Annotated in this window: 62 protein-coding genes, 1 other RNA gene and 1 pseudogene; 31 read left to right on the forward strand and 33 right to left on the reverse strand. The window is 47.4% G+C overall.

What is annotated here, in order from left to right; translation table 11 throughout:
* Window positions 1–802, reverse strand: an 802-nt coding sequence (locus EQP46_RS24650) for an immunoglobulin-like domain-containing protein (RefSeq protein WP_420841392.1), incomplete at its 3' end; no start/stop codon positions are given.
* 51 nt (window positions 803–853) lie between these two features.
* Window positions 854–3,808: pseudogene (locus EQP46_RS21165) on the reverse strand (immunoglobulin-like domain-containing protein); the annotation flags it as partial.
* 433 nt (window positions 3,809–4,241) lie between these two features.
* Between EQP46_RS21165 and prfC the strand changes: the two are divergent.
* The 7 genes from prfC to deoD all read left to right on the forward strand — a co-directional run bounded on the left by prfC (window position 4,242) and on the right by deoD (window position 12,886).
* Window positions 4,242–5,831 carry a peptide chain release factor 3 gene (gene prfC / locus EQP46_RS21170; RefSeq protein WP_129495530.1) on the forward strand — a complete coding sequence of 530 codons (1,590 nt, stop codon included), beginning with the start codon at window positions 4,242–4,244 and terminating at the stop codon, window positions 5,829–5,831.
* Between the two features lie 98 nt (window positions 5,832–5,929).
* A complete protein-coding gene (locus EQP46_RS21175) occupies window positions 5,930–6,697 on the forward strand; it encodes a TatD family hydrolase (RefSeq protein ID WP_129495531.1) in 768 nt (255 codons plus the stop codon).
* 201 nt (window positions 6,698–6,898) lie between these two features.
* Window positions 6,899–8,140 (forward strand): NupC/NupG family nucleoside CNT transporter, encoded by a 1,242-nt coding sequence (locus EQP46_RS21180; protein ID WP_129495532.1) that lies wholly within the window; start codon window positions 6,899–6,901, stop codon window positions 8,138–8,140.
* A gap of 565 nt (window positions 8,141–8,705) precedes the next feature.
* The gene (gene deoC / locus EQP46_RS21185) at window positions 8,706–9,479 is read left to right on the forward strand and encodes a deoxyribose-phosphate aldolase (protein WP_129495533.1); all 774 of its coding nucleotides are present in this window, start codon (window positions 8,706–8,708) and stop codon (window positions 9,477–9,479) included.
* A gap of 85 nt (window positions 9,480–9,564) precedes the next feature.
* Window positions 9,565–10,896 (forward strand): thymidine phosphorylase, encoded by a 1,332-nt coding sequence (gene deoA, locus EQP46_RS21190; RefSeq protein WP_129495534.1) that lies wholly within the window; start codon window positions 9,565–9,567, stop codon window positions 10,894–10,896.
* Between the two features lie 11 nt (window positions 10,897–10,907).
* Entirely contained in the window at window positions 10,908–12,128 is a 1,221-nt protein-coding gene (locus tag EQP46_RS21195) for a phosphopentomutase (RefSeq protein ID WP_129495535.1), read from the forward strand.
* Between the two features lie 32 nt (window positions 12,129–12,160).
* Window positions 12,161–12,886, forward strand: coding sequence for a purine-nucleoside phosphorylase (gene deoD, locus EQP46_RS21200; RefSeq protein WP_017012557.1), 726 nt, complete (start codon window positions 12,161–12,163; stop codon window positions 12,884–12,886).
* Between the two features lie 232 nt (window positions 12,887–13,118).
* On the opposite strand, the gene EQP46_RS21205 is transcribed toward deoD, so the two are convergent.
* Complete coding sequence (locus EQP46_RS21205) at window positions 13,119–13,727, reverse strand: YtjB family periplasmic protein (protein WP_129495536.1); 609 nt, start codon at window positions 13,725–13,727, stop codon at window positions 13,119–13,121.
* Between the two features lie 177 nt (window positions 13,728–13,904).
* Between EQP46_RS21205 and serB the strand changes: the two genes are divergently transcribed.
* Window positions 13,905–14,876: a phosphoserine phosphatase gene (gene serB / locus EQP46_RS21210; RefSeq protein ID WP_129495537.1), complete on the forward strand. Its 972-nt coding sequence runs from the start codon at window positions 13,905–13,907 to the stop codon at window positions 14,874–14,876.
* A 96-nt stretch (window positions 14,877–14,972) separates the two neighbouring features.
* Here the strand turns inward: serB and EQP46_RS21215 are convergent, their stop codons facing one another.
* The gene (locus tag EQP46_RS21215; protein ID WP_129495584.1) at window positions 14,973–17,306 is read right to left on the reverse strand and encodes a PilZ domain-containing protein; all 2,334 of its coding nucleotides are present in this window, start codon (window positions 17,304–17,306) and stop codon (window positions 14,973–14,975) included.
* Window positions 17,307–17,502: 196 nt separating this feature from the next.
* On the opposite strand from EQP46_RS21215, the gene radA reads away from it, so the two are divergent.
* Window positions 17,503–18,882: a DNA repair protein RadA gene (gene radA, locus EQP46_RS21220; RefSeq protein WP_129495538.1), complete on the forward strand. Its 1,380-nt coding sequence runs from the start codon at window positions 17,503–17,505 to the stop codon at window positions 18,880–18,882.
* A 73-nt stretch (window positions 18,883–18,955) separates the two neighbouring features.
* On the opposite strand, the gene EQP46_RS21225 is transcribed toward radA, so the two are convergent.
* The 3 genes from EQP46_RS21225 to ettA all read right to left on the reverse strand — a co-directional run bounded on the left by EQP46_RS21225 (window position 18,956) and on the right by ettA (window position 22,311).
* The gene (locus EQP46_RS21225) at window positions 18,956–19,987 is read right to left on the reverse strand and encodes a M23 family metallopeptidase (protein WP_129495539.1); all 1,032 of its coding nucleotides are present in this window, start codon (window positions 19,985–19,987) and stop codon (window positions 18,956–18,958) included.
* A 44-nt stretch (window positions 19,988–20,031) separates the two neighbouring features.
* Window positions 20,032–20,403, reverse strand: coding sequence for a PilZ domain-containing protein (locus tag EQP46_RS21230; protein ID WP_129495540.1), 372 nt, complete (start codon window positions 20,401–20,403; stop codon window positions 20,032–20,034).
* Window positions 20,404–20,643: 240 nt separating this feature from the next.
* Window positions 20,644–22,311, reverse strand: a complete 1,668-nt coding sequence (ettA, locus tag EQP46_RS21235; RefSeq protein ID WP_129495541.1) for an energy-dependent translational throttle protein EttA — start codon at window positions 22,309–22,311, stop codon at window positions 20,644–20,646.
* Window positions 22,312–22,744: 433 nt separating this feature from the next.
* Between ettA and sltY the strand changes: the two genes are divergently transcribed.
* Window positions 22,745–24,730: a murein transglycosylase gene (gene sltY / locus EQP46_RS21240; RefSeq protein ID WP_129495542.1), complete on the forward strand. Its 1,986-nt coding sequence runs from the start codon at window positions 22,745–22,747 to the stop codon at window positions 24,728–24,730.
* Between the two features lie 279 nt (window positions 24,731–25,009).
* Complete coding sequence (trpR, locus tag EQP46_RS21245) at window positions 25,010–25,303, forward strand: trp operon repressor (RefSeq protein ID WP_017007852.1); 294 nt, start codon at window positions 25,010–25,012, stop codon at window positions 25,301–25,303.
* A 167-nt stretch (window positions 25,304–25,470) separates the two neighbouring features.
* On the opposite strand, the gene yjjX is transcribed toward trpR, so the two are convergent.
* From yjjX to EQP46_RS21285, 8 genes are all read right to left on the reverse strand, one after another.
* Complete coding sequence (gene yjjX / locus EQP46_RS21250; protein WP_129495543.1) at window positions 25,471–26,007, reverse strand: inosine/xanthosine triphosphatase; 537 nt, start codon at window positions 26,005–26,007, stop codon at window positions 25,471–25,473.
* A 32-nt stretch (window positions 26,008–26,039) separates the two neighbouring features.
* On the reverse strand, window positions 26,040–26,894 hold the full coding sequence (locus EQP46_RS21255; RefSeq protein ID WP_129495544.1) for a sterol desaturase family protein: 855 nt from the start codon (window positions 26,892–26,894) through the stop codon (window positions 26,040–26,042).
* 312 nt (window positions 26,895–27,206) lie between these two features.
* The gene (locus EQP46_RS21260) at window positions 27,207–27,869 is read right to left on the reverse strand and encodes a spondin domain-containing protein (RefSeq protein ID WP_129495545.1); all 663 of its coding nucleotides are present in this window, start codon (window positions 27,867–27,869) and stop codon (window positions 27,207–27,209) included.
* Between the two features lie 13 nt (window positions 27,870–27,882).
* A complete protein-coding gene (locus tag EQP46_RS21265) occupies window positions 27,883–28,551 on the reverse strand; it encodes a spondin domain-containing protein (RefSeq protein WP_129495546.1) in 669 nt (222 codons plus the stop codon).
* A gap of 105 nt (window positions 28,552–28,656) precedes the next feature.
* A complete protein-coding gene (locus EQP46_RS21270) occupies window positions 28,657–30,312 on the reverse strand; it encodes a GGDEF domain-containing protein (RefSeq protein WP_129495547.1) in 1,656 nt (551 codons plus the stop codon).
* Between the two features lie 3 nt (window positions 30,313–30,315).
* On the reverse strand, window positions 30,316–30,693 hold the full coding sequence (locus tag EQP46_RS21275; protein ID WP_129495548.1) for a response regulator: 378 nt from the start codon (window positions 30,691–30,693) through the stop codon (window positions 30,316–30,318).
* Window positions 30,686–33,130, reverse strand: a complete 2,445-nt coding sequence (locus tag EQP46_RS21280) for an ATP-binding protein (protein ID WP_129495549.1) — start codon at window positions 33,128–33,130, stop codon at window positions 30,686–30,688. The genes EQP46_RS21275 and EQP46_RS21280 overlap by 8 nt, the downstream gene beginning before the upstream one ends.
* Window positions 33,130–35,298, reverse strand: a complete 2,169-nt coding sequence (locus EQP46_RS21285; RefSeq protein ID WP_129495550.1) for a DctP family TRAP transporter solute-binding subunit — start codon at window positions 35,296–35,298, stop codon at window positions 33,130–33,132. Before EQP46_RS21285 ends, EQP46_RS21280 begins: the two co-directional genes overlap by 1 nt.
* Before the next feature lie 372 nt (window positions 35,299–35,670).
* Here EQP46_RS21285 and EQP46_RS21290 point away from each other — a divergent pair, with 372 nt between their 5' ends.
* From EQP46_RS21290 to EQP46_RS21310, 5 genes are all read left to right on the forward strand, one after another.
* Complete coding sequence (locus tag EQP46_RS21290; RefSeq protein WP_129495551.1) at window positions 35,671–36,336, forward strand: helix-turn-helix transcriptional regulator; 666 nt, start codon at window positions 35,671–35,673, stop codon at window positions 36,334–36,336.
* 207 nt (window positions 36,337–36,543) lie between these two features.
* The gene (locus tag EQP46_RS21295; RefSeq protein WP_129495552.1) at window positions 36,544–37,065 is read left to right on the forward strand and encodes a hypothetical protein; all 522 of its coding nucleotides are present in this window, start codon (window positions 36,544–36,546) and stop codon (window positions 37,063–37,065) included.
* 53 nt (window positions 37,066–37,118) lie between these two features.
* Window positions 37,119–37,817 carry a fimbria/pilus periplasmic chaperone gene (locus EQP46_RS21300; RefSeq protein ID WP_129495553.1) on the forward strand — a complete coding sequence of 233 codons (699 nt, stop codon included), beginning with the start codon at window positions 37,119–37,121 and terminating at the stop codon, window positions 37,815–37,817.
* 62 nt (window positions 37,818–37,879) lie between these two features.
* Window positions 37,880–40,243, forward strand: a complete 2,364-nt coding sequence (locus EQP46_RS21305) for a fimbria/pilus outer membrane usher protein (protein ID WP_194956900.1) — start codon at window positions 37,880–37,882, stop codon at window positions 40,241–40,243.
* On the forward strand, window positions 40,230–41,147 hold the full coding sequence (locus EQP46_RS21310) for a hypothetical protein (RefSeq protein ID WP_129495555.1): 918 nt from the start codon (window positions 40,230–40,232) through the stop codon (window positions 41,145–41,147). The genes EQP46_RS21305 and EQP46_RS21310 overlap by 14 nt, the downstream gene beginning before the upstream one ends.
* Before the next feature lie 123 nt (window positions 41,148–41,270).
* Here EQP46_RS21310 and hdhA read toward each other — a convergent pair whose 3' ends face one another.
* The 8 genes from hdhA to EQP46_RS21350 form a co-directional block, all read right to left on the reverse strand.
* A complete protein-coding gene (gene hdhA, locus EQP46_RS21315; protein WP_129495556.1) occupies window positions 41,271–42,038 on the reverse strand; it encodes a 7-alpha-hydroxysteroid dehydrogenase in 768 nt (255 codons plus the stop codon).
* Window positions 42,039–42,249: 211 nt separating this feature from the next.
* The gene (locus tag EQP46_RS21320) at window positions 42,250–42,867 is read right to left on the reverse strand and encodes a bifunctional 4-hydroxy-2-oxoglutarate aldolase/2-dehydro-3-deoxy-phosphogluconate aldolase (RefSeq protein WP_129495557.1); all 618 of its coding nucleotides are present in this window, start codon (window positions 42,865–42,867) and stop codon (window positions 42,250–42,252) included.
* Window positions 42,868–43,082: 215 nt separating this feature from the next.
* Window positions 43,083–43,352, reverse strand: a complete 270-nt coding sequence (locus tag EQP46_RS21325) for a hypothetical protein (RefSeq protein WP_129495558.1) — start codon at window positions 43,350–43,352, stop codon at window positions 43,083–43,085.
* A 1,030-nt stretch (window positions 43,353–44,382) separates the two neighbouring features.
* Complete coding sequence (locus EQP46_RS21330; RefSeq protein ID WP_129495559.1) at window positions 44,383–44,736, reverse strand: hypothetical protein; 354 nt, start codon at window positions 44,734–44,736, stop codon at window positions 44,383–44,385.
* 24 nt (window positions 44,737–44,760) lie between these two features.
* Window positions 44,761–45,147 carry a hypothetical protein gene (locus tag EQP46_RS21335; RefSeq protein WP_017012573.1) on the reverse strand — a complete coding sequence of 129 codons (387 nt, stop codon included), beginning with the start codon at window positions 45,145–45,147 and terminating at the stop codon, window positions 44,761–44,763.
* Window positions 45,147–47,468 carry a hypothetical protein gene (locus EQP46_RS21340; protein WP_129495560.1) on the reverse strand — a complete coding sequence of 774 codons (2,322 nt, stop codon included), beginning with the start codon at window positions 47,466–47,468 and terminating at the stop codon, window positions 45,147–45,149. The genes EQP46_RS21335 and EQP46_RS21340 overlap by 1 nt, the downstream gene beginning before the upstream one ends.
* A gap of 180 nt (window positions 47,469–47,648) precedes the next feature.
* Entirely contained in the window at window positions 47,649–48,410 is a 762-nt protein-coding gene (locus tag EQP46_RS21345) for a DUF2927 domain-containing protein (protein WP_129495561.1), read from the reverse strand.
* Window positions 48,411–48,603: 193 nt separating this feature from the next.
* Window positions 48,604–49,947, reverse strand: coding sequence for a DUF3427 domain-containing protein (locus EQP46_RS21350; RefSeq protein WP_129495562.1), 1,344 nt, complete (start codon window positions 49,945–49,947; stop codon window positions 48,604–48,606).
* A 186-nt stretch (window positions 49,948–50,133) separates the two neighbouring features.
* Between EQP46_RS21350 and EQP46_RS21355 the strand changes: the two genes are divergently transcribed.
* Window positions 50,134–52,185, forward strand: coding sequence for an ATP-binding protein (locus EQP46_RS21355; protein WP_129495563.1), 2,052 nt, complete (start codon window positions 50,134–50,136; stop codon window positions 52,183–52,185).
* A 535-nt stretch (window positions 52,186–52,720) separates the two neighbouring features.
* On the opposite strand, the gene EQP46_RS21360 is transcribed toward EQP46_RS21355, so the two are convergent.
* The 5 genes from EQP46_RS21360 to smpB all read right to left on the reverse strand — a co-directional run bounded on the left by EQP46_RS21360 (window position 52,721) and on the right by smpB (window position 59,741).
* On the reverse strand, window positions 52,721–54,514 hold the full coding sequence (locus tag EQP46_RS21360) for a hypothetical protein (protein WP_129495564.1): 1,794 nt from the start codon (window positions 54,512–54,514) through the stop codon (window positions 52,721–52,723).
* Entirely contained in the window at window positions 54,514–57,036 is a 2,523-nt protein-coding gene (locus tag EQP46_RS21365; protein WP_129495565.1) for a sensor histidine kinase, read from the reverse strand. The genes EQP46_RS21360 and EQP46_RS21365 overlap by 1 nt, the downstream gene beginning before the upstream one ends.
* Window position 57,037: 1 nt before the next feature.
* Window positions 57,038–58,363, reverse strand: coding sequence for a DNA methyltransferase (locus EQP46_RS21370; protein WP_129495566.1), 1,326 nt, complete (start codon window positions 58,361–58,363; stop codon window positions 57,038–57,040).
* A gap of 478 nt (window positions 58,364–58,841) precedes the next feature.
* Window positions 58,842–59,209: a transfer-messenger RNA gene (gene ssrA / locus EQP46_RS21375) on the reverse strand.
* Window positions 59,210–59,255: 46 nt separating this feature from the next.
* Window positions 59,256–59,741: an SsrA-binding protein SmpB gene (gene smpB, locus EQP46_RS21380; protein ID WP_129495567.1), complete on the reverse strand. Its 486-nt coding sequence runs from the start codon at window positions 59,739–59,741 to the stop codon at window positions 59,256–59,258.
* A 193-nt stretch (window positions 59,742–59,934) separates the two neighbouring features.
* Between smpB and EQP46_RS21385 the strand changes: the two genes are divergently transcribed.
* Together EQP46_RS21385 and EQP46_RS21390 are read left to right on the forward strand one after the other, a co-directional pair.
* Entirely contained in the window at window positions 59,935–60,366 is a 432-nt protein-coding gene (locus EQP46_RS21385; RefSeq protein WP_129495568.1) for an SRPBCC family protein, read from the forward strand.
* Entirely contained in the window at window positions 60,359–60,706 is a 348-nt protein-coding gene (locus EQP46_RS21390) for an RnfH family protein (RefSeq protein WP_129495569.1), read from the forward strand. Before EQP46_RS21385 ends, EQP46_RS21390 begins: the two co-directional genes overlap by 8 nt.
* Before the next feature lie 185 nt (window positions 60,707–60,891).
* On the opposite strand, the gene EQP46_RS21395 is transcribed toward EQP46_RS21390, so the two are convergent.
* Window positions 60,892–63,969, reverse strand: a complete 3,078-nt coding sequence (locus tag EQP46_RS21395) for a M66 family metalloprotease (RefSeq protein WP_129495570.1) — start codon at window positions 63,967–63,969, stop codon at window positions 60,892–60,894.
* A 250-nt stretch (window positions 63,970–64,219) separates the two neighbouring features.
* Between EQP46_RS21395 and EQP46_RS21400 the strand changes: the two genes are divergently transcribed.
* A complete protein-coding gene (locus tag EQP46_RS21400; protein WP_129495571.1) occupies window positions 64,220–64,957 on the forward strand; it encodes a copper homeostasis protein CutC in 738 nt (245 codons plus the stop codon).
* A 200-nt stretch (window positions 64,958–65,157) separates the two neighbouring features.
* On the opposite strand, the gene EQP46_RS21405 is transcribed toward EQP46_RS21400, so the two are convergent.
* Window positions 65,158–65,760 (reverse strand): peroxiredoxin C, encoded by a 603-nt coding sequence (locus tag EQP46_RS21405; protein WP_129495572.1) that lies wholly within the window; start codon window positions 65,758–65,760, stop codon window positions 65,158–65,160.
* A gap of 130 nt (window positions 65,761–65,890) precedes the next feature.
* Here EQP46_RS21405 and EQP46_RS21410 point away from each other — a divergent pair, with 130 nt between their 5' ends.
* From EQP46_RS21410 to aceA, 3 genes are all read left to right on the forward strand, one after another.
* On the forward strand, window positions 65,891–66,787 hold the full coding sequence (locus EQP46_RS21410; RefSeq protein WP_129495573.1) for a hydrogen peroxide-inducible genes activator: 897 nt from the start codon (window positions 65,891–65,893) through the stop codon (window positions 66,785–66,787).
* A gap of 737 nt (window positions 66,788–67,524) precedes the next feature.
* Window positions 67,525–69,123 carry a malate synthase A gene (gene aceB / locus EQP46_RS21415; RefSeq protein WP_129495574.1) on the forward strand — a complete coding sequence of 533 codons (1,599 nt, stop codon included), beginning with the start codon at window positions 67,525–67,527 and terminating at the stop codon, window positions 69,121–69,123.
* 88 nt (window positions 69,124–69,211) lie between these two features.
* Window positions 69,212–70,516, forward strand: a complete 1,305-nt coding sequence (gene aceA, locus EQP46_RS21420; protein WP_129495575.1) for an isocitrate lyase — start codon at window positions 69,212–69,214, stop codon at window positions 70,514–70,516.
* A 646-nt stretch (window positions 70,517–71,162) separates the two neighbouring features.
* On the opposite strand, the gene EQP46_RS24570 is transcribed toward aceA, so the two are convergent.
* The 3 genes from EQP46_RS24570 to EQP46_RS21435 form a co-directional block, all read right to left on the reverse strand.
* Window positions 71,163–71,363 (reverse strand): ACP phosphodiesterase, encoded by a 201-nt coding sequence (locus EQP46_RS24570; protein ID WP_276320908.1) that lies wholly within the window; start codon window positions 71,361–71,363, stop codon window positions 71,163–71,165.
* Between the two features lie 14 nt (window positions 71,364–71,377).
* Window positions 71,378–71,749 (reverse strand): ACP phosphodiesterase, encoded by a 372-nt coding sequence (locus EQP46_RS24575; protein WP_276320909.1) that lies wholly within the window; start codon window positions 71,747–71,749, stop codon window positions 71,378–71,380.
* 77 nt (window positions 71,750–71,826) lie between these two features.
* Window positions 71,827–72,279, reverse strand: coding sequence for a CBS domain-containing protein (locus tag EQP46_RS21435; protein ID WP_129495576.1), 453 nt, complete (start codon window positions 72,277–72,279; stop codon window positions 71,827–71,829).
* Window positions 72,280–72,471: 192 nt separating this feature from the next.
* Here EQP46_RS21435 and EQP46_RS21440 point away from each other — a divergent pair, with 192 nt between their 5' ends.
* The 8 genes from EQP46_RS21440 (at window position 72,472) to secF (ending at window position 81,415) form a co-directional block, all read left to right on the forward strand.
* A complete protein-coding gene (locus EQP46_RS21440) occupies window positions 72,472–73,470 on the forward strand; it encodes a S1 family serine peptidase (RefSeq protein ID WP_129495577.1) in 999 nt (332 codons plus the stop codon).
* Between the two features lie 105 nt (window positions 73,471–73,575).
* A complete protein-coding gene (locus tag EQP46_RS21445; RefSeq protein ID WP_129495578.1) occupies window positions 73,576–74,613 on the forward strand; it encodes a S1 family peptidase in 1,038 nt (345 codons plus the stop codon).
* Between the two features lie 150 nt (window positions 74,614–74,763).
* Entirely contained in the window at window positions 74,764–75,735 is a 972-nt protein-coding gene (locus EQP46_RS21450) for a S1 family peptidase (RefSeq protein ID WP_129495579.1), read from the forward strand.
* A 108-nt stretch (window positions 75,736–75,843) separates the two neighbouring features.
* Window positions 75,844–76,899, forward strand: coding sequence for a tRNA preQ1(34) S-adenosylmethionine ribosyltransferase-isomerase QueA (gene queA, locus EQP46_RS21455; protein WP_129495580.1), 1,056 nt, complete (start codon window positions 75,844–75,846; stop codon window positions 76,897–76,899).
* A 132-nt stretch (window positions 76,900–77,031) separates the two neighbouring features.
* Window positions 77,032–78,159, forward strand: a complete 1,128-nt coding sequence (gene tgt / locus EQP46_RS21460) for a tRNA guanosine(34) transglycosylase Tgt (RefSeq protein WP_102259445.1) — start codon at window positions 77,032–77,034, stop codon at window positions 78,157–78,159.
* 86 nt (window positions 78,160–78,245) lie between these two features.
* Complete coding sequence (gene yajC, locus EQP46_RS21465) at window positions 78,246–78,575, forward strand: preprotein translocase subunit YajC (protein ID WP_129495581.1); 330 nt, start codon at window positions 78,246–78,248, stop codon at window positions 78,573–78,575.
* Window positions 78,576–78,601: 26 nt separating this feature from the next.
* On the forward strand, window positions 78,602–80,452 hold the full coding sequence (gene secD / locus EQP46_RS21470) for a protein translocase subunit SecD (protein ID WP_129495582.1): 1,851 nt from the start codon (window positions 78,602–78,604) through the stop codon (window positions 80,450–80,452).
* Window positions 80,453–80,464: 12 nt separating this feature from the next.
* Window positions 80,465–81,415, forward strand: a complete 951-nt coding sequence (gene secF / locus EQP46_RS21475; protein ID WP_129495583.1) for a protein translocase subunit SecF — start codon at window positions 80,465–80,467, stop codon at window positions 81,413–81,415.
* Window positions 81,416–81,615 lie beyond the last annotated feature (200 nt).

An 81,615-nucleotide genomic window follows, 5' to 3' on the forward strand; every position in this document is an offset into this window, starting at 1 on the left:
GCGTGTAGTCGGTGCCGAAGGTGAGGGTAGCCCCGTTGCTTAGGGTTACTGTTACATCAGTCTTTGGCGTGTGGTCGAGCGAGCCTGTGATGGTGGCTTTGTCTGTGCCTTCTTCAACCGTGACATTGTTCAGCGTCAGGGTGGCCGCATCGCCGTTTTCGATGATATCAGCCACTGTAGTGGTGACGGTGGCGCCATCTGCTTGCAGATCTTCCAGCTTAGCGTTGTCGCCCGTCTCGGTGATGCTTGCAATGCTGTTGGTGATGTTATCGGAGGTGTAAAGGTCGTTAGCCACATCCGTGGTGGTCGAGCCTGCAGTCTGACCTGCTTTGATAGTGATTTCTTCACCGTTCGCCAGTGTGACGGTAATGTCGTTTTGGGCTTCACCGCCCACGAGGGTTGCGGTGTAAGTAATCTGGCCACCTTCGTTGACCTTGTCAGACGCAGTGAGTTTGACGGTCACGGTGTTGATGGTGTCTTTAACAGAGACAGTGACGCTGTCTGGTGAGGTCAGAGATTCAAAGTCACCGCCCGTGACGGTTACGTCATAGGTGGTGTCAGACGCATCGACTACAACGTCTTCACCGTTGTTGATATCAAATGGCGTGGAGGTCACCAAGGTACCCGGCGTGTAATCGGTGCCGAAGGTGAGGGTGGCCCCGTTGCTTAATGTCACCGTGACTTCAGTCTTTGGTGTGTGGTCGAGCGAGCCCGTGATGGTGGCTTTTTCTGTGCCTTCTTCAACCGTGACATTGTTCAGTGTCAGGGTCGCGGCATCACCATCTTCCAACACGTCGGCCACGTCAGTGGTGACGGTAGTGCCATCTGCTTGAAGGTCTTCTAACTTAGCGTTGTCACCCGCCTCGGTGACATTGGCAATGCTGTTGGTGATGTCAGCGGAGTCGTAAATATCGTTGGCAACGTCTGCGGTGACAGTGCCTTCGGTCTGACCCGCTTTGATAGTGATTTCTTCGCCGTTAGCCAAAGTCACTGTGATGTCGTTTTTCGCAACGCCGCCTTCTAGTGTGGCGGTGTAAGTGATCTTGCCACCTTCGTTGACCTTGTCAGACGCAGTGAGTTTCACGGTGACGGTGTCGATGGTGTCTTCAACAGAGACAGTGACGCTGTCTGGTGAGGTCAGAGATTCAAATTCACCGCCCGTGACGGTTACGTCATAGGTAATGTTTGACGCATCAACCACGACATCTTCACCGTTGTTGATAGCGAATGGCGTGGAGGTCACCAAGGTGCCTGGCGTGTAATCGGTGCCGAAGGTGAGGGTAGCCCCGTTGCTTAATGTCACCGTGACTTCAGTCTTTGGTGTGTGGTCGAGCGAGCCCGTGATGGTGGCTTTATCTGTGCCTTCTTCAACCGTGACATTGTTCAGCGTCAAGGTGGCCGTATCGCCGTTTTCGATGATATCAGCCACAGTCGTGGTGACGGTTGCACCATCTGCTTGCAGGTCTTCCAGCTTAGCGTTGTTTCCTGTCTCAGTGACATTAGCAATGCTGTTGGTGATGTTATCGGAGTGGTAAATATCGTTGGCAACATCTGCGGTGACAGTGCCTTCGGTCTGACCTGCTTTGATAGTGATTTCTTCACCGTTCGCCAGTGTGACGGTAATGTCGTTTTTCGCAACGCCGCCTTCTAGTGTGGCGGTGTAAGTGATCTTGCCACCTTCGTTGACCTTGTCAGACGCAGTGAGTTTGACGGTCACGGCATCGATGGTGTCTTCAACAGAGACAGTGATGCTGTCTGGTGAGGTCAGAGATTCAAATTCACCGCCCGTGACGGTCACGTCATAGGTGGTGTCAGATGCATCAACCACGACATCTTCACCGTTGTTGATATCGAATGGCGTGGAGGTCACCAAGGTACCCGGCGTGTAATCGGTACCGAAGGTGAGGGTGGCACCGTTGCTTAGCGTTACCGTGACTTCAGTCTTTGGTGTGTGGTCGAGCGAGCCCGTGATGGTGGCTTTATCTGTGCCTTCTTTTACGGTGACATTGTTCAGGGTCAGGGTGGCGGTATCGCCGTTTTCGATGATATCAGCCACAGTCGTGGTGACGGTTGCGCCATCTGCTTGCAGGTCTTCCAGCTTAGCGTTGTTTCCTGTCTCAGTGACATTGGCAATGCTGTTGATGATGTCAGCGGAGTCGTAAATGTCGTTGGCAACGTCCGTAGTAACAGTACCTGATGTTTCGCCCGCGGTGATGGTGATCTTCTCACCGTTCGCCAAGGTGACGGTAATGTCATTTTTGGCGATGCCGCTTTCTAACGTTGCAGTGTAGGTGATTTCATCACCTTCGTTGACAGAGCCAGACGCGGTCAGTTTGACGGTCACGGTGTCGCTATCATCTACGACTGTGTTTTTCACCGTACCTTCCAGCTTTACATCTTCAAAGCTGTTACTTGATACGTTATCGATGTTTACGGTCAGTGCTTGGTCAACTTGCTGATAAAGGTCATCAGCACGGACATCAACAGTCACCGAGCCTTCACTTTCACCCGCTTTGATGGTGATGGTTTCCGCGTTGCTCAGGGGGACCGTGATGTCTTCATTGGTTGGGGCATTCAAAGTCACGGTGTATGTGATGGTGCTGCCTTCTGTAATGTCTTGCCCGTTGGTGTCCGAGCTCAAGGTGGCGGTGGTGGTGTCAGAATCATCTATCACTGTATGCGTGATGTTCCCGACCAAAACAGTGCTCTCAAAAGTGTTGTTTGAGACATTGTCGATTGTAACGTTTATCGTCTGGTCATCTTGGGTGTAGTGATCGTCATCGCGAACACTTGCATCGACGGAGCCGGATAGTTCACCTGCTTTAATAGTGATGATCTGTTGGTTACTCAACGTTATGGTAATGTCTTCGTTTGCCTCGGTGCTCAAGGTCACTATGTAAGTAATCTTGCCACCTTCAATGACTGTACCGTTTGCGGTGTTAGCGCTGAGTGTGATGGTCGTGATATCACTGTCATCAACAACCTGATTCGTCACCGTACCTTGAGGCGTAGAGCTATCAAAACTATTCTCAGAAATGTTGTCGATGGTGACGGTCAGTGCTTTGTCGTCATCTTTGTAGAGGTCATCCTCTCGCGTGCTGACTGCGACTTGTCCAACGGTTTCACCCGCCAGCACCGTAATGTTTTCGCCATTGCTTAGGGTGATGGTGATGTCTTCTTGTGCTTGTTCGTTAAGGGTGACGATGTAGGTGATTTCACCCCCTTCCACAATGTCTTTACCATTCGTCTCTGATGAGAGTGTAAAGGTCGCATCAATGGTTGGCGTTGGCACTGCTGGTGTCAGCGGTTCGGTCGGCGCAGATCCATCGCTACCAGAGGCTAAGCGAGTGTCTGTGGTATCACCTCTTTCCACCCTGACAGTATTGAATTCACGACTCACCCCTTCGGTGTCGTATCCCGCTTTGGCTAATGTTTCGTTCGCGGCTCGGCCGATGGTGGTAGGTGCTTGAGAGCCTGTGTTTGACGTCGTTCCTCCAGCTGCTGTTGCTTCTAGCGCTTGCGTGGGGTCGAAGTCTTCATTGAGTAAGAGCGCTTGCAAGGCGGCAATTTCGGCATCTTGACTAAGGCTATCGAGCGAGAACTCATCGGTTTCAGTCACGCCTAGCGGCAGTGCGCTCCCATCTTCTAATGCAAGGAGAGCGTTAGTACCTTCAGGGATAATGATTTCAGTACCTGCCGTGACGTCCGTTAATTCAGAAAGATGAACCTCTTTTCCATTAACTTTGACATGAACGTTTCCGTTGACTGAAATGACTGTCGCTGGCTGCTTGGTAATGATCGAATCCATGAACGCTTTCCTGCAGATAGGTGAAACAAATGTGTATGCATCTATATAGACACATAAGTCTCATATATGTGACGATTGAAAACAATCAGAATTTACGCGGTTGTTTAAGGAGATGTTTCAAAGGGTGATAAGTGCTGTAAAAACATATTGATGATTAAGCGTTGATATATCGATGATATTTAAGCGCGAATGCTCAGTGTATTACTGGTTATATACAGGTATGGGAAAGAGTAAACCTGAAAGGGGGCTTTCGAATCAGTTCAAGGTTTGAAGAACATTTCGTATGTTAACAACACTGGGCGAGAATTATCTCAGCGTAATTTAGGCTTCAACGTTGAGTCTATGCGCCAGATCGTACAAAATACCTGCCGATTTAATATGACACGCAGATCTGCGGAACTCCCGCACTGCCTAACCCGGAAATTGCCCAAGCATGTCAAACTCTCCATTCCAGCAAGAAGTCGACAAACGCCGTACGTTTGCGATTATTTCGCACCCGGATGCCGGTAAAACAACAATCACTGAAAAAGTGTTATTGTTCGGAAACGCGCTCCAGAAAGCCGGCACAGTTAAAGGTCGCGGTTCTAACCAACATGCGAAATCAGACTGGATGGAAATGGAAAAAGAACGTGGTATCTCGGTGACGACGTCGGTGATGCAGTTCCCGTATAACGATTGCTTGGTAAACCTTCTTGATACGCCGGGACACGAAGACTTCTCTGAAGATACTTACCGTACTCTGACGGCTGTTGACTCCTGCTTGATGGTTATCGACGCTGCGAAAGGTGTTGAGGATCGCACACGCAAGCTGATGGAAGTTACCCGTCTTCGCGATACACCAATCGTAACCTTCATGAACAAATTGGACCGTGACATTCGTGATCCAATGGAATTGCTTGATGAAGTTGAGAACGAGCTGAACATCGCTTGTGCGCCAGTCTCTTGGCCGATTGGTTGTGGTAAAGAGTTCAAAGGCGTTTACCACATTCACCGTGATGAATCGATTCTGTATCAAACAGGTCAAGGTCATACGATCCAAGAAAAACGCATCATTAAAGGGTTGGACAACCCTGAGCTTGATACGGCGATTGGTGATGATCTTGCCGCGCAACTGCGTGATGAGCTTGAACTGGTTATTGGTGCGTCACACGAGTTCGATCAAGAACTGTTTACTCAAGGTGAACTGACGCCAGTCTTCTTTGGTACCGCACTGGGTAACTTTGGTGTTGACCACATGTTGGATGGTTTGACGGAGTGGGCGCCTAAGCCGTTGGCTCGCCAAGCGCATGAGCGTGCGGTTGAATCAAGCGAAGACAAATTCAGTGGTTTCGTCTTTAAGATCCAAGCAAACATGGATCCAAAACACCGCGACCGCATTGCATTCATGCGCATCGTGTCAGGCAAATACAGTCAAGGCATGAAAATGAAGCATGTACGCACCGGTAAAATGGTGTCTATTTCTGATGCGGTAACCTTCATGGCAGGCGACCGTTCGCGCGCGGCTGAAGCCTATGCCGGCGACATTATTGGTTTGCACAACCACGGCACGATTCAGATTGGTGATACCTTCACTCAAAGTGAAGATTTGAAGTTCTCAGGCATTCCTAACTTCGCACCAGAATTGTTCCGTCGCATTCGTCTGCGTGATCCACTGAAGCAAAAACAATTGCTGAAGGGGCTTGTTCAGCTGTCTGAAGAAGGTGCAGTGCAGGTGTTCCGTCCGCTTGTGTCTAACGACTTGATCGTCGGTGCGGTCGGTGTACTTCAGTTTGACGTGGTTGTTGCGCGTTTGAAGTCTGAGTACAACGTAGAAGCGATTTATGAGCCAGTGAACGTTGCGACAGCGCGTTGGGTTGAATGCACTGATGGTAAGAAGTTGGATGATTTCCAGCGTAAGAACCAGTCTAACCTTGCGTTGGATGGCGGTGACAACTTAACGTACATTGCGCCAACCATGGTAAACCTGAGTTTGACGCAAGAACGTCACCCTGACGTCAGTTTCCGCGCCACTCGCGAGCATTGATTCAGCACTGTTGCGGTTGGCAACATGCATGATCTAAACAAAAGCCGTCTTAATTGACGGCTTTTTTGTATGCTAAGGAAAAAGAAAAAGGAATTCAGATGATAGATACTCACTGCCACTTCGATTTCCCTCCTTTTGGTGATGATCCTGCTTATTGGGTATCTCGCTCAGTGGATGCGGGGCTCACGTCGATCATCGTGCCTAGTGTGACTGCAGACCGATGGTCATCCGTGCAATCACTTTCTGCCTCTCATTCTCCGCTCTATTTTGCCGTGGGCTTGCACCCTGTGTGGTCATCTTCACACCAAGAGGGAGACATCGCCGCATTGGAAGCGTTTTTGGCAACGTCTCCCGAAAAGTGTGTTGCGGTGGGCGAGTGTGGGCTGGATTTTATGATCGATGATGCAAACCCTCAGGCACAAATTGACATATTGAAGCAGCAACTCACCCTTGCAGAAACATTCCAACTTCCCGTCATTCTCCATTGTCGAAAAGCGCACAATGAACTTTTGCAGGTGCTTAACGGTTTTCCAAATGTAAAAGGTGTTTTGCACGCGTTTAGTGGCAGCAAAGAGATGGGGCTGAACTATATTAAACGTGGTTTTTTGCTCGGGATTGGTGGAACCATTACCTATGAACGTGCCAACAAAACCCGAAATGCCATTGCAGAATTACCGATTTCCGCAATGGTATTGGAAACGGATGCCCCGGACATGCCCGTCTCTGGCTACCAAGGTGAGCCCAATTTACCTGAGCGTTTATTGCTCATTGCTGAAGCTCTGGCGGGTTTAAAAGACAGCAGTGTAGATGAAATTATTCAAGCAACATCGCAAAACGCGCGTCAGCTATTTGCGTTGAACAGCTAGATTTCATCGTTTGCCTAAACGTTTGCGTAAGACATACGTCACAAAATATGATCAATATCACCTTTCTGAGTGAATTGAGCCGTAATTTTCACTCTAAGTGTGACTAATGCATTCCTATGGGTGCGAACTCAAGCGTATAATCGCCGCCGGAAATACATTCCAATTTGTCGAGACGCCAAGATTTTTTAGGAACCCCTTAATATGAGCCTGATTATGAGCCTTGTAGGGATGGTTGTACTGCTTGCTATCGCAGTGCTTCTATCTGATAACCGCAAAGCAATTAACATTCGTACCGTTGGTGGTGCGTTTGCTATCCAGTTTATCCTGGGTGGTTTTATCCTGTTCGTTCCGTGGGGCCAAACCCTGCTGAATGGTATGGCAAACGCAGTACAGAACGTGATCAACTACGGTAAAGACGGTATTGGCTTCCTGTTTGGTAGCCTGGTTAACTTCTCTGTAGATGGCATTGGTTTTATCTTTGCTTTCCAAGTGTTGCCAACCGTTGTGTTCTTCTCTGCGCTGATCAGCGTACTTTACTACCTAGGTATCATGCAGTTTGTTATCCGCATCCTGGGTGGCGCACTACGTAAAGTACTGGGTACGTCGCACGCAGAATCAATGTCTGCAACGGCGAACATTTTCGTAGGTCAAACTGAAGCACCTTTGGTTGTTCGTCCTTACGTACCAAAAATGACCCAATCAGAGTTGTTCGCAGTAATGTGTGGTGGTATGGCATCTGTTGCAGGTGGTGTACTAGCAGGTTACGCAGCGATGGGTGTTCCTCTTTCTTACCTGATTGCCGCTTCATTCATGGCAGCACCAGGTGGTCTTCTGTTCGCGAAAATCATCAAGCCTGAAACTGATCAACCTATTGAGCAGTTCGGTAAAGATTCTGATGATGAAGAAGAAGACAAGCCTGCAAACCTTATCGATGCAGCTGCTGGCGGCGCATCTTCTGGTATGCAACTTGCGCTGAACATCGGTGCAATGCTGTTGGCATTCATCGGCCTTATCGCGCTGATCAACGGCATGCTTAGCGGCATCGGTGGCTGGTTCGGTATGGAAGGTCTAACCCTTGAGTGGTTGCTAGGTAAGGTGTTCGCACCGCTTGCATTCCTTATCGGTGTGCCTTGGTCTGAAGCTGACCTAGCAGGTTCTTTCATCGGTCAGAAGATCGTTGTGAACGAATTCGTTGCTTACCTGAACTTCACGCCAATGATCGCTGAACTGTCAGACAAGACTGTTGCGATTATCTCGTTCGCACTGTGTGGTTTTGCTAACCTGTCTTCTGTTGCTATCCTTCTGGGTGGTCTAGGCAGCATCGCACCAACACGTCGCCACGACATCGCACGCTTCGGTATGAAAGCTGTTGCTGCAGGTACACTGTCTAACTTGATGAGTGCGACCATTGCAGGCTTCTTCCTGACGCTAGCCGCTCTGTAATTTAGCAGTAAAAAAGACGTTGAAAACCGCCTCCTCGTGAGGCGGTTTTTTTATGCCTGATACGACAAAAGAAGCCGTGCTCAATACGGATTGAAGGAGTCGTAATTATTCCCCACGAATAAGACACAGACATGCCAGATCGCGGCGTATATTTTTAAGTGCTGTTGATAAGAGAAAACACAGTGTTGATGAGGCGAATAATCAACACAGTGTTTTTCAACAGAAACAGGTAACACCTAGTGCTTGCTGAAGAACATTGGTAAAATTGGTGAGCGCTGTCAAAGATTCAGAGGTGGTATTTCACTAAATTTCATCTCAGTTTCACACAGTCAGCGGAGCAGTGAAACATAGACGCCTGAGTGAACCGGATCTGCATCGGTACTTGGGTAGACATCCCGGCAACGGGGTGCGCGGCAACAAGGATTGTTGGTTGGTTTGATGTTTATTTGAATATGCACAATAAGCACACCAAACTTCATGGAGCCAAGTCCGCTCATCAAATTGAACGTCACCTTTTGATGTTGAGTTTGTCACTTGGTTTTGAAAATTTAGACTGGAGAAAGTCATGAGCGAATTAAAATCAGCAGCACTACGTGCCCTTAAACTGATGGATCTTACTACCCTGAACGATGACGACACTGACGCGAAAGTTATCGAACTGTGTAAGAGCGCGAAAAGCCCTGCTGGCAATACTGCTGCTATCTGCATCTACCCACGCTTCATCCCTGTTGCAAAAAAACAGCTTCGTGAGCAAGGTACCCCTGAGATTAAAATCGCGACCGTGACAAACTTCCCACACGGTAACGACGACATTGAGATCGCGGTTGCTGAAACCAAAGCTGCAGTGGCTTACGGCGCTGATGAAGTTGACGTTGTATTCCCATACCGCACGCTTATCGCTGGCGATGAAAACACAGGCTTTGAACTGGTTAAGCAGTGTAAAGCAGCGTGTGGCGATATTACGTTGAAAGTGATCATCGAAACGGGCGAACTGAAAGAAGCGGCGTTGATCAAACGTGCTTCTGAGATCGCTATCGAAGCGGGCGCTGATTTCATTAAAACCTCAACGGGTAAAGTGCCTGTTAACGCAACCCCTGAATCTGCTGAAATCATGCTGACCGTGATCAAAGACATGGGTGTTGCTGAGAGAGTAGGTTTCAAACCTGCTGGCGGCGTACGTACTGCGGAAGACGCAGCAGAATACCTTGCGATGGCAGATCGCATCCTTGGTGGTGAGTGGGCGGACAACGCGCACTACCGTTTTGGTGCTTCAAGCCTACTTGCGAACCTACTTCACACCTTGGGTGAAGGCGAGAAAGCGGCAGAAGGCGGCTACTGATCCTCTCGATTATGTAGCGATCGGGGAGTGCGATGCATTCCCCATCCAATAGACCTTCGTCTGTTCCTTGTTTGTGAGGTGTTTTATGTACCTTCCCCAAGAAATCATCAGAAAGAAACGCGACAACATCGCGCTAACGTCTGACGAGATTAACTTTTTTATCAAAGGCGTGGCGAGCGACACAGTCTCTGAAGGACAAATAGCCGCGTTTGCAATGGCTGTGTATTTCAATGACATGACCATGGATGAGCGCGTCGCACTGACCTGTGCAATGCGTGATTCAGGCATGGTGATTGATTGGTCACACATGCATTTTGACGGCCCAATCGTCGACAAGCACAGTACCGGCGGAGTGGGTGATGTCACCTCATTAATGCTAGGCCCAATGGTGGCAGCATGTGGTGGCTATGTACCGATGATCTCAGGCCGTGGCCTAGGCCATACTGGCGGTACATTGGATAAACTAGAGTCTATTCCAGGCTACAACATCACCCCGACCAATGACGTATTTGGTCAGGTAACCCGTGAAGCGGGTGTTGCCATCATCGGCCAAACGGGCGATTTAGCCCCAGCGGACAAGCGTGTATACGCAACACGTGATGTGACGGCGACTGTCGACAATATTTCGCTCATCACCGCGTCTATTTTGTCGAAGAAGCTGGCTGCAGGTCTGGAGTCACTCGTGATGGACGTGAAAGTAGGGTCTGGCGCCTTCATGCCGACTTACGCACAGTCCGAAGAATTAGCGAAATCGATTGTCGCTGTCGCTAACGGAGCGGGAACACGCACCAGTGCGTTGCTGACTGACATGAACCAAGTGCTGGCGTCGAGCGCAGGTAATGCACTCGAAGTGAAAGAAGCCGTACAGTTCCTCACAGGCGAATACCGTAACCCGCGTTTGTATGCGGTCACGATGGCGCTATGTGCAGAAATGTTGGTGATCAGCGGTTTGGCTGCGAACGATGCTGAAGCAAAACAAAAACTGCAAACGGTGCTGGACAACGGCAAGGCGGCAGAATGTTTCGGTAAAATGGTGGCAGGCCTAGGCGGGCCGCTCGATTTCGTAGAAAATTACGGTAAGTACTTGGCGACCGCCAATGTTATCAAACCTGTCTTTGCATCCAACGCGGGATTTGTCTCTGCAATGGATACTCGAGCGATGGGGATGGCAGTGGTCGGGCTCGGCGGCGGACGCCGTGTTGCCAGTGACACCATTGACTACTCAGTGGGCTTTAGCGATGTGATCCGTTTAGGAATGCAGGCTGATAGCTCAACACCGCTAGCGGTTGTGCATGCGAAGGACGAAGCGCAATGGCAACAAGCAGCGGAACAACTTCAGGCCGCGATGGTTATCGCTGACGACGCACCTCAGGCAACGCCAGATGTGTATCGCCAAATTGGCCCACAAGACGTCTAACGGAGGCGACCATGAAACGCGCTATTATTTTGGTTCTAGATTCATTCGGGATCGGGGCATCTGAAGACGCCGTCAAGTTTGGCGATGTAGGTGCAGATACGCTAGGTTCAATCGCGAAAGCGTGTGCAGCAGGCGAAGCAAACAACGATGATCGCCAAGGTCCTCTTACTTTGCCTAACCTGACCCGTCTTGGCCTCGGTAAAGCGGGCGAAGAATCGTCAGGCACTTTCCCAGCAGGTCTTGATCCAAACGCTGACATTATCGGTGCTTATGGCCATGCGAAAGAATTGTCGTCAGGCAAAGATACACCGTCTGGTCACTGGGAAATTGCAGGTGTGCCTGTGCTGTTTGATTGGGGATATTTCACAGACAAAGAAAACAGCTTCCCGAAAGAACTCACAGACCGTATTCTAGCGCGCGCGGGTCTCTCCGGCTTTTTGGGTAACTGCCATGCATCAGGCACAGAAGTGTTGGATGCGCTTGGTGAAGAGCACATGAAGACAGGTCTTCCTATCTTCTATACCTCTGCAGACTCGGTATTCCAAATCGCGTGTCATGAAGACACCTTCGGTCTGGATCGTTTGCTCGAGCTTTGCCAGATTGCACGTGAAGAATTGGAAGACTACAACATTGGTCGTGTTATCGCGCGCCCATTCGTTGGCCCAGGTAAAGGCCAATTTGAGCGCACAGGTAACCGCCGAGATCTGTCTGTTGAGCCGCCAGCTGCTACCGTGCTTCAAAAGCTGGTTGAAGAAAAGTCTGGCAACGTTATCTCCATCGGTAAGATTGCAGATATCTACGCCCATGTTGGCATTACCCAGAAAGTGAAAGCAACGGGTCTAGAAGCCTTGTTTGATGCCACCAAAGATGCGATTACCGCGGCAGGTGACAACAGCATCGTCTTCACCAACTTCGTTGACTTTGACTCGCACTACGGCCACCGCCGTAATGTAGCGGGCTATGCCGCTGCACTTGAGTATTTCGATAAGCGTCTACCAGAAATTATCGAGATGCTTGATGAAAACGATCTTCTGATCCTGACCGCTGACCACGGTTGCGATCCAACCTGGCCGGGTTCTGATCACACGCGTGAGCACATCCCAGTGCTGGTTTATGGCAAGAAAGTGCCAGCGGGCTCATTGGGCCGTCGCGAAACCTTTGCAGATATTGGCCAAACTTTGGCTCAGTACTTTGGTACTTCAGATATGGAATACGGTAAATCATTCCTGTAATCCGACCTACTTTGATCAAAAGGAACTAACACATGGCAACTCCACATATCAATGCCGAAATGGGTGACTTTGCAGACGTTGTACTTATGCCAGGCGATCCGCTTCGCGCAAAGTACATTGCAGAAACTTTCCTTGCTGACGTTAAGCAAGTTTGTGATGTTCGCAACATGTACGGTTACACCGGTACGTACAAAGGTCGTAAGATCTCTGTTATGGGCCACGGTATGGGTATCCCATCATGCTCAATCTACGCGACTGAGCTGATCAAAGACTTCGGCGTGAAGAAAATCATTCGCGTAGGTAGCTGTGGTGCAGTGCGTGAAGACGTGAAACTGCGTGATGTTGTTATCGGTGTTGGTGCATCAACGGATGCGAAAATCAACCGTACGCGTTTCAACGGCCACGACTTTGCAGCGATTGCAGATTTCGACATGACCCGTAACGCGGTGGATGCAGCGAAAGCAAAAGGCATCAACGTACGTGTAGGTAACATCTTCTCTGCTGACCTGTTCTACTCACCAGAGCCAGCATTCTTCGACACCATGGCGAAGTACGGCATTCTAGGTGTTGAAATGGAAGCAGCAGGCATCTACGGTGTTGCTGCAGAATTCGGCGCGAAAGCACTGACCATCTGTACCGTATCTGACCACATCAAGACTGGCGAACAAACAACATCAGAAGAGCGTCAAACCACGTTCAACGAAATGATTGAAATCGCACTTGAATCTGTACTGCTAGGCGACGCTGAAGAAGCGTAATCTGCCCAGTTCAGAAAGACAAAAGGATGGCTTAGGCCATCCTTTTTTGTGTTTAAAATCTATAAGTTTCGAGTTTCGAGTTTCGAGAAGAGAGCAGATCATCTCAGTCAACGATAGTCTCTAGTCTCTAGTCTCTAGTCTCTAGTCTCTAGTCTCTAGTCTCTAGTCTCTAGTCTCTAGTCTCTAGTCTCTAGTCTCTAGTCTCTAATCTCGACACTCACATCTCGCTCTTTCAATCGTTACTCTTCAACAAAAATGTCGAGCGCCACAAATCTTTCCGATTCGCGAAAGTGAAAATCAGTAGCGCCCCCGTCACGATAGCGACGAGGATCATGGCGCGTACCAAGTTGATGCTTTGCTCCAAACGGTTCGACGCCGCTTTAATCACTTCTGCGTGTTCAAGCGTGATACGCACAAAACCTGCCATATGGCCGTCATGAGCGATGGGTTCAACCAACTGCTGACGACCAATGCTCGCAACGGATAATGGCGTATTGATACCCGTTAATTGCTCAAGGGGCATCGCGCCCACAGAGCTTGCGAGGAGATTACCGCGTTGGTCATAGACGGCCGCATCAAGGATCAGTTTCTCTTCTTGTAGGCGAGCAACCAATCCGTCGAGGACTTCAATTTGATCGTTGGCCACAGCAGGGTATGCCGTTGCTGCTGCTTGACGCAGGATCACACGAGAAAGAGATTCTGTTTGCTCATACAGCATTTTGTAGTTGCGATTATTGAGCTGGTTGCTGTACATAAAGAGCATCATGATGGTCGCGAAACCCGCGACAACCACGAAAAATTGCCAAAGTCGGCGTAGGCGTTTTTTATTTATTTGTAGCATAAGCTGTCCAAAGCCAAGTGCGGGCATCGGCTCCGCAAAAATTCAGCGCGACCTCAGTTTGCTGTCCAAGTTGAAAAAATGCAAGTCGCCCCTTGGCTTAACACGCTGCTATCGCTAATGTGATCACTCGCACTCTTTGATATAGTAAAGCGAGTTTTCGATAAGGATTTTTTTGCAATGGATGCAACTTCAGTTTTCGCGATCAAGAAGCACACTAAACTCTTAACACGCTTTCCCTCGATTCGCCATTTTCGCCCATCGGATTGCCGACAAGCAGGCTGGATGCTTTATGGCTTGCACATCAGCCCTTCCTACCTCGATGATTTGGCCTTTTTAACCGGTGAAGCAGCACAACCACTCGCGGGTTGGACGGTGGGTCCTTATGAAGTGCTATTAATGCGCGGAGAGTTGACCCCAGAAATTTTAGCCCTCGCCGACGCGCTGTCACTCGACTGTGCACTGCTCGACAATATTCCTAACTTGTTCGAACCTGGCCTTGCGCTGTTCGACATGGATTCTACCGCCATTCAAATCGAATGCATTGATGAGATTGCCAAACTGGCGGGCGTGGGTGAGCAAGTTGCCGCGGTGACTGAGCGTGCGATGCAGGGTGAGCTTGATTTCGAACAAAGCCTACGTGAGCGTGTGGGCACATTGAAAGGCACGGATGTGTCTGTCCTTGAGCAAGTACGCGACAACTTACCCTTGATGCCGGGTATGCGTCAGTTAACCGCATCGCTGCAAGCACGTGGTTGGAAAGTGGCCATCGCATCGGGCGGTTTCACCTGGTTCTCTGATTCACTGCGTGACCAGCTTTCTCTCGCGCACGCTGAGTCTAACCAACTCGTCATTGAAAATGGCAAGCTCACCGGAGAAGTGGCAGGGCAAGTGGTTGATGCGCAGCGTAAGGCAGATATTCTCGACGATCTGACGTATCGCTATGAATTAACGCCAACCAACACCATCGCTGTGGGTGATGGCGCGAATGACCTGAAGATGATGTCAGCCGCGGGCTTAGGCATCGCCTACCATGCCAAGCCGAAAGTGCAGCAAGAAGCGCAAGTGGCGATCCGCCATGCTGATCTTGGTGGCGTATTATGTGTGCTGTCGGCATCGTTGTTGCCACAGCGTTTAAGCTGGAAAGGCTAACGTTATCAGCCTGTTAGTCAGTTAACCAGAATATGCAAAAGGCCACGTGTTTCCACGTGGCCTTTTTCGTGTCTGATATCCCGCCGGTTAGCGGGGCTATAACCTCAGCAGTACCTCGTCGGTGACGTCGGTTATCTCGCCATACGCGCACAGATCAATGAACTCGCTTTCAAGCTGCCTTGCCTTCATGGAGGACTGCATCATGATTTCTTCGACGACGGCCGAGTTAAGGTATTGGCCGCCTTCATTGATAGGCTGTAGCCAGTTCCTCACTGCAAAGAACTTCCCTTTTTTGCGGGCTTGCGATACGAAGAAACGGCGTTCTTCTGGTGAAGCAAAGCTTTCTAATATTCGGGCTTTGATATCAATGACGGCATTGTTCTCAAACTGTACCGCCACATAAAACTCATGTTTGATTTGAGTGAGTCGATTGCGCTGGCGAAGAATGCTCGCACTCAATTTGGCGATGTGCTCTCCCAACACAGGCGAGAGTGAGACAAGGCCTTGCTGAGATGGGCTTTCTAATAGGCGACTGAGCTCATTTCCTGGGTAATTAATGCCGACGGCCGCCAGTTGCAAGTTCTCGCCTTTTTTACAGAGGAAATACGGCGTAGCGGACAAACGTGTTAATAGCATTTGGTGCATGGCTTCCACCAACGGCGGATCGGGCATTTTCTCGCTGTCGAGGATCAATCTATGCTGGTTGTGTTCAATCAATCGCTGAAGGTATTCGCTGCGGTGTCTGCTGTGTCTGTCTTTAATCAGCACCAGCGTGACATTGGTGCGGTCTTCACTGATGCGAACGACTTTGTACGGCACATTGCCCAGCGGGGCTTTGGGATCGACGCGTTTGAAGTCATTAAAGGTGATCGCCACTTCTTGTGCTTTGGTGCCGCTGAATGGGCGCGTGAGTTTTAAGTTCAATCCACTCGATGAAAAGTCGACGGTTTGTGCTTGAATTTCACCGCTAACATGGTGGATCAATGTTGCGCCCGTTCTGTGCTTGTAGCGCGGCTCTTTGCGCTGAGGAGCAAGCAATGATGGCACCGCTTCTATGGCAGAAATGCTGGTGCGCGGGTGCAAGTATTGGTTCAAGCTCTTCGCCGGGATCTTGGGTTTGAGCGGGTGCCTGAAATCGGCGTTCGAGTGTGCCAAGGTCAGATCTTGGATGGTAGCTATGTGCGTCAGTTCGTCAATCTGGTGAATGTAAGCGGGCGAGACTTCTTGCAGACGGATAGCGTCTTCTTCGCTGATCTTTGTCATCGTCACGCGGAGTACGCGCCAAGAGGGACGGGCGCTACCAATGTGCCAAAACAGGTGACGAAGCTCGGTGCTCATTTCCGTCGGACAGGCCGAGAAGAAATAGGTTTTATCCGTGTGTTCGTGGCTAAAACAATACACCAAGGTTTCGCTGCAATTTAACCCTTCAAGGGCCAAATTTTGCATTCTCTCAGGGGAGAACAGTCTGTCGATGACGGGTTGATTTCGCTCATCATGCCAGTAATCCCAAAGCGCACGGTTTTGCTCTGTGAGCAGGCAATAACGAAGCGCGTTGCCACAGAAAAACAGCGGCAGTGATGGCGTTTTTTCAAGGTAGATCTTTTCGTAGCTGCGCGTACGTGTCGAAATGAGCTTGTCTTTGTTCTCCGTGATGGTGTTGAGATCAACGGATTTAGACTTCACATCAATGGCTTCTTTAATCGCCTCGGTGCTGGTGATCAAACGAAGACGCAGGCGGCGGAAATTATCTTGAACAAGGTTAATCTCAACGCCGACGAGGCGGTAATCTATCCCTGTAAACAGCTCAGGGATTTGGCATTCATCACCAAGCTGGGGGAAATAGACGGTGAGTACGGTGCCCACTTCGTATTGAAACGCGGCAGGTAGCTTTATGCGCATCCCCGAATTAGAAATGTCTAACGTGGTGCCATTGACCTCAGTCCCGTCGGGTAGAAAAACCTGCACCTGACTGTTAAGTTGAATACGGTGTTCGCTGCGTAAAAGGTAATGACCAAAGCGAAGGGCGTCAGCGTCTAACGAGACAAAATTTTCTTGCTGAGAGGTTGGCGTGCCGCCAGTACGTTGAAGGACACGGTGGCTGTTTGGGGTGGAATGAAGCTCATCCCAAAGGCCTTGTGTTAATTGACCTTGGTAGATGTCGAGACGGCGATGATAGAGGTTGAGGGCGACATCATCCATCCAGTGTGTCAGACCGGATAGGGTATAAGATCGGCATTCTCCCTGCACTTTACCGCGCAAATCGATGGGCCTAAGAAATGGGCTCATTAGGCGACGAATTTCCATCTTAATCAGCAAACGTTCCGAATTGGAAAGGTTGGGCGTAAGAAGGGTTAATTGCGCATCAAAGTCCGCTTTTTCATAAAGCGGTAGAAGCTGGTCGTATAGGGTCCTGTCTTGGTCCTGCATCATTCTAAATTCTGGTAGAATCTTTGTATTCATAGCGGCCACATGACAGAAAAGTTTACCTTTTTTTCGTACGGCGCGCGGTAAGTAACGCAGAAGTTAGTCTTCCGTCGCACTTGTTTCATGTGCTGGGCGGTTTTACATACATTGTATGAATTGAATTTACCAACGGATTGATAATACATATCAATCGGGAGAAACCATGGCGAAAACAAAGCGAGCCTATGTCTGTAACGACTGCGGCGCAGATTATCCGCGTTGGCAAGGTCAATGCACCGCTTGTGGCGCGTGGAATACCATCACCGAGGTGAGGCTAGCTGCATCGCCGCAAGTCGCCCGTGCGGAAAAATACGCAGGTTATGCGGGAACAACAGAAGCCAAAGTGCAAACGCTCGAAAGCATTGATCTGCAGGAAGTCCCGCGTTTTTCCAGCGGCTTTAAAGAGCTCGACCGTGTGTTAGGTGGCGGTATTGTGCCGGGGGCGGCCATTTTGATTGGTGGTAGCCCAGGCGCTGGTAAAAGTACCTTATTGCTGCAAACCATGTGTCGATTAGCGAGCCAAATGCCGACGCTTTATGTCACGGGTGAAGAATCGCTTCAACAAGTCGCGATGCGCGCAGAGCGATTGGGGTTGCCGAAAGATAACCTGAAGATGCTGTCGGAAACCAATGTGGAAAGCATCTGTACGATTGCGCACCAAGAACGCCCGAAACTGATGGTGATTGACTCCATTCAGGTGATGCATTGCGCGGATATCGCGTCTGCGCCGGGCAGTGTGGCGCAGGTGCGTGAATCTGCAGCCGCACTCACGCGCTACGCAAAGCAAAACAATGTCGCCATCTTCATGGTGGGCCATGTAACGAAAGACGGTACCTTGGCTGGCCCTAAAGTGCTGGAGCACTGTATCGACTGTTCAGTCATGCTGGACGGCTCAAGCGACAGTCGCTTTCGGACATTGCGCAGCCACAAAAACCGTTTTGGTGCGGTAAACGAACTGGGTGTCTTTGCTATGACAGGGCAGGGGCTTCGTGAAGTGAGCAACCCTTCTGCGATCTTCTTGAGCCGCGGTGAAGATCCGACATCTGGCAGTTCTGTCATGGTGCTTTGGGAAGGCACGCGTCCATTGCTTGTCGAACTTCAAGCGCTGGTGGATTACAGCCAACTGGCCAACCCACGTCGCGTGGCCGTGGGCTTGGAACAAAACCGTGTGGCGCTCTTGTTAGCCGTGCTTCACAAACATGGCGGATTACAAATGTCTGACCAAGATGTGTTTGTGAACGTTGTGGGTGGCGTGAAAGTAACAGAAACCAGTGCGGATCTGGCCTTGCTGCTGGCGCTGATCTCAAGCTTCCGTGATCGCCCATTGCCAAAAGATTTGGTGGTATTTGGCGAAGTGGGCTTGGCGGGTGAAATTCGCCCTGTTCCTAGCGGGCAAGAACGTTTGATGGAAGCAGCCAAGCACGGCTTTAAACGCGCCGTTGTTCCTGCTGCTAACGCTCCGAAAAATGACATTCCGGGCATGAAAGTATATGGCGTGACCAAGCTTTCTGATGCTTTGTCGGTGCTGGAAGAGTTCGAGTAATCTCGCGCCGTTGCCTGTGAACGTAAAAGGCATCCTGAAGGATGCCTTTTTTGATCTTATTACTCGGTAAAGGCTACTTTGATGCGGTCACCATGTTTTCTTTCGCATCTAATTGGTCTTCTTGTCGCTCAAACTGCGGAGACACCTCTGAGGCGAGTTGAACCTGAGTGGCCACCATGTTTTCCATGATCTTCACCAAGCTCGCCCAGTTCACCTTCTTCTCTTCCTCGAACAGCGATTCGAAGTTATCAGGCGTCCACGCAATGAAGCGTCTTGGATCCAATGCACGGCCAAGGAAGCGCACTTCATAATGAAGGTGAGGGCCTGTTGATAGACCCGTGTTGCCAGACCAACCAATCAAGTCGCCTTTTTTGACAAAGTTACCCGTGTTCACATTGAATTTATCAAGGTGGGCGTACAGCGTCATAAAGCCAAAAGCATGGTCAATTTTCAGCATGTTGCCATAGCCTTTTTTACGGCTCGGGCGTTTGTATTCCACCACGCCGTCCGCCGGGGCATAAACGGGTGTACCAATGTCTGCCGTCAAATCGAGCCCAAGGTGGAATTTCTTATTGCCTGTCACCGGGTGGGTGCGAGAGCCATAGCCAGAAGAGCGACGATAGCTTTCAATCGGCTGACCGCTTGGAATCAACTGCAACATGGTGGAGCGAACCGCAGAGTTAATGGCTGCGACATCCAAACGTTGGGCCAGCGGCGCATCGTTGTCCGCTTCTTTTTCAAGGCCAAGTACTTCTTCAACCGTCGACACGCGTTTGGTAAGGTAATCCAGTTGGTTGTCTTTGTCTTCGATGGTTTGCGCGTATTCTTCTTCTTTGTTGCTGATCAACTGTTCAAGCTGTTGGCGCTTTTGTTTGAGCGTTTCGAGTTGGCCTACGAGCTCCGAGCTCTGTTCCGTCATGTTTTGCAGGGTCTGCTCGGCGGTTTCTGAACGATGGTTCAGGTAATAGATCGCCGCAATGCTGGAAGCAATGCCAGTAATCAAAACGACCAAAAATATGAGAAGGGCTTTTTTAAGCCAAGGGGACATCACATAGTGACGCGACCCATTAGCATGAGAAACAGCAATTCGAATGTTGTGTGGCATGTGACTACTACTTTATGTACGTATGCGCAGCGAGCAAAAAAGGATTATACGATATCTTTCATATCGGTGAGTTGTGCTAATTCTCGATGAAGTAAATCATCATTGCCAACGTTAAGTTCAACGAGGCGTTTTAAATGGCTGGCACTGTCGATATCAATGTGCACGATTTTACAGCAAAGCAGGCCATCAACCTCTTGAACCACATCAACATCCATATCAATGCTGATCTCTGACTCATGGAGTTGAAAGTGCACATTGTATTCTTGTGCGTTTTCTACTTGCCAGTGTGCTGGAGCTTCTAGCAGCGCGCCTTTTAGTGATAAATCTAAAATCTTTGTCTGCCAAGCATCATCGCCTTGGGTCATGGTGGCGGTGGCTCGGTATACAACGCGAGAAAACTTGCGACGTTCTGCCATAATTTTATGTCCTCGGAGGTTCGATGGTCCTCAGATTTGCTACACCATGTTATGAAACTCTTTACACCAGTGTAGGTGAGACAAACCTATAACTCTACTCTTGCTTGTCTCGAGCGTGATGCGCGGCGCGTGTTAGTGATAATACGCTCAATGGTGCGTTACGGATCTGTTATATCTCACTGTGAAACAAAAAGAAAAAGGGCCACCGAGGTGACCCTTTTTTATACATCATGCCCAATATTACTTGGTGACACGCTTGTACTTCATACGGTGTGGTTGGGCCGCTTGTGCGCCCAGCGTTTGCTTCAACCACTCGCTGTATTCGTTGTAGTTACCTTCGAAGAAGTTCACTTTACCTTCGTCGCGGTAATCAAGAATGTGGGTAGCGATACGGTCAAGGAACCAACGGTCGTGCGAGATAACCATGGCACAGCCTGGGAATTCCAGCAGTGCTTCTTCCAATGCACGTAGGGTTTCTACGTCCAAGTCATTGGTCGGTTCATCCAGTAGCAATACGTTGCCGCCTGATTTAAGCAGTTTTGCCAAGTGAACACGGTTACGCTCACCACCTGACAAATCACCGATACGTTTTTGTTGATCGCTGCCTTTGAAGTTGAAGCGCGAACAGTATGCACGTGCTGGAAGCTCAAAGTTGTGGATACGGATGATTTCCGCACCTTCAGAGATCTCTTGGTATACGGTGTTTGAGTCCGTCATGCTGTCACGGAACTGTTCAACCGATGCCAATTGCACGGTTTCACCCAGCTCGATGGTGCCGCTGTCTGGTTGCTCAGTACCACTCAACATCTTGAACAGGGTAGATTTACCCGCACCGTTGGCACCGATGATGCCGACGATCGCGCCTTTTGGCACGCTGAATGATAAGTCGTCGATCAACACGCGATCACCAAATGATTTGGTCAGGTTATTGATTTCGATAACTTTGTCACCCAAACGCAGACCTGGCGGAATGAACAGCTCGTTGGTCTCGTTACGGCGTTGGTGCTCGGTGTTGTTCAGCTCTTCAAAGCGCGCCATACGTGCTTTAGATTTTGACTGACGACCTTTAGGATTCTGACGAACCCACTCAAGCTCTTTCTCGATGGTCTTTTGACGTGCACTTTCTTGTGACGATTCTTGTTGTAGACGCGCGTCTTTTTGCTCAAGCCACGAGGTGTAGTTACCTTCCCATGGAATACCTTCACCACGGTCAAGTTCAAGGATCCAGCCTGCAGCGTTATCCAAGAAGTAACGGTCGTGCGTGATAGCCACAACGGTACCGTTGTAATCCACCAAGAAACGCTCCAACCAACCCACAGATTCTGCATCCAAGTGGTTCGTTGGTTCGTCCAGAAGCAGCATGTCAGGTTTTTCTAGCAGTAGACGACAAATAGCAACACGACGACGCTCACCACCAGACAGGTGCTTAATTTTCGCATCCCATTCTGGCAAACGCAGTGCATCAGCAGCGCGCTCAAGGGCGTTATCAAGGTTGTGACCGTCTTTCGCTTGGATCAGTGCTTCAAGTTCGCCTTGCTCTTTTGCGAGAGCATCGAAGTCTGCATCTGGTTCTGCGTACGCCGCGTAAACCGCGTCTAGACGAGAAAGTGCACCCGCAACATCCGCAACCGCTTCTTCTACGGTTTCACGAACGGTTTTTTCTTCATCAAGCTTAGGTTCCTGTGGAAGGTAACCCACTTTGATGCCCGGTTGTGCACGTGCTTCACCTTCGATATCGGTATCGATACCCGCCATGATGCGAAGAAGGGTGGATTTACCTGCGCCGTTTAGACCCAATACGCCGATTTTGGCGCCAGGGAAAAAGCACAGAGAGATGTCTTTCAGGATCTGACGCTTCGGTGGCACAATTTTGCCAACGCGCGACATGGTATAAACGTACTCAGCCATTTCTGCTCGCGTTCTCTTGTCACATAAAAGGCTTATTCTATCCCAATCTCCCTGAAGTTGCAGGTATCAAAGACGTAAATCGAGCTTGAAACAGCCTGAGGAATGTCGATGAAAAGGGAACCATTTTTGCATTGAGATTACCAACTAGCAGGGTGTGGCAAAAAATACGGGGTGATTGGGGCACGAGGGCAATGCGCTTCAATCTGCTAACCGCTTCACTTTGACGCATTCAGCAACAGATAAATGAGGGCATTTGTGCCGACAGTTTGGTATATACCCTTAACGACCTTGGTATGAAGGTGTCTGACTTTGTGGCGTGACATCGCCAGAAAGGGCTTGGATCACAGATACAATTAAACTCAGTGAAACCTGAATCTTTGCGCGGTTTAGGTATAAGCTAAATGAACAGGTGCGCCTTGGAGAAGCATACGGAATGCTATCAACAAAAAAATCAATAATTACAAACGCCTATTTTAATTCGCTCAGCGCGCTGTCTTGTTCGCTTTCAACCAAAATGCTGCCTGCCAGTTTAATGGCGCTGACGATGGTCTCGATGTCGTCGCATGCCTTAACGCTAGACGAAAAACGTGAACGCTATGAATCCGCGATATCTGCCATTGAAGGCAATAACGTAGCGGAGTTTACGCGCCTTAAAAACAGTATTTCAGATTATCCGCTCTATCCGTATCTGGACTATCGCGGCTTTTCACGTTCGTTGAACTCAGCGTCGATGAAAGACGTTCAACAGTTTGAAGAAACCTATTCGGACTTGCCGTTCACGCGCTCCATTCGCGCGAGGTACTTGAGCACATTGGCGGCGAAAGGGCAGTGGAAAACTTTGCTGACGTATCAAAAAACTTTGCCTCGTGGTGAGAGCTACCAATGCCAATACTATTTTGCCCATAGCCAGGCGGGTGATAAAGCCCTTGCGTTGTCTGGCGCTAAATCGCTTTACCTCTCTGGCTCGTCGGTCGACAACGCTTGTGACCCGTTATTTAGCTTCCTTGAAGAGAATGGAAAATTAAATAACGACCTGATCTTGGAGCGTATGCTGCTGGTGTTTGATAAGCGCAATGTCGCTTTGATGCGCTATCTCAACAAGCAATTGACCGGATCAGCCAAAGCTCGCGGCGAACAAATCCAAGCGTTGTACGACAAGCCTCAAGGTGTGTCAGATTTCTCAAAGAAAAGTAAAGTAACGCCGTTTAATCAGCGCCTTACGCGTTTAGCGTTTGAGCGCCTTGCGCGCATTGATTCCAAAGACGCCGTGGCGCAGTTTACGCGCACCGTGGAAGGGCAACATTACACGCGTCATGTTCGCCAAGAAATGGCAGATTTTGTGGCAAGTCGCTTGATGAGCACCGACGATGAGACGCTGGCTAAGTGGCGTGATAGCAAGCTGAAAACCACGCAAAACCCGTCGCTGCTCGATCGCCGTATTCGTGTTTCATTGCAAAAAGCAGATTGGAAAGATGTGAACATTTGGCTTGGTAAACTGCCAGCCAAAGAAGCCGACAAACTGAAATGGCAGTACTGGAAGGCCCGTGTTGCGCTAGAACTTGGTAACAAGGCTGCGGCAGAGAAAGGTTTTGCTGCCATGCTGGGTGAGCGCAACTTTTACAGTGTTGCTGCCGCTTCACACCTGAATGCGTCAATCACCATTCCTCAGCAGAACACGCCACTGGACAGCGAGAAAATCGTGCCGTTCCAGTCGACATTGGATCGTGTTGATGAGCTTCTAGCGTTGGACAAACTCACCGCTGCGCGTCGAGAGTGGAGCCATCTGTTAAGCGGGGCGACCCAAGAGCAAAAAGCCATGCTGGCGGCCTATGCGTCTCAACGTAAGTGGTACCACCTTTCAGTGCAAGCCACGATTGCGGGTAAATTGTGGGGACATTTGGAATACCGTTTCCCCGTTGCTCATCGCTGGTGGTTCGAATTTTTCAGCAAAGAGCGTCAGGTGCCGCTCACCACATTGCTGGCGTTATCACGACAGGAAAGTGCGTTTTACACCCATGCGGTATCGCCCGTGGGTGCGCGCGGTTTGATGCAGCTTATGCCAGCAACGGCGCGTGAGACCTCGAAAAAGCTAGGCTTCAATTATCGTGGTACGAAAACGTTGAGCGATCCAGGGGTAAACATTCGACTTGGCAGTGGTTACCTAAGCATGATGCTCGATCGTTTCGATGAAAACCGCATCTTGGCGTTTGCCGCTTACAATGCAGGCCCACATCGCGTGACACGCTGGCTGGAACGTTCTGATGGCAACTTGGATGCCATTTTGTTCATTGAAGCGATTCCCTTTAGGGAAACCCGTGGTTATGTCCAAAACGTGCTGATGTACGATATCTACTACAGCAAATTGCTTGGACAACCGATGCAATTCCTAACCACTGGCGAGCAAAGTTTCCAATACTGATAAAGATGCCCGGCCATTTGAAAAGCGCCCCGTTAACCCTACTGACGGGCACTTAATGAAATGTTCGGGCGTTTTCTTTATCGCTCAACACCGTTTTTCACCTTCTGATCTCCGTGTGTTTTCAAGGGAATATCATTCCTTAAACATTTAGGGAGTGAATGTGTTTTTGCGGTATTGAATGTTTGAGTTGGCACACTTGCTGTGCGTACAATGTTTGTGTGAAAGCCATTATGCTCATGATTTGGGTATAAGTAATGGGCATCAATGCATGAGGTAGCAATGGAAAACACACCTGAGTATTCAGACTGGCAAGAAGTTCTCACTCTTATTCATCGCGCAATCGACGCGGGCCACGAAGAAAAACTGTTGAAGATGCTGCTTACCCAAGACGAGCGAGACACGCTTGTTACCCGTGTAAACATCGTTAACGAGTTATTGAAAGGCGAGATCAGTCAGCGTCAACTTAGCCAAATGCTGGGTGTGGGCGTCGCAACCATCACACGCGGCTCGAACGAGCTGAAGCAATTCGATGAATCGGAAAAAGCGTGGCTGGTAGAGTTGTTGAAGAAGTAGCCATCGCCAGATGAGAGAAAGAGCAGACTCGAGATAAGAGAAAAAGCATAAGGGCAGAGCAAACAGTTTGACGCTGAAGCGACTTGCCCCATTCTCTTCGAATCTCGAATCTCGAATCTCGAATCTCGAATCTCGAATCTCGAATCTCGAATCTCGAATCTCGAATCTTATTCCTCCGGAAACAACGTCGGATGAATAAACGGGATCAGGGCCAACACCAAGGCTTGATGGTACACCGAGCTTCGTGTGAGCAAGTGCCCGGTGAGCATGCCGATGGCCCCGCCTTTTTGCTTTACGTTTTCCTCGTTAAACATCTCATCCATCACATCGCCAAGTTCTTTGCCTGCTTCAATGCCTTTAATGGCGGCGGGTGGCAAGGGAAGAGACGCCGAGCGGGCTTCGCCTGTTCGGTGTTTTCCATCTATGTTTGCGCTTTCAATTACCATCCACGCAAAGGTGAAAGGGTTGTCTAGCCCAGCTTCCACGCCCACATAAAAATCCCCTTCAGCTATCAATTTCGCGTTTCTTACGCGATTGCGTGCGCCCGCTAAGGTCTCTTCGCTGGTCATGGGCTGATCGGGCACACCGCTGGAAACGGATACGCCTTCAAAGGTCATGTTTTGTTCTGGAAAGACAGCGCGAAACGCGGTTTCTACCGCTGCAATTTTTGCAGGGTTTAGCGAGGTGACGATAACGGTAGTCATGGACAGTGTGTTCCCAAAGGTAGTGATGATCGCTAAAGCGCGGAGTTGTTTGGTTTTTTTGACGGTGCGGAAGATGGCGCTTTATTGCGCGCAAAAGGCATGCGGAGTAGGCCAAATAGCCAGACCACATGTTTTTCTTCTCGCACGTAGGACAAGCCAATGGTCATGCCATAGTGTCCTTCATCAGGCTGAGCGCGATAAGTGTTAAACAGACGATCCCAAATAGCCAGATTAAATCCAAAGTTAGAATCTGACTCGTGACGATGAATGGAGTGATGCACCCGGTGCATATCGGGGGTCACAACAAACCATCGCACGAATTTGTCTACCGGTTGCGGCAAAGCAACGTTGCTGTGATTAAACAATGCCATCCCGCTAAGAATGACTTCAAACAGGATTACTGCAACGACGGGGGCGCCAAGCAACGCAATGGCCCCCAGCTTGATCAGCATGGACAGCAAAATTTCGATGGTATGAAATCGTGCACCAGAGGTGACATCTAAATCTCTGTCGGCATGATGCACCGCGTGCAATCGCCACAACAAAGGCACGGTATGAAACAGACGGTGTTGGAACCAAATGATCCCATCTAATGCGACAATGCTGAGCAGCACGGCTATGCCATGAGAAAGTTCGAGGACGTGAAATAAGCCAATACCGTTGGATTGGCACCATGCAGCAAAGCCAGCTGCGGCAACGGGGAAGACGATGCGCAATGCGACAGTGTTAAACACCATCAACGAAATGTTATTCAGCCAGCGCTTGGCTTTGCTAATAGAAAGAAGGCGCTTGGGAAAAAGCCACTCGAATGCCGCCATCACAATGAAAATGGAGAAAAAAGAAAACAAACGAAAGACCGTTTCGTGAGATTCGATGTAGCTCAGCACACGCTCTCCTTGATATGGCTTCTGCCTTGAATAAAGCCCCACAAATGGCGGCAACACTGCTCACCAAAGGGTGCATCAAAGGTCAACAGACCCTAGATTCAGATTATCACATTTCGCTGTATAACATTACGGGATGGCACCGCATTGGGTTTACTGGGCGCAGAGCGGTCACATTGGACAAGAAAAAACGCTCTCCCCCCATTAGGGGAGAGAGCGTTTGAACATCAGGCTCGGCTAGATGAAAACCTGATATTACCGCTCAGATGTTTCGCTGGGAGGCGAGAAAACATCTGGCGTTCACTGCTACTCGAACTACCACACTCGAGTAATCGTGACTTTTGCGCCCGGGTTGAGAAAACGATGACGGTATGACAATGCAGAGTCACTTAAGCCATCATCTGCAGACAACACACCAGGGTGGATACGGATGCGATCGACATCATCGCGTTCTGCATTAAAGCCTTCACCGCCTCCAGCAGGACCGGGAATGGCGGATGCCACTTCGTCATTGGCTTCTGTGCCCGCATCCCAAACAGGGATGTTAAATGACATGCTTTGGCCCGGTTTGATTTTTCTCAGGTTGATTCCTGTTTCAGCCACGATGGCGTCATTGGTGTTCACCAACATGGATGCGACCGACAAGAACTGTGTGTTCTTCCGCGTCACGTAAACCGTGAATTCTTCTGATGCACCCGGCGGCAATGCGCCGTCACCTGAGAAGGTTTCTCCAACCTTTCGATTGTCTTCATAAGCCAGTACATCGCTGTTATCACCGCCTTCGGCTAATTTCTCCAACGCGACGGAAACAGGTTGGCCCGTTTCGAACAAGGTGAACTGTTTCTTATGTGTAATAAGGGTTACCGGGGACATAGGCTGCGCGTCAGTGAGGTTTTCAACCGTCACTTTGTACTCTTTTTGCAGCGGACAGCCCGCAAGGATCAATGCCGTCAGGCCAACGAGGGATAAGCGAAACATAGTCAGCCCTCCCTTAATACACAGTGACAGTGATCAGCGCGACAGGGTTTAACCAACGATGTGCTGTGCTGTCAAAGTCACTGATGCCACCTTGTGGATCGGTATCACCAAGGTTACCGGGGTGGATGTGGACTTTGTCGTTAGCAACGCTGGTGTCCACGCCCGTGCCGTTTGCACCGAAGGTGATAAAGGGTGGTGTTGGTACACTGCCAGCCAACTCGTCATTGGCTTCTGTTCCTGCATCATAGCCGTTCGCTTTGATGACGTAGGTGCCTTTTTTCTTCGGGATTTTCCAGCTATCAACGCCAATAAATGCGTCGTTGGAAGGGAGTAACATGGCCGTGATAGACAAGACATCGCCGTGCTCGGCATACAGCGTGGTGCTGGTGGAATCGCCGGGATTCAAAATGCCTTCAGCGGGGTTTGCACTGACGGAGGCGCCAGCATTCGCCGCAATGCTCTCAAGGCCGGAAATATCCCCGCCTTCTGCCATGCTTTCAAGCTCGGACGACGCCGCTTCGCCTGAACGGAACAGGTAGACGTCGTCGCTGTGTGTCGCGACAAGAAGCGGCGTGAAATAGATACCGTCAGTGGCGTTGGTGATGCTGACTTCGATATTGGCGGCGTGAGCGGAGGCTGAAAGGGAAGCGCCAATCGCTAAGCCAAGGAGTAGTTTGTTCATGTTGAGCTCCATGCAGATGAGGTACATCCTCAGCATGGCGCGTAAAAGTGGCGAGAGAGTCACGAAATTCTTGCAAAACTCTCACAGCTTTCTCTTAGTGATCTCTCAAGCGCTTTTCTCGTCGTCTTTGTCCGCATCCAGCTCTACATGGGTGACAACGCGGTTTCGCCCTTTTTCTTTGGCGAGATACAAGGCGGAATCTGCCGCTTCAATGATGGATTCAATCGATTGAAATTCAGGGAAGGTGGCAACCCCCGCGCTCAGCGTGGCGTAAAATGTTTCAGGGCCATTGGAAAAGGGCGTTTTCGAGAAGGTTAATCGAAACTCATCGATCAATCGCAGCGCAATATCTGCAGGCGTGTCTGGCAAAATGAGTGCAAACTCTTCGCCGCCATAGCGGGCGCAGGTATCGGTTTTACGGAAGCGATAGTTGAGCAATCTCGCCACGCCTTTGATGACTTTGTCGCCTACGGGGTGACCGTATTTGTCATTCACCGATTTAAAGTGGTCGATATCAATCATCACAAAGCTGACTTGCGAATGATGTCGTCGCGCACGGGACAATTCTCTGTCGAGCGCCACTTTCAAGTTGGAGTGATTGAGCAAACCGGTCAGGCTGTCTCTGTCCATCAAGGCGCTCAGTTGGCGGAATCGCTTGGCACGAATCGAGACGGCTTGCGTAAGGTGTAGATCGTTGATCGGTTTCGTTAAGAAATCATCAGCCCCGACTTGAAGCGCCTGCATCTGGGTTTTTAAATCCGTTTCACCGGAAAGGTACACGATAGGCAAATTGGTGTGAGACTTGTGTTGGCGGATCACGCAGGCGGCTTCCACGCCCGAGCAGTTTGGCATGTACAAATCCATCAACACCAAATCAGGGCTGAATTCGCCGATTTCATCCAGCAGGTGTTCGGTGTCTTCCAGAATGAGTGTTTTCATGCCTGCGCCTTGCAGGATGATGGAGTAATGCTCAGCAAGCATACGCTCATCTTCGACAATCAGGACGCGGTATTGCGCGTTGCTGCTTTCCCAAAGGTTATCCAACACTTCGAGGATGTCATCGTACTCAATCGGCTTTTGAAAGAAGGCAAATGCGCCTGCTTGGGCGGCGTTTAAACGGCTGTCCCAGCTTTCAGAGGAACTCAGCACCACCATGGGAATGCCACTGGCTTTTCGCCACACTTTGGTAACGTCATCAAGAAGGTCAAATTCATGCAGATCGACAATCAATACCGAAGGAGCTTCGGTGTCTAAGGCCAGTTTAAGTGTGTCTGCAGAATCAAACGACACGACCTCGTAATCAATAAACTGAAGCTGCTCCACCATATCTTTGGTGTCTTCAGCGCGCTCTGCCACGACGTAAACCAGTTGCTTGGTACGTCCTTGCTCATGCAGCAGCGTCACTTCCCCATAGGTCATGTCTTCAGGGCGCTTAGGTTCTATGGTGCTCACATACATCAATGACTGAATGATGGACTCAAGATCCGCATCGCCTTTGGGCAGCGTCTGATTTTCTAAAAATGGTCGCGTCAGGATCTCTATGTCTCGCCCTCGCTCACCAAGGTCGACGAAGCCCAAGGTCGTCGCGGTTCCTGCGAGCTTGTGGGCTTCTAAGATCAAGTCTTCCAGCTCTGTAAAGTGGTTGTCGTCGGCGGTTTGAATGGCAGTCCAGAGCGCAGTGATCCTATCAATGCGCGTTGCGACACCTTTAGAGAACTTGTCTTGTTGTTCTTGGAATTTTTTTATTTGCGACGGCTTCATAAACTACGCCTGTGTCATGAGTTGTTTGATTTCGTCGGCAAGGCCCATTGGGTCAAAAGGCTTGCTGATGACGCCAATGGCACCATAACTGCGGTAAGCATTGATTTCCGCTGGCTGCACTTTTGCAGTCATAAATATTACGGGCGTGGATGCAAGGTGAGGAAGTTTTCGCAAGTTCGCGAGGGTGGTTGGCCCATCCATGTCTGGCATCATCACGTCCAGTAGCAACAGATCCGGTTCTGACAGCGCGGCCTTTTCTAACGCATCAGCCCCTGACGCGCAGGGCAAGATCGTAAAGCCATCGTCTTCGAGTGCCATCTCCGCCACATCTCGAATGTCTTCATCGTCTTCAACATAAAGCACGGTTACATTGTTATGCATTCAGTTGCCTTTCCTTGTGACTTCTATTGAGTATAAGACGGACTTCATTTTTCAGCCTCTTGATACTTGATGGAGACTTATGAAATGTTGCTTTTACCTGATCAGGAAGTACTTTTTCAGCATCCTCTTGCATGACAACGATGATCGCAGAGTCTTTTAATAATGGGGACTGGAGCAGTTTTTCACCGCTGCCATCAGCGATATCGATGTTCAAAATGACTAGGTCAAAAAATTGTTGATTGAGGGCAAGATTGGCGCTCTCAAATGAAAATGCGTGGGAAATATCGGCATAGGTGGTGAGCATGTTTCGCAGTGTATCGATGCAATGATCATCATCGTCGATACACAAAACCTGTTGGCGCATATCACTGATATCGAGTGCTGATTGGCGAATCAACCGCGTTTGATCGCAAGGCTCTGCGGGTAAGGTGAAGTAAAACGTCGCGCCTTCTCCCGGCACGGAATAGAAGTTGATTTCACCATGGTGACTTTCGATGATGGCTTGAGAAATACTCAGACCAAGCCCCGTGCCACCGATCCTTCGCGTGTCCGTGCTGTCTGCTTGAGAAAAACGCTCAAAGATGTGTGAGTGGAACTCCGTAGGAATGCCGGGGCCTTGGTCTGTCACGTCAATGCGGTAGTCATTACCGTGTTCATAGAGGCTGACGACCACCGTTCCGCCATCTGGGGAGTATTTGTATGCGTTCGACAGCAGGTTTGCCATGACTTGTTGAAGGCGAATGGCATCCGCATTTACAAACGCATTTTCGCAATCTGACTCTAGACAGACAGTGACCTGATGCTGCTTAGCAAAGCCATCGTTATCTTCAATGGCGCGACGCAACAATGCATTCAGATTGATGCGGGAATAGTTGAACGTCATTTTTCCGGATTCGAATTTTTCGATATCAAGGATGTCGTTGATGAGTAGCGTAAGTCGTTCACAATTTCGTAGTGCCATCGTCAGCATACGGTGGCTTTTTTCAGGAATTTGATCCGCAAATTTCCCTAACACCAAGCCAATCGCGCCTCGAATAGAGGTAAGAGGCGTGCGCAGTTCGTGGCTGACGGTGGCGATGAACTCGCTTTTGATTTGCTCATGCCGTTTTCGCTCAGTGATATCACGAATCACCCCTGTGAATCGTTTCTCACCAGACACAAACATTTCGCTGATCGAAAGGTCGGCATTGAACTCTGTGCCATCTTTACGCTTGGCGATGACTTCTCGCCCCATTCCTATGATTTTTGCGGGGTTGCCTCGTAGGTAGCCCTCGAGGTACTGATCATGCTCTGACGCTTCTTTTTGTGGCATCAGAATATTAACGTTCTGGCCAATGACATCGCTCGCGCGGTACCCAAACAGACTTTCTGCTGCGGGGTTAAAACTGGCGATTTTTCCCTTAATGTCGATGGTGATAATGCAATCGACCACGGTATCCACAATCGCCAATAACTGGCTCTGCCCGGATATGCGCTCTGCTTGAATGTCGAGCTTACTGGCGGCATCGAGCTTTTCTGTCGCATCGTTGAATGCGTCTGCCAACATTGCGATCTCATCGCCTTCTTGGGCGGTGGAGATAGGGTATTTCCCTGATTTCACTTTTGTGGCGAGATGAGCAATCGGATCTGCCATTCGCCGACCTAGATTTCTTGCGATGATTATCGAAGGAACCAAGGCAAGTAGGCCTAAAAGGCTGAGGCTAGTGAGCCATGGTGTGATTTCATTAAGGAGAAACAGATAAGACTCTGAGTAGGTGATCGACACGTTAAAGTCAGACAGAACCTGCTCTTTCTTGGCTTCTTTCGTGATGGTGAATTTAAAACCTTGTCGTTCACTGTTGATGTATTTCCAGTTCTCGCCAATGTTAATGGTAAAGGCGTGTTTGGTGTCTTTCAGTGCACGTTGAATCAAGACGTTTGCTGGAATACGTGTGATGATGCCACCCTGAACGGTGTCGTAATACACGATGGGTTCGATGATATAAAAAAAGCCGTCCCTGAACTTCAGGCTACCTTCAGACGTGGTTAGGGTGTCATACACCAGCGTGGGTGTTAGCCAAACGGGATCAAGGTGATGGTGCCGAAACAGTGTGCTTCCCGAGTAATCGAACACCAATGCATCTTGGACAATATTAAAGAGAGAGAGATCATCAAGCGCGTGGTGGAAGTAAGCTCGACCCCCATCAATGTCTATCAAGCTATTGATAGACAGTTTGCTGGACGCGGTGCGCGACACTGCGCGTTGCTGAACGCGTAATTCGGCATTGAGTGTGTTTAAACCGCTTTGAGCAAGATCATCGAGGTGCGATTTGAACTGGCGTTCGATGCGCATGACTTCGATTACCGTGGTCGCGCTCACGACGAAGACAAAGAACGCGACCAGCAGTTTTAGAATGGAACGGGAAAAGCGTTGTGAAATGCTGTTTTTCGCCAACATTAAGGCGTGTTCTCCATTGGGCGTTTTTTCTCACTGTTCGCTGTATTGCGTGGGGCGTTTTTACTGCCTACCGGATAGAGCGCCCCATTTTGATAACGGGCGAAGATATAATCTGATCGCTCAAGGGCATCCTGATTGCCATGTGCAAAGGGGTCGACGTAGTTCTTCATCAGCCCTGAGTGCTTATCAATTTTCTGCATTTCGTTTCGAATGCTTGTCATGTCCACTTTGCCGGCGCGTGTTGTGGCGGTGGCAAGCATGTTCATTAAATCGTAAGCGTGGGCAGTGCCTGACGGCGCAACGATTTCAGTGGGCTCTGAGGTGCTATAACGAAGGTGATAACGCTTGGCGAGGTTTGAAACGTCCGCGTCGTTGTTATCGATAAAGCTGAAGGTTTGAAGCACACGAAGATCAACGCGTTCTAGCGCGACAGACGCTTTTTGTGCAAAGTCTGATCCGGTAATCCCCCAGTGTGAAATGACGCTTGGTGGAGAGACACGTTGCGCCAGCTCAGACACAAATTTCTCTCCTTCTACGGGATTCCCCACGTAAATCACCACTTCCGCCCCTTTCTTGATCAGACGATCGACTTTTGATGAGAAATCGCGTTCACCCCAGTTAAACCACTCAATATGGGAAGGGGACAGTTTGCGCTTGTTCAGCGCTTCGGTTAGCCCGGTGTAGTTGCTGCGTCCCCAGCCATTGTTGACTAGCAGTAGACCGACATTGTCTGAGATTTCCAATGCGCCATTGAGCAAGAACTCGGCGGCATATTCGTCACGCACGGACACTCGGAACACATAGTTTGGCGATTTAGTGTTGTCGATGATCGGGGTGGCTGCCGCCCAAGGGGCAAGCATCAGCACTTTTTTGTGGTGAATATAATCAATCTGAGCGAGCACCACCGGGCTACTGATCCCGCTGAATACGCCAATGAGATTGGGCAGCTCAGCGAAGGTTTCCAGGTTGTCGAGGCCGCGTGACGGGATCATGGAATTATCACGAGCCACCAGCGCCACTTCTTTTCCGAGTAAGCCGCCTTGCTCATTGATTTCATCAATGGCGAGTTCAATACCGCGACGAATGGAAAGACCTGAATTGGCCGAGTTGCCACTGAGATCGGCATCCAGTGCCACTAAGAGTTTTTCTGGATGAGGTTCTGACCAATTTTCACGGGCTTGTAAGATCTGCTCGACCATGGCAGTGCCCAAGCGCATGCGATAACGCTCGAGCAGCAGGCCTGATTCTTCTTTTAACCAGCGAATGAGCTCTGGTGACGCGTTTGACACCGTCATTTTGGCTTTCAATGTGTCTAACGCTTGGGCGTTTTGCTGAATCGAAATGTCGTATTGGTACCTTGTTGCTTCTCTGGCTGCCGCTCTCACTGCTTTCCTGTTGGTCGGTGAGAGCGCGTTATGTGATTTGAGCGACATGGCAACCACGAACGAGAGGTAGCCATGATTGGTCATGAGCACATTGGCGTTATCGACATTGATGCTCGCCATGTTCGCAATGGTGTCCTCTTGCCCATCAATGGCTTCTTTTTTGAACGCATTCTCTGTGTGTCGCGCAGCGATGGGCACCGTTGCACCGCCCCACACCTTAAACTGATCGCGAAGCAAGGGGCTTTCCATGATCTTAAAGCGTCGCTGTTGGAAATCTTCGGGGGTGTCTAATGGCGATGTGGTCATGATTTGCTTAAAACCACCTCGCCACAATGACAGACCAACAAGGCCTTGAATGTCTAATTTGGAGAGTAAAAGCTTTGCAGCGCTGCTGTCGAACACGCGATCAACCGCCGCTTCGTCTTCGAATAGAAAAGGCAAATCAAACAGTTGCATGTCTGGCGCGATGTAGGAAAGGCGAGAGGTCGGGGTGATGGTGAAATCGAGTAACCCTTTTTGTACTGCCGCGACCATTTCTCGGTCAGAAATACGGGAATTAGACTCGATAAATTTAATTTTCACCTCGCCCTGCGTTTTTTCATCAACAAGTTCAGCGAAGCGTTTGGCTGCCAAATATTCCGCACTTTCTGGGTGACTCGTGAGTGCGAGCGTCATCGAATCATCTTTGACGGTTTTGCTCGAAATGGCCTTGGTCGACGGTGCATTTGAGTCACAACCTGACAGACTCAAGATAAATCCAATTGCCACGAGGTAACGCTTCATATTTTTCCCCAAAACTGCGCCGCGTCTTCTCGTGAAGCACCACGATGAAGGCAAACGCTTTTTAATGATTTATATAGAGATTAGAAATGAGACGTAAGATTCGCCAGTGAGAAAGCACATAAATGAGAGGGCTAAAATCGTCAAAATTAGTTTGTTGCATGAATAGGTTGCAAGTGGCAACTGTTGCGGCGTTGTGTGAATTCTTTCAACACACTGAAAGTACGAAGAAATAAAAACGTGAGGAGAAATTTACCGAAATGATCGTTTAACGAATTATTTTGCTAAACCCCAGTGTATTGATAGATAACTCGAATAAATTTTGTTATCACCAACGTATAATGTCGAGAAAATCATGTATCGAAGTATGGTCTTATGAACAAGCAACATGTCTATATTGTTTCAGAAAATGAAGCCTGGTCAGAGGTAGTTGTCGCTTGTCTTTCCATGGTTTTTCATCGAACCATGATTGAATCGTGCTCTTCTGCAGAGAAACTCTGGGGGTTGGGTGAGAACGACATTGTTATCTTCGATAAAGCCACGTTGGGTAACCCTTCTTCTTTGTTGATCTCTCCGATTGAACGAGGCGGTAGCTGGGTGATCGTCAACGGCGAAGCGGTGGATGAAGAAAGCGTCGCCGGTCTGATTTCGTTGGGCTTCTCTGGCCTGATTGTCGAGCCTTTCACGTTGGAAATGTTGCCGCGCGCGTTAAGAACGATTGCGTCTGGGCAAATGTGGTTTAGCCGAGAAGCGATGTCGCAGGCGCTCAAGCATTTGGTGAAAGCGGGCGGACTTTCTTGCCACTCCGTCAATGTGCTGGGGGCGAAGTTCTCTCTTTCTAGCCGTGAACAGCAAGTGTTCCTTCACCTGCTTCAAGGGAAAAGCAACAAAGACATTGCGGTGCAACTGCACTTGAGCCCAAGTACCGTGAAGTGTCATGTGTCGAGTATCCTTCTGAAAACAGGTAAGCACAGTCGCAATCAACTGAGCACATTGCTGTTGGAAGAAGATGTGGATCAACCTATTGATCTCATCGCATAGCCTCCCTACCCAAACCATCTGAAGATGCGCGAATGGCGGCCATCCTTTTTGGCCATTGCACCGTTCATCTTCAAATTGTTTAGGTATAGCCCGATATTAGTCCTTTTTATCGCATCGAATTAGACAAGTGGTCGATATTCAACTAGCTGCAAAGTATTTAAAGTTCTTCTGGTAAAGACATGGTAGTCATAACCTTTGGAGAACAAAATGAAACGTGTAGTTGGTAGTATCGCTCTGGCATTACTTTTTTCTGCTGGTGCAAGCGCAAGTGATTGGTCAAGCACGCCTCGTGAAGATGGTCAAACGCAATTCTACGTTGATCTAAAAGGTGAGGTGCCTAAGCGCTGCCAAATGTACTCAACGCAAGATAAAACCATTGAATTAGATGTAAACAACACCAACGCAAAAACCAGCGACTTTAAGTTCAGCGCTTGGTGTAACACAGACAACGCAAAAGGATTGCTTGTTGTTGGTGCACATGCATTTAAAAACCAGAATGGTAAAGACGTGATCCCTTTGACCGTTGCATTCAATGGCCAAAGCGGCGTGATTGATCGCAATAACGATGCACAAAGTGGCCACGCAATCGAAACCACCATTGATGTAAACAACAGCACTGTTGGTTACATGAGCGAAACCAAAACATTGAACATCACGCCGACAATCAATGGTTGGGAAAAAGCGGGTGAGTACAAAACATCGATGTACGTCTCTCTTTACCCACGTTAAGCATCACTTTTCATTTGTAAGTTAGGGGCCTGAGGGCCCCTTTTGAGGATTATATGCGTGTATTCAGATCGCTACTGATAGCGCTTTTGCTGTTTTCTCCGATTACAAAAGCCTTCGAACTTCTGCCAATGGTGTCGTTTTTCTCTGATCACGGCAGTAAAAGCGAACAATTCTTTCAAGTACATAACACGACGGGGTTACCCCTTCCTCTCGAAATCTTTGTGAAACAAAGGGCCATCGCCGAGAATGATTCAGAAACCCTGATTGATTCGGAAGACTTCTTTGTTTTTCCACCGCAAGCGCTTATCCCTCCGGGTAAAACGCAAATGGTAAAGGTGAAGTACATCGGTGATTTGATCGATGCATCCACCTCATACCGCATCATTTTCAGCCAACTGCCGATTCAAGATGAAGAGAAGAAAAGCAGCATCAAAATGCTTTTCCAAATCGGGGCGTTGGCGTTTGTTACCCCTGATCATGTTGAGAACCTGGTCGAGGCGGATGTGTCCCTGAAAGGCAATGCAGCCCCTGAGCTTTTGTTAGAAAACAAAGGAACGGGCGTGGTGGTGATTTCGGATTTGTCTTTCAACGTGAAGGCGGATGACACGTCTTACACATGGCAGTGGGAAGACATTAAAGATTTGGTCGACCGTCAGTTCTTGGTGCCGGGTGAAAGTACCCGCATGTCAGTAGAGACCTTACTGACGAAAAAACATGACTCACTTAGCGTGGATGTGAAGGGGGACGAGTGACTATCGGCGAGCGTTTGCGCGTCGTTTGGCTCCTCCTGTTTGTTTCCTTCTCAGTTAGCGCCATGACATTTACCGTACCCCTCTCGATAAACGATCGAGAGTTGGGCTCGGTGCCTGTTTCTTTGTCTGGCATGGATGTTGATGCGGTTTCCGCATCAGAACTCAAAGTGCTGCTAGGGAAGCGTGTCGACGCGTCCATTTGGCAAGCACTTTCAGACGAGAAAAGCATCAATGCTGAAGGCATGGTGGCTTTAAAGGCGCTGGCTGAAAAAGGCGTTGCGCTGGTTTTTGATGCCTCGACGTTATCACTCTCCGCGCACATTTCGAGTGACGCTTTTGGTAAAGCAAACGTCGACTTTGGCGAAGGCTACGAACCGTTTTACCCCTCCGAAAGCAGCACCTTCAGCTGGCTAAACAGCATTAACTTCGCCCATACCGAAAGCTGGGAAGGCGATACCGCCGATCACTTTTCTTCTATTGATTGGCTCGCTCAAATGAACCTAGGGGGCGCATCCGGCATTAACCTTGATGCGGCCAACTATTTTGAGGTTTCTGACAACCATTCGCAGGTGTTGCGTGGCGAGTGGCGGTTTTTTTATGACAACCCGAATGCACCTTACCGCGTTTCAGTGGGGGATGTGGAATCCGGCGTGTCAGGGTATGTATCCAACATGAGCCTTGGTGGTTTGTCGATTGAAAGTGATTACGCTGAACTGCAACCGCAACGCGTGATTGGGCCAAATAATAATCAAGAGCTGATCCTCAAAGAAAGCGCAGAAGTTGAAATTGTCGTCAATGGTCAGGTGATCTTCAGTGGCCGTCAGGATGCAGGGCGTTTCAACCTGATGAACTTGCCGATGGACAATGGCGCGAATGACATCACTGTGCATGTCACGTATCTGTCCGGCAAAACGGAAACCTTTGTGTTTACGCAGTTTTATAACAGCAGCTTGCTCAACGAAGGCATGGTGAATTACGCCTTCAGTGCGGGTGTGCCGTCGGTATTTGAAGACAAAGGCATCAGCTATTTAGATACGTGGGCGATGAATGGTTTTGTCGAATATGGCGTGTCGTCTTGGTTAACCGTGGGGGCGAACGGCATCGCGGCGAAATATGGCAACATTGCCGGCGGTGTCGTGACCATTGGCACCGATTTGGGAAACCTGTCGAGCCGTTTTGCGCTGAGCGATCACCAAGAAGGCGAAACGGGCAATGTCGTTTCTGTGAACGTGGAAAGCGCGATCATTGGCACGTCAGAAAGCCAAACGCCGAACTTGAGGTTGGGCGTCGAATTTGCTGATGGGTACACCGCATCGCCATGGGAAGAAGCGGCGCTTCCTGTGTCTTACGAGCGGTATTTGGCGAACTATGTGTTGTCGATCAATGACCGCTGGGATGCGACGTTTTCTGGCTCTTACATGGATGACACCAACGACGAAACCCAAACCAGCACCACGTCCATGCTTAATTGGAAACGCGGCGATATCACTTTGGGTGCAGGCGTGAGCTACACCAAGAAAAGCACGGACGTCGCGTCAGATACACGGTATTTCTTCACGTTCGACTGGCGTTGGAACCATCAAAAGTATGGCTATAACCTCGGGGCTAGCTACAACAGCACAGATAACCAAACGCGCGTGGACATGAGCCGCACCAACAACGAACGTGTGGGCAGTGTGGGCTTCAGAGCACTCGCGGAATATGACGAGCAACGGGATCGTCAAAATGCACAGCTGAGTTACACCGCTAACCGTGTGCGATTGGAAGGTGAAGTCGAGCGCACTGCGTTCAGTGATAGCAACATGGATGTGGGCTATAAGGCATCCATTCGCGGCAACACTGCGATTGGTATCGCTGACGGAAAAATCGGATGGGGTAGGGCAAAACCTGGGCCTTTCCTTGTTACTCAGCTTCACCCGTCGTTGGTGGATCATGAAGCGCACATTGGCGTGGCGCAAGACGGTAAATACAAAGCGGCAGCGACATCCATGGTGGGAGGCTTATTGCCGCTGGATGTACCTTATGCAAGCAATACCGTTGATCTGAGTGTACCCAATGCGCCCATGGGATATGACTGGGGTGAAAGCCGCCATACTATTTCTCCTGGGGCGGCCACAGGGCATGTCGTGATGGTGGGGTCGGATTCGTCCTATACCGCCAAGGGCGTGCTTTTAGGCCAAGGTGGTATGCCGATTTCTTACCTGCAAGGCGAGCTTACGAAAGACGGTGTGTCTCACGCGTTTTTCACCAACAAAACAGGGCGTTTCTTTGTTCAGGGCGTTGGCCCAGGCACCTATGTGTTGACCATTGGTTATCAGCGCTATCAACCAATGACATTGGATGTGGAAGACGCTGATCACCGCTTAATTGAACTGGGCACCCTGACGATGGAATGTATCGAGGAGAACTGTGATGCAAATCCTTAAATCAATAAAGGCGATGGTGACGAGCGGCATTGTGCTCTCTGCGCTGTCTTTTCACGCGGCTGCCAGCGTAAGCAGCGCGGCGGGCGATGTGCAAACCCTGCCAGCTTGTGAAGGCAGTTGGTCGCTGGATGTGAAAACCACCTCGGCGGTGGAAGAGCGCAAAGGCCAGCGCGGCGTGTGGATCCCTGCCACTGTGTATTTGGATCGTAGCCTTGCGCAATGCGCACGCGAGTTAGTAATTAAACCAGCACAAGGCGGTGTGCCTCGCTTGAGTGGCCCGCGGTCGCACCATGATTACGAACTAAAAAACGCATCGCGGCAGCTTCTTCCTACCATTAATGGTGACGAAGCGGTGATGCGGCTTTATGGCAAAGCGTCGACGAATTTTTGGGTTTACATTCCTGCCGCGAAAGATTTTTCGCCGGGTAGCTATGTCAGCACCTTAGATCTGACGTTGAACAAAGGCAATGACCAAACCATCGGCAAGCAAGTGTATTCGTTTCACTATCAGGTGAAGCCTTATGTGCGTGCAAAATTGGCGAGCACCAATGAGAGTTGGCTGAAACCTTCAGGCACGTCTGTTCGTGTGCACCTTGGCGATCTCACCCAAAGTAATCGACGCGATTTACCGGTTTTCATGGAAAGTAACGGCTTTGTCAGCATGGCCCTTTCCTCGCAGAACAAAGGCAATTTGGTCAGCGTCTCTAACAAGCGAAACAAAGTGCCGTATCAAGTGATGTTTGCAGGCAAGAAGGTTGAGCTGGTGGATGACGTTGTGTTTGATATTGGCAACCGCCCGTTCCGCCAACAAAAAGTCACGCTTTCCTTTCTGAATAAGCCAGAGCCTTACGCAAGGGCAGGGCAATATGAAGATGTCGTTACCGTCAGTTTGTTTGCGCGATGATCTGTTGACGTTTTCAGTGTGAGCAGCGTAGTGATACAGCGAGAAAGCGGCCTACTAAGGCAGCTTTCTCATGCTGAACCAGATGCTTTTCTGCCTTTGCCTTCCCTTCCACCAATTGAGGTATTAACTCAATTCCTGACTGCCGCCACCGCTAACGGTCAGCACTTGCCCACTCACCCACGCCGCCGCAGGCGAACACAAAAACAGCGCGGCAGACGCGATATCATCGGTTTTCCCTAATCGGCCCAGTGGCGTGTGTTTCAGCATGGCTTTTTCAATGTCTGGCGTGAGCACTTTTTCTAGCGCCGCAGTACGGATTGCGCCTGGTGCAATGGCGTTCACCCGAATGCCCATCGGCCCCAAATCAAAGGCAGTGTTACGGGTGAGATGATTCACAGCGGCTTTTGATGAGCCATAAGATGCCATGTGTGAATTTTTGTTTTCACCTGCCATCGAACTGATGTTAAGCATCGCGCCGCCGCCTGCTTTCTCCATCTCAGTTGCGCATAACTGCATTAACCGAAATGGCGCAAACACATTGAGTTGATAGGCCCATTCGAAATCGGTCATCGACATATCAAATGTTTTTGGCCCGCCGCCACCTGCGTTATTCACCAAAATGGTGACCTTGCCAAAGGTTGTTATTGCACGCTCGATAAGCGCGACACGATCAACCTCAAGGGTGACATTGCAACTGGCTGCAATGGCAAACCTGCCCGTGGCATTGATAGCGGAAGCCACCTCGTTCGCCGCCTCCAAATTTAGATCGCTCACCACCACGGATGCGCCTGCATCCGCAAACATTTCAGCAATACGCCGACCAATGCCCGCCGCTGCACCCGTGACAATGGCAACCTGCCCATCAAGGCTGAATTGTTGAATCGCCGACATAGCAAAACCCTCTTCACAATGATGCACAGAGGGTAGTTGTGGCTGAATCAGCAAAGCGGTTTATTGTTGATACAGCGTGGCGATCAACCTATCGCGTGGTGCTCAACCAGACCGTTGAGGCGGCTATGAAGACGTCTTTGACAAAGGGATTGAGCAAAAAAAAGCCGAGCAATGCGCTCGGCTTCGTATGTCAGGGGTTCGCAGCTAGCGATTAACGCGCAGAAACAGCTTTAACCAGTGCGGCAATGCCGTCCCAGTCGCCGTTGTCCATCATGTCAGTTGGTACCATCCAAGTACCGCCACATGCAACAACGCTTTTTAGCGCAAGGTACTGATCAACGTTGGCAGGGCTAACACCGCCTGTTGGCATAAAGCTCACAGGGTAAACCGCGCTGAGCGCTTTCAGCATGTTCACGCCACCAGAAGGCTCGGCAGGGAAAAACTTCAACGTCTTCAGGCCCATTTCCATGGCTTGCTCAACCAAACTTGGGTTGTTCACACCCGGTACGATTGGCATGTTGCGCTGTTGGCAGTATTTCACTGTGGTTGGGTTGAAACCCGGGCTCACGATGAAATCCACACCTGCGTCGATAGCGATGTCGACCTGTTCTGTCGTCAATACCGTGCCTGCACCAATCAATAGCTCAGGGTAAGCGTCACGCATAATACGAATGGATTCCGCTGCTGCTTCTGTACGGAAGGTCACTTCAGCACATGGCAGGTTATTTTCTACCAACACTTTTGCCAGAGGCAGAGCGTGAGCGACATCGTTAATCGCAATAACAGGTACGATTTGGATTTCTTTTAGTCGCTGTTCAATCGTTTTCATTATTTACCTCTACAAAATGAAGCTAAGTGTTGCGACGATAATAAATGCGATAGTGACGAGTAATCTATCACGGCCCATGTTTTTAGTGTGGTTTTCTGATCAACATCGACTCGACGAGCAACCAGCAAAAAAGTGAACCCTTGAAGAGTGAAAATCCCCCAGCAATGGCGATGCTGGTTTTGGAAAGTCAGTGAGAGGATTGGCGAGATAGATGCTTAAACAACGACGAAAAGAAAAACAGAGATAAAAACCAAGGCAGCGCGAAGCGCAAAGCCCCACACATTTGATTCCAATAGACGTTCCACGAACAAGGATACCAATAACAGGGCGAGGGTAACGAGAGAAAACCCAACATAGTGCCACGCACTTTCATGCCGTAAGCCGTTCACTTCGGAGCCGAAGTGGTGAGCGCCAGCGTTTAGTGTGAATTCAAGCAACGTAAGCAATTCAATAGAGAGGGCAAACAATGTTATTGCTAATAGCATTGCCCTTAAAATGCGGCTTCTATGTGTATCAATAACTTCTTAACACTCCAAAATTAAAGTGATTTTAAGAATAAAATCAGACACAAAAAAAAGAAACTCCAGAAACCCAAAAAATTGCCCCACATAAAGAAACTCAGTTTTAATGAGTTCGATGTGGCTCTTTTTTTCAAAAATGGGTATTGAACGGAATAAAGAGTAAACCGTGCGATTATTTCATGCGGCAACATCCACGTTGAATTGGAATGAAGCTTCGCAACATTGCGAGAGAATTGTCGGTCAAGAAAGCCAATACGTTTTGAGTCTCCAAGTGAGAGCAAAACGATGATGATGATAGTTGGAATTGTCCAGATAATTAAATATCCGCCAAAGATTAACGTTAACATCATAACTATAGGGTTAGCTGTTGGAACTACCATAAAACCTTCGAAATATCCTATCAAATAAATTAACTAGATATGACCCTGTCAACTAATCGAATTTTTATCAATTAAATTAAATTTTATAATAAGTAACATATTGAGATGCATTTATTACAGAGAGTGCCCAATAGAAAATTTTATTTGTATAATTCAACGGGGGCTGAGTTTTTATACTTTGTTGATTAACGTGATTGATATTGTGATAATTACACACCACCACCCAATGGAGGTGAACCACATAAGGGTTTTGAATTTAAATGAAGATTTATCTGCTCTTTTAAAAATGAAGGGAAAGCTAATGCTGTATAAAAGAAAGCGATTCATTATTGTAGTGAACATTGTCTCCACCATGTTTCCTGAATTATCATAAAGAACATCTAATGATTTGGATAACTGTTTGTCAATGTAGATAATGTACTTCAAGTTCCCAAATGAAACAAAAAAAACGAAAATTAAACATGGGATTGCCCATGTGTATATGTATATACCTAGGAGTCCTATTATCGTGTTCATATGGCTCATTCTATCATTTTTATGGTTGGTGCATGGGTGATATTATATATATAAAAATTGGGGAAGACGTATTACATTTTCCGAAATTTTTCTTTTATTTAGGCTTTTCCGATTAAAGAAAGCGTAAGTGCACCGATGCAGCTCCAAATGCCTAGAGTATTGAACCACATAAACAGCTTAAACTTCTTCGAGGATGTTTTTACTCTATGGAAAATTAAAGGATAGGCTAACCAATAGCCAAAGAGTCGAGTGGCAATGTTAGAAAAAAGCATGCTTGACCAGTTTTTATGTGGCTTTTTATGATCCTTTGAAAGCTGTTCATCAATGAATACAATACGTTTAGGGTCTCCCAATGAAACAATGGCACTCATTATTGTTCCAGGGACAACCCAGATGATGGCGTAAATGGAAAATACACCTGACACTACTATTTTAAGTTCTTCAATATACATAAATGAAGTGCTCTACCCTCTGAGCTATGGAATAACCCCTAATAATTTCGCTAAACCTACGAAGAGCACTGCACCCAAAAAGCTCCACATTCCTAAGCAGTTTACCCACATGAAAAATTGAAATTTTCTTGAAGGAGTTTTAGCTCTGTGCTTAATAAAAGGATAGGAAATCCAATAGCCAAACAATCTGGTGCCAATTGAGGAAGATATTTGATATTCCCACCTCAAATATCCTTTCTCGTCATAATACTTATCCAAATTTTTGGCTAGCTGTTTATCAATATAGATAATTCGCTCTATATTTCCGAGCGCAATCATTGCACTCATAATAGTTCCTGGAACAGCCCAGATAACCAAATAAACGCCGAATACTATCCCAATAATTGTTATTGTTGCTTCGTACCATTCCATCAAAATGTCTCTACAACGTAGTCAGCTAATTCATGGCTCTTTTCATACAAAAAGTAAATTCCATCGCCAAGAGCTTTTCCAGCAGTGGAACCAGCTATACCACCCAAGGACCCGCCGACAATAAATGCACCGACAGTGGCAACGGCAATTACAGGTGCTGACGTGATCCCAACAACGCCAATCGCCAACATTACGCTTGCAGACGCAATATTTCCACCAACAATACCAGCGCCCCAGCCACCTGCAAAACCAATAACTTCGCGTGTAGCTACTTTACCGCATTCACCTGTTGCATCCACTGAGCATGCTTCATAAATGTTATTTGCTCCACTTGCAGCACTTAGAGTCAATCCCACATACCCAACGCCACGAGCTGCGGACATACCAACAGCGACATTTGCCATGCGCTTCCCGAGATTGGGAACAACTCCCTTAGAGGTGATTTCATTGGCATTATGAATGACGGATCTGGTTGATAATTTTAAGTTCTTCCTAACTTGAACATTGGTAGGTACTTTAACACTGCGTTTAGACAGTGCCGCGAAAGAACCATCCAGTTTCTTAAACAATACTGCACGTTCGGCAATAAAGGCACCATAATTTATACCGCCTACGCGGCTTGCCATTGCTACTTGAGTAACGTACACGTTATTTATTTCCGACAGAATAGAGTTAATGTTCTGTAGGTGTTTTCCAGCTCCAGAAGCCACTGCACCAACCCCCAATGAGGCATGTGCATATACATCTGATGGGAGTCCATCTTCTTTTACTGATTTCAAAGCCTCTGACGCATAGTAGTCCAAAAGCTCGAAGTGGCGGTTTACCGTTGCGAGAGCTTCATCCGTGAGTTTACCCAACTCTATACTCGCCGCTTTGGCTTCGTCGATGAGTGCGTCCAGCCGGCTCTTCTCTTCCTCGCTTTTGGGTTCAGAGGTAGGCACCACGACAATCTCGCCCTCACGAACAGGGTTGTTAAGGTGTTCGTTATATTTCTTAATGAGCGACTGAATGTCTGTGGGAGTGTCTTCAGTAAACAACGTACGCCAATAGTCATCAAGTGGTTGAGTTTTCTCTACTTGGCAATATCCCAGATCAAACGCCAATTCTTCTGACGGTAACGTTTTCACCTTCACCACTGGCAACCCACTCTCTACCAGTCTCCTGTTATTAATGGCTTTAAGCGTTGAACCCATGAGTAGGCGTTCTTTGTGGTCATAAACCACATTGGCAGGGGCATTGAAGGTTTGTGGTTTGTAAGGCTTTTCTGCGGCTTGCTGAGGCTGCATAGCAGCGAGCAGTGCTGGTACATCAATAGGAGCGCCATGTTCAGCCAACCAATCATCATTCAGGTTATCTAACTGTTCTCGTGTGACCGCCTGATCGAGGTAGACGAGGTGCTGATTTTTAACGACTTTGCTGTCGATTTTCCAATAAAGAAGGATGGCCCCTTGGTACTTGTTCGTGCCTTGTTCAGTATTCAATTTTTCATGAGTTGAGCGAGTCGCGTAAAATGCCCAGCGATCTTCCCCCAAAATTTTGTATTCCTGAACCAGCTTGTTGTTATGGAAGTGGTAATAAAACCCTTCAGTCGGGAAACCGAGACGTGAGCCAAGCTGAACAGAAGGGACGACAGGAATAAACGCTTCTCTGACCGCGCCTGTATCTTTCGGTTTCAATTTAACTGGCTCTTTATTACTGACGCCTTTCTCGGTGTTGGCCACTTTCGCAATCAGCTTTCTTGGTGCGCCGTCCGTTGCTTTTGCCGAGAAGACAGTGCCATGTTCTGAAGGCTTGGTTTCCCAACTGACAATGCTTGCCTCTTTCGGCGTTTTTCCTAGTGCAAATTGGCAGCCGACTTCGCTCGCCAATACTTCTTCAGAGCAAGCTACCTCAAACAAGTATTCGTAATTAACACCCGGCTTTTCGGGTTTGTCTTCAACGGGAGGCTGCGGTGTGTAAGCAGGTTCCGACACCGCTTGAGTGCCAGCGCTGTCGCCGGAACGGGACGAAGAGCCTTTTGCCTTGGTGCGAGACACAAACGCGGTCTGTGCTTGCGGTGAAAAGCGGGATTGCGCTGCGGTATTAAATTGCCACGTTTTTTCGCCAGAGGGGGCGGAAGACAATGAGAGTGCCGGCGTGTTTGGTGCATCGCTCAGTAAGATCAACTGGCCTTCTTGAAGTTGAGCTTTAAACGTATTCAACGCCATGCCTTGCGGCAATACACGTTCAAGTTCTCGCTCACCTAGCTCGGCAAATGCCCCTTCAATGTTCCCGAACTCATAGCTTGCGAGCTCAGACAGCTTTACAACACGGTACCCCACGCACTCATCCTTAAGTGTTTTCCTTTTGGGCTTAATTACCGAACTCGTTCGGTTTGCACAAGTGCCGTAAATCAAAAGCAAAAGGTGGATCAGTCAGGGGCAATTTCTTGCTCGAAAAGGGGAAGATGTTGTTTCCATTTTGCGTCGTATTTCTAGCTTTCGACCGCTGTAAAAACACACTTAAAACAGCCCCAACTCCGTGACAAATTCTGACTGGCGCGCGAGGGCTTTGGATTCTTTTGCCCAAGAAGGATTGGCGTTTAACCAAGCAGAAACCAGAGGCAAAACGGTGTTGCCCGACATGCCCGCGCGGATTTTTGATGAATACAGTAAGCGCAGCAAGGTGACGTCTAATGGCGTCAGCACGCTGTTTTTGGTGTTGTCATTGAAGATGGATGGGAAAACCTCATTGGAGTCGTTCGGCAGCCCCATGGCTTGCGTTAACTCTTCCACCACACACGCAAACAACTTTCCACGTTCACGCGCCAGATCAACAGGGATGACAATCAAACCGCGTCGGATTTCATTGCTCTTGGTGACTGAAAAATGCGCCATGCAGATAGCACCACGAAACGGGTAATTTTCATTCGGGTTCCACAACTCGCGAGTTTCTGCTTGCCAACGGCTTTGGCGGGTAAACACCATGCGCAGATTTGCCTTCTCTAGCTTATCGACCAATTGGACTTTGTGACCCGTCACTTTCGAAAGGTGAGCAAGGTGCATACGCACCAACATGGTGTGAAGCTCTTTGTCCCCCACGCGATGGTCAATCCACACATTCACGGGCTGATGCCACTTGCGAACGGGATGGTCTTTATCGTCATACTCGTTATTGAGGGCAATCAGCTCGAAGGCTTTTTCCACATACGCATTGTTATCCCAAGCTGCTTGAGCTGGCATCACAAGCAAAGAAAAAAGCAGCCCAAAAACAAGATGTCGCATTCCACACTCCGTTGTTCATCATCGCTCAAATCCCAAAGCGACTGTTGTTACAAGGTAGCGCAGATTGGGGCGGGAGGGGAAATGGAGGCGCTTTGCGGAGTATCAAACTCGCCGATGCAAATTCGGGTTAACTGTTATTTATCCCTTACCGGGGATAAAGGTGGATTTATCCCCGGTAAGGGATAGCGCAAAGTTACTCTTCGACAGTTAGATATTGTTTTAGCGATGCCCTGTATGTCGTAGGCCTGAGGTCGAACAACTCATCAATCGCGCCTCTACGCTTATAATAATCCGCTGTGTTTTCGGTACGGTTAAGGTTGTACAAACGGTAAAGCCAGTACTTTTCAGGTGCATCGCGAGAGACGCTCACTTCATTATCTGAAATGAAAAACTGAGTATTTCGTCTTCCTTCTGTGGTTTTCACTTCGATGTACTTCTCGGTGCCGTCTGGGGCGAAAGATAGAATGTCGTATCCAGCATTCGGGTCGATCAAAGCCATATGTTGAATTCGATCTGCCAGTTCGGGTTTGTCGCTTGATAATAAGTGCTTTCGTTCCATATCTAGGACGAGCTGCTCACCAATGTCTCCAAGCTCACGGTTCCTTTTATCACGCTCTGCCCAGTCAACTTGAACGCCTTTTCGCTTCCTTCCACTTTCTGAGTAAAGCGGGGAAAGGTTGTCATCAATCGGCACTTCCTTAATGGTAATTTCATCAGGATTTAATGCGGTAAGCGTTGGTGTATTGGAGTAGGTTTCAAATGCTATCCTTCTTTGAATCCTATTTGGGATAGGCCAGCTTTCAAACTGCCAGTTTATATTGACTGGCTCGCTCGTCGTCGCTTCCCATTTATCAAAAAGAAGATGACCGAGGTAGGTGTAGTCATCCTCCTTATTTGCTCTTAGGAACAAGTGGATAGTGTTTGTTTTATCATCGTGCGCGACTAACTGTTTGATGACAGAGGATTCGGGTGTGTGCTGGTTTTGTGACCACCAAATTAGCTTGCCATCATTTGTAATGTAATCTTCGTAAGTGTTTGACTCGCTGGGCTCTAGGGTGACAAAGAAAACAAAGTCGCCTTCTTTTGAGGCATTAGAGACGATACCCGAAAGCCCCCATGAACCCGCACCTTTTGTAAATTTTACCTCAGGCGCGAAGACTTTACATACTTCCTCACGGTTGTATTGCCCATAAAGCTCTAGAGTGACATTTTCCATGTCTCTTGCTTTAGCGATGACTTCATAACCAAGCTTTCTGAGCACTTTGAAACACGGGCTTTTTTCACCACCAGTGAAGTGCTTTGACGAAACTTCGATATTGAGCAACTCAGACATGGCAAGGCCAAAAATTGCCTTTGGTGGGTAGGATCTGCCGTGGACTATTAGGTCGTAATCCTTTGATGGAGCATAACTTTCGATGTCGCCTTGTTTTTCGTTAAAGAGACGAAAGGCACTTTCTACGTGATTGGTGTTGAGAGTTTTGGCAAGTGTGTTGAGCTTCTTGATTCTTCCGGCTTTATCAAATTCAATGCTGTTCATTCACTCGTAACTTCAGAGCTACTGATAGGAGAGTAAGATTAGATACCGAAGGTGGGGAGGTGGTTTTGTTCTAGGTCAATTTTCTAGACATGCATAACGATTGGGTTAAGCACCAGTTGACGCCACGCTATTTCAGTTTATTCTAAGTTTCATTGCTTCTCTTGTGAGTTTTAGCTGAGATTTTTTATGAAAGAAACCACTCTCAAATTTAGTGGAAGGTTATTAGAGCAATTATCTCAAAATATTCCTTCATCTTTATTTGCACTTAATGAGTTAATTAAAAATGCATATGATGCTTTCTCTCCAGATATAGAAATTAAGCTGTTGCATAGTAAGAAAATTATACTCATTAAAGATCATGGTTTAGGAATGGGAGAGGAAGAGATCGAGTCATTATTCCATATTTCTAAAAGTACCAAAAGCTACGGTAAAGAAGTTGAGCTAGATGGTTTAAAAAGAATCACTCAAGGCTCTAAAGGACTAGGGTTTCTTTCTGCACTAAAGTTTGGTAATGAAGTTAAATGGATAACATATAAAAATGGTCAAAAAAGCACGTTTTCTGTGAACAAAACTGAACTAACCTCTAAGGATGACCTAAGTGGTATAAATATTCCAGTTAATGTGGAAGAAGAGGATGGTAAAGGAACCGAGATTTTAATATTTTCAACTGAAAACGAAATAGAAGAGCTGTTTTCAGATCTTAAGAATAAAAAGGTAGTAGAGAAGTTAGCAGCATCAATAATTGATGATTCATTTGATATTTCAATTGATCTCGGTGATGGAAGTGAAGTTACTTCTTCTAGAACTCTAAGTAGTATTTATGATGAGAGTGTCTCAGAACAGTTATTTTACATAACCTATAACTCAAAAAATGGTATGATTGACTTTTATCATAAAGGAGAGTTTTTAAAATCATATCCATATGAAGCGAGCAGTGAAGATTACTCTATTTCATTAGAGCTAGTTGTTTTCTTTTTTGGTAACGGTAAGAATGCTAAGGGAATTTCAGATCTAAATAAGAGGGTTTATGATAGCCAACTTTACCCTTTGGTATATGTTAATAAAAATTTATTTAATAACTCTATTTTATTTGACCCAGAACTTCTTCGAAAGAAAAAATCTTCAGAAATATTACCTCAAATGATTGGTAGAGTTGAAATATTAAGTGAAAGTAAGGATATAGAATTCAACTCAGATCGTACTAATTTTGTCGAAAACACTCTTACTAAGAGGATGAGTATCCATTTAAGAGAACTAAATAAATTCATACAAACTAATGGCTCAGCACTTAGAAAAGAAATTACAACATCGAAAAACACACCAACAGGTAGAGCATTCCCAACAGACGGTGAAAGAGAAAAAAGCAATACAGCATTTATCCTTATCGACAGAAAGATGCCGACTTCACTATATATCCCATCAGATCAAATTGATCTCAAGGAATACGTTTATGATGTGAGAGATAGTAATGGTATAGATGTAAATCATGAAGAACTAGAAATAAGTGTTGACGGTGTTTTTAATAAAAATGGGATTCTTGCGTCAGTTGAAGATGTATCCCAAAAGGAAATAATATATAGGTATAATGATAAGAATACTGGACTCCTTTCAAAGAGCCTTGTTCTTAATTTCAATAAAAAATTATCTAATATTACAGGTGAAAAACTAGACAGGTCTATTTTTACATTGGAGTCTGCTAGTGAATATAAGATAAGTATGGAAACTGTTAGGGATATAATTAATGCTATAAATAAGGTATATTCTTTTAAGTCAAAAGAGGATTTTTTACCTATAATTGCATGCTCCATTAGATCTATATTTGAGATTTCATCCGAGAGCTTATTTAAGAAGCAGAGTAATTGGTTTGGTCGTATCGATATTAGCAAGCTTAATGCTAATACTAAGAAGGAAATGAGGGATAAATTGTTGTTGAGCGTTGTGACAGTAATTTTACTTCTAAAGAAAAATCCAAAGTTAGTAACCATTATCTCTGAAACTTCAGGTGTGAATTATTCAACTTTGAATAACTTACTAGAAGTTGGAAGGTTTAGAGACTCGGTCAAAACTTCTCATGTTGGTGCTCATCAATCTACTAGATATTTATCTAAGCCAAAAATAGAGCTTTGCTCCGATACGTGTGGTTATTTTGCCGTAATATGCGATATTCTTATAAATATAAGTGATGAGGAGTATAAAGAACTAAATGTTATTAAAGTTATTGAAAGTGATTTTCAATAATTGAGGCTTTTCTTTATCACATAATTATTATAATGGTATATTACCCTGTCCTAATTTTAGTGGATATCTATTTTATTGGATGTGATGATAAAGGTTTTAAGAGCTTAAATTTTTATTTTTTATAATCTTAAAAGCATATATGTATTATCATGAAGAGCAGAGCATCAAATATCGAAAAGTTGATGCGAGAAGTAGATGTATTATCCTCTTTCCCTCTCAGTAATAGTTTAACTGTCCATTTCCGATTTAGGCTTGAGCTGTATATAGTGAAATTTTCTCATACGGTTTTTAGGGGTACTTGGTAACAGGTGTCGTCTATCCAACATCAAATCGGTGGCTATTCACAGAATTTATTAGTACGTAGAAAAATAGGGGTGAGGTGACAATAAAGATTGAAACTAAGTCAACCTCACTAATTTAAAAAACTGGAATTATGGCAATAAATTTTGAAACTATTAGAAAGCTCATCTCTATCTATTGCGCAGAAAAGCTCAACCCAAAACCGATAACCTTATAAACATTTTGTAAAAAATAGTTAAATTGAAAAATCTTTATCAAGTGCAATACGAGCTTTGTATCCTACGAAATAGCTTCTGAGTAACTTATTGGAGAAAGTTTCACGAAGGTGGGACAAACGTTGACCATTCATTGACAGTTTGTCTCTATGTACCTTGATGTCAAAGGTCTGAGCGTTATTCAATGTGAATGAAGAGTATTGTTGAACTATTCTTTCATTTAATGGCTCCGTGGTTAAAACACATGGAGTAACCGGAGAGTAATGAGTAGGTTTTACTTGAGTACTCTTTACTATTTTGAGAGCTTCTTTAAGTTGGTTGAATTTTTCGATCCAGCCAGGTAGGAATACTAATGGGGATAATTCCTGATTATAATAAAAACGAATGAGTCCGGAAGAATTAAATACACATAGGTCTAACCAATTGACGTTTACAAAAATCGCTTTCCCAAAATTGAACGTGTAGTAAATATTATTATTACTATCTTTAGGAAGAACTATAAAGTCACAACTCTCACGTGAATTCAATTGACGCTCATGAGCTTCCTTAGGCTTCTTTTTATTACTGACGGATTCTGTTTTAAATGGAACCAATAATACCTCACTAACTGAGCGTTCGCCTAATTCATCAGGTTTAGCCCTTACCATAAGATCACAGGCTTGCTCTAAGAGAATATATTTCTGCTCACCAATATCAAATATATCACCAGAACGTATAGGTGCATGTGTGATGTTTATTGTTGTATCGAATACTTCTTGATGACGAAGTTTAGAAAAGTTATTATTAGGTAAAATTAGTCCCTTTAAGTATTCAACATATGTTTCATCTCTCAAAATAGGAGAGGTTTGTACAGAACGGTAAGCTACTATTTTTTCAAGGATAGAATTCTGTTCATTTAAATACTGACTAATGGCTTCAGACTGTTTAATTGAAAATAAACGATGTAGTAAATCAATTTCAGAAGCGCCTTCATCAAGTGAACTCATGAAAATTGATGAATCTACTTCATAAATGGAATGTTGACTCAAATCTGATTTTAAATTATTAATTGATTCAATGAGTTTCTCTGAGATACTTTCAACCATTTCGGAACTTAATTTTCTAAGAAAGATTCGTTTTACAAACTCAGATGCTTTAAATTCAATACATATCTTTTTATCATCTTCCATGATATCTTTTGATAGAACGGAGAAGTATTGAGGTTTAATATGGCTTGGTATTTCTTTTATTATTTTTAATCGCTCACATTCTTCTTCCGAACCATTTTTTGTTTCGCTGGTAAACAAAACACAATAAATATTACTCAATGCACTACTAAGCACATCAAATACTATTAATTTTCCATGATCTTTAGGAAGGCTTTCACGAGAAAAATCATAGTCAATGAGGAAAAGGTTTTCATCAGAATTCTTAAGCCAAAACTCCTTTTCTTGTTGCCATTTCTTATTGCTTAATGTGTGCACTCTTTTATTTGTATTGCTTTCAAATATATTTTTGAGCTCTTGAAACTCCTCTGGTGTAAAGTCTGGAAGATCTTTCCCAATATATCTGTAGAACTTATCAATACTATCTTCATCTTCAGGTAATTGATCTTTCCATGTGTCAAAAGGAAAGCTTGACTGTAATTCACCAATAGTTAAAAAAGGTTCAAATTCCTGAATGAAAGTTGGGTCTACTTCATAATAGTTTTTAACTTCAGCTAAAAACTCATCCTTAAAGTCACCACTGTTAGGAGCAAATCGATCGTCCACCCAAATTACATTATCTAATCTAATTGCGTCGAAAACGCTTTGTTTAAATTGTTCTATAGCCATTACACCAACGCCTCGATTAAATTAACTTCAAACTTATACCTTCTACCAAACTTATTTTTTTCTTCTAATAGCTTGATAGAGCACCCTCTTTCTTTTAGTAGGGTTTGTACAATATATAGTCCTAAGCCTTGACCATATTCTTTATCTGAAGCGAACATATCAAATAATACATCTTCTAGTGCAGGTCTAACTCCTTTTGCACTATCCCAAATAGTGATTATGCTATTGTCGACAGAAATCGATATTGAATGCTCATCTTGAGGGTAGTGAGCTTTAAATAAGGTCAACCAGTGTTCAGAGTTCCGAACTATGTTATCGACGATTTGGTATAGCTTACCTCGGTTGAACGATACTGATTTTGAATTTCTCCTATCATCCAATTTTATTTCAATCCCTTTACTTGAGAAGTAACCTTCTCGTAATTCGAAATAGTCATAAACGAAATTAGAGATACTAATTTCTTCCATAACTTGTCGCTGAGCTTTTACTAGAGGATTGAGTGAGGAAATGGCTTTTGACAGAACTTGAGTATCACCTCTAATTCCGTTAAGTTCCTTAGTTAAAGGAACATCTTTTATACCTAGATCTTCTATTCGTTTTTTGGCTGCATTTAGGTGTAATCGCGTATTCCTGATCTGCTCATTAGCTTCGTGAGCTAATGTTTGCGCAGATAAGCCGATCGCTACGTGATCGTAAAAGTTTTTAATTTGATTCTCGTAGCTTTTTATTTCATCAATAACTTTTGTCGTAGAGTGAATGTGGCTAGCTAAGTCATCAGTAAAAGCTTTGTACTGTTTTAAACTCGTATTTACTTCATACTCCAAAGATGTCACCAGATCTTTAATAGATGCTAACTTCTCCGCTAAGATAGGATCACTAAACATATCTTGCTGGTTTTCACCTATCGCCTTATCAATCTCAGCACGCTTTTCGGTGAATTTTTTCTGAATTTTTGAAGTGGACTTAGCTACCTTAGGCTGAAGTTTTACACTCTTTTTGACAATATTATCGAGTTCAACAGTCGCTTGTTTTGCTGAGTAACCTTTAGGCTTCCCAGCATCTTCTAGTCTTATTTCATCTAAGAACTTGTGTGTGCTTCTTCTACTTTCGTTCAAAAAATAGTTAACAGTGACTATAAAATGGCGACAAAGAATATAGAAAGCACGGAATTGAAGGTTATCAACAAAACTTTCACGGTCAGATTTTTCGATTAAGTGTTTATTGTCATACCAGCTTAAGTTGACATATCCAGTGACGTTGGCAGGTCTTAATGAATAGGCACCTGCTCCTGATGTCATGTCTTTCGATAACCCAAGCCAGTCTTTTCCACCAGAGCCTACTTTAAAACCATCGCGATAAACTGAGATATCGCCAGCAATCTCTTTTATTGATTCTCGCATTGCTTGGAGAGAAATTTCTTCAACATTGAGAGCTTCTTTATTTAATAGAAAATTGAATATTTTTGCCTGAAAAACACCAGGAAAGCTTTCAGTTATTAAGGCGGTACTCAGTTCATCAAACGAAATCCTGTGTTCAAAATTCAGGAAATACTTACTTTTAGAATGATTGAATTTATAGTCTTGTAAGCGAGGTTGTTTTTTTATGTAGTCTAGAAGTGTAATTCCGTTATCTGAGAGAACGTGATTGTCGAAAGGGGCTCTTCGATCATCAGTTGACTTAGGCTTATAAGGTAGAAGGTCTATCTTGCCCTTTACAATTGCCTCGGTTTCAGTAACTTCAAAATCAAATATACTGGACGCTTGCTCTAGTAGTTTATTCGAAACGACTTCTAATTCTTCGTTGACTCCATTACAGACATAAAATGTCTTAAAGTCTGAGATTTGACCATGAGGGGACACCATAGAAGCTATCTTGTTCTTTATAGAGTTCGACTCTTGGCTTTCCCAGAAATCTATATCTCTAAGCCCAATCGCTTCAATGATGGTGCCACTTGAAGGTTTTGGAGCAAGGGGCTTTTCTTCAATATTAATGGTGTCAATAGTTTTACCGTGAGAGAAGTCGTCCCAGTTAAACGAAACGGCAATACCTGGTTGGTTAGCTTGAGCATGTGTTGATATGCGACATAGAGAGCCGAGCTGCATAGAACCTAGTCGACCCAGTCCTTTATCACCGACTAAAGTTCGATCGTACTTTTTGGTGACAATTCCTTGTTCTTTTGCTGCCTTTTTTTCTGAGTAACTCACCGTAAGCCAAGAGCGATCTATCCGGTTTCTGTTCATACCATGACCATTATCTCTTACAGAGATACGGCCTTTGTAAACCTTCTTCTCGATTACTTCTTTACCATCTATAATTGTGATTTGTTCGACGGTTTCGGTATATCCTGTATCAACTTCTATATAGCAAAAACTCGCATCAGCATCGTGCGAGTTTTTAACAAGTTCGACTAGAGCTATATCTGGGCCACTGATCAACTCAGCACCTAGTTGCTGAATGACATGGGCATCGATTTTAAGCTTTAGTGGGTCTGTTTTTTTTTCTTTTTCTGACGTTGTTGCCATATTATCTCCGCATAATCAGGACTGTTTCTTTGCCCATCGTTGTTGCGACTTTGTTTCTTGAAGGCATGCGCTTAGTTGGTATGTCTCTTTCTAGCTGGTAAATAAATTTGCAACCAAAGCTTTCAAGTACCTCGCGCATAATCTTGTCTAGTGGTACTTCTATATTCGAGATTCGTCGATTGCCTAGTGTCCAAATCATATATGCATTATCACGCAATTCATCAACTGCATTTTCAAGAGCTAGAGAGAGGTCATAAACAAAGCTAATGAGCTTTTTTGTATTGTCTGGGTTCACTAGATGAATAGTTTCGATACATTGATTTAATGAAGGGGATTTATCTTTAAGTGCTTCATGCTTTTCCGCTGATTCTTTCAACGAGCCACCTAAACTAGAGCTATCAATCGTATTTTGCTGCCTCAGCAGTTGCGGTTGGGTGCTTTCATTGATGTCATTCGTATCTATCCATTGCAGTGGTAAATATGAAAACTGGCCGTATGTCACTGTAGTGGCGTTATCACCATATGGCGGTGAACTAATTAGTAGGTCGTATTTTGTTTTTGAACGCTTTCGAGCCTTAGCATCTACATTTTTGATACTAACCTTGCTTACACTTTTTGATCGGACTAAATATCCGTTATCAGCAAGCAATTGCTTTTGAGCTTTGATGTTTTCAACGCTTTTTAGAATATTGCGTTTGAAAATTTCTTCAGGTGAACCAATCTTTTCAATCTGTTCTTCAGACTTAATATGAAGCTTGTATGTTGAGCTTCTGGAGTTACATGTAGAGCGAACTGTATTACTGAGTGCTAGCCAGAAGATCTTGCGCGCCCATTTTGAAGGTTCGGCTTTAATTGCCAAATAGATAGTACTCAGTTCAATTTGAACATTAGGTAAGAACCATTTATCAATACCTGTGAAATTTACGGCAACAACATCTGCTTTACATGTTTCGATAGTAAAAAGGAGGTTAGCTACTTTTTCTTGAAGTTTTGTTATGTATAAGGGACCACTTTTAACTTCACAAGCTAGGATCGCGAGAGGGTTAATGTCATGGCCGACAAAATCGAGCCCGCGCATCATTGCTTCACCCAATGTGGTACCAGAGCCCACGAACGGGTCAAATACAGTATGAATATTTGTATCTTCACTGCTAATCGTATCAATAAGCTCGCCCTGCATTTGGGGTATCATCATCGCAGGGTATTGAATTAGAGCATGACAATGTTGACGGCTAGATCGACCTTTGAAAGACCAATAAGAATCGTCAGCTGATGAGTAAGCCTTGATTTTATTGATAATTGTTCTGTCATTTACTGTTAAAGGCATTTAGGTCAAACTCAAATTAAGTAAACTATGAAGATTCTAATGTATAGATATCATTATTTTGTAAGCTATTTTATCACTATTAACGTTTAGGTACCAGGAAGAACAGTCTGCTTAGCTTCTATGATAACTTCTATAAGTCATGCAGTGAGCGATTGAGAAACAACATATTTTGCTAATTAGGTATCCTTTTCGATGAGGGAACATCACATCAAACATATAGGACTCTGAGTAGAGAAATCAGGAGCCCTGAGTTGCGATTAGACCACACCTGATTGATGTGATGAATCTAGCGCGAAAAAGCTGGCCTGAATTGCTGTAAGCACTCCCTATGTACGAAGAACATAAAGACGCGTTAAAGGAACATTGGAGCAAGTTGAACGATGACTCCAAGATTTCTGTATAGCCGTAAAGAAAAATCAGTACGGGTTATAGAAATAAAAAAAGGCCAACCCTTTCAGGTTGGCCTTTTCCAATCGATTGGTGGAGCTGGCGGGAGTTGAACCCGCGTCCAAAATCAGTCTAACTAATGGCGCTACATGCTTAGTCTATCTTTATTCTCGTCAGTGTGCTGCGGGTAGACACGCTACAAAAAGACATACCAGAATTCTATTTCGCGGTTCAGCTCTCTAGTCAAAGCATCCCTCGCTATCTCGTTTGGGTTTGAACTTCTATGATTCCCCGTCTTACAAGCGGAAGCTAGGGTAGAAGTGCGCTAGCAGGTTATTAAGCTGCTAGTGCGTAGTTTTCGTCGTTTGCGACTATTTTTTTGCGGCTTTTTACGAGGCAAACCGCCCCTCGGCATGCTCCACGAGCCTTCTTGATCCTGTCGAATCCTGAATCAGCCCCGGAATTATGTCGCAGATACTAGCATAAAGCTCTGCGGCGTCAACGATTATCTGGCTGCAGCCTTCATGATACGCGCTTTGTCGCGCTGCCAATCGCGATCTTTTGATGCATCGCGTTTGTCATGAAGCTTTTTACCCTTCGCCAGACCAATCTTAAGTTTAGCCCACGACTGTTTCCAGTACATAGACAGTGCGATAACGGTGTAACCTTCACGGTTCACTTTGCCGATCAAGGTGTCGAGTTCACGACGCTTAAGCAGCAGTTTTCGCACGCGCGTTGGGTCGGCCACTACGTGAGTAGAAGCAACGTTAAGTGGGGTAATGGTGGCGCCAGACATGAAGGCTTCGCCATCACGGAAGAACACGTAGCTCTCACTGATGTTGACCTTGCCTGCACGGAGGGCTTTCACTTCCCAGCCTTGTAGCTCAAGCCCGACTTCTACATCGTCTTCGATGAAGTATTCGTGGCGAGCTTGGCGGTTCTGCGCAATTGTATTGCTGCCCGCTTTATTCTTTGAATTTTTCTTTACCATAATGGCCGCATTATACGTAGTGGTAGGGAAGGGCGATATAGTTTTTGTAGGATTTTTGGAATCTCGCGCGTTGTGCTCACATTCCGCGCCATTTATGGGCGTCGAACGGGGGCGATTTCTAGCAATTTGAAGACGTTTGGGGAAAATTACGGTCCAATGTTATGATGCAGGTATTGAGCGATGAGGAGATCGTATGCCGCGAATTACACGTTCTGCACTTGTGCCGTTCAGTGCTGAACAAATGTTTGAGCTTGTGAATGATGTAGAAGCTTACCCGTCGTTTGTGCCGGGCTGCGCGGGGTCGCGTGTGCTGGAAGCCAGTCATGATGCGATGACGGCCTCGGTCGATGTCGCGAAAGCCGGTATTCGCAAAACCTTCACCACGCGTAATGAGCTGGTGGTGGGCGAGGCGATCAAGATGGAGCTGGTCGATGGCCCGTTCCGTAAATTGGTTGGTGGCTGGAACTTCACGTCGTTAGATGCGGATGCTTGCAAGATCGAGTTGAACTTGGATTTTGAATTCACCAATGGTTTGGTGGAAATGGCGTTTGGTAAGGTCTTTAACGAGCTGGCAGTGAACATGGTGAAAGCCTTCACTGATCGCGCGAGAGTCGTTTATGAGTGAGAAGTTGCTTCATATTGAGGTGATGTATGCGCTGCCGAATGAGCAGCGTGTGTTTAAGGCTATTGTGACGCCGGATATGCATGTGGAAGACATTATTCGTCATTCTGGCATTTTGGATGCGTACCCTGAGATCGATCTGGCGAAGAACAAAGTGGGCGTGTTTAGCCGCTTGGTGAAGCTGGATGCGTTAGTGCACGATGGCGACCGCATTGAAATTTATCGCCCGTTGGTCGCTGACCCGAAAGAAATCCGTCGCCGCCGTGCTGAGCGCATGAAGGCAGATGGCACCTCTGACCCTGTCACGGGTGGTAAGGTCAATCCGCAGCGCAAAGCTGACTGATTTTTCCGCAATGTAAAAAGCAGAGCCAGAGCACCCCTCCCTAACCCTCCCCTTGAAAAGTGGAGGGGATCAAAAGCGAAAGGCGCTAGGTTCCTCCCACTTTTTCAAGCGGGAGGCGAGGAGGGGGTTATTACTCTCGTGCTCTGTTTTTAATCTAGTGCAAATTTGTTTCTAATTTTCCTGTCTTAACGCTTTGTCCACGCATCTTGCCAGTAAGCCGAGATGGCTGGGGCATAGGCGGCATTGGCGCACCAGCCTGTGTTTGGCCACGGTTTGCATTGGTACAATGCGTTATCTGCGCCGACAACAATGTCACCTTCTTTGTAAGCGGTACCGGCTTGATAGGCTGGGTATTCACCCGACGGTGGTGGCGTCACTTCTGGCTCTGGGTCAGGCGTTGTACAGACATCGTCCGAGGCTTTCTTCCACACGCCCCACTCGCCTGTTGTTCCCGGCGCTTCACCTTGTGTCCACCATCCCGCTTGCCACACAACGCCTTGGTGCGCAACGCGATCGCCACTTAGGTATATCGCTTCTTTGCGCCAATCTGCGGTGCAGACTTCATTCGCTTCTACGGTAACAAGGCGCTCAACGTTCGTTTGTTGTTCGTTACTGTCGATGACGGTATAGGTCAGCACATACAAACCTGCTTGTGCCGTATTTACTGCGCCTGACACCGTGATGTTCGCGGTAATATCGCCATCTTCAACGTCATGTGCGCTGACGCCTGCGAGCGGGTCAAAGCGATCATTGATTTTCAGCGTGATGTTCTCGACGCCGTGTAGGGTTGGGGCTTCACCAAGCTCAGTCGTGATTGTGCTGGCGGTTGGCGCGTCGGTTGGCGCGGTAATTTCCAGGCTGTCGAGCAAGGTGTTACTGCAGTAAAGCTCGGCGCGATAGGGTTGGCTCTCGGTCGCTACGTTGATGTGGAATCGGTTCATGAACCCGTCGGTGATGCGTCGGTTGTGCAGGTTGAAGGTGAGCGTGCCTTCTTTGTGCGTCAATACGTCAATCTTGCAGGACGATGGCGTGAAGTTATCGTCATACACTGCGCCATATGCACCATTCAGTGCGGGGTAGAAATAACTTGGCAAGGTGTTTTGTGGATCGTAATAGCCAACCAGTGTGGTCACGGCAACGCCTTGCTGTTGTGGAACACGATCAACGGTACGATCAAGGATGTCGCTGTCAACGATGTTCCATTGGCCTGCGTCGAAGCGGAACGCATGCTTCTTACCATTAATCAGCAACAGTGAGGTGTCGCCATAGTGGATATGGGAGTTGTAGCCCGCGGATGAGCGGAACACCACCACTTTGCCTTCAAAGCTGTTGTCTTCGGTCAGGTAAAAATCTCGCGCCCAGTGGCCGTTGCCTGTGTGGATGCGAACCGCATCTGCGGCTTCGAACAGAGCATGGAACTGACGGTTCTCAGGACCAAACTCGGCCAACTCGTTGTTGCCACTGACCGTGGTGATGGAGAATGCGACATCATCAACCAGTGTGTTGTGCCATGGCATCATGCGTTGGCTGTCGTTGTCCCATTTGCTAAAGCCGGTGGATGACGATGGGTCGAAATTGGCTTTACCTTCCAGAAAGTGCTGGAACACGTTCAGCTCATAAGGCGTGTGCAGCGTGTATTCATTGCCTCCTGGGTGCAGTGGCCAGCCGCCTGCCATGGTGCCCCAACCAAAGCTGTGACCTTCGAACGGCTCTGCGCATTGGCCTTCATAGCATGATGCGCCATTGGTTCTCGCTTTGCTCAGGTTCGGAAGGAAGGTGTTTTCAAACAGATCCCAGCCCCACGTTGAGTTGATTTGGTTTGAGCTGTTGTGCACAGAGCCTTTGAATCCGCCCAGATAGTGGGCTTCTGCATGGGTGCCAGCCCCAAACTCGTGACCCACTTCATGGCTAAATTCATTGCCCGTGGAGCTCACCACAGAAGCGACGCCCGCATACGAGCCGAGCAAGCCGTGATTGATGATGCCGTTACTGTAATTGCCCCGTGAATTGTTCACGGTGACTTGGGCGGCATGGTAGGGCGCGCTGATGTTCCATCGGGCACTGTCCATCACGCCAGCGCTGTTTACACCGTAGTTGGCGCTGTTGATGCCCGCAGAGATAAGCTCGCGGGCGATGCGGTAGTGGGAATCACTGCCGTAGGCATCGGCTTTGCTTGGGTCGACATCAACCAGTAGACGACCATCTGGCAGCATGATTTCTTCGAGGTGGATGGGCGCATAAGGGTTCACAATCAGTTTGCTGATTTGCAGAGATTGGAAGTAATCACGGTGGAGGTTTTTGTCTGCCATGAAGCGGAATTCACCGCGCGGTGGTGTTAATAGGCCGACATCGACGGCGTTTAGAATCAAGGTGGTGTTTGCGCCTACCTGAATGCCTTCAACCGTGCCTTCGCTGTCACCCGCGGTGAGCGTTAAGCTAAAACCTGGCTGAATGACCTCGGCTGGCAAAACGGTGGTGTAGGCGGTTTCGCTGTAGGCGAGGTTGCCATAATCAACATCGGATTGTGCATACCACAGCCCATCCACATTGTTGTAGGTGATGCTGTTGCCGCGGCTTAAGGTGTCAACGCCATGGGAGTAGCGAAGCGTTGAGTTGTAGCCTGCCTGCGAAAAGAAGGTGACGATCTTACCGTTGAATGCGCTGCCTTCTGGCAGAATGAATTCGTAAGCAAAGTTACCGTCGCTGGTGGCCACGAGCAGTGTGTCGTGCTCGGTGAGCAGGGCTTTAAAATTCGTTTGTCCTTGTTGGCCCGCAATGCTGCCGATGGTGTTGTTGGTGCGTAGCGTGTGCGCGTAGGTATCAGGCACGACAACCGTCACGTCTGTTTCAATTTGGCCTGTCGGCTTTGGTTGCTCTGCGGGTGCCTTCAAGGTGGCGTGGTGAACAGGTTTACCTTGGCTGTCTTTCACCACCACTGACAGTTCATTGCCTTCAATGGCATGTGCGTCGTGCGGCTCAACGATCACCAATGCTTTGCGCAATGCCACTAAATGAGGCTGGCGATCACCATCGATTTTATGAGTGGTCGGCATGATGACACTTTGCGCCATGCTGACGCTGGCTTGCAGTGTGCCTTGCGTGTCTGACGGGAGCTGTTTTTGATTGAAGTAGACGCTCTTGTCCGTCGCGTTTAAAGGGGAGGCGTCAAACGTCTGTGTGATGGCGTCAGTGGCAATAAATGCATGGCTGGTGGTGCTAAGTAACAGTGTTGAGAGAAAGCTGGCTATGTACGTCTTATTCATATGCGCTTTGTTTTTTATAGTGAGTGTTGGGAGCGGAAATATAGGGAGTTATGAATAAGTGGGTTACTGAAAAATAAGGAACTTTGAAGCAGTCCCTCAAAAGCGAAGAAGGAAAAGGAAGCATCATCAAACTCTCTATTGAGTATGTGCATTTTTACAGCAATTTTTACCAAACTTTTACACCCTTACTGCTTCTCTTTTGTTCATAACTCCTTGATGATGTGCTCAATTATTTAGCGAGGATTGCGTAATGTCTGTATTGGTCGAAGTGTGTATCGATAGCCTTGAATCTCTTCCTATTGCTGAAAAAGCCGGTGCGGGACGCATCGAATTGTGCAGCTCATTGGCCACGGGGGGGTTAACAGCCAGCGCGGGGTACATGAAAGCGGCTGCCCGCGTGGCCAATATTCCGGTGTACGGGATCATTCGTCCGCGTGAAGGGGACTTTCTCTACAGCAGTGACGATGTGGAAATCATGCTGGAAGACATTCATACCGCCCACAAAATGGGGCTGAATGGGGTGGTGATTGGTGCTTTGAATGCGCAAGGGCACATTGATGCTGATGCGGTCAGTGCCATGATCAAGCAAGCGAATGGCTTAGGCATTACTTTCCACCGCGCCATTGACCATTGCGCGTCGCCATTTGATGCGTTGGAGTTTTTGATGTCTCACCACGTCGAGCGCGTGCTGACGTCTGGCTTGGCGAAGCGTGCTGATGAAGGCATGGACACGCTAAAAGAGATGGTGGCGTTCTGCCAAGGCCGACTCGGGATTATGCCGGGCGCGGGCGTCTCTCCAGAAAACGCGAAGCAGATTGTCGATTTTACGGGGGCACATGAAATCCATTTGTCGGGTAAAACAACGCGTTCTTCGCACATGGTATATCGCAATGAGAAAGCCACCATGGGCAATGGCGACAGTGATTTCGATATTACGGTGACCAACCCTGACACCATTGCTCGTGCCATTGCTGCGGTTCGCGGTTAACGTTTTTTGAGAAAGCCTCTGCGGCGCGAGGTGTGTCGACAGGGGAGAGAGAAATTACCAAACGCCAGATACAAAAAGGGCCCGGTGGTCCGGGCCTCATTATATTTGTATCAGCTGACTTTGGCTTTACGCTACACGTGCTTAGCGCACGTTATAGTGTTGGGGGAACAACCGCTGTTGAGGAGCGGTCTGAAAGCCGATTATAGGTCGTCAGAGTGCTCAGACAGGAACGCTGCAACACCTTTAGGTGACGCGTCCATACCTGCTTTACCTTCTTCCCACTGTGCTGGGCAAACTTCACCGTTTTTCTGGTGGAAGTTCAGTGCATCAACCATGCGTAGCATTTCGTCGATGTTACGACCTAGTGGAAGGTCGTTAACCACTTGGTGGCGAACCAGACCGTCTTCGTCGATCAGGAATGAACCACGGAACGCAACGCCTGCTTCTGGGTGCTCAACGTCGTATGCTTTACAGATTTCGTGCTTAACGTCAGCAACCAATGGGTAAGCAACTTGACCGATACCGCCGTCTTCAACAGCAGTGTTACGCCATGCGTTGTGAGAGAACTGAGAATCGATTGAAACACCGATTACTTCAACGCCTTTCGCTAGGAAATCAGCGTGACGCTTGTCAAAAGCGATTAGCTCAGAAGGACATACGAAGGTGAAATCCAGCGGGTAGAAAAACACAACCGCTTTCTTACCTTTAGTGAACTCTTTGAAGTTAAAGTTATCTACGATTTCACCATTGCCCAGTACTGCTGCTGCAGTAAAGTCTGGGGCTTGACGGCCAACTAGTACCATTTCTCAGCTCCTAAATATTTTTAGCTTTAAGGTGTGAAAACCTTAATTCCTTATTGAACGAGACAAACTATAAAGGAACTGGTAGATTGAAAAAAGTGGATTTAACAGATTAAACCAATCGGAAAAATCGATGACAAAATTCCCTTCTCTCAAACAGCTCCATTATTTGGTCACGCTGTATGAAACCCGCCACTTCGGTGAAGCGGCTAAACAGTGTTTCGTCAGTCAGTCTACACTAAGTTCCGGCATTCAAAATCTCGAAGATTTGATTGGATCTCAACTTATTGAGCGCGATAACAAAACCTTGGTGTTTTCTGCAATCGGTGAGGATGTTGTGTCACGAAGTCGAGAGATTTTAGCGCGCAGCCAAGACTTGATGGAGCTGACGCAAGTGAGCGAAATGCCCATGCAAGGTAAGTTACGCGTCGGCTGTATTCCCACCATTGCGCCATTTTTGTTGTGCGATCTTGTCCAAGCCGTGAATCAAAATTTCCCAGACCTTGACCTCCTGTTACGGGAAGACACCACGGTGAACCTTCTGAGCGCGCTGAAAAGCGGCGAGATGGATGTGCTGATTCTGGCGCTGCCCGTTGAAATCGGCGGCATGGCAAGCCGTGTTGTTGGGCGAGATGTGTTCAAAATGGTACTTAGCCGCACCCAAGCTGCTTCTGTACCTGTGCCCGTTCGTTATGCAGACCTGCCTGATGAGTCGGTGTTTTTGCTCGAACGCGAGCATTGTTTAACTGATCACGCAGTTTCAGCCTGTAAGTTAACCTCAACCGCCAAGATTAACCCTTTCACTGCCACCAGTTTGCATACGCTTGTGCAAATGGTTGCCAATGGGCTGGGGACCACCTTTATTCCACAAATGGCGATAAATCATGGTCTTGTCGATAATTTAGACTTGGTTTTGGTTGAGCCTCCGGGCACGGAAGCGTATCGCGAAATTGGTTTAGTATGGCGTCCAACGTCCAGTCGTCAGCCAACATTTGATGCGTTAGCTGATCTGGTAGAAACATTGTTGTAAGTGTTTTTCGGTCATTTTTTGTCCATTTCTGATTCCTTAATGACAGAATGCTTACTTAAATAACGAGGAATTCTTCATTTGTTCCTATGTGCGTTCGTGCATAAAACGATGAAATTTCCTCGATTATTTCAAGAATCTTTAGCTCCCATTGCTTTCCAACTAAAGTTTGGTGTTTTTCTCTAGTGTTTACTTACCAGGCAACACTTTCCTCTTTTTACGCGCCAGTAAGCCTCATGCAGTTTTGAAATTAAATTCTGTAGTCCTCCCCACATTTTTTTTGACGATAATTAATGCCTTATCGATAGGTTTTGTTAGAAACATATTTTTAACTTATCTGTTAAATAATTGTTATAAAAGAAATTTTGGCGAAATTTGAATCCTGCTGCTACGTTTAATTGTGGGTGTCTCACAATTAACGCTCTCACAATGATATGAAATATTATTACGTAATGAGTTACAAAAATTAGACGAAAGGAGGATTTCATCACGAACGGTGGAAGAATCTGAGATTTGTTTTAATTTGGTGTTTTGAGTTAAAACTCTATTTTTTATAATTTATTGAATTATATACATTTGACTGGTTTTGTGGGTTGCTTTGATTGATGGTCAGGTGTTGACCTTCAACCGTAAATGCGACAGCTTAATAACAAAGCGAGCCAAATCAGGACATGCAATTCGATAGCGGTAATGGTCGGTTTGTTGTGATTTAGTTACAAAAGGATTTTGGGGGACTATTTATGACAGTACAAACACAACAGGAACTGACGTTTGTTCCACCGCTAACAGAAAAAGAAGCGGATGTACTGACAAAAGATGCAATGGCTTTTTTACACGCACTCGCCACACGCTTTGCAGATCGTATCCCTTCACTGCTAGCAGCACGTGAAGCGCGACAAGCGGCGTTTGATGAGGGCGCACTGCCTAATTTCTTACCCGAGACGGCAGACATTCGCAGTGGTGATTGGTCTATTCGTGGTATTCCTGCCGATCTTCAAGATCGCCGCTTAGAAATTACAGGTCCACCAGAGCGCAAAATGGTGATCAATGCACTGAACGCCAATGTGAAGGTGTTCATGGCCGATTTTGAAGATTCTTTCTCACCCGCGTGGGGGCCGGTGCTTGATGGGCAACGTAACCTGACGGATGCCATCAACCGTACGATTTCTTATGAAAATCCAGCAAACGGTAAGCAATATCAACTGAACGATGACCCTGCCACCCTGATTTGTCGTGTGCGTGGTCTGCACCTAAAAGAGAAGCATGTGTTGTTAAATGGCACGGCGATTCCTGGTGCGCTGTTCGATTTTGCGCTGTATTTCTACCGCAACCACAAAGCGCTGCTTGAGAACGGCTCGGGCCCTTACTTCTACCTGCCGAAGCTACAAGCACATCAAGAAGCTGCATGGTGGAACGACGTGTTTTGTTTCACGGAAGATCACTTTGAGCTGCCGCGTGGCACCATTAAAGCCACCATCTTGATTGAGACGCTACCGGCTGTTTTCGAGATGGAGGAAATCCTCTACGCCTTGAAAGACCACATTGTTGCACTGAACTGTGGCCGCTGGGATTACATCTTTAGCTACATCAAAACATTCAGAAATCACCCAGACCGCGTGTTGCCCGATCGTCAAGTCGTGACCATGGAGAAGCCTTTCCTCAACGCGTACTCACGTTTGTTGGTGAAAACATGTCACCGCCGCGGCGCGATGGCGATGGGAGGAATGGCGGCATTCATTCCGTCGAAAGACCCTGAAAAGAACGCATGGGTGCTCGACAAAATTCAAACCGACAAGTCATTAGAAGCCAATAACGGCCATGACGGTACGTGGGTTGCACACCCCGGCCTGGCCGATACGGCGAAAGCCGTGTTTGATGCCGCGCTCGGTGAGCGCAAAAACCAACTGGATGTGCTGCGTGAACAAGACGCCCCAATCACGGCTGACGAGCTACTGGCGCCGTGTGAAGGCGATCGCACCGAAGAAGGCATGCGACACAACATTCGCGTGGCGGTGCAATACATCGAAGCGTGGATTTCAGGCAACGGATGTGTGCCTATCTACGGACTGATGGAAGACGCTGCAACCGCAGAAATTTCTCGCGCATCGATTTGGCAGTGGATACGCCACGAAAAATCGCTGAGCAACGGCAAAACAGTCACGGCGGCGTTCTTCCGTCAATGTTTGGCCGAAGAGATGGACGTTCTACAAGAAGAATTAGGATCGGATGTATTCAATAAAGGGAAGTACCAGCAGGCGGCCAGCATGATGGAGCAGCTGACCACCAGTGATGCGCTGGCAGACTTCTTAACTTTATCTGGATACGAATTGTTGGATTAAGAAGCCCAAGAACTTCTTAACCGAGATGAGATTTAAACCCAAGACGCGTTAACCCAAGTTTAGGAACACATTGATAGAGGGAATCACAATGACGATGACAAGACAGCAGCAAATCGATGCAATCAAAGCAGACTGGGCAGAAAACCCACGCTGGAAAAATGTAAAACGAACGTATACGGCAGAGGAAGTTGTTGCGCTGCGTGGTTCCTTCGTCCCTGAGCAGACCATTGCTCAGCGTGGTGCGGACAAGTTGTGGGATCTGGTAAACGGTTCGGCGAAAAAAGGCTACGTGAACTGTTTGGGCGCACTGACTGGTGGCCAAGCGGTACAACAAGCAAAAGCCGGTATTGAAGCGATTTACCTATCAGGTTGGCAGGTAGCCGCGGACAACAACACCGCATCAAGCATGTACCCTGACCAATCGCTTTACCCTGTGGATTCTGTTCCTGCCGTGGTTAAGCGTATTAACAATTCTTTCCGCCGCGCTGACCAAATTCAATGGTCAAAAGGTGGCACGCCAGAAGAAGGCACGGATTACTTCCTACCGATCGTTGCCGATGCAGAAGCCGGTTTTGGCGGTGTTCTGAATGCTTACGAGCTGATGCGCTCGATGATTGAAGCCGGTGCGGCAGGTGTTCACTTTGAAGACCAGTTAGCATCTGTGAAAAAATGTGGTCACATGGGTGGTAAGGTGCTGGTTCCTACCCAAGAAGCCGTTCAAAAACTGGTTGCAGCACGTCTTGCTGCCGACGTTGCAGGCACCACCACCCTTGTGATTGCGCGTACCGATGCGAATGCCGCTGACCTGTTGACCTCTGATTGCGATGAGTACGATAAAGACTTCATCGTGGGTGAGCGTACGTCAGAAGGTTTCTACAAAGTACGTGCGGGTATCGAACAAGCCATTTCTCGTGGCCTTGCGTATGCACCGTATGCTGACTTGATTTGGTGTGAAACGGCGAAACCTGACTTGGAAGAAGCGCGTCAGTTCGCCGAAGCGATTCATGCGAAATATCCGGATCAACTGCTGGCCTACAACTGTTCGCCTTCGTTCAACTGGGAGAAAAACCTGGACGCAGACACCATTGCACGCTTCCAGCAAGAGCTGTCAGACATGGGCTACAAGTACCAGTTCATCACTCTCGCGGGTATTCATAACATGTGGTACAACATGTTCGAACTTGCCCACGCTTACGCACAGGGTGAAGGCATGCGCCACTACGTTGAGAAAGTTCAGCGTCCTGAGTTTGCTGCAGCTGAGCGTGGTTACACCTTCGTTGCGCACCAGCAAGAAGTGGGTACTGGTTACTTCGATACCATGACCAACACAATTCAAGGTGGTAACTCGTCAGTGACTGCACTGACAGGTTCGACCGAAGAAGACCAATTCTAATAATAAAAAAAGCAACACTGTTCCTAGCATCCACTGTTCAAGCGGCCTCCTTCGGGGCCGTTTTTTTTGTTGCAGGGGAATAGAGACGAGAGAGCGAGAAACGAGATTTGAGGAAGAGCAGATAAGAGCGGGAAAAGCAGGAAAAGCAGGAAGAGCAGGAAGAGCAGGAAGAGCAGGAAGAGCAGGAAGAGCAGGAAGAGCAGGAAGAGCAGGAAGAGCAGGAAGAGCAGATCCTAGAAGCTAGTAAAAGCGAGAGCTAGAGCCAGAGCTAGAGCGACTCCTTCGCTTGAAAACTTGCCGAGATAAGGGCGAGAGCCGATATTTCCTCGCACTTAGGCTCTTGATTTTTCTCCTCCAACTTTTCAAGGGGGAGGTTGGGAGGGGGTTGTTGGCTCGGAGAGCTAATGGTTTATCGACTTGAATTAATTTTGGGCAATTGTTTGAAATTAATAAGAAAGTGATTGATTAATACCGATTGTGATCTCATCCTTTTCTCGCAGTCTCGCAGTCTCGCAGTCTCGCAGTCTCGCAGTCTCGCAGTCTCGCAGTCTCGCAGTCTCGCAGTCTCGCAGTCTCGCAGTCTCGCAGTCTCGCAGTCTCGCAGTCTCGCAGTCTCGCAGTCTCGCAGTCTCGCAGTCTCGCAGTCTCAAACCTTCTTTTTCGCTGCGTCCAGTACTTGCTCGTAAATAGCAGGGAACGCGTCGATAAATGCGTCGTAATGCTGCAATAACACTGGAGCGGTATCTGCAAGTGGGGCCATTCTTGGGCTTCGTGTCGACATACGGCTTAACACATGTTGAAGCGTTTCGGCGTGTGCGTAAGAGGGGATCCACTGCTCTCGCCACATGCGTGAAGACAGCGTCAGAAAGCGTTCGGGGGGGGGAAAGGCTCATTCTTCACTGCGCGTTGGCATTCGGATTCGGCATGTTCGACAAATTGGGCAAAGGAAACGTCCGAGAAACGATCCCAATGTTGAATTAATGCGTGGTCCCAAAACACGTCGAGCGCGATCGCGCTGTATCGATATAGTGCGGATGGAAAGCGTTGGCGACAGGTCTTAATCTCCGGTAAGGCATCAATCGTGCTATCGACGAAACGATGCAAATAGATGCCTTCCACTGTCTGGAGAGAGAACTGATTATCTGGCCTGCCTTTTACAAAGTCCGCCAGCAAGTTTCCCATCAATTGGCTGTCGCATTGTGTTGCTACGTGTAAATGCGCAAGGTAATTCAATCCGCCTCCTTACCATCACTTTTGTTAAGGCAAGGGAGCATCTGACCAGATTGCGCGCGGGATTCATAGACCTAAATCTAGGCCACGATCTCTTCTTCCTCTTCCATTGGCGCTGTTTCTTCTTGAATTTCAAGAAGGTTGATGGCGATGGCAACGAAATCGGTGTCTGTAATGATACCGACCAATCTGTTGTCATCAACAACCGGTAAACAGCCGAATTTATGCCGCTGCATATAAAGTGCGGCTTCTTTTAAGCCACCGTACGAAGAGACGGTGCTGATATCCTTGCGCGTAAAACACTCCAGCGGGGCATGCATCGGATCGAGCTCGCCAATGGCTTTTTCTAAGCTAGAACTTTGCGCCGATAGCACATCGCGTTGTGTGACCAAACCACGCAGTGTGTTGTCTGCTGAAACTATCGGTATATGTCGAATACGCTTGGATTCCATCAAGCGTTTTGCGTCATATATCGTATGCTTAGAAGTGAGAGTAATGGGTTCGGGTGTCATCATCTCGTTAACCGTCAACATATGACCTCCTTAAAGACATAATAAAATGAGGGTTACCTGTTGAATGTAGCGAAAACTCGACAAGGTAAAGGTGACGGTATTCAAAGATCCGTTGGGCAGTTGTCTCGATACTCACATTCTCATCAAGCAGTAGCGAATGCGCTGAAAACACAGCTTTCAGGGGAAAGGAAACTGGTTTGAGGGATACATATTATGTGGGGAAAATACCTGATTGTTGCGGCAATGAGTTTGTCGTCATTTTCGTTTGCCGCTGAGAAAGAAGCCCGCGTCGTCGGGGGCAGTGATGCCACGATTTCACAAGCACCTTGGCAAGCTTTTGTCAGGATCGGTAACAATTTTTGCGGTGGCGTTGTCATCTCGGATTTTTGGATCCTGACTGCAGCACACTGCTTAGATACCGCGGGATCTGATGACCCTTTCTCGTTGGCGTCTGCATCGTCGGTAACGGTTTACACAGGAACGGCTGAAACCTTCAATGCAAATTTCTCTGACTTCCTGTCAGAAGTCGATGCGGTGTATGTGCATGGTGGTTACAGCAAAGATTCGCTAGAGAACGATATCGCGCTGGTGAAATTGTCTTCGAGTGTGCATGCGAATGCTTCAAGCGTTGTGTTGGCTGATACCAGCGTTCAAGCCAATGTAGATACTACTGGTAATCAAGGACTGGGCGATCTCAGGTTGTCGGGCTGGGGTTTCACAGATGCTGGCCGAACCACGTCCACTAACACGCTACAAATCGCCTCATTATCAACAGTATTAGATTCGACATGCGCCAGTGCATGGGGGGCGACAGTGTCTGGCGTCTCTAACTACGAAAACAAATTCTTCTGCGCGCAAGAAAGCAATGTGGGGGCCTGTAACGGTGACTCCGGCGGCCCGCTGATTTGGATGGACCAAAACCGCTCATCCGATGCCGATAACGGCGCAACGCTGGTGGGCATCGTGAGTTTTGGTGTGAACGCCCAATGTGCGTCTAGCACTTTCCCCGATGTCTACACGCAAGTGTCCAATTACACCGATTGGATTGGTGCTTGCCAAGCGGGCAACTGCGTTAACTCCTCGTCGAACACGGTGTCAGGGGGAGGTGGGGGAGGGACTATTCACTATTACCTCTCCGTCTTTTTGCTTTTAATTTTGATGTTAAGGCGTGAAATCACAAGATCCTCTCCTGTCTTAAAAAGAGGAATATGAGTGCCTATTAAGACAGGGACTGTTTTCATACTCTACAGCTACTGATAGCGGAGCGCGTATTGCGATATTGTTACCCTGAAAACAACTCAGTGGTAAGGGTTCAATATGAGAATAAAGCAATGGATGGCTGTAGTATCTCTCGCGGCAGCGATTTCGCCAATGACGGCGATGGCTGTAACCGAAAGTGCTGAAAAATCACCGCGTATTGTTGGAGGTCAGGTCGCCTCAATTGATGATGCTCCTTGGCAAGTTTATATTTCTCTAAATAATGCTTTCTTTGGAGGGGCGTGTGGTGGAACCATTATTTCAGACAAGTATGTAGTTACAGCAGCCCATTGTGTTGATGTGTTTAGTGCTTCCGATGTCGTGGTGTATGCGGGCAGCTCGAATTGGCAACAAGGTTTTCAAATATTGGTAGAGCAAATTATTCAGCATGAAGATTATGACAGTAATACCTTTGAAGCTGATATAGCTATGTTGAAGTTATCGTCCCCTTTGCCAAATACCTCCAAGCCACTTCCTTTGCTTAGCCCTGATATTCAAATTGATTTAGATGCTGAATTCGAAACCGCAGAGATAAACAATCTTTTTCTTTCTGGTTGGGGAGCGACTGATACTTCTGGCACTGAGTTTTCTTCTAGTTTAAAAGGTGTCCTTATGACGGGGATTTCTGATGAACAATGTAGTTGGACGAAAGATCGATCTGGCAATATCATTCAACAGGTTGCTGACGCGATAGTTTGCACCAACCACACAGCTGCTGTTGGTGTCTGTGATGGAGACTCCGGTGGCCCACTTGTTTGGCAAGACCCTCAACATGCTTCGGATTCTGATTTAGGTTTTCGACTTGTTGGGATAACTAGTTTTGGATATGTAAATTGCGCAAATGTGAATTATGAGGATGGCTTTACCCAATTAACGCAATATTACGACTGGATTAATGACAACATTGATGGTGGCTATAATTCACCAACTGTAAGTTTTAGCTCAAATCCTTTTGCGTCCAATTCTGGATTCGCGCCGTCGAGCTCAATTGCATCGTCAGGTGGCGGTGGTGGTGGCGCTATTTCTCTATACGCATTGCTGCTTTTGAGCTTTACACTAGGGCTTAGTATCTACTCAAGGCGTCGATTCCTTTCCTAATACCTTACTATCTGTCTTGGCTGGCCACCCTAGGTCAGCCAATTCTCGAAACGAGATATCACTCGGCAAAATACCTCCAAACACAATAGTCCCGTAACTAATTCGATACATTGCCTCCTGATTAACCAAATTACGTTGGGGGAGATATTGATGAGAATATCGCAATGGATTGCCGTAGTTTCTGCAGCTGTCATGGGGATTGTTTCTACTGCTTCAGCAGCGCAAGCATCCGAACAACATGGTGAGCGAGCGCCTCGAATTGTTGGTGGGGGCTACCTAACGATTGAGCAAGCACCTTGGCAAGTGCTGGTTTATGCATCTAACGGCATTTTATCAGGGTACTGTGGCGGTGCGATCATTGCTGATAATTATGTTCTAACGGCTGCCCATTGTCTGACAAAGTTTAGTGCTCAGGAGCTGACGGTTTTCGCGGGCAATGAGGTCTGGCTGGATGGTGAGCCCATCGAAGTATCAACGATGTATATTCATGAAGACTACGACGAAAATACATTTTTTGCAGATGTAGCCCTGCTCAAACTAAGTAGTTCCCTTCCCTCAAATGCTAAATCAATCTCGTTGATCTCTGCATCAGAGCAGAGCGAGTTAGAGACAGAAGTGGGGATTTCGACACCAAACAATTTTTTTGTTTCTGGCTGGGGAGCAACGAGCAGTGATGGCGTCAGTGAAACCATCCTATTGAAAGGCGTGTCGATGACGGGCGTTTCAGATTCGAGCTGCGGTTGGAATTATGATTCAAATTACCAATTCAATCAGACGCTTGCTGATTCAACAATTTGTGCGAACAGTGCGCAAGCAGAGGGTGTTTGCTCTGGAGATTCAGGCGGCCCTCTCGTGTGGCAAAACCCTAGCCGTGTCGCGGACAGCGACGAAGGCAAACGTCTGGCGGGGATTGTGAGCTTTGGCTACAAGTATCAATGTGGAAGTCAGTTTTATGAAGACGGCTTTACACAAGTTTCAACTTACCTGAGCTGGATTGACGCCAAGATGGCGGAGGGCAACAGCGTTGCATTGGGCGGCGGCGGTGGTGGCGGTGCTGCTGGCTGGTTATCATTTATCGCGCTAGGGTTCTTCATGATGCGTCGACGCTTACACCTTTCATAATTTCTGACAAATTGTCTCTGCTTAAATGCAGTGAGCGAGCCCCATCCTGCTTGATATTGCAGCGCTTCCGCCTATACTAGCGGGCTGCTACAGAATGGGGCTTTTTCAATGCAAGTATCCGATTTTCATTTTGACCTTCCAGATTCTCTGATTGCGCGTTATCCGCAGCCAGATCGTACGTCCAGTCGCCTACTGCAACTTGACGGTAACTCCGGTGAGCTTAGCCATAAGCAGTTCACGGATGTGCTTGATCTTGTTGAGCCAGGAGACTTGATGGTGTTTAACAACACCCGAGTGATCCCTGCGCGCGTTTATGGTCGCAAAGCGTCTGGCGGCAAGATTGAAATGCTGGTGGAGCGCATGCTGGATGAAAAGACGATCCTTGCACATGTCCGTGCATCTAAGCCGCCAAAACCGGGTACGCAATTGTTCCTCGGTGAGAATGACGAATTCGAAGCCGAAATGGTTGCGCGTCACGATGCTTTGTTTGAGATCCGATTCAGCGGCGAGCAAGCTGTTTTAGATATTCTGAACCAAGTCGGTCACATGCCACTGCCGCCTTACATCGATCGTCCAGATGAAGATTCAGATAAAGAGCGTTATCAAACGGTTTACAATGAAAAGCCGGGCGCTGTTGCTGCGCCAACTGCGGGTTTGCATTTTGATGAGAAGATGCTGGCTGCGTTAAAAGCCAAAGGCGTGGAAATGGCGTTTGTGACCCTGCACGTAGGCGCGGGTACGTTCCAGCCTGTTCGTGTAGACAGCATTGATGATCATATAATGCATGCGGAATATGCAGAAGTGTCGCAGGAAGTGGTTGATGCAGTGAATGCCGCAAAAGCGCGCGGAAACCGCGTTATCGCCGTAGGTACCACGTCAGTGCGTTCACTGGAAAGTGCAGCACAAAGTGCAAAAGAACAGGGCACTGAATTAAAACCCTTCTTCCAAGACACCAAGATTTTCATCTACCCAGGGTATGAATGGAATCTGGTTGATGCGTTGGTGACCAATTTCCACCTTCCTGAATCAACCTTGATCATGCTGGTGTCGTCATTTGCTGGTTATGACCATGTAATGAATGCTTACCAGCAAGCGGTTGAAAACGAATACCGTTTCTTTAGTTACGGCGATGCGATGTTTGTAACACGTCAGACTGCGTTATAATCAGTCGCTGCATCCCTATTTTTACTGGCTGTCAGTTTTCAAAACTGACAGCCAGTTTTGTCTCAGTGCGATGAGGATGTTCCTTATCGGCACCATAGCGCCAGACTGTTTCTCTGGCATTTCGGAGGTATTGTGAAATACGAACTGCTTAAAAAAGAAGGCCGTGCGCGTCGTGGTCGTCTGACTTTCGAACGAGGTACTGTTGAGACCCCTGCATTCATGCCAGTGGGTACTTACGGCACGGTTAAAGGTATGACGCCAGAAGAAGTGGCGGAAACCGGTGCGGAAATTTTGCTGGGTAACACGTTCCACCTTTGGCTGCGTCCGGGCCAAGAAGTGATGCGCGCACACGGCGATTTGCACGATTTTATGCATTGGCAAGGTCCTATCCTGACAGACTCAGGCGGTTTCCAAGTATTTAGCTTGGGTAAAATGCGCAAAATAACCGAAGAAGGCGTGCATTTCCGCAACCCTGTAAATGGCGATCGCATTTTCATGGATGCGGAAAAGTCGATGGAAATCCAATACGACTTGGGCTCTGACATCGTAATGATTTTTGACGAGTGTACGCCATACCCTGCGACACACGACGAAGCGAAAAAATCGATGGAAATGAGTTTGCGTTGGGCACAACGTAGCCGTAACCATTTCGACAAGATGGAAAACAAAAACGCGTTGTTCGGTATCGTCCAAGGTTCTGTGTATGAAGACCTACGTGACGTGTCTGTTGAAGGCCTAACAAGTATCGGTTTTGATGGTTATGCTGTCGGTGGTCTTGCGGTGGGTGAGCCAAAAGAAGACATGCATCGCGTTCTGGAACATACCTGTCCGAAACTGCCTGAAGATAAGCCACGTTACCTGATGGGTGTGGGCAAACCTGAAGACTTGGTGGAAGGTGTTCGTCGCGGTATCGACATGTTTGACTGCGTCATGCCTACGCGTAACGCACGTAACGGCCACCTGTTTGTGACTGGTGGTGTGATCAAGATCCGTAATGCGACGCATAAAAGTGACACAACTGCACTGGATCCACATTGTGACTGTTACACTTGCCGCAACTACAGCAAGGCGTATCTGCATCATCTTGATCGCTGTAATGAAATTCTGGGTGCTCGCCTTAACACGATCCACAACCTGCGTTATTACCAGCGCCTGATGGAGAGTTTGCGTAACGCTATTGACGAAGGTAGATTAGAAACCTTCGTGACAGAATTCTACGCACGCCGTGGCCAAGACGTGCCACCGCTGAAAGAAGACTAAGGTCTTTGTGCCTCTTTAGAGGCTCCTTTGGAGAGGCACTGATCTAAATAAAAATGTTCAAATTGATACTACGAGGACGTGACTGAATGTTTATTTCACAAGCTCATGCAGCAGCAGAAGGCGCACCACAAGGTGGCGGTATGCAGCTATTTATTATGCTTGGCCTGTTTGCCGTAATTTTCTACTTCATGATTTATCGTCCACAGGCAAAACGTGTGAAAGACCACAAGAACCTGATGTCGTCGATGGGTAAAGGTGACGAAGTACTAACTGGCGGTGGCCTTGTTGGTAAAATCACCAAGATTTCAGAAGACAACGATTTCATTGTTATTGCTCTGAACGACAACAACGAAGTAACTATCAAAAAGGATTTTGTGACTGCTGTTCTGCCTAAAGGCACGATTAAGTCGCTATAAGCCCCTAACCATAAAGGATCATAGCAGTGCTAAACCGTTATCCTTTGTGGAAGTACATTATGGTTGCGTTGGTGATTATCGTCGGCGCGCTGTATGCACTTCCCAATATTTACGGTGAAGATCCAGCGGTTCAAATCACCGGGGCGCGTGGCGCCTCGGTTGATATCTCAACTCTGGATACCGTAAAAGCTACCCTCGACAAAGATAAGCTTCCTTTCAACTCCATTGCGCTAGAAAACGGCACAGTACTGGTACGCTTCTCCGACACTGATAACCAAATCGCAGCACGAGACGCCCTCAGCGAATCGCTCGATAAAGGCTTGATTGTCGCTCTAAACCTTGCGCCAGCGACGCCATCATGGCTCGAAGCCATTGGTGCGAATCCTATGAAACTGGGTCTTGACCTTCGCGGCGGTGTGCATTTCTTGATGGAAGTGGACATGGACGCAGCGATGGAAAAGCTACTCACTCAGCAGGAAGAAACCTTCCGTACCGAACTGCGTGAAGCCAAGATCCGTTACCGTGGTCTTCGTGTCGGCAGTGATGACAACGTTGAAGTGATGTTTCGTAATGAAGCGGACATGGATGCGGCAGAAGCCGAACTCGAGAAATTGCACCCTGATATGGTGTTTACCACTGACAGCAGCCGTTTCGCGGTGTCAGGTAAATTCACCGAAGAGCGCTTGCTTGAGATCCGTAACTACGCCGTTAGCCAAAACATTACGATCCTTCGTAACCGTGTAAACGAGTTGGGTGTTGCTGAGCCTTTGGTTCAACGTCAAGGCGCAAGCCGTATCGTTGTTGAACTACCAGGTGTTCAGGATACTGCGCGTGCAAAAGAAATCTTGGGTGCAACGGCAACCCTAGAATTCCGCGAAGTGGATGACAGTGCAGATCTTGCTGCCGCAGCCGCTGGCCGCGTGCCACCGGGCAGTGAAATCAAAACAGATCGCGATGGTCGTCCAGTCGTTCTGAAAAAGCGTGTCATTCTTGGCGGTTCTAGCATTACCGATGCAAGTTCTAGCGCCGATGAATACAACCGTCCTCAAGTGAACATCTCGCTAGACAGCGACGGTGGTAGCAAGATGGCGGCGTTCAGTAAGAACAATGTCGGCAAGCTTATGGCGACGGTATTTGCTGAATACAAAGACAGTGGCAAGCGTGATGAAAACGGCAAAGTCATTCTTTCTAAACATGAAGAAGTGATTAACCAAGCGACCATTCAAACGGCGCTGGGCCGTAACTTCCGTATCACGGGGATTGATTCACAATCAGAAGCGCAAAACCTTGCGTTGTTGCTTCGTGCGGGTGCATTGATTGCCCCTATCTCGATTGTTGAAGAGCGCACCATTGGTCCATCTATGGGTCAACAGAACATCGATATGGGTATTAAAGCCTGTATTTGGGGTTTGGTTGCGGTCATGATCTTTACGCTTATCTACTACCGCAAATTCGGCATCTTTGCGAACTGTGCGTTGTTTGCCAACATCGTGCTTATCATCGGTATTATGTCGATGATTCCGGGTGCAACCATGACCTTGCCGGGTATTGCAGGTATCGTTTTGACTGTCGGTATGGCAATTGATGCCAACGTGCTGATATTCGAGCGGATACGTGAAGAGTTAGCCGAAGGTCGGAATCCGCAGCAAGCCATCCATCAAGGATACGCAAATGCATTCAGCACCATTGCCGATGCCAACATCACCACCCTTATCACAGCGATCATTTTGTTCTCTGTGGGTACAGGGGCAGTGAAGGGCTTTGCAGTGACGCTGTCTATCGGTATTTTGACCTCAATGTTCACCGCAATTATCGGTACCCGTGCACTGGTTAACCTTGTGTATGGCGGTAAGCGCATTGATAAGTTATCGATTTAAGGAGGCATAGAAATGTTTCAAATTTTAAAAGCCGACCTGTCGATCAACTTCATGCGTTGGTCAAAGGCTGCTTTCATATTCTCTATGCTTATGATTGCAGCGTCGTTTGCGAGCTTATCAACCAAATGGTTGAACTGGGGCTTGGATTTTACCGGCGGTACGTTGATCGAAGTTGGCTTTGAGCAACCAGCAAATCTGCCGATGATCCGTGAATCACTTGAAGCCAATGGCTTCGGTGATGCGGTAGTGCAAACCTTTGGTACTGCACGTGATGTGATGGTGCGTTTGCGTCCGCGCGATGATGTTCAAGGTGAGTTGCTTGGCAACCAAATCCTTGATGCTATTAAAGCGGGCACCGGCGAAAGCGTTGAAATGCGTCGTATTGAGTTTGTTGGTCCTAACGTGGGCGATGAACTGACAGAAGCGGGTGGCCTTGCCATTCTCGCTTCGTTGATCTGTATTTTGTTGTATGTCTCTGTTCGTTTCGAATGGCGTCTGGCGGCGGGTGCGGTGATGTCTTTGGCGCACGATATTATCATTACGCTCGGTATTTTCTCCTTCTTCCAAATCGAAGTCGATTTGACTATCGTGGCAGCCTTGCTGACGGTGGTCGGTTACTCATTGAACGATACCATCGTTGTGTTTGACCGTATTCGAGAAAACTTCCGCAAAATGCGTAAGGGTGATGCAGACGAAGTGATTAACGCCTCTGTCTCTCAGACATTGAGCCGTACATTGATTACCTCTGGTACAACCTTGTTCGTTGTTATTGCCTTGTTCCTTCAAGGTGGCGCGATGATCCACGGTTTCGCTGCAGCATTGTTGATTGGTATTACCGTGGGTACTTACTCGTCAATCTACGTTGCATCTGCGCTGGCTCTGAAGTTGGGTATTACCCGTGAACACTTGCTTCCACCTCCTCCTGTGGAGAAGGAAGGCGAAGAGTTCGACGCAATGCCGTAAGGCATGCTGGAATGAAAAATGGAGCCGAAAGGCTCCATTTTTTTATGGGGAAGTGAGGAGCTAGGACCTAGCTCCTAGGAAAAAAAGGTCCGAGGAAGAGCAAAGAGCTTGACGCCAAGTCGACACCGTCCAAAATCTTGCAGTACCCAGTACCCAGTACCCAGTACCCAGTACCCAGTACCCAGTACCCAGTACCCAGT

Source organism: Enterovibrio baiacu, assembly GCF_004120195.1.
Taxonomy (GTDB): Bacteria; Pseudomonadota; Gammaproteobacteria; order Enterobacterales; family Vibrionaceae; genus Enterovibrio; species Enterovibrio baiacui.

Coding starts and splice junctions, on each gene's coding strand:
- prfC (WP_129495530.1), top strand. CDS start 4,242: ATGTCAAACTCTCCATTCCAGCAAGAAGTCGACAAACGCCGTACGTTT.
- EQP46_RS21175 (WP_129495531.1), top strand. CDS start 5,930: ATGATAGATACTCACTGCCACTTCGATTTCCCTCCTTTTGGTGATGAT.
- EQP46_RS21180 (WP_129495532.1), top strand. CDS start 6,899: ATGAGCCTGATTATGAGCCTTGTAGGGATGGTTGTACTGCTTGCTATC.
- deoC (WP_129495533.1), top strand. CDS start 8,706: ATGAGCGAATTAAAATCAGCAGCACTACGTGCCCTTAAACTGATGGAT.
- deoA (WP_129495534.1), top strand. CDS start 9,565: ATGTACCTTCCCCAAGAAATCATCAGAAAGAAACGCGACAACATCGCG.
- EQP46_RS21195 (WP_129495535.1), top strand. CDS start 10,908: ATGAAACGCGCTATTATTTTGGTTCTAGATTCATTCGGGATCGGGGCA.
- deoD (WP_017012557.1), top strand. CDS start 12,161: ATGGCAACTCCACATATCAATGCCGAAATGGGTGACTTTGCAGACGTT.
- EQP46_RS21205 (WP_129495536.1), bottom strand. CDS start 13,727: ATGCTACAAATAAATAAAAAACGCCTACGCCGACTTTGGCAATTTTTC.
- serB (WP_129495537.1), top strand. CDS start 13,905: ATGGATGCAACTTCAGTTTTCGCGATCAAGAAGCACACTAAACTCTTA.
- EQP46_RS21215 (WP_129495584.1), bottom strand. CDS start 17,306: ATGATGCAGGACCAAGACAGGACCCTATACGACCAGCTTCTACCGCTT.
- radA (WP_129495538.1), top strand. CDS start 17,503: ATGGCGAAAACAAAGCGAGCCTATGTCTGTAACGACTGCGGCGCAGAT.
- EQP46_RS21225 (WP_129495539.1), bottom strand. CDS start 19,987: ATGCCACACAACATTCGAATTGCTGTTTCTCATGCTAATGGGTCGCGT.
- EQP46_RS21230 (WP_129495540.1), bottom strand. CDS start 20,403: ATGGCAGAACGTCGCAAGTTTTCTCGCGTTGTATACCGAGCCACCGCC.
- ettA (WP_129495541.1), bottom strand. CDS start 22,311: ATGGCTGAGTACGTTTATACCATGTCGCGCGTTGGCAAAATTGTGCCA.
- sltY (WP_129495542.1), top strand. CDS start 22,745: ATGCTATCAACAAAAAAATCAATAATTACAAACGCCTATTTTAATTCG.
- trpR (WP_017007852.1), top strand. CDS start 25,010: ATGGAAAACACACCTGAGTATTCAGACTGGCAAGAAGTTCTCACTCTT.
- yjjX (WP_129495543.1), bottom strand. CDS start 26,007: ATGACTACCGTTATCGTCACCTCGCTAAACCCTGCAAAAATTGCAGCG.
- EQP46_RS21260 (WP_129495545.1), bottom strand. CDS start 27,869: ATGTTTCGCTTATCCCTCGTTGGCCTGACGGCATTGATCCTTGCGGGC.
- EQP46_RS21265 (WP_129495546.1), bottom strand. CDS start 28,551: ATGAACAAACTACTCCTTGGCTTAGCGATTGGCGCTTCCCTTTCAGCC.
- EQP46_RS21270 (WP_129495547.1), bottom strand. CDS start 30,312: ATGAAGCCGTCGCAAATAAAAAAATTCCAAGAACAACAAGACAAGTTC.
- EQP46_RS21275 (WP_129495548.1), bottom strand. CDS start 30,693: ATGCATAACAATGTAACCGTGCTTTATGTTGAAGACGATGAAGACATT.
- EQP46_RS21280 (WP_129495549.1), bottom strand. CDS start 33,130: ATGTTGGCGAAAAACAGCATTTCACAACGCTTTTCCCGTTCCATTCTA.
- EQP46_RS21285 (WP_129495550.1), bottom strand. CDS start 35,298: ATGAAGCGTTACCTCGTGGCAATTGGATTTATCTTGAGTCTGTCAGGT.
- EQP46_RS21290 (WP_129495551.1), top strand. CDS start 35,671: ATGAACAAGCAACATGTCTATATTGTTTCAGAAAATGAAGCCTGGTCA.
- EQP46_RS21295 (WP_129495552.1), top strand. CDS start 36,544: ATGAAACGTGTAGTTGGTAGTATCGCTCTGGCATTACTTTTTTCTGCT.
- EQP46_RS21300 (WP_129495553.1), top strand. CDS start 37,119: ATGCGTGTATTCAGATCGCTACTGATAGCGCTTTTGCTGTTTTCTCCG.
- EQP46_RS21305 (WP_194956900.1), top strand. CDS start 37,880: ATGACATTTACCGTACCCCTCTCGATAAACGATCGAGAGTTGGGCTCG.
- EQP46_RS21310 (WP_129495555.1), top strand. CDS start 40,230: ATGCAAATCCTTAAATCAATAAAGGCGATGGTGACGAGCGGCATTGTG.
- hdhA (WP_129495556.1), bottom strand. CDS start 42,038: ATGTCGGCGATTCAACAATTCAGCCTTGATGGGCAGGTTGCCATTGTC.
- EQP46_RS21320 (WP_129495557.1), bottom strand. CDS start 42,867: ATGAAAACGATTGAACAGCGACTAAAAGAAATCCAAATCGTACCTGTT.
- EQP46_RS21325 (WP_129495558.1), bottom strand. CDS start 43,352: ATGCTATTAGCAATAACATTGTTTGCCCTCTCTATTGAATTGCTTACG.
- EQP46_RS21330 (WP_129495559.1), bottom strand. CDS start 44,736: ATGTATATTGAAGAACTTAAAATAGTAGTGTCAGGTGTATTTTCCATT.
- EQP46_RS21335 (WP_017012573.1), bottom strand. CDS start 45,147: ATGGAATGGTACGAAGCAACAATAACAATTATTGGGATAGTATTCGGC.
- EQP46_RS21345 (WP_129495561.1), bottom strand. CDS start 48,410: ATGCGACATCTTGTTTTTGGGCTGCTTTTTTCTTTGCTTGTGATGCCA.
- EQP46_RS21350 (WP_129495562.1), bottom strand. CDS start 49,947: ATGAACAGCATTGAATTTGATAAAGCCGGAAGAATCAAGAAGCTCAAC.
- EQP46_RS21355 (WP_129495563.1), top strand. CDS start 50,134: ATGAAAGAAACCACTCTCAAATTTAGTGGAAGGTTATTAGAGCAATTA.
- EQP46_RS21360 (WP_129495564.1), bottom strand. CDS start 54,514: ATGGCTATAGAACAATTTAAACAAAGCGTTTTCGACGCAATTAGATTA.
- EQP46_RS21365 (WP_129495565.1), bottom strand. CDS start 57,036: ATGGCAACAACGTCAGAAAAAGAAAAAAAAACAGACCCACTAAAGCTT.
- EQP46_RS21370 (WP_129495566.1), bottom strand. CDS start 58,363: ATGCCTTTAACAGTAAATGACAGAACAATTATCAATAAAATCAAGGCT.
- smpB (WP_129495567.1), bottom strand. CDS start 59,741: ATGGTAAAGAAAAATTCAAAGAATAAAGCGGGCAGCAATACAATTGCG.
- EQP46_RS21385 (WP_129495568.1), top strand. CDS start 59,935: ATGCCGCGAATTACACGTTCTGCACTTGTGCCGTTCAGTGCTGAACAA.
- EQP46_RS21390 (WP_129495569.1), top strand. CDS start 60,359: ATGAGTGAGAAGTTGCTTCATATTGAGGTGATGTATGCGCTGCCGAAT.
- EQP46_RS21395 (WP_129495570.1), bottom strand. CDS start 63,969: ATGAATAAGACGTACATAGCCAGCTTTCTCTCAACACTGTTACTTAGC.
- EQP46_RS21400 (WP_129495571.1), top strand. CDS start 64,220: ATGTCTGTATTGGTCGAAGTGTGTATCGATAGCCTTGAATCTCTTCCT.
- EQP46_RS21405 (WP_129495572.1), bottom strand. CDS start 65,760: ATGGTACTAGTTGGCCGTCAAGCCCCAGACTTTACTGCAGCAGCAGTA.
- EQP46_RS21410 (WP_129495573.1), top strand. CDS start 65,891: ATGACAAAATTCCCTTCTCTCAAACAGCTCCATTATTTGGTCACGCTG.
- aceB (WP_129495574.1), top strand. CDS start 67,525: ATGACAGTACAAACACAACAGGAACTGACGTTTGTTCCACCGCTAACA.
- aceA (WP_129495575.1), top strand. CDS start 69,212: ATGACGATGACAAGACAGCAGCAAATCGATGCAATCAAAGCAGACTGG.
- EQP46_RS24570 (WP_276320908.1), bottom strand. CDS start 71,363: ATGTGGCGAGAGCAGTGGATCCCCTCTTACGCACACGCCGAAACGCTT.
- EQP46_RS21435 (WP_129495576.1), bottom strand. CDS start 72,279: ATGTTGACGGTTAACGAGATGATGACACCCGAACCCATTACTCTCACT.
- EQP46_RS21440 (WP_129495577.1), top strand. CDS start 72,472: ATGTGGGGAAAATACCTGATTGTTGCGGCAATGAGTTTGTCGTCATTT.
- EQP46_RS21445 (WP_129495578.1), top strand. CDS start 73,576: ATGAGAATAAAGCAATGGATGGCTGTAGTATCTCTCGCGGCAGCGATT.
- EQP46_RS21450 (WP_129495579.1), top strand. CDS start 74,764: ATGAGAATATCGCAATGGATTGCCGTAGTTTCTGCAGCTGTCATGGGG.
- queA (WP_129495580.1), top strand. CDS start 75,844: ATGCAAGTATCCGATTTTCATTTTGACCTTCCAGATTCTCTGATTGCG.
- yajC (WP_129495581.1), top strand. CDS start 78,246: ATGTTTATTTCACAAGCTCATGCAGCAGCAGAAGGCGCACCACAAGGT.
- secF (WP_129495583.1), top strand. CDS start 80,465: ATGTTTCAAATTTTAAAAGCCGACCTGTCGATCAACTTCATGCGTTGG.